Raw genomic sequence first — 107,763 nt, 5'->3', positions numbered from 1 at the left:
TTCCCATGCCGAACACGGAAGTTAAGCACTTGAACGCCGAAAGTAGTTGGGGGCTTCCCCCTGTGAGGATAGGACGTTGCCAGGCAATTGAAAAAGACCGATCTGCATCTTGCAGGTCGGTCCTTTTTCTCTTTAACAGACAGGCAATTCGCTACTCATTGTCTGCTAGGACAAAGTCGATAGGAAGGAAAAAAGAAAAAGATTACTATGTTGTCTACATGCTGAATCAAGCTGACAGCTGCTTAATTAAAAGCAAAAAGAGCATTTTCTGAGTTATTTCAAGAAAATATTTAAATAAAATTAATGAATTCCTTGTAATTTACGAAACGACATGTTATATTAATATCTGTCGAAACGTTATATCATCGCGGGGTGGAGCAGTCTGGTAGCTCGTTGGGCTCATAACCCAAAGGTCGTTGGTTCAAATCCAGCCCCCGCAACCAATTTTTAAATAATTCAAATCCGAAACGTTTATCGTCGCGGGGTGGAGCAGTCTGGTAGCTCGTTGGGCTCATAACCCAAAGGTCGTTGGTTCAAATCCAGCCCCCGCAACCAATTTTAAACTTAACTTCAACTTTACTACGAAACGTTCAGCGTTTCGTATTTTTTTTTGTCTTTTTTGTTCGGTACAATAGATACAATAGAGAAAGATGACAAGAGGAGGGACGCAGGATGATAGAACTTGAAATGGCAAATCTAGAAGAGACGACGGCTCTCGCAGTAACACTCGGACACCGTGCCTTCGCGGGGATGGTCATTACATTAGATGGCGATCTTGGAGCGGGAAAAACAGCGTTTACGCAAGGTTTCGCAAAAGGACTTGGTGTGACGCGTAATGTCAACAGTCCGACCTTTACAATCATGAAGGTCTATAATGGTCGTTTGCCGTTATACCATATGGATGTCTACCGTCTAGAGGGATCGGGTGACGACATTGGTCTTGAAGAATACTTGAACGGCGACGGGGTCGCAGTCGTTGAGTGGTCAGAGTTGATTGCAGACGTCTTGCCTCCGGAACGGCTCGTCATCACAATCGAACGGACAGGAGACCATGCACGACGTTTCCGTCTTCAGCCAATCGGTGAGGCGTACATTAAGATATGTGAGGGATTAAGCTTATGAAAATCGTAGCGATCGATACATCAACAAAACAACTTTCTGTTGCGCTGTCGGACGGAACACAAATCATTGCGGAAGCATCGTATGTGACGTCCTTGAACCATGCAACGAAGTTAATGCCGTTACTCGAACGATTGATGCAAGAAGCGAACTGGTCACCTAAAGAATTAACACGCATCGTCGTCGCAGATGGTCCGGGTTCGTATACGGGACTGAGAATCGGAGCGACGACGGCCAAAACACTTGCCTATACACTTGGCATCGAACTGGTTGCCGTCTCGACGCTCGAGCTGATGGCAGCATCAACAGGACGGACGGGACGGGTCGTCGCGATTCAAGATGCACGCCGCGGAACGGGCTTTGTTGGTATGTACGAAAACGGTGAGCGCGTTGGCGACGAACAACACACGACAGTCGCTGACTTTGTTGCGACGTTACCGACAGATACGTTGATGACAGGTGATACGGAAAAATTCGTTAAAGCGCTGCAACCGTTTGAAATCGTTGGGCCTGCGTTTCGGACGCCACGCGCAGGTGTATTGGCTTTACTAGGCGCGACACGTGTCCCGGTCGATGTGCATGCATTTGAACCACGCTATTTACGCCTTGCCGAGGCAGAAGCGAAGTGGATTGAGGCGCAACGTCATGACTGACGCGCGTATTCGTAAAATGACAGTCGCCGATGCACCCGGTGTGCATGCGGTCGAACTGGAGTCCTTTGCGACACCTTGGACGCTCACAGCCTTCATCGCGGAAATGACGCAAAATCCGAATGCCTATTACCTTGTCGCAGAAACGGACGAAATCATTGGCTTTGCCGGACTTTGGCATATCGCGGATGAAGGTCATATCACGAACGTCGCTGTGAAACGTACGGCACGTGGGCTCGGGCTTGGTGAAGGGTTGCTAGAGGAATTGATTGAAGTCGCACGGGAACTCGGTCTGCGGGCAATGACGCTTGAAGTCCGCGTCTCGAATACACCGGCACGTACCTTGTATGAAAAACTCGGTTTTTTATATGCCGGAACACGCAAACGTTACTATCAAGACAATAATGAAGATGCAGCCATCTACTGGTTGGAACTAGAAGGAGACGAGACATGACACAACCATTGATACTTGCTATTGAATCAAGCTGTGATGAGACGGCAGCTGCCGTCGTCCGGGGAGGAACGGACGTCTTATCGAACGTCGTCTCGTCTCAAATCGAGAGCCATAAACGCTTTGGCGGAGTCGTCCCGGAAGTCGCATCACGTCATCACGTCGAGCGGATCACTTATGTCATCGATGATGCTTTGACGGAAGCGAACGTAACGATTGACGACATCGATGCGATTGCGGTTACGGAAGGGCCAGGTCTTGTCGGTGCACTTCTCGTTGGGGTCAGTGCAGCGAAGGCACTCGCTTTCGCGCACGGTAAACCATTGCTCGGCGTCCATCATATCGCCGGACACATCTATGCGAACCGCCTCGTCCAGGAACTCGAATTTCCGCTCGTCTGCCTGATTGCTTCAGGCGGTCATACGGAATTGATTTATATGCCGGAAGATGGTGTGTATGAAGTGATTGGTGAAACACGTGATGACGCAGCAGGCGAGGCATACGACAAAGTCGCACGGACATTGAAATTACCGTATCCCGGTGGACCCCGGATTGACCAATTGGCACAAACAGGACAAGACACATTCCACTTCCCACGGATTTGGCTCGAAAAAGATTCGTATGATTTTAGCTTCAGCGGCTTAAAATCGTCTGTCATCAATGCGGTGCATAATGCAGAGCAACGGGGTGAAGTGATCATCCCGGAAGATTTGGCAGCAAGTTTTCAAGCGAGTGTCGTCGAAGTGCTCGTCGCTAAATCGATTCGTGCCGTCAAAGAGAAGGGTGGAAAACAACTCTTACTCGCAGGTGGTGTCGCGGCGAACAAAGGGTTACGCCACGGATTGACGGAAGCTTGTCAGCGTGAAGGGATCACCCTCGTCATCCCACCGATGCACTTATGTGGCGATAACGCAGCGATGATCGGAGCCGCCGCGATTCATCCCTATCGGGCGCAACGCCAATCGACACTTGCCATGAATGCAGAACCTGGGCTAGATTTAAAGTAAGGAATACGAGAGACATGGGGGAACCAACATGAAAAAAGTCATTATCGTCGTACTTGGTATACTCGTCGTGGTTGCGATCGGACTACAGATTCGCGAAATCGTCGATGCCTATCAAGTCGCTTACAAAGAGGAACTTGTCCCGGATAAGAAAGCAGTCGAAACGAATACGAAACAAGAACCGTTGTACGAAATCGGTCGTGCTGAAGGAGAGCAAACGCGGATCGAGAAGCTGTATGCGTTTGACCGGACGGTAAACGGTGAACTAAAAAATGTCGTTCTCGTCGACCGGAAGTACGGATTGACGAACAAGGCAAGTGACGATTACTTCACGATCGCACCGGGGAAACCGGCGACCGATGCGGAAAAGGAATCCTTCCAGCCGATGGTCGACCGTCTTGACGCGGAGCAAGTACAAGCAGAAGTCATCTCAAAGCACGAAGTAGTCGCAGTCGAGAACAATAAGAAACGCACATTGACGCTCTATAAAGTTTTTTATAAAGATACAGATCAAAAAGAGTACCTCTTCTTCATCGAAAAAGACGGTGGACTGAAGCTAGATCTCTTTAAAAAAGGATATTCGCGTCTTGCGAATTACTAAAAAACAGCCGATTTTCCTCGATGTAACGGAGGAGTATCGGCTGTCTTTTTAATTAACTTCATTTCCATTCGAGCAAACCGTTCAAGTCGTCATAGATGCTGTCGGGGTCGAGGTTCAGTTCTTCGACCGGTAAGCCGGACCGGTTGATCCAGGCCGTCCGGAAACCGAAGCTCTTCGCTCCGGTGATGTCCCATCCGTTCGAGGACATGAACAAGACTTCCTCGCGTTTCAGACCGAGTGTGTTCAGCGCATGCATATAAGCAGCAGGCGTCGGTTTGTATTGTTTGATGTCATCAACGCTGATGATGTGATCAAACAGTGATCCGAGTCCGGACTGTTCGATTAACGGGTCAAGCATATCGTGGGAGCCGTTTGAAAAGACGGCCAATTGTTTGCCGCTCATCTCTTGTAAGACTGCTTCGACTTCGTCGTAATGCGACAGCTCGAGATAGGCCTCCATTAAGGCAGCAATGTTTTCTTCCGTCACATGCAACTTCAATTGTAAGAGGGCATAACGGAGTGCATCACGCGTCACTTGACTGAACGGAACGTATTGTCCATTCAGTTGACGTAAAAAGGAATATTCAAGTTGTTTTTGACGCCAGACTTGGCTGATGTCTGCGCCATGCTCCGGATAGAGTTCTTCTGCTTTGACTTTAACAGCATGAACGTCAAATAATGTACCATAGACATCAAAGACGAGTGCTTTTATTGATTGTGTCATAGTTATCACCTTTCTATTTTCCATGTTATCTTTTAGTAGTTCCCAAAATCGTGAGCGGCTGAAACGCATATTCAATAAATTGCATCAGGTATAAGAAAATCGATTGTTGGGAATTCTATATATACCGCGTTCATATATGCTCAATGAAATGGAGGAAATTATGTCACGCCAACAAAAAGGAGTACGTCTTGCATTCGTGTTACTCGTCATCATCGGTCTGATTTGGTTCAGTCGATCGTATTTAAATGTTAGTCCGACAGACATCAAGGAATGGATTTTATCGTTCGGGATGTGGGCACCGATTCTTTATATCGTCCTCTATACCGTACGTCCGTTGATTTTCTTTCCGGCGTCTGTCCTGTCAATCACAGGCGGACTCGCCTTCGGCGCCTTGATGGGGACGGTCTATACCGTCATCGGTGCTACACTAGGAGCAGTCGTCGCCTTCTTAGTCGCAAAAAAACTGGGTAAGGGATTTATTAAGAACGGTGCCGGAAAAGTCGATCAAATCCAGCAACAGCTCGAGAAGAATGGGTTCATCTATGTCTTAATTTTTCGGTTGTTGCCGATTTTTAATTTTGACTTGATCAGTTACGCAGCTGGACTCTCGAAAGTTCGTTTATTGCCGTTCTTCTTAGCTACGCTGATCGGAATCATTCCCGGAACGTTCGCCTATAACTTTTTAGGGAGCAGTATCGTCTCGAAAGACCCACGAATCATCATTGGTGCAATCATTGTCTTTTTAATTTTGACAATCGTGCCGTGGTATCTTCAAAAACGCTGGAAAGCGAAAAAGAATCTTGGTTAAGCATTACATCACGGGACTCTTCCGACATCGGAAGAGTCCTCTTGTCTGTATAGCGATTGCTTCTTGAATGCGTTCTTTGTTAAAGCGTTAGTTCATGACAAGCTGTTCGACGTGCTTGAAAAATTCTTGTGCAAATGACCGGCAAGCCTGTTGTTTGTCGGCCGTATCCGGGTCAAATTCAATCTTTAGACCAGGTAAGACGACTTGTGCACCAGCTGACGTCAGAGCTTGTTCAAGCAGATCGACGGCCGCACAATATTTCGGATAATCGCGGTCACCGGAACCAAAGGCAGCAGCCGGAATCGCGATTGAACTGGCAGCGAGCTCATCGACGAAGTCTTCTGCTTCATAGGGGAGATCACCGTCGCCCCACGTGTAAGAACCAAGCAGGACGGCATCATACTGCGCTAAGTCGCTTGGATATAGTTGATCGAGTTCTTCCGTCTGCACCTGGCAGCCGTTTTGCTCGAGTTCTGATTTAAGTAAGTGCATGATGTCTTCCGTGTTGCCAGACATGCTGACGAAACCGATCATGATTTTCATGACGTGACACATCCTTTCATGGTAGGACACGACTTCATTCTAAATGAAAAGGATTCTCAATGCAAAAAAGAATAAAAAAAGACACCACATGCCCAGCATGGATGTCTTCTTTTCAGTCAATCTTGTAACTCAGCCCATTCTTCGATCGAACGAATTACAGGCTCAAGCTGACGACCTTTGTCTGTCAAACTGTATTGAATTTTTATCGGACGTTCCGGAATGACGGTCCGGGCTACGATACCTTCCGCCTCAAGTTCCTTCATGCGTTCCGTTAACATACGACCAGAGAGCTCGGGAATCGCATCTTGAATTTCATTGAAACGACAGGTCTTCGTCAAGAGATGACGTAAAATCAAACCCGTCCACTTCTTGCCCAATATTTCAAAGGCATGTTCGACTTTCGGACAAAGGGCCGTCGGAATTAGTGTATTCTCCATCAGCGCTCATCCTTTCTTATATATGTAGTATACCCACTTTGACGCTAAAATACGAATTATTTTACTTATAGTAATAAAAATAACGAAAACAAATCTATTTACTTTTAGTAAGTGATAGTTTAGTATCGATATTAAGTTACTAATAGTAATTAAAAAACATTAAGTAAAAGGAGTTTTATACATGATGGATTTAGGATTATTTCTGATTCGGTTGATTATCGGCTTAACATTTGCGGCACACGGAACACAAAAATTATTTGGATGGTTCGGTGGACATGGTATCGCAGGGACAGGCGGTTGGTTTGAGTCCATCGGGATGAAGCCAGGGAAAACACTTGCACTGATGGCAGGGATTGCTGAACTGGTCGGAGGATTATTATTCGCCGGTGGATTATTCCTGTGGATTGCAGCCCTCCTGATCATCGGTTCGATGATCGTCGCAATCGTCAAAGTGCATGGGACGAATGGTTACTGGGTGACGCAAAACGGGTACGAATACAACATGGCACTGATCGTCATCGCCTTAGGCGTTGCGATGATCGGAGCTGGAGACTATTCACTCGCAGCACTTATCGGGTGATCGAAAAGGACGGTTTTTATGAAATTTGATGCAGCAGACTTAAGTCCAAAAGAAAACTATAAATTGTTGATCGGCAGCATCATTCCTCGACCCATCGCGTTCGTGACGACCAAAGGTGCAGATGGAGTCGTCAATGCGGCGCCATTTTCCTTTTTCACGGTCGCTTCAAGCAACCCGCCGCAACTGGTCATCGCCGTCCAGCAGACGGAGCAAGGGCAAAAGGATACCGCAAAAAACATCTTGCTGAATCAGGAATACGTCATCCATATCGTCAGTGAAGAAATCGTCGAGGCAGTCAATGAAACCGCGGCACCACTCGCATATGGTGAAAGTGAACTCGAACGGACGAATTTGACGTTAGTCGATAGTGATTTGATCGATGTTCCGGCTGTCGCAGAAGCGAAGATCCGCTTTGAATTGAAGCTGACGAATCATCTCGAACTCGAAGGGGCCAACCTCTTGATTGGGGAGATCGTCCGGTATCACGTCGCGGATGAACTCGTCGAGTCGTTCCGGATTGATCCGGATGGTTTAAAAGCGATCGCCCGTCTCGCAGGTAACGACTATGCGAAAGTCGGAGACATCTTTACGATTGCCCGACCGACGAGCTGAAGGCGGATCGACGAGTAGGACTAGTATTTTTTAGAAGCAAAAAGGCACGTCCCGAACGCGGGACGTGCCTTCAGCGTATAGCCAAACTCTTATAAATCACGAAAATTTTACATGAGGATGCTGTCAGTTCACGCTTCCCTGTCTCGCCTCGTCTTCAAAGCGGCAATCTTCCGCGCCGCTACAGCAGAGCTGCAGGGTCGCGACCGATTGCTTTTCGCTTTAAAAGCGATTCGAGACGGATTGCGCTCTAAACCGTCTACAGTCTAAAAAGCGTCACGTTTCGTTGACTCCTACGGGAAAAAGTGCGTTTTTATGTCGGACAACTGAAGAAGTTACTCTGCATGGTGACGTTTTTCGTACTGGAAACCATCGAGTAAAAAAAAGAGAATCGCCAGTGCCCAAATGCCGAGACAGCTGATCAAAAAGGCGACGAGCGGTGAAACGGCTCCGTAATAGCTGATGATTAACGGGTCATTCAGTTCAACGAACATCTGGGTCGTCAGCAACGTACAGATTAATCCGGATAAGAGGCTGATGAAGAGACCACTCCACGTCTTAATCACGAGGCCGATCATGCACGAGATGAGGATGAACAACAGGACGACGGCATTAAAGGCATCCGGCCGGATGAAGGCCGACACGTAGTCGGCATACATCGGAACGAAATAGAGCACCCCGGACAATAATCCTTGAACGAGGTTGATGACATAACTTTTCGAGCGCATTAGTGGAAACTCTCCCATCGTTCCATCAGTTCGAGGAGGTCCGTATCAATCTGATCCCGTTCTGCCGACAGCGCCGTCGCCTTCGGAATATCGTTGAAGACTTCCGGTTCGCAAAGCAGTTGTTCGATTTCAGTTGATCGTGTTTCCAACCGTTCAATGTCTTGTTCGAGTTGTTCGAGCTGTTGTTTCTTTTTTCGTTCTTCTTTTTGCGCATCTTTGTCGATGCTTTTCGAAGCAGCGACTTTGATTGCTTTTTCTTCCTCTGCTTCGAGGCGGGCGATTTCTTCTTTCTCGGCCTTCTTCTCCATATAGTAAGAGTAGTCGCCGAGATAATCCGTCACACCGTCCGGATTCATCTCGATGACGCGTGTCGCAACCCGGTCGATGAAGTAACGGTCGTGGGAGACGAACAGGAGCGTGCCTTCATAGTCGACAAGTGCGTTCTCAAGCACCATCTTCGAATCAAGATCGAGGTGATTGGTCGGCTCATCGAGAATGAGGACGTTCGTTTTGCGTAATTTTAACTTCGCGAGGGCGAGGCGTCCGCGCTCGCCGCCGGATAATTCGTGGACAAGTTTAAAGACATCATCACCACTGAACAGGAATTGACCGAGGACGGACCGGACTTGTTGTTCCCGCATCAACGGCCACTCGTTCCAAATTTCATCGATGACCCGGTTGCGGTCGTTGAGCTCGGCCTGCTCCTGATCGTAGTAGCCGACAGAAACGCCGGTCCCGAAACGATGTTCACCGAATAACGGTTTAATCCGGTTGACAAGAACTTTCAGTAACGTTGATTTTCCGATTCCGTTCGGACCAACGAGGGCGAGGGATTCGCCGCGTTGTAATCGGAACGTGATGCCTTTTGAGACGGCTTCTTCATAGCCGACCGCGAGTTGCGTGACTTGTAACACATCGTTCCCACTTTGTTTTTCAATCGGGAACGACAGGACGGTGCTGCGTTCATCCCCATCCGGACGATCAATCCGGTCGACTTTTTCAAGACGTTTGCGGACGCTTTGTGCGCGTTTCGTCGTCGTCGCCCGTGCGATGTTACGCTGGATGAAGTCTTGCATCTTCGCGATGTCTTCCTGTTGCTGTTCGAACTGCTTCATCTCTTGTTCATACAGTGCTGCCTTTTGTTCCAAGTACTTCGTGTAGTTGCCGGTAAACTTCCGGCAGACGTTCCGTGACAATTCATAGACGACGTTGACGACCTGGTCGAGGAAGTAACGATCGTGGGAGACGATCAAGACCGCTCCACGGTAACCAGCCAGGTAACTTTCGAGCCAAGAGAGTGTATCGATGTCGAGGTGGTTCGTCGGCTCATCAAGAATCAACAGCTCAGGTGCCTGAAGCAACATCTTCGCCAGTGCGAGTCGCGTCCGTTGTCCACCGGATAGCGTCTGGATCCGGCGTGAATAATCGTCCGGATAAAAACGCATCCCGTGCAGGACGGAGCGGATGTTGGCTTCGAACTGATAGCCGCCGGCGTCCGAGAAGTCATGTTGTGCCTGATCGTATGTTTTCAACAGACGGTCGTAAGCAACAGCATCATTCAAGATATGGTCCATCCCCATCTCAATCTCCATCCGACGGAGCGAACGTTCCTGCTCTTGCAGGTGTTCGAACACGGTCAACATTTCATTCCAAATCGTTTCATTCGACTCAAGACCACTGTCCTGGGCGAGGTAACCGATTTTCACTTCCTTACTCTTCATGATCTCACCAGAGTCATGACTGAGCTCTCCGGCGATGATTTTTAAAAGTGTCGATTTTCCGGCACCATTTCGTCCGACGAGCGCAATCCGGTCCCGCTCCTGCACTTCGAGTTTAATATTGTCTAAAATCGGCTCAACACCGAATGATTTTGATAGTTGGTTCACTTGTAAGAGAATCATAAAAACATCCATCCTTCCACCCTTTAGTCTATCATGAAAAAAACGCAGGAGTCCCGTGGAATATATTATTTGTTAGTCTATGTGAAGTGGTTTACAATCAAAGAGAATAGAATTCTTTGCATTGATTTGGGTGCCACGTCAGAACGTGGCCGAAGGGGGAACTGCAGTATGAATGGGCCAGACACAAAAATACCACAAGCGACGGCGAAACGACTGCCGTTATATTATCGTTTCATTCAGAGTCTTTATAACTCAGGCAAGCTGCGCGTCTCTTCAGCAGAGCTCAGTGAAGCGGTCAAAGTCGATTCAGCGACGATCCGCCGCGATTTTTCCTACTTTGGGGCGTTAGGGAAAAAAGGATACGGTTACAACGTACAACATCTATTGACGTTTTTCCGAAAGACACTGAATCAGGATGAAGTCACGAATGTGGCACTTGTCGGGGTCGGACATCTCGGAACGGCGTTTGCAAATTATAACTTTTTAAAGAATAATAGTACTCGGATAGTCGTTGCGTTTGATGCGGACGAAAACAAGGTCGGAACAACGACGCAAGACGTTCCTATCTATCATGTCTCTGACATGAAAGAGCAAATCGAAGCGAACAAGGTTGATGTCGCCATCTTGACGGTCCCATCCCAGTTCGCACAGTCAGTAGCGGATGAGTTAGTTGAGTATGGTGTGACCGGAATCCTGAACTTTACACCGGCGCGGTTGAACGTACCGGCCCATGTTCGGGTCCATCACATCGATTTGTCGATCGAGTTGCAGTCACTAGTTTATTTCATGAAGCATTATTCGCAATCAGCTGAAGGAGTGAAATCATAATGGAAAACCTTATTCCATCAACCATCGCGTTCATCGGACCGGGGAGCATCGCCTTGATCGGTGCCGTCGCGTTGATCATCTTCGGACCGAAAAAATTACCGGAGCTCGGTCGTGCTGCCGGTCAGACGTTAAAAGAGTTCAAGAGTGCGACACACGGCATCATGGACGATGATAAAGACAACAAGGATGAATCGAAAGAGAAGTGATTAAATTATGGCGATTGATCAAGAACAGAGTGTGACATCGCATCTAGACGAGTTGCGCAAGCGGATCGTCTGGTCACTCATCATCGTCGTCGTCTTGTTCGCCGCGGCCTTTCCGCTCGTCCGACCGCTCGTGCGTTTTCTGCAGTCGGACCTGAAAGAGCTCGGCATCGGATTGAATGCCTTTAATGTGGCCGATCCCCTGATGTTGTACTTGAATTTAGCGTTCATCATCGCGGTCGTCCTGGCTTCACCATTTTGGATGTACCAGCTATGGGCGTTCATCCGACCCGGTTTATTCGAACAGGAACAGAAAGCGACCTTGACGTATATTCCGGTCACGTTTTTCTTATTTTTGTCCGGAATCGCGTTCTCTTATTTTTGGTTACTTCCGTTTCTACTCAAAGTATCGACGGAACTTGGGCAAGAGCTCGGCATCGAGCAAGTCATCGGGGTCGAAAACTATTTCAGTTTCTTAATACGGCTGACGATTCCGTTCGGTATCTTGTTCCAACTGCCGGTCGTGACGATGTTCTTGACTCGTCTTGGACTCGTGACGCCATTGTTCATGCGGAAAAATCGGAAATATGCGTACTTTGCGCTGTTTGTCATCGCGGCTTTAATCTCACCACCGGATGTGACGTCACATCTGATGATTTCGGTACCGTTGTTCGTCCTCTATGAAATCAGCATCATGATTTCAGCCCGGACGTACAAAAAAGTACTGATTCTTGAGCAACAGGCGGAGCTTGAACGGCAAGCGGATTTGATGCGTGAGTTGAATAAGTAACAGTCTCCTCTCGGTCGTTTCGGCGACGGAGAGGTTTTTGTTTGGAAGCGCTCTTTTTATATTGAAAAAGTGAATCGATATGGTTTATACTGATTACAAGAATATGAGGGGGCTTAGCTCAGCTGGGAGAGCGTTTGGCTGGCAGCCAAAAGGTCGTCGGTTCGAGCCCGATAGTCTCCATATGTACATCACTTGGCATTTGCCGAGTGGTGTTTTTTGTTATAGTGGTGGCGGCAAAACAGAAGCTTACAGCCTGGATGATGTTGATGAACCGATTGAAGTCGTTTTCTGTGTTTATCCTTTTGAGGGAATGGGAAATTTCTTAATAGGTAATCAAGAGGGGGAAGCATTATGAATCCATTTACGACGTTAATTGCCTTCATCGTCGGCTGTCTTGTTCTGTATCTCGGAATCCGTGATAAGAACGGTTGGTTGATTGGTGTGGCACTGATTCCGTTAGCAATTGTTGCGTATAGCGTCATCTATCTCATCATTCAAGTTTCAGCCTAGAAACTCCTTTTTTAAGGAAGTTTCTTTTTTTTTGAAACATAACTGGTAAACTGTAAGTATATGACAGTATAGACAGTTGAAACGAGGGAGGGCATTTCAGGATGGAACAAACGCTCCGCGAGGAACGATTACAGGCGTTGACGGTTGCTTATATCGAAAAAAATCAATTGCAGAATAAAAGTTGGGTCATCGCTGCCTTGATGGCGACAGCAGGAACGTTTACGGAAATCTTCAGCACGACCATGTACTTGAGTCTGTTACCGCTTGTCTTTCTCGTGTTTGATCTCCCGTTTCGACTCGAAAAACGAAAAATCCTGGCGCGCTATCTCTCAAGCGACCAAGTGATGAACCAATCGTTGCTGTGGCTCGGGATTCAATTCGTCTTGTACGGTTCGCTGTACACCGTGATACTTGAGACGAAAGAGATGTCGATCTGGAAAATTGCCCTTTGGATGCTGATCATCCTCGCACCGGTCTATTACGTTACGGACTGGTTGTTTAAAAAGATTGCCCGGTCAGGCGATCCCGACTTCGTCAGTGATAAAGAAATTCATGCGAATGTTAAAGAAGTGGAGGAGTGACAGGGTGAGTACATTGATTGAAAAACATACACGGCTCCAGCTGTTGGCAGCGCCGATTAAGAAAGTCCAGATGGGGGTGTTAATTCCCTTACTTTTGATTGGAGTCCTGTTTTGGTTCATCCCGAGCTTGCGACAAACGGGTTTATTTACAACGTTCGCACTCTCTTTACTGGCGTTAGGTGCTGCAGTGAGAGAAGTCATTCGCCTACAGGTTTTAAAGCAACGCCTCGCGAAGGACGTCTATAGAAAGACGGTCTTGAAAGTGGCACGTGTGTCGATGATCGGTTCGTTCATCCCGATCCTTCCACTTTATGTGGGGACTATTTTTCCACAATACGCCGGTATTTCTTTTACGGTCTTTCTTGTGTCGATCATCGTCGCCTATTTGATTGTGTCCCGATTGAACAAACAAGCGAAACAACTGGATCCGGCATTCGTCACGATGCGTGAGATTGAACGTTACCGTAAGTAAGCGAAACACACAAGAGGAGTGAACGGATGAGAAACACTTTAAGCACGTATCAAAAATGGACAAAAATCAGCCGGCAAATCCGGACGTATGTAATTGCGGGCGTATTTTTTGCGGTGCTGTTCTTCTCCGGAAGCGGGCACCTGACGGATTCAGCAGTTGGATTTTTGATTCTTACGCCGTTACTCGCCTATAATGGCATGCAGCGAGTGATCCAATCCGTTCTGTTAGTTCGGTCGAAGGTACAGGCGCGACCACTTGGTCTGCTGTTCGGTGGGATCACTTTACTCGAAGCGGTCTTTATTGCGGGTGCCGCAGTTGTCGCCCCGCACCTTGGACAGTGGGGCTATCTGTTTCCGCTAATGTTGTGGATTTCAGGGATGCTGCAATTTCAAAAGTGGACGGACCGGACGGTAACGAAGCTCGATAAAATGGATTTGCTTGAGACACCGGACCGAAAAGGAATCGAACACCGTCATCCGACGGGCGAAGGAATCGGGATGTAACGAGGAGGCAGACGATGGAGAGCATGCAACGCGAGCGGAAAATGGATTATATCCGATTTTCAAAACAGGCACGTTACATTCAAACGGTCTTGTTTGGACTGGTATTGTTTGTATTTCTCTTTTTAGCAGACGATTGGCATCTGACAGAATCATCGTTTCAGTATTTTTTGTTAGTCCCTTTGTTGTCCTATCAATGGATCGTCCGATTCCTGAAGTACCGCTATTTCAAGAAGCGGTTTGACGGGCTTGAGGCCTGGGATCATCTCGGACTACCGTATATATTGATCAGTATCATCGAAGTACTGGTCGTCGTCCTGGGGCAAATCATCACGCCCTACGTAGCGCGTCCCGAATACATCGGACCGTTCCTTGTCTTTTTCCTAACGGTGCTGTCATTGGACCGAATTGTCGATAAACGGATTAAACGACTCGATCCGACACACTTATCAGAACAGGAATTGATCCGGGCGGAACGGGAAGAAAAACGAATCAAATATTGACTGGTCATCTTAGAGCAACAAAAAAACGCAAGAAGGCGGCGGATTCCGGATTCGCCTACTTCTTGCGTTTTTAGTTGTGACCGCATCATGTAGAGGTTATTTTTTTGACAGCAAATAAATGAAGTAAGGAGCACCGATGATCGCAACAACGATTCCTGCCGGGATGCCTTGCGGGTCAGCGATGTTCCGACCAATCGTATCGGCGAGGACGAGTAACCATCCGCCAATCAAAACGGCGATCGGTAAGAACAGTTGATGCCTTGGACCGACGAGGGCGCGCGCGATATGGGGCGCCATCAAACCGATGAAGGCGATCCCGCCTGTTACAGAAACGGCGGATGCAGCGAGTGCGACAGCGGCGAGTAACAGTTGGATGCGCTCCTTTTCAATCGCGACGCCGACGCCGATCGCAACCGGTTCATTCAGCGCCAGCAGATTGAGTTTGTTTGCTTTATAAAACGTAAACGGTACGAGAATAAGCAGCCAAGGCAATAACGCGTAGACGAATGTCCAGTCCGTTCCCCAGATGTTCCCGGCGAGCCATTTGGCGATGAAGTCGACCTTCTCGCGGCGCGCGGATGAAATCAGGACGACCATGATGCCGGATAACGCCATCGAGAATCCGACTCCGGTCAAAATCAGACGGATCGGTTGCAGGCCACGGACACGGTCATACGATAAGGCATAAATGGCAATCGCTGTGATCAATGCCCCGATGAAGGCAGCAACCGGTAACCCATAGATGAACGCACCGACATCGACCGGGAAGTAAAGGAAGAAGGCGGCGATGGCGACACCAGCACCTGTATTGATACCGATGATGCCGGGATCTGCGAGTTCGTTGCGGGTGATGCCCTGAAGAATCGCACCGGATAAGGCGAGTGCCATGCCGGCGAGTACCGTGATTAAAATCCGCGGCAGGCGGAGTGAGAACAAAACAAATTCTTCTTTGAACGAGCCTTGACCGAACAGTGTCGGCAGAAGCCGGTCGTACGAGAGGGAGGCGGGCCCAAGCCCGATACTGATGATGATCGTTCCGAGCAATAACAGACTAAAGACGATAAAGATCAACCGCTGACGGCGGCGGAGCGATGTTTCAATCATGAGAACGCACGACCTCCTTTGCGGACGATGAGTAAGAAGAACGGCAGCCCGAGCATCGAGACGATCGCAACGACCGGTGTTTCGTATGGAGCATACAGTGTCCGGCCAATCGTGTCCGCGAGTAACATGAACGTCGCACCGAAGACGGCGGTCATCGGGAGGATGAAGCGGTAATCGGTGCCGACGATTGCGCGGACGATGTGCGGAATCATCAAGCCGATGAATGCCATGTTACCGACTAAAGCAACGGCGGCCCCGGCGAGCAGGATGACGACGACGTAGAGTACACCTTTAATCCGGGTGATGTTTTGCCCGAGCCCGAGTGCGACTTCTTCTGATAAGCTTAAAATCGTTAATTGACGTGAGAAGATCATCGCAATCGCGATGCCGATTAAAATGACGGGGGTGATGATTTGCAGTTGCCCCCAGGTCGTTCCAATCAGCCCGCCGGATGTCCATTGCGAGACGTCTTGAGCGATTTTGAAGTAAATGCCGATCCCTTCTGCGATTGCGTATAAAAAAGCAGAAATCGCGGCCCCGGCGAGGACGATTCGAAGTGGTGAAAACCCGCCACGTTTTGAGGCACCGATCCCGAAGACAAGTAGGGCACCGGCTGCTGCTCCAAGGAAACACGCGAGCATGATGCCATAGTAATTGATACCGGGAATGAAGACGAGCGCAAGAGCAAGGGCCGCGTTCGCGCCTGCCGTCAGCCCAAGCAGTCCGGGATCGGCAAGGGGATTACGTGTCATCGCCTGCATGATCGCACCGGAGACACCGAGTGCAGCCCCGACCAGCATCGCAGCGACTTCGCGCGGTAATCGGATTTCCTGAATGATTTTTGCTTTACCGTTCAAGGGACCGAACGTCAAAGCGTTCCAGACCTCACGTATCGTCGTGTCGGCGGCACCGAACGTCATCGAGATCCAGAACATGACGACGAACAGGAGTAAACCGAACGTGATTTTCAGTCCGAACGGGAATCGACCGGATGACATAGTTATCGTCTCACTTTCATTAGATAGTCAAAAAGGAGGGACCGAAAAATCGGTTCCCTCCTTATTTTTGTTACGCACCAAGGAAACTTTTCTTGAAGAACTCGAGCTGACGTTCGAGCGTCAATGGATCATTGAAGTAAAATTCTTTCGAATCGACTTCGAAGACGTGGTTGTTTTTAACAGCAGGAATATTTTTGTATGTGTCTGTTTCTGTAAACGAGTTATCTGCTTCTGCCGTCTTACTGAAGATGAGGTAATCCCCTGCATATTCAGGTAAGACTTCCGGTGATAGCGCGTAATAGCCGTCTTTTAAGGCCATTTCCGTAACTTTTTCCGGCATCTTTAATTTCATTTCCTGGTAGAGGATTTCTGTACCGCGTCCCCAGTTGTCGCCGAAGACGTAAAGCTGTTTATCGAAGCTTTCGATGACAGAGACCGTCGCATCGTCACCGATTTTGGCTTTAATCTCTGTTCCGGCGTCCGCTGCGCGTGTTTGGAAGTCTTTGACCCAATCGCGTGCTTCTTGTTCTTTATTGAGCAATTTACCGATTTCGATATGTTGTGTCAAATAGTCGACTTTGCCGTACGTGTACGTGACGGTTGGAGCGATTTCTTTAAATTTATCGATGTTTTTCGTTGTATTGTAGCCGATGATGAGATCGGGTTCGAGTTCGATGACTTTTTCGACGTTTTCTTCTGATACTTCCTGGACGTCTTTCAAATCAAACTTCGGATTCGATTTTGACCACGAATCGACACCGACGAGTGGGACGTCGAGTGCCATGACGTTTCCGGCGAAACCGGCAAGGACGACGACGCGTTTCGGATCAGCCGGGACTTCGACGTCACCTTCTTCCGATTTATAGGTGATCGTTTCTTTTTTCGTATCGGAAGACGTATCTTCTGTTTTATCTGTATTGCCGCAGGCGGCGATGACGAGTGCTAAGAGTAATAAAATCGGTAAGAGTACTAGTTTCTTCATGTGGTTAATCTCCCTTGATTAAGTTGTAGGTGACACACATCGGCTTATTCGTCCGTGGATCACGACCGATTTCGGCATCGATATGAAATACTTCTTTTAAGACGTCATGCGAAATGACTTCCTCGCACGTTCCGGCTTTGACGACTTCGCCTTCTTTCATCGCGATGATGTAGTCGGCGAAACGGGCGGCCTGATTTAAATCATGTAACACCATGACGATCGTCCGGCCTTCCGTCCGGTTGAGATGCTCGAGCAGCTCGAGGACTTCGAGCTGGTGGGCGAGATCAAGGTAAGTCGTCGGCTCATCGAGGAAGATGATATCCGTTTCCTGCGCCAGCGCCATCGCAATCCAGACGCGTTGCCGTTGACCACCGGACAAGGCGTCGACCGGACGGTGTTTGAATGCCGTCGTATCCGTTGCCTCTAACGCCCAGTCAATGATCTCGTAATCATGTTTCGTTAAGCGACCAAATCCTTTTTGATAAGGAAAACGACCGTATGAGACGAGCTCTGCGACCGTTAGACCGCTTGCACTTTCCGGTGTCTGAGGCAGGATCGCCATTTTCCGGGCAAGCAGCTTTGTACTTTCCTTCGCAATATCGAGACCGTCAAGCAGGGCACGACCAGACTGATGGGGGATGATTCGGGTCATCGCTTTCAATAAGGTCGATTTACCGCAACCATTCGCACCGATGATTGTCGTGATTTGCCGATCCGGAATCTGAACCGTCAAGTCTTTGACGATGGTACGATCTCCGTATCCGATACTGATTTCTTCTGTTGCTAGACGTACCATACGCAGAGGCTCCTTCTCGTTTAAAGTTGTTTTCATTGATAATGATTATCACTATCGTCTCCCTAACCATACCAGTCTCATAAAAACGCTGTCAACATTTTTTCTTGTCTTCAAGAGATGTTCACGTTATCATTGGAAATGAGAATGATAATCAGTCGTAGTCGAGAGCGAGGAGTGAGTGAGATGGAACAGCAGGAATTGTTTGATGTAACGGTAATTGGTGGAGGCCCGGCCGGGTTATACTCGACTTTCTATAGCGGATTACGCGGGATGAAGACGAAAATCATTGAATACCAGGCAGAGCTTGGTGGCAAGATTCATGTTTATCCGGAGAAGATGATTTGGGATGTCGGGGGACAGCCACCCATTACCGGAGCGAAGCTGATCGAGCAACTCGTCGAACAAGGCTTAACGTTTAATCCGTCCGTGCACCTGAATGAAAAAATCATTTCGATCGCAAAAGACGTATTCGGAAACTTCGTCCTCGAAGCGGAGTCGGGAGAAATTCATTATTCGAAGACAGTCATCGTCGCTGTCGGCGGCGGGATACTCAATCCCCAAAAACTGAAGATTGAAGGGGCCGAACGGTACGAAGTGTCGAACTTGAACTATACCGTCAAATCGATTGAGCGGTTTAAAGATAAGACGGTCCTGATTTCAGGTGGCGGTAACTCAGCGATCGACTGGGCGAACGAGCTCGAACCGATTGCGAAAAAAGTTTACGTCACATACCGGAAAGACTGTTTCACAGGTCACGAGGCACAAGTCGACCAACTCGTCCGAAGCTCAGCCGTCTGTCTCCTCAACACGACGATTCATAAGTTGATCGCAAGCGACGATCACCACCGGATTGCGTCCGTCGAATTGATTGATTGTGCGACGGACGTGACAAACATCGTTGACGTCGATGAAGTCATCATCAACCATGGCTACGAACGGGAAGCAGAGTTGCTCGCGAACTCGGAACTCGACATCAAACAAGTCGACGACTTTTACATCGCCGGTAACGCGTCGAGCGAATCAAGTGTACCGGGATTGTATGCAGCAGGAGATATTTTGACGCATGACGGCAAGGTGAACTTGATTTCGGGGACATTCCAGGACGCGGCAAACGCCGTCAACCGGGCGAAGCAGTTCATTGAACCGGATGCTGCCAAAGTCGCGATGGTCTCATCCCACAATGAAGTTTTCAAAAAACGGAACCGTGAATTGATTCAAGAAATGGTCAACGAAAAGTAAAAAACACCTGTCTTAAAGATCGCCCCTCGTCACATGGACGTCGGTCGTCTTTAGAGCAGGTGTTTTTTTGTTTAAGGATTAATCTTCATCTTCATGGTCGTCGTCCGAGTCATCATCTGAATCATCATCTTCGTCCTGACCTTGATCATCGTCTTGCTCGTCTTCTTCAACGTGACGGTGCTCTGATTTCGTTTCTTCGTGATCGAAGTACTCGAGTTCAATCTCCAACTCGTAAGAACCAGAGAGAGCGAATAAGCTGACGAGTTGTGCCCGTAATTCCTCTTCCGTCATCTTCGGATGTGACTCGATGAACTGAATCAATTGGCGGACACGGGTTTCATCGACCGTTGCGTCATTCGTTTTGACACGCAGCTGACTCTTCTTCTTTTTAAACTGGTATTTAATCTGACTTTGCGTCGTCTCTGTCGCGAGAGCAATCTTCATTTTTTTCAGCATATCTTCATAGCGGTGACCGACCTTGTTGCGTTCTTTGCCATCGAGAATTCCATCACCATCAGAATCCCGTTTGTATGGTTTTGTCCCAAGCTCGAGTTCGATGGCGTTAGTTAAGCCATCACGGTCCGTATCTTCATGTGCGTCGCTGATCTTATCGCGGTCGCTGTCTTTCTTCCGTGGATTGAGTTTGAGCTTATATTCGGTGTAGTTGCTTAAGCCGTCATGGTCCGTATCTTGCTGCGCAAGTTTTTTCCCTTTAAGCTTGTACTTCTTTTCCCAGTTGTCATGGATTCCGTTCTTGTTGCGGTCATGCTTCGATGTTTTACTCTTGGCATCGATTGAGCCGAGCGGCGTCAGCATCAACGCACAAGCGAGGCCGGCAGTAACGACATAATTGATTTTTTTCATGTGAACGTAGTCTCCTTTTGTGAACTTCGGTAACTGGCAAGCATAGCTTGAAGCGGTAGCCCCTATAGTTTTGCGTCACCACATTTCTGTGGGTTTGCCCGTTCGATTCCGGTGAAGAACCGTATATTCAGTATAAGTGATTTGTTTCTATGGATAGATAAGGGTTTTTGATAATGAGTCAGTAAAATATATGTTTTGTACGAAGGTTAATTCATGAAAGAGATGCATGCGAAAAGATTTTTCTTCTCGTGCTTTCCTCGGGCGAGGCGTAAGCCGTTGCTTCTTGATTCTAGCGAACAAGAAGCAGGGTCTTACTTGCCTCTGACAGCGCAAGGGGTCTTGCGCTTTTTCCCGTAGGAGTCACGAGAAGTAACTCTTTTTTTGGTCACTTCGATTATTTCGAAACGGGAACAAGCTGACGATAGCGCGTCTAAAAAACTGTTCGCCTGATTTTCCATAAGGATACAGTGAGCAAGAGACAAAAAAATCCGCCCTTTCACGAACTGAATCGGTCAAGAGGCGGACAGGTTACTTATTCTTTATCATTTTTTTTGTTTTGTTCCTTCTCAATCATCTTCTTCGCGGCCATCCGGAAGCGGAAAATCAGATAGAGACGGTAAAAGTCGATTGCTGCGAACAGCGTCAACAGAATCGTCCAAAAGTTAAAGACGGTTCCTGCCTCGATCGAGTTGCTGTACGCGAGGTACATGAACAGAATACCGAACAGGGCATAAAATAATGCCATGAAGTTTGAGCCTTGGCGCATGAAAACACTACCTTTCGTAAGTTAAGTCATTGCATAGAGTGCGAGTACGACAATTCCGTTATTGAAAACGTGAATCGCAATCGGTGCTATGATGCGGCGCGTTTTGACGAAGACGAGTGAGAAAACAAAACTCATCGCGACATAAATCAAAAACTTGTTGTCTCCGTGGATGAACCCGAAGATAACACCACTGAGAACGAAGCTGAAGACGAAGTTCAGTTTTGTCGACAAGTTCCCGAACATAATGTGACGGAATAAAAATTCTTCCATGATCGGTCCGAGTAAGACGACCATCAGCTGTAAAATCGGGATGACTTGGATTGCTTTCATGATGTCATCCGTATTTTGTGATTTCGCGACGTTTTCGAGTCCACCAGACATCCAGGCATCAAGAAGGTTGACGCTAATCAGTAAGGCGTAAAGCAACACGATTCCGATCCCAATCCACTTTAATGTGTCGATCGGATCCGTCTGATTGCCTTCTGCTTTCCACTTCTGCCAGTCAGGACGAAGACAGAAGAACGAGACGATGACGGCAACGGTAAAGCCAATCGCAAGCCACCAGCCGAGGACACCCGGAATTTGGCTTTTTGAGAGAAAGCTCGGGAATGTTGCCGGTACGAGCTGGACGATCAAATAAATCACAATCGGAATGATGTGACGGATTTGCCACTTATCAGCCATGTTGAACGGCAGATTGACGGAATTTTTCATCGGTCGGGACACAACTCCTTTGTATTGAAGGTACTGTCCCGATTGTAACAAACAAACAGGCCGGGCGCACGAATGGTGATGGTTCAAAGATGGCGATTTCGGGAAAACGGATAAGGGTTCAGGGTTGAATTTCGATTGAAAACCGTTTAAGATAAAAATATGTTAGCACTCCATTAAAGTGAGTGCTAAAAAACAGTCATTTTCAAGGAGGATGTTTCGCATGTTAAAACCACTTGGTGATCGCATCGTGATCGAAGTCGTTAAAAAAGAAGAAACAACACTCGGAGGAATCGTTCTTCCTGGGTCAGCGAAAGAAAAGCCACAAGAGGGTAAAGTCATCGCTGTCGGTACAGGCCGTGTGACAGAGCAGGGTGTACGTGTACCACTTGAAGTGAACGTCGGCGACCATGTCATCTACGCGCAGTATGCCGGGTCAGAAGTCAAGGTCGATGGCAATGAATACTTAATCTTACGCGAAAGCGATATTTTAGCAGTAGCACAATAATAAAAGGGGGATTTCAGTCATGGCAAAAGATATCTTATTCAGTGAAGAAGCACGCCGCGCGATGCTCCGCGGTGTCGACGCATTAGCAGACGCAGTCAAAGTGACGATCGGACCAAAAGGACGTAACGTCGTTCTCGAACGTAAATTCGGTTCACCACTCATCACGAACGATGGTGTGACAATCGCAAAAGAAATCGAACTTGAGGACCACTTTGAAAACATGGGTGCGAAACTCGTCGCGGAAGTCGCGTCGAAAACGAACGAAATCGCAGGGGATGGTACGACAACAGCGACAGTCCTCGCACAAGCGATGATTCGTGAAGGACTCAAAAACGTCACAGCGGGCGCGAACCCGATGGTCATCCGTAAAGGAATCGAAAAAGCGGTCCGCCGTGCCGTCGAAGAGCTCCACGCCATCGCAAAACCGATTGAAGGCAAAGAAGCAATCGCACAAGTTGCGGCGATTTCTGCTGCTGACGAAGAAGTCGGTCAATTGATCGCGGAAGCAATGGAACGTGTCGGTCAGGACGGTGTCATCACGATCGAAGAATCACGTGGCTTCACGACAGAACTCGACGTTGTTGAAGGGATGCAGTTCGACCGTGGATATGCGTCACCATACATGATTACGGATTCCGACAAGATGGAAGCGGTGCTTGAGAACCCGTACATCTTAGTCACAGATAAAAAAATCTCGAACATCCAGGAAATCTTGCCGGTCCTCGAGCAAGTCGTCCAACAAAATAAACCGCTCTTAATCATCGCGGAAGACGTCGAAGGCGAAGCACTCGCGACACTCGTCGTCAACAAACTCCGTGGTACGTTCAACGCGGTTGCGGTGAAAGCACCAGGCTTCGGTGACCGCCGTAAAGCGATGCTCGAAGACATCTCGATCGTCACAGGGGCAGAGTTGATCACAGAAGAGCTCGGTCTTGATTTGAAAGAAACACAAATCATGCAACTCGGCCGTGCGTCGAAAGTCGTCGTCTCAAAAGACAACACGACGATCGTCGAAGGACACGGACACAGTGATTCAATCGAAGCACGTGTCGGCGCCATCCGTGCGCAAATCGAAGAAACGTCAAGCGACTTCGACCGTGAAAAACTGCAAGAGCGTCTTGCGAAACTCGCGGGCGGCGTAGCTGTCGTCAAAGTCGGAGCAGCAACAGAAACGGAACTGAAAGAACGCAAGCTCCGGATTGAAGATGCACTGAATGCGACACGTGCAGCCGTCGAAGAAGGAATCGTTGCCGGTGGGGGAACAGCCTTTATTCACGTGACGAAAGCCGTCGAATCGATTCTTGCTGTCTCAACAGGCGACGAAGCGACAGGCGTCAACATCGTCCTTCGTGCGCTCGAAGCACCACTCCGTCAAATCGCGGAAAACGCCGGTCAAGAAGGTTCAGTCATCGTCGAGCGTCTCAAACATGAAGCGCAAGGCATGGGCTACAACGCCGCGACAGACGAGTACGTTGACATGATTGAAGCGGGAATCGTCGACCCGGCGAAAGTGACGCGTTCAGCACTTCAAAACGCAGCGTCTGTTTCAGCGATGTTCCTGACGACGGAAGCCGTCATCGCCGATAAACCAGAACCAGCCGGATCTGCTCCTGCAATGCCTGATATGGGCGGCATGGGTGGAATGGGCGGCATGATGTAAGACATTTCATCTTTAAGTACCGAATCCTAGCAAATAGGGTTCGGTACTTTTTATTTGCAATAGTATACTTAATATTTGAAAGAACTACATAAACAGTATGTATCATTTTTTTAGGTGAGAAGAGAGGAGGCCATCAAGTGAATGAAATTTTAAAGGGGATGTTGACGTCAGGTACGCTCATTGTAGCAATCGGAGCTCAAAATGCGTTTGTTCTAAAACAAGGTTTATTGAAAAACAATATTTTCTGGGTAGTCCTAGTATGTTTCTTATGCGATGTGTTACTGATGTGTACCGGCGTACTAGGAGTCGGTACTGCTATTAAAAATAATACTTTTGCGAATGTCGGTCTTGCGATTGTCGGAGGACTATTTCTGCTCTTATACGGATTCAAATCTTTGCGTAATGCGTTGTCTTCATCAAGTGCAATCGACATTTCAACTGATGCCAAAATTATCCCTATTCACAAGACGATCTTACTCACATTAGCGATTACACTTTTAAATCCACATGTATATTTAGATACAGTCGTCGTGATAGGGGGAATAGCTGGGACTTTGACATTGGATCAAAAAGTTAATTTCTTAATCGGGGCCTTGATTGCATCGTTTGTATGGTTTTTGGGTCTGGGTTATGGGGCGAGATGGCTAATTCCTGTATTTAAAAAACCAATAGCATGGAAGGTTTTAGATTTTGGAATAGGTTGCTTGATGTTTTGGCTCTCGTATCAATTGATTCAGTTTGCGCTAGAAACTCTCTGAAAATTGATATTTTATCGACTACTTTTAACAAGTATAATGATTTAATACTTCTATTTAAAAATACTTTAGAATAGAAAAGTGAAACTTATTTTGATTTTTTTATGTATAGAGTTTAAAGGTTGAAAAATAAACTGTTTAATTACTTTAATGGTATAAATACTAATTTTATTAAAGGTGGATTATATGGCGAAAATTGAAATTACATCAATTGTTGAAGGCGGGAAAAAAGTTGGAAAGTTAATTAAAGATAATCAAAAAGAGATCTTAGCTGGGATGGGTGTAGCCAAAACGGGAATCAAATTATTAAAAGAGAATACGGGAAATAAAAAAGAAAATCAAATAATAAAAAAGAAGTTATCTTATAGAGAACAAATGTATAAGAAGTACGAGAATGAAATACTGCCAAAATTAGATAGTCAAAATCGACTTGAACTTTTTCAATACATAGACGACATCGAACAATATGTTCAACAATTAAAAGAAGAAGAAAAAAGAGAAAATAAACTTAAAAAGCCTTTATACGAGAAAAAAATAAAAAAATGGGACTCTCTTTTAATGCAAATTCGAAACAAAATGAGTACTAAAGATTATCTTGAATTCATTAAAATTTACAACGATCCACATTATCAAAGTAATTATTTCAAAGGGTTTGAAGGGCATGTTGAGAAATTTAAAACGTATATTGGTACTAAAGAAAATGATGCTTTCCTAAAGTATTTGGAAAAAACAACTGGTCGAGACATTGAAAAAATCAAAAAAGACTTCATGATAATAGAGTGAATTTTAAGAAATATAACCAGTTCCTGCAGGGGATACATATGATCAATCGATTCGAGGAAGAACTAGTAATCGTTCAGCTCCATACCGATTTTTTCTTTTTCGAATAATCTTTTTGGCTGAATAAGTACTTAAAATCGATGTTCTTGTAGATATCATTTTGATTTCAGAACCCTTTTTTAGACGCATGCATCGTTGTCATTCTGTAAAAATTTTGCTTCAAGTTTGGCATCTGATTCATATAGGTCGATTCATATTTTTAAGGGTTTATCTTGATAACCTCCTAAGGTTAAAAATATAAGTATTGAAGTTTTCCACCTATTGCAAATTGCAATGATTACATGATTTTTAAGTACTTCTGTCTTTCTTTATGTGCCAAAAAAAGATTAATTTTAAGAAATTATAAGACAGGTTGTGAAAGGTGGAAATCTATGAAGAAAAACGCAGAAATCACAATTCAACCTTTAACGGAACAATCCATAACTATCATCAACGACACAAATGAATCGTTCCCTATCATTGGTAAAGTCCTTCCTCGTTTTTCTGACGGCATTTGGTCTTACGAAGAACAGTTATACGATACCCTATCAGAAATCCGTTTCCCGGATGACACACTGGATTGGTCTACTTATATCGACAGCAGTGAAAAAATTGTTTTGTTAGCTTTTCATGAGAACGAATGCATTGGGCAAATCCGTCTCGTCAAAGACTGGAATCGTTTGGCCTACATTGAAAATATCGCTGTCCGAAGCAGTTTTCGGAAAAGTGGCGTCGGCCATTTGTTGCTTGAAGCAGCCGAAACCTGGGCGAAGGAACAGTCGTTGATCGGCTTATCGCTTGAAGCGCAAAACGATAATTTGATTGCCTGCCGTTTTTATGCCAAAGAAGGATTTGTGCTTGGTGGGGTAGATACGCTGAAACAGTCTGCTAATCCGGAAATTGATATCACGTTGTACTGGTATAAACTGTTTGAGAAGACTAAAGGAACTGCCGATGAACAAAGATGAATTGATCGCATTAGCGGGGCAGATGTCGATTGATGAATATGTGTACGATGAAGAATGGGGTTATTCTACGAGTGAAGGGCCGCCGTCTGACTTGGCTTATGAAACAGCACGGCGTTTTCAGGATATTCAAATGCTTCCTGTGTTAATGGACCTGCTTGAACAGACTAAGCGACTAGAAATGAAACAGTATTTCTACTTTATGCTTGGGACAATTGGGATGAATACAGGTGACGTACGTGTTGCTGATTTTCTGTTAGAACGGCTGGCGCAAGAGACGAAGCCGACACTAATTGTCAGCATCCTCGATGAACTGGCGAAACAGGAACGGGTACATGACGCGACGGATATCATCCAGTATGTCGAGGATTCCCGTTCGGCTATTCGAAATTCGGCGATTGATGCACTCGGCTCCTGTCGGGGGGCTTTAGCAGAAGAGGCGTTAATTCGATTTATTACGACCTCCACCGATTCGTTTGAGATCATGAGTGCGAATTTTGTGTTGGCAACGATCGGGACGGAGCGGGTGATTCCGCATCTGTTACCGCTCCTCGATCATCCGAAAGGTGATGTCCGGCACTCGGCACTCAATGCCATCAGTGAACTAGGAGACGACTCGTTCCTGCCAATGTTTATAAAAGGTTTGGAGGATCGGTCGGTCGACGTCAAAGCATATGCGTTGCTCGGAATTGCGAAACACGGGGATGCATCCTCCATTCAGCCGGTCGTCAAACGGCTGAAGACTATGTTGAAGCGAAAGCGGCAGATTCAAAGCGACGATGGTCTGGTTGCACTGCGTTTTTTGAATCGCTATCGACAATCGGATAAGACGATTCCGGTGTTGTTTGACTGGATCATCACGAAAAGATGGGATGTCCTGTTTGACGAGGAACGACAGTGGTTGAATAAATATCGGACATCTCACTAAATGATCCGTTCAAGATGGATTGACTAAAGCACATAAAAAGAGGAGCCGGATGTTGAGTCCTGCTCCTCCTTTAGTGTTGCAGAAATCATTTGAATCACGCGACTCCTGCAGGAAAAAGCGCAAGGTGACTTGCGCTGTCAGAGACAAACAAGACCCGCTTTCCTGTCCAGAGAGGACAGGAAAACTGGCTTGTGTCTCGCCTGAGGAAAGCGCGTGAAGAAAAAGTGATTTCTTAATTCGTTTATTGTTCCAAGCCGTTCTTCTCAATGATGGCATCCGATAGGCGTAAATCCTTCCGGACATCCGCTTGTTTTTTACATAAATCAAGGTCGACTTCGCTTGTCGTCGAGACGTCATAACAGACACCGTTGCCGGCTTTTTCCGTTAAGTCCGCTTCATAATAATAGTTTTGATAACGGAACGAACCATCACGGAACGCCGTCACGTTCGGTTCATCATCGACGAGCGAGTTGCCCATCATGTAGGATGACTCGAGGTTGAGCAAGTCGACGATCGTCGGAGCAATATCGATTTGTCCGCCGTTTTCTTTGATGATCTTTCCGTCCTGTTGATTCGGTTTCTTGATGAACAGCGGGACTTGGCGATCAAGTTCGAACAGGTCGACCGGATTGTCGATTTCGGCTTTCTCCCGCAGTTCGCTGCCTTCGTTCGTCAAGCCGCTGTCGTGGTCGCCGTAAAAGATTACGAGCGCGTCATCCCATATGTTTTTCGCTTTCAATTCGTCAATCATCAGTCCGACGCCCTGGTCGACATAATGAACGGTCTGGTAATACCGTTTCAGCATCGGATCGTCGTACCCTGTTAAGTCGAGTGCGCGTTCGTCTTTTGGAATCTCATACGGCGTATGACTCGTCAAGGCGACGAGGAACGAGAAGAACGGCTCTTGTAACGTCTCCATATGTTCGATCGACTTCGTCAAAAACTGTTGATCGTTTAAGGCCATTCCGATTTCTTTGTTGTCCGGATAATCTTTATTACTGAAAAAGTGATTGAATCCGAGGTTGTCGTAAACTTTGTCCCGGTTCCAAAACCCTTTGTCGTAGGCGTGCATTGCGGCTGTGTCATAGCCGCTGTCTTTTAACAGTTGCGGTAAGGCGCCGAACTCATTGTCCGGGAAACGGGTGTAGACCGAGCCCGACTTCAACGGGTACAGCGACGTATTCGTAATGAATTCCGCATCCGACGTCCGTCCTTCGTGCGTTTGGTGATAAAACGACTCGAAGTAGAGCGACTCCTGTTTGAGTTCGTTTAAGTGCGGCGTCAGCTCCTGCCCGTTAATCGTCTGTCCGATGACGGACCCTTGGAAGGATTCCAGCTGGACCATGATGATGTTCGGTGTGTTGACAGCACCAGCCGTTTCATCCGGTGCGGATTGTTCGAGCCGTCGCCGCTCCGCTTCCGTTAACGATTCGTCCGGACTGATGGCCCGCGTGATTCCACGGGCGAGATCGACACCGTGATATCCCCAAAACCCGAGCTGGTAGTAGTCCCGCATGTCAGAAATCGACTGGTCGAGCCGCTGCTCCTGTTTGACGACGGCATAGGTGAGCGGTGCTGCGAACAGCACGATGCCGGCGAGAAAAGCGGCAACCGCCGAACGACGTTGTTGTCGCTTCGCAACAGTAAACCGTTTCTTCCGTAAGAAGATTAAAACGAGTCCGAAGATGATGCTATCTGCGAACAGGAAAAAATCGGTCGGGACGATCAGTGCCATGAAACCACTGCCGACATCACTCATCTGCAGCATTTGCGACATCAGGGAAACGGACAGTAAATCGTCAAAGTAGCGGTAATACCAAAGATCTGAGACTAACAGGAAACTATGTAGCACTAACAGACCAAGCCAAATCCAGCGCCGTTTCTTCCACTGGATGAGCAAGGTCCAGCTCGATAACAGCAACATCCCGGCCAGGTTCAACAGGACGAGCTTAAATGAAACTTCTGTGTTCGTATAAAAGCTGAAGAGTGAAAATTTCAGCATACCTAACAGTAAATAAAATGCGTAACCGAATCCGATCATCAAAGCCAACCTCCTTGTCTGTATCATCGTTGTATGATGCTATTTACCCTATAACAAAAGCGAAGGAACATCACGATGTGCTAAAAATTGTGAAATGGTATATTCGTTTATTTTATAAAATATAAAAAAGGGGTTTTGAATAATTTGGTGAATTTATTCAAAAGAACGATTTAGTAGGGGGAATAGCGATGACGAACAAAGAATTAGCGGTACGGTTTCAGACGTTCGCGGAACGCGAGTGTAAGGACTCGAGCCCTTTTTATGAGTACTTATCCCGTCACGTCGCGTGTGACACAGCGATCTTGACAATATGCCAACAGGCACGGGACGGCCAACCGGTACCGAACCTCTTGTTTGGTGCCGTCCATTATCTGTTACTAAAAGGGGTCGAGCATCCGTTAGCCCGGTATTATCCGAGTGTGACGACGGACGCCGCACCGTTCGATGAGTCATTTCCGGCTTTTCAGGATTTTTGCCGGGTCTACGAAACGGAATTGATTGAGTTGCTGACGACGCGTCTCGTCCAAACGAACGAAGTCCGGCGCTGTACCTATCTCTATCCGGTCTTCGGGATGATTCATCAAGCCGAACAGCGTCCGCTCGCGTTACTTGAAATCGGTACGAGTGCCGGTCTGCAATTGCTGTTCGACCAGTACGCATATGACTACGGAACGGGGGAGACGTTCGGAAATCCGGCGTCGCGTCTTCGTTTGACGTCGACGATCGAAGGTGAGCATGTCCCACCGCTTGCACGGACAGCACCGCCGATTGCCGAGCGAATCGGGCTTGACTTGAACACCGTTGATTTGACGGATGACGACGAACGATTATGGTTAAAGGCCTTGATTTGGACGGAACACCGTGAGCGGCTTGAACTGTTTGAACAGGCGGCACGTTACGTCGCCGAACATCCACTCGAACTGATTGAAGGGGATGGGATTCAACTCCTTGAACCATGTGCCGAGCGAATTCCGACAGCGCATATCCTCTGTATTTTCCATACCCATGTCGCAAACCAGTTACCGCTTGCACTGAAAAAAGAACTGCTCCACGTCGTCGAGCGGATTGGACAAACGCGTGACGTCTATCACCTGTACAATAACGTTCAGGACCGTTATTTGCACCTTGATCTGTACCGGGACGGGGCACTCCAGGAACAGACGATTGCTGAAACGGACGGGCACGGGCGCTGGTTCAAATGGTTGTTGCCGACTGCATCCGTTCTTCCGAACTAAGAAAAAAAGAGAAGCAGGCATCGAAGTTCAGTCACAAAAAATCTTAGGATCAAGATAAAGGCGTTTTTTTACAGACAAAATGGGAAAAGATAACCTGTACATCCATTGTCCGTCACTGTCGTAGAAAAGGAGCGATTCCATGTCTAATGTGAAATTAGCAGTCATTTACTACAGTTCGACCGGTACCAATCATCAACTCGCCACGTGGGCGAAAGAGGCAGGGGAAGCTGCCGGAGCAGAAGTCCGCCTTGCAAAAGTTAAAGAAACCGCACCGGCGGAAGCGATTGCCTCGAATCCACTTTGGCAAAAACATACGGACGCGACACGTGACGTCGAAGAAGCAACCGTCGACTTACTCGACTGGGCGGATGCGATCATCTTTAGTGTGCCGACGCGTTATGGACATGTCCCGGGTCAATTCCAACAATTCCTTGATACGACGGGAGGACTTTGGGGACAAGGAAAACTTGTCGATAAAGTCGTCAGTGCAATGTCTTCTGCACAAAACCCGCATGGTGGTCAGGAAACGACCGTCCTTGCCGTCTATGCGACGATGTTCCACTGGGGTGCAATCGTTGCGGCACCTGGCTATTCGGATCCGGTGCTGTTTGCAGCAGGAGGGAACCCGTACGGAACGACGGTCACCGTCGACCAGGAAGGGAAGATGGTTGAGTCAGTTGAACCTGCCGTCCGTCATCAAGCAAAACGGACAGTCGAAGTGGCGAGCCGTCTCCTGAAGTAAGAGCGCAAATTCAAGCAATCAAAAAAGGACGATCGATAGCGTTTATCGATTGTCCTTTTTGTATGAAGTGTGTAGTTGAAATCAAGCATTCGGATGGCGCAATGGCAAGTCGACGGTGAAAGTCGATCCTTCACCTTCGATGGATTCGACGTGGATTTCACCGTCATGAGCACGGGCGATTTCGCGACAAATCGATAGACCCAGTCCAGTTCCGCCGATTTTGCGTGTATCCGAGTTATCGACCCGGTAGAATTTTTGGAATAATTCACCCATCGCAGAAGTCGGAATCCCGATTCCGTGGTCACGAATCGCGACGGAAGCCTGCGTATCGCGAACCGCTAATTCGATATCGATGGCTCCGCCGGCCGGTGAATATTTGATGGCATTGTTGATTAGGTTCCCGAACAATTGACGGATTTTTTTCGCATCGCCTTCGATTAACAGATGCGTTACATCGTGTGAGACGGTAATCACATGAGTCGTCGAAGAGAGACCGTGGAATTGTTTCAGGTCTTCAATCAGTTCGACTAAATCAAACGATTCAAACTCATATTCCTGCCGGTCTGCTTCCATCCGTTGTAAATCCAGGAAATCGTTAATCAGTAGAGATAAGCGTTTTGTCTCTGAGTGAACGGCTTCGAGGTAAGTCTTTTGCCGCTTCGGTGACAGCTCACGTTCAATCATCAATTCGGTAAATCCGTAAATCGATGACAAGGGTGTCCGTAATTCGTGCGAAATCGTTGAAACGAGTTCATTTTTTAAACGATCGATTTCGACTTCGTTCGTGACGTCACGCATAACGAGCATGATGCCACGGAACTGACCACCGTAGTGGATTTTTTCAGAATACGTTTTGATGAAACGTTTTTCCTGATCGATCGAGAACAGGATACCTTCACCGGTTTTGTGCTCAATAAAGGTTTGATGCAAATAACGCTCAAACTCAGGCAGTTGGTCAACCCGGTATTTTAAATTGACGATTGATTCATCAATATCAAGCAACCAGTCGACTTCCGAATCTTGTTCGATTGAATGGTTGAATAGATCAAGTAACGGCCGGTTAATTAACTGATTGGAGCCGTCCGGTTCAATGTAGACGACGGACTCACGGATTGAGTTTAGAAGACGGGATGTCTTCTCACGTTCACGGTCAATCTCATCAAACGTTCGCATCCGAAGCAGGGATAGGGCGAGTTGACGTGAGAAGGTCGCAAGTTCTTCTTGTTCTTGTTTGTTGAAGGCCATGTCTAGACGCATTAAATAGATATAGGCAATGATTTCATCCGTACTCGGATCAAGAACCGGAGTAACGGCTAAGGCGCGTTCAGCATTTTGTGCCGTATGCGGTATCTTATCACGGCGCGCTTGACGGATTAATGGTTCAATCGTCGCGATCAAGGTGTCCTGTTCTTGATCTGTCATCGCGTGCGAGATGATATTGGTTACAGTCGTTCCTTCTTTAAAGATAAGTGATCCATGCGTCGACCCTGTAATTTCAACCATTTTTTCGATGACAGCAGGATAAGCCGTCACGGAGTCACGGGAAGCAAGCGTCTCTGTCAGTTGGTTCCGTATTTTTAGTAATGCTTCATTGCGTAACGTCACTTTGAGTGCTTGTTCCAAGTTATCGTTCGTCGACATCAGGCGATGCTTGTTATCAATCAGGGCGGATGCCATCTGATGAAACGATTTACTAAGTTCGCCGATTTCGTCAGAGCGTTCAATCGGAATCAGTGGTGCTGTATGTTGTCCTTGCGCGAGCAATTTACTTTCTTTACTCAGCAGTTGAATTTGACGCGTCGTCCGTTCGATGAAAGGACGAACGAGGAGTAACACGACGAGAAACAGGACTGCTAGGTTGATTAACCAGATCCAACCGGCGTATTTCGTCTGTTGAACGAGTTGGTCTTTTGCTGTTGCTTCCTTTGCGTTTAAGCTGTTTCGGTAACTTGTAAAGACACTTTCCATCGTGTTGACACTCGTGCGCATCGTTTCGCTATCGGAAGCATCCATTTTAAATTTCCGGTCAGGGTCTGACGGAATGTCTGGCATCATTGCTTTTAAACTCGGCATCTCAAGAAACGTTTCATCAATCGCTCCTGACTGTTTCGCTTGGACGTAACGGATGAGACTCGGCATGACGAATTTCGTATACGACGTATAGAGCGATCGGATGTCAGTCGCATAAATTTGATCAGCTTCATAAATCCGATTTTGTTCGAACCATTTCGTCTGGCGCTCGAGTGATGCTTGTTTCGACTCGATCACATCCATGACGGCGTCATCTCCGAAGACGACATAGCCCCTGACTTCATACTGAAGCGACTGCCATGTATCCCAGAGCTTCGTCGCGCGGTCTTCTCTGGTGCTGATATCGTCAATCCTACTTTCGGCATTAGCGACTTGATGATTTGTATAAAAGTAAGCAGCAATCGAGGTCGTTGAAAGTACAAGTAAGATAAGATAAAAAGCGAACATGATTTGCCGACTGATTTTTTTATTTAACCATTTATTCATATAATTTTTAAATGCTCCTTTACGTCAGCGTATATATGCATTAGATGTAACTTGTGTACATATTTTTCTTATCATAATCGTACATTTTTTAGACTTAAAAATATAGAAGAAAAATTAAAATATCTTTAATATGAGAAATTAACATTAGAAAAGACATACTGATTGACAGTATGCCTGAGCGTAGAATTGAACTTAGTTAAGTTAGTGTTTTACTTGAATGGCTTGGGTGAAGTGACCGGATCATGCTTCTGCGACGACGACCTTCCCAATCGTCTTCCCACTTTCGACGAGACGATGGGCTTCTTTTAAGTTTGCTGCATTGATGTCGGTCAAGGTTTTCGTGACCGTCGTTTCTAACTCCTCTGCATCGATCCACGCCGCGACTTGCGTCAAGATATCGTGTTGGCGCATCATGTCAGGCGTTTGGAACAGGGACCGGGTGAACATGAATTCCCAGACGAAGTTCGCACTCTTCTGTTGCAAGGCACTTAAATCAAGCAATTTGTCGGTCTCGACGATGCTGCAAATACTTCCTTGCGGCGCAATGACATCGACCATCGCTTCAAAATGCTGATCGGTCGCATTCAAACAAAAGATGTAGTCGACGTACGAATAGCCGAGTGCTTCCAGTTGCGGGCGGAAGTCCTCATGGTGGTTGATCGTATGGTGTGCCCCGTGTGCTTTCGCCCAGTCGATCGTTTCACTGCGCGAAGCCGTCCCGATGACGGTCAGTCCGGCTTTGTTCGCGAGTTGCGTCGCGATGGAACCGACACCTCCGGCTGCACCGACGATTAAAATCGTCTTGTCGAGGTTCGACTTGGCGTCAAACGAGATATGGAGGCGATCGGTTAATGCTTCGTATGCCGTTAGTGTCGTCAGTGGTAAGGCTGCTGCTTCAGCAAACGTCAACCGTTCCGGTTTTTTTGCGACGATCCGCTCGTCGACGAGTTGGAACGTACTGTTTGATCCCGGACGATCGATGGCACCGGCATAATAGACTTCGTCACCGACTTCGAACCGCCCGACGTCATTCCCGACTTCGACAATGATTCCGGCAGCATCGTAACCGATGACTTTCGGTTCTGTTTCATCTTGACCATGTGCCCGGACTTTCGTATCGACCGGATTGACGGAAACGGCTTTGACTTCGACGAGTACATCATGACCAGTCGCTTCCGGACGTGGCAGTTCAAGATCAATCAAACTATTCTCTTCTGTAATCGGCAAGTGTTGGTGAAATCCAACGGCTTTCATCTGTGTCATCTGTCGTCATCCTTTCCTGTTTCAGGTATCTCTTCAAAATGTTCCACCGTGTAGCTGAAATGAAACGTCTACAGAAAGAAGGAAACGCTAACGCTTTGAATGCTAATTGTGCGTCAACAAAAAAGCCCCATCGATCAGACGACGCATTTAAAGATGCGCAGCCGTATGAGTAAGGGGCTTTTTGAACGAGTATTATAATGCAGGTGTTTTTGTCGGGGCGACTCCAGTAGTTGCGTAAGCCGCATCGATGTCTTGGCGGATTTTTTTGATCGGTGTTTCTTGTTGGTAGGCGACGATGGATTGTGCCGCGATATCGAGACATGTGCCGCATGTGATGCCGTGTGTCGTCCACGTCGTTTCACCTGCTGCTGTCTGATCGGCGATGAAACAGTCATAGTTACTCGTATGACCGGCCGTTTCGCCGCATCCGCAGTAACACGGCATTTTTTCAAGTAAGTCTTGATGCTTGGCGACGGCAAGATAAATCGTTTGGATCGATTCATCGGTTTCTTTTAAGAAAGCGGGTGCAATCGTCTTGGCACTCGTTTTTTCGAGTTGATCCCCTGCACCGTGCGTCTCGTGCTCTGCATGTTCTGTGCTCATCTGCTTGTCTGTATGTTGTTCCGCTGGGGCACAAGCGCCGAGCGCTAGACTTGCCGTCAACGTTAGTGTAAACCAACGTACTTGTCGTTTCATGAACTTCCCTCCAAATCGATTTCCTCTATCAGTCAGTATACCGTGTCGTTTAATCGATTTGAGAGGGGGATGATGACGATTTAATGACTAGCTCATTTCAATTGTTGTTCAATCGTATCGAAGTTCGCTTCCATCATCGTCAAATAGGTCGATCCGTCTTTTCCTTCGGCACCGAGTGAATCGGTGTAGAGCGTACCACCGATCGGGACGCCGGTTTCACGCGAGACAGTTTCCATGCTCCGACGATCGACGCTCGTTTCGACGAACAGGACGGGAATCTCTTGTTGTTTAATCAAGTCGACGACGCGGCGAACTTGATCCGGCGTCCCTTGGTTATCTGAATTGATTTCCCAAATGTAATCGGCTTTAAAATCGTAAGCATCGCTAAAGTATTTAAAAGCACCTTCGCTCGTAATCAGGTGACGTTGTTCTTCCGGTATCCGGGCAAAGCGTTCTTTTGCTCGCGTATCGAGTGTTTCAAGTTCTTGAATATAGGACGATGCATTTTTTTCATAATCAGCTTTATGTTCCGGGTCTTCTTTAATGAGACCGTCTTTGACATTTTCGACATACTGAATTCCGTTTTGAAGATCGAGCCATGCATGGGGATCGGTTTCCTGTTCTTTCCCTTTAGATGTCAGGTACTTCGGATCGACACCTTGACTCAGTTCATAGACAGGAGCATCTTTATCGTCTTTGTTCGTACTTGAACGTAATTTGTTGAACCATGAACCTCCAGCTTCAAGGTTGAGTCCGTTGTAAAAGACGACATCGGCATCTGCCATTTTTCGAACATCCGTCGGAAGTGGGTCATATTCATGCGGGTTTGCTCCGATTTTGACCATACTATGGACCTCGACGTGTTCACCGCCGACGACGCGGGCCATGTCCTCTAAAATCGAATAGGTCGTGACGACCTGAAGTTTATCGTTGTCTGTTGATTCACTTGAACATCCAGCGAGTAGCGCGCTGAGACCGACGAGTGGAATGAGCGTTTTTAATTTCATGAAGCAACCTCCTTTGTTGATGTTTTCCATTTCCGCATCAAACCGTGGCGCGGGGAAAAAATGAAGACGAGCGCAAACAATGCGGTTGCGACGAGAACAATCGACGCACCGGAAGACAGATTGTACGTGAAGCTCAAGTAAAGACCGATGATGGCGGAAATCGTTCCGAAGCTGGCCGACAGGAAAATCATCCGTGAGAGCCGGTTCGTCAACAGATAGGCTGTCGCAGCAGGCGTAATCAGCATCGCGACGACGAGAATGATGCCGACGGTCTGTAAGGAGGCGACCGTGACGAGCGTCAACATCATCATCAGTAAATAATGGATGAATCGTGTCGAAAGACCGTAGGCAGCTGCCATCGTCGGGTCGAACGAGGTCACGAGTAATTCCTTGTAAAAGAGATAAATGCCACCGAGGACGATGATACCGATGATGAGGGTCATCCACATATCACTCGGACGGACGGCGAGCACGTTACCGAACAGGATGTGGTACAGGTCGCTGCTACTGCGTAAAAATGAAATCAGGATAATCCCGAGAGCGAAGGCGGACGTGAAGAGAATGCCGATCGCTGTATCATTCTTGATACGACTGTTTTGGCTGACGAATCCAATCCCGAGTGCCGTCAGCAGACCCGTTGCGACCGCTCCGATGAAGAAGTTGATTCCAAGCAAGTAGGAAATCGCGACACCGGGTAAGACGGCGTGCGAAATCGCGTCGCCCATCAAAGACATGCCGCGCAGAATGATGAAACATCCGATCACGCCGCAAATCACACCGACCATGATGGACGTGATGAGTGCTTTTTGTAAAAAATCGTATTGAAAAATCGCTTCGATGAAATTCATGAGGAGACCTCCGCTTTCTTCAAGAAGGCAAGTGGATTCCCGTAAGCCCCTTCAATCGTATCTGCTTGCAAGACCTCTTCCGGTCGACCGTACGCGATTGCCGTCTTGTTAAGGAGTAATAATTCGTCAAAATAATCAGCTGCCTTACTCAAATCGTGATGGACGACGATGATCGTTTTGCCTTCGTCACGCAACGTGCGCAGGAGATCGATGATGACACGTTCACTGACGACATCGACACCGACGAACGGTTCGTCGAGTAATAAAAGTTCAGCTTCCTGTGCGAGCGCACGAGCTAAGAAGACCCGTTGTTGCTGTCCACCAGACAGTTCACCGATTTGGCGGTCGGCGAACTCGCTCATGCCGACGCGTTCGAGACAAGCACTCGCAAAAGCGCGGTGGTGTTTGTTCGGTCGTTTGAACAACCCGAGCTTCGGATAACAACCGATCAGTACGGCATCGAGGACACGAATCGGAAAATCCCAATCGATGGCACTCCGTTGTGGGACATAGGCGATTTGAGTTCGCGTCGCATCAATCGTTTGTCCGAGCAGGGTGATTTTTTTAGCTTGCGCAGGAATCAACTCCATTAAGGCTTTGATGAACGTTGATTTCCCGGCCCCGTTCGGACCGATGATGCCGACGAGCTGACCGGATAAAATGTTTAACGACACATCTTCAAGTGCCGTCGTCTCAAAATAGGAGACAGATAATTGTTCTACTTCTATGGCGTACATCGTACATGCTCCTTTCAAATTTTAATGAAGGTATAAAAAGTTTCCTTAGGGCAAAAAAAGAACTAAAAAAATTAGATTGCATAAAGTCATGTATCATTCGTTAAACTATAAATGTTTCCTTAGGGCAAACTTTAACGGGTTTGTCTGCAAATGTCAACTGGATTCAAAGGGGGGAGCTTTTGAACATCTCATGCTAAGATATAGAAGGAGAAAACGTGGGGGTGGTAACGTGAGTCAGTCGAATGAACAACAGTGGAAGTTATTGTTGCTGGATGCGCTGTTAAAAGAGCGTCGTGAACAAGCACAACAAGCGATTGAGGAAGTCTATCCATATGACTTAGCAAAGCTTTATGTTGAGCTAGAACCAGTCGAGCAAGAACGGCTGCTTCGTTATCTCAATCACGAGCGTTTAGCAGATGTCATTGAGGAACTTGAGCTTGAAAAACAATTAGAAGTCTTGCGTCGACTCGATGTCGAACATGCAGGTCACGTAATGGACTTGATGGAAAACGATGATTTAGTTGACCTCTTAGAAGAGCTGCAAGAAGAGGAAGTCGACCGCCTTCTGTCCGGTATGCGTCAGGATGAAGCGCTCGTCGTCCGAAACCTGCTGACCTATCCAGTCGAGACAGCCGGTCGCTTGATGACAAACCGTTTTATTTGGGTTTCGGAAGACTTCACGGTCGGAGAGACCGTCGAAAAGATGCGTGACTATATCGAGTATTCGGAAACGATTAATTATGTCTACGTCGTCAATCAGTTGAGTGAACTCGTCGGTGTCATCTCATACCGGAATTTAATTCTTGCGAATAATGCCGAGCAGATTGGTGACGTCATGGATCAAAAAGTCATCCGTGTATCGGCTGAAACCGATCAGGAAGATGTCGCGAAGATGTTCGAACGCTATGACCTCGTTTCGTTACCTGTCGTCGAAGGCGATGTACTCGTCGGTCTGATTACGGTCGATGATGCGTTAGATGTTTTACGGGAAGAAGCGAATGAGGACATCGAGAAGCTGGCAGCGTCCGGTAAGTCGATTGATTTTGAGACGAAACCACTGATTGCCGCAACACGTCGGTTGCCTTGGTTGATTTTATTACTGTTCATCGGCCTCGTTTCCGGTTCGATCATCAGTCAGTTTGAGGAGACACTATCGAAAGTCGTTGCGCTCGCCTTCTTCATGCCGATGATTGCCGGGATGACCGGAAACACAGGAACGCAATCACTTGCGGTCGTTGTCCGGGGGTTGATTACACGGGAAGTCGACAAAAAGGTCGTTACGCGTTTGATTTTACGGGAATTCCGCGTCGGTTTAATCATCGGGGTGACGTGTGGAATTTTAATCGCCATCATTGCCTATGTCTGGCAGGGAAATCCGATTCTTGGTCTCGTCGTCGGTAGTTCGTTAATCATCACGTTGATTTTCGGAACGCTCGCCGGGACAATCATTCCGCTGATTTTGCACCGGTTGAAGATTGACCCGGCGATTGCCTCGGGTCCACTCATTACGACGCTCAATGACATCTTGTCGTTACTCGTTTATTTCGGGATTGCGACTGCCTTTATCAATCATTTGATGTGAAACATTGAAGAAGCACGCCTGACGATTTGTCAGGCGTGCTTCTTTCGTGTAGACAAAGTTGTAGTCGTGAAAGGAGAGCGTCGTTCATTTCGTTGCTTTCCCCGCAGGAGTCAACGAAACATGATGCTTTTTAGGCGTGTCGCTTTGAAGACGAGAAAGCGCTATAAGGCAGTATACCTACATGAACTCTTCGACCTCGATAAGCGATACATCGCCTGAATCAAGGTGTCATCCGTGTCCAAACAGCGAGCGGACCGATATCATCAAATCCGGCTTCGAGTGCTGTGATCAGTTGATCGCCATACTCGTAGCCAACGATTCGTTGCCCGGGAAAATGGGCTGAACTGAGCCGAATGACATCGTCCCATAAGCGCTCGTCTAGATAATCCGATGTTAAATGCGAAAGTCCCGTCGTCTGTCCGTTCGAAAAAGCGATAAAGGCAGCTTGTTGTTGATCGGAGAAAAACAGGCGGACCTCTTTTCGATTGAATAGGTCACGTGGTAAGTCATGGACGTCGACGAGTTTGAAAAACTGTTCTGCAAGCCGCACGTTTGTCACGACCGTCCAGTCAGGCGGCAGGGCCAGACGATCATAAATCGGTTGGCGTGCAATCCACTCTGCTGTAAAGAGATGAGTCAGACCGTCTTTTGAAAAATCATAGCTCGCCGTACAATCTTTGATACTGCTTGCTGTATCGAACGTCAAGTGTTGATGGGGCGTCCGAATCATCACTTCTGGATACAGTGCAGGCACGTCTCCGGTCGCAATCCATTGATCGTCCGTTTCCTTTACGGTACAGCCGTGGAGCTCACAGATGAGCCGACACCAGTCGAAGTTGTTTTGAATCGCGGCTTGTCGCATCGGACGTTCTCCCTTCATCAATCTTCGTCGGGTTGCTTAATCAATACGTACGAGAGGGTAGCAATCAAGGTCAGGAACAGACCGCATCCAATCGTAATGTAGGCCATCGTGAAGATTTTACTAAGTGTCGTCGTCGGGACGAACGTCGGGTGACCGATCGTACTGAGCGTCGTGATGCAGAAATAGAGAGCATCGACGATCGATAAATTTTCTTCGGTGCTATAGAAAATTGTTCCGGAAACTAACGTCAACAAACAGAGGAACAGGAGTCCCTGGAAATAAGAAATCTGAAACGCTCGTCGAATGCCTTTGAACAACCGTGAAAAAATCGCTAAAAATGAAATCATACAAATCTCCTTAATGCTGACGCAATGTTTTGTCCATCGTATCATGAATCCGGTAATCATTTTTACCGTTGTTTTTGACGTCATACATCGCCTGGTCTGCATGGTGAATCAATGTATCAAGGTTGATCCCGTGGTCAGGTGAAAAACTGATCCCGATACTCGTTCGGATGTCGATTAATTCTTCAGCTAGCGTGAAAGGATTGACTTGGAACCGCTCGAGCAAGGACGTCGCGAAGTGGTGCAGCTGTTCTGGTGTCTGGTCATAGAGCAATAAGAAAAATTCATCGCCTCCGACACGTGCCGCAAATCCGATTTCTGCAACATGTTCTTCTAGCAGCTGTGCGATGTGAATTAAATATTCATCACCGATTTGATGACCGAACGTATCGTTGATCGCTTTGAATCCGTCGAGATCGACGACGGCAATCGAGCAACTCGCGTGTTGTAAGAGTTCCGCCGCGGCTGTTTCGTAAAAGCTGCGTCGGTTCGGAATCTTCGTCAAGGGATCGTTATAGGCGAAGAAACGAATCGCTTGTTCCGCCTCTTTCGAAGTTTGAATGTCACGAATGAGCAACATCCCATGCAGTTCTTGTTCGATGAAAACGAAATCCCCATCCATGACGACATACCGTTCCTGTTTTTGAATCGTCGCGACTTTCGTTTCGTATTCGATGAATTGATTAGAAGAGTCAAAGTGGTGTGTGTAATGTTCGAGCCAGTCCGTTCGCTTGTTTTGCGGCAAGTAATCAAGGAACGACTGTCCGACGAGTTCCGTTTCTTCGAGCAGTTGATAGGCGGCCGGATTAGCACTTTCGATGACGCCACTGCGGTCTAGAAGAACGATGGCTGACGGGTTCAAGTTGTAGAGTGTCGCGAAGCGTGTTTGATAAGAAGCCAAGAAATCAAATCGACGCATTGACATCGTGATGGCAGCCGCCCAAAAGAGTCCGCCATACATATACGCATACGGTGGGATCTTGCCGTAAAACGAAAAGTAACCGAACAAAATGTTCCAGATGAGTGTGAGCGAAGCAGCGAAAATCAGTAAGGTGATAATCCCCCGCCGCGCATCGTTTAATTGTTTGCGTGTATAAACAAGTAACGTGAAGACCAAGGTGTGAAACACGTTTCCGACGGTGATTGTAATTAAATAAGATGAATTGAATTCTGGGTAGATGAACAGACCGACTTGTTCAAAACGTTGGCTGTTGATGACATTCGTTTGAAAGAGATAAGTTACGAGGACGATGAGCATCGGTGCATAAAAAATCCCGGGATACAAAAAACGGGGGATTTTTTTTCGAAGATTTGAGACACGAAAGATAAAGTGAAGAGACGTACTAAATACAAGTAATCCGGCATTTCCGAACCAGTACGTCACGAAAGCCGGACTCATTTCAATCGGCGAAGCATTTCGGAAAAATTCGCCTAAGAACATCATCCCGTAAGCAAATGTGAACAGACTTAACAGGCGGTGTTCCGCTCGTTTCGGATTGCGTAAGAAAATGTCGACGGACATATAAAACATGATGAACGTGGGTAGTAGATAAACCGCGGTAAACAAAAATAATGTCGTCATGACAAGACCGCCCTTTCTAAGCTGTAGGTATATAGTCTCAGTATAGGACGTCTGACGAGAGGATGACGGCGTTTTTTTTACAAGAGGGAAATCATTCAAGATTTAATGTCAATTGACGTGTCTTCATGATACCGATTAATCCAGACGGATCGGCAGATGTCTTATGCGCGACGAAAGCCTCGTCGACCGGTGTCGTGCGGACGCGCAACGGTTTTGGTTCTTTCATGTGGACGAGGGCATAAACCAACTCAGCGATTTCACACGATGCTTGGCGCGTCGCATGGTGTTTCCGGTACAGACGTAAATAATTTTCGACGATTGGTTTAAAATCATCCTCATGCAAGCCGCCTGACTGCTCGAGCTGGTCAAGAACGTTTGCCGTGAAGTTCGTCTCGACGGCACCGGGCTCAATCAGTGTCACATCAATTGAAAAGAACGGTTTGTAATAGGTCGCGAGGCTTTCGAGTAAACCTTCGACGGCAAATTTGCTCGCACAATAAATTTCATTGAGTGGTTGTCCGACGAGTCCGCTCGTACTTGAAGTCGCGAGCAAGTGACTCCCGTGCGGTGCCGCTTTTAACAGGGGCAGACACTGTTCAATCGTTCGCATCACGCCAAAGACGTTCGTCTCAAACAGTTGGTTGATCTCATAACTCGTCGCCTGCCCGATTGCCCGCAGTAAGCCTTGGCCGGCATTACAAAACAAGACATCGAGATGACCGACCTCTTGTTCGATTTGGTGAGAAGCTGCTTTCAAACTTTTCGTATCCGTGACATCAAGTGTAATGAAGCGAAGGTGAGTGGAACTAAAGTCTTCAAGTGTTTCCGTTCGTTCGCGTACCCCCGCGTAAACTGTCCATCCGGATTCAGCAAAGCGACGAGCTGTCGCTAATCCGATTCCTGACGAGGCACCCGTAATTAACATGGATTTCATATCGTCGTCCCTCCTTATCTAATGTGGCATTAGTTTCCTTTACCCGAATCTGGATACGTTTTATTTGCATTAAAATTGCAATTTTTAATGAAAAAAATTAAAATAAAGGAAAGAATTGAATATAAGGAAGGTGCTTTATGGGTCAAGCAGAACGATTACAAAAGATGCGTGAATGGATTAAGACGACGCCGGAGCTGACGCTCGATCAACTGGTCGAAACGTATCAAATTTCGCGGGATACAGCACGGCGTGACATCATTCAACTGGAAAGTGAAGGCGATATCATTCGCATCAAAAACGGGCTTGTTCGTGCGGGGGCGAAGCGCACCTTGAAGTACGATCAACGGACGGAGCAACCAGAGAAAGAACGGATTGCAAAACGGGCCTCGATGCGAATCAAGCAGGATGACCGGATTGTACTCGATGCGGCGACGACGGTCGCGAAGATGACGGCGTATATTCCGTTCTATTCCTTACAGGTCATCACCAATTCACTCGAAATCGCGGAGCAAATCGGCGAACGGGCAAACGTCGACTTGTATGTCACGGGTGGTAAGTTCGATCCGCATGCGAAGAGTCTCGTCGGTATCAAAACAGCGGATGACATCCTGCATTATCAAGTCGACCGCGTGTTTCTCGGAGCGTGTGGACTGACAAGTGAAGGGGTGTTCGCAGAAAATTTAGAAGAAGCGATTGTCAAAAAGGCGATGATTCGGAGCGGGGCAGAAGTGATCGTCTTAGCCGATCGGACGAAGTTTGACAAACGTTTTTTCCATAAAGTCTGTAGCTTAGAACAACTCGATGTCCTGATTACGAACGAGCGCCCATCTGCGGATTGGGAAGAACGACTACATCAAGCAGACGTCACGATTGAAGTGGCGAAGGAGGAATTGACATGACACCGATTCAAACCACGATTGTCGGATTCGGCTTTTCAGCTGTAACGTTCCATGCCCCGTTACTCGAGGCGTTACCCGAATTCCATGTGCGACAAGTCGTCTCACGTGACGCAGGAAAAGTCCACCGTGTCTTTCCGGAAGCGCGTGTCGTTACGACGCTCGACGAGGCCTTGCACGATCAAGCGACAGAGCTCGTCGTCATTACGACGCCGACAGGTCTTCATTTCGAGATGGCGAAGCAAGCAATCGAAGCAAACAAACATGTCTTACTCGAAAAACCGGCCGTTGTTACGATTGAGGAAGGGGAGGGGCTACTGGCACTTGCCGAACAACATCGGGTGCATGTCGCCGTGTATCACAACCGTCGCTATGACGGTGACTTCCTGACGGTCGAGCAATTGATAGAAGCCAATGAAATCGGTGATTGGCAACTTCTCGAGTCACGTTTTGACCGTTACCGTCCGGTCGTCCGTGACCGCTGGCGGGAGAAGCAGGGAGCGGGTTCCGGCATCTTGTTTGATCTCGGTTCCCATTTGATTGACCAAGCGCTTGCCTTGTTCGGTGAACCGGACGAATTGACGGGTGACGTCTTGATGCAACGTGACGGGGCAGAGACGGATGACGGCTTCCATATCACGCTGCACTATGGCAAACGCCGGGTGATTCTTCGCTCGACATCGTTCGTTCAAGGACCGACACCACGTTTTGAGTTGCACGGTACGCGGGGAAGCTATGTGAAATACGGGATGGACCCGCAAGAAGCGCGACTTGCTTCAGGGCGGGAAGCGGACGGGACATTAGGTGAGGACGACCCGGAGGACTTTGGTCATCTGCAGCTGGCAGAACAGGCAGCAGAACGGCTGGAAACGCTATCCGGAAACTACCTCGGCTATTACCGCGACTTAGCGGACGGGTTAGCGACAGGACGACTGCCGGTCGACTTGCATGATGCTTTGAAGACAATGAAGCTGATCGAAGCCGTCCGCAAAAGCAGTGAAGATGGGCGGACGATCTGTCGGAAGGAGTGGGACAGATGAACATCGAAACTTTACTCGAACAAGAACAACAGCTCGTCTTGACGAGTTTGACGAATCAAGAGGCGATTGCTGCCGGACAATACGTCATTGAGCGGGCACTGCGCGAAGAGTTAGCGGTTGCCGTCGAAATCAAACGCAATGGGCAACGTCTCTATTACGCGGCACTCGAAGGAACGGCTCCCGATCAAGAAGAATGGATTCGCCGTAAATCAAACGTCGTCACCCGTCACGGACATAGCTCGCTCTACATGCGTGTCTACAATAAACTGAAACAACGGTCCTACCATACGATGTACGCCGTTGCGCCAGGCGATTATGCGGATGCGGGGGGATCGTTTCCGATTCGGGTCGCAGGCGTCGGGATCATCGGTACACTGACCGTGTCAGGGTTGTCGCAAGAGGCCGATCATCAATTAGCGATCGATGCGTTGACTTTTTTAAAACAACGAATGGCGTAAGGAAAAACCGTGTCCCCGATTCAGGGAACACGGTCTTTTCGATTGTTAAAAATAAAAAATGTTTCTTATATCTGTTTCCGATTGTTCGATTTTACTAGTTCGTGGGTGACTTTCTCACCGGATGCAGGTACGAATCCGAGGCGCCGATAAAAACCATCTGCGGCATCAGAGAAGAGTACGAGCCGGTCGTAACTTAAGAAAGCTTCCCGAATCATTTTCTCGAGTAAGCTCGTTCCGACTCCTTTGGACCGTGCTTCAGGTAAAACATAGACGTGGCGAATCCGGCCGGTCGAAGCTTCGTGCGGTTGTTTCGTATAACCACCACAGGCGATGGGTTGCCCCATCGGCGAAAGAACGATGAATAGCGCCTCACCGGTCTCTTGAAAGGTTTCATCGCGACGATTTCGTAACATGTACTCAATAAATTGAAATCCTTCCTGCGAGCTTTTCGCAAGTAAAGGCAACCAATTATAGCTGTCAAAATCGTTTACTCGTTCAACTGTCATCTCCATCGTCAATTCCTCCTTCTTCTCCCTCCATTATTCCTTTTTTAGTGAGGACAGAAACACAAAAATGAAGCAAATTAATCTTTTTTCGAATAGAGACTGGATTTTTAAAAGCCATTTTGCGTATAATGAGAAGTAATGGATTGAACGCAAATGAAAGGAAGTGGCCGTCACAATGAGCCTCAGCCGTTTGAGTAAAGAAAAAATTACTGAACTTTCACTGATTGAATTCGTCAATGAAATGCTTCAAGAAGCTGGCGAACAGCCAATCACTTTCGATGACATCACGAAAGAAATTGAAAAGTATCATTCGTTTACAGGTGAAGAAGACAAGTTCGAGAAACTTGCTCAACTCTATACAGACATGAACATCGACGGAAACTTCGTTAACGTCGGAGCAAACCGTTGGTCACTCCGTGCTTGGTATCCGTTTGATAAATCAGACGAGGATCTCGTCATCGAAGCACGTCAACGTGGTGAACTCGATGAGTTCGAAGAAGAGTTCAACTATGACGCAGAAGAAGATGAATTCGAGACGATCGAAGATGACCTCGATACATTTGCGAAGACAGCGGACTATGATTCAGCTGACGACACAGAAGACGATTCTTTCAAGAAAGTTGCAGCAATCGACGATCTTGAAGATGATTTAGAAGAAGACGATCTCGAAGACTTCGAGGACGATGAAGAAGAAGTATAAACAACCGTACAGCTGCGATTTCGAGTAAGAAATCGTAGTTTTTTCATTGACGGCTGACTAAGGACGAAAGATTTTTATTTGTTAAAAATCTGCTTGACGAAGTTTTCGGAATGACGTAAGTTAGTCATGGGCTTCTTTAAGCAACGTGCTTAATTTCAGCAAAAGTGTCTCCTGCAAATGGGGGCACTTTTGCTTTTTTTATTTTATTAGACCTCTGCTAGATTTTTGGACTTGAGAAGGGAGCATTTTATTCATGACAAAGTATATTTTCGTAACCGGTGGGGTAGTATCTTCGCTTGGAAAAGGAATCACGGCTGCTTCACTCGCACGGTTGCTCAAAAACCGTGGTCTGAACGTCACGATTCAAAAATTTGACCCATACATCAACATCGATCCAGGTACGATGAGCCCATATCAACACGGTGAAGTATTCGTAACGGATGATGGCGCTGAGACCGATCTTGATTTAGGTCACTACGAGCGTTTCATCGACATCAACTTGAGCCAAAACGCAAACGTGACATCCGGTCGCATCTATTCGACAGTTCTCAAAAAAGAGCGTCGCGGTGATTACAACGGTGGAACGGTTCAGGTCATTCCGCACATCACGAATGAAATCAAGGATCGTGTCTTCCGTGCCGGTAAAGAGACAGGCGCAGATGTCGTCATCACGGAGATTGGTGGAACAGTAGGGGATATCGAGTCGCTTCCGTTCATCGAAGCCATTCGCCAAGTCAAGAACGATATCGGAAAAGAAAACGTCATGTATGTTCACTGTACGCTCGTCCCGTATCTTGCAGCAGCAGGTGAATTGAAAACGAAACCGACACAACACAGTGTCAAAGAACTCCGCAGCTACGGAATTCAGCCGGATATTATCGTGCTTCGTTCAGAGCATGCGGTCCCGCAAGAAATGAAAGATAAAATCGCACTCTTCTGTGATACACGTCCGGAAGCCGTCATCGAAGCACAAGATGCATCGACATTATACGAAGTACCGCTCAACTTGCAACGTCAAGGCATGGATCAACTCGTTTGCGATTACTTCAAGTTCGATACACCGTCAGCTGACATGACAGCGTGGAAGCAACTCGTCCATACGGTGACGCATCTTGAGAAGAAAACGAAGATTGCACTCGTCGGAAAATACGTTGAGCTCCGTGACGCGTACATCTCAGTTGCTGAATCGCTCAAACACGCCGGTTTCGCCTTCAATAGTGACATCGACATCGACTGGATCAATGCAGAAGACGTGACGCGTGAAAACGTCGCCGAATTACTTGGTTCAGCAGATGGAATTCTCGTTCCAGGCGGATTCGGAGAACGCGGCATCGAAGGAAAAATCGAAGCGACGCGTTTCGCACGTGAAAACAACGTTCCGTTCTTCGGCATCTGTCTCGGCATGCAGCTTGCAACAGTCGAATTCGCACGTAACGTCTTGAACCTCGAAGGGGCACACTCGGCTGAAATTGACCCGTCGACACCATATCCGATCATCGACTTGCTCCCTGAACAAAAGGACATCGAAGATCTCGGTGGAACGCTTCGTCTCGGTCTGTACCCGTGTAAGCTTGAAGAAGGTTCAAAAGCACGTGCGGCGTATTCGAGCGAGCTTGTCTACGAACGTCACCGTCACCGTTACGAGTTCGGGAACGAGTTCCGTGAGCAGTTCGAAGCGAACGGCATGATTTTCTCGGGTACGAGTCCGGACGGCCGTCTCGTTGAAATCATCGAGATTCCAGAACATAAATGGTTCGTCGCGTGTCAGTTCCACCCGGAATTGATTTCACGTCCAGAACGTCCGCAAGCACTCTTCCATGACTTCATCCGAGCGTCACTTGGAGAATAAGAAGTAGGACGAGCAAATCAACCCCCTGTCTCCAAGCGGAAACAGGGGGTTTTGGCGTGTAGACAAACTCTTATGAAGCGTCAAGAGTCTGCATGAGCTTGCTGTCATGACAAGCTTTCCTGTCTCGACTCGTCTTCAAAACGTCTGCATCACTTGTCTTTCCCTACGATATTGCCTAAAAAGCGTTTTTTTTCGTTTTTGCCGCTGCTAGCGCGAAATCGCATCTTTCCCTGTAGGAGTCACAGGCTACGAATCTATGATTGTGAAGGGGACATATCTCTAAAATTTCAATGATTCCGTAGTTTAAGGACGCTTTTTAAATTTATCTGCTATAATGATAGCGAATTCATTCCTACAAATTTAAGTGGAAGGTGTAGATAGCGATGACCGCCAAGTATAAGCAAGTTGCAGAACAAATCGAGACGGATATCGTAAATCACGTCTATCAACATACAAACAAGTTGCTCACAGAAGACGAATACGCGACAAAATATGGAATCAGCCGTAATACTGTCCGAAAAGCGATTGAGATTCTTGTGAATAAAGGATATGTCTATCAAGTACAAGGGAGTGGGGTGTTCGTTCGGGATCATTACAACAGCGATTATGTGAATCTCGAAAAACTCCAAGGATTGACTAGTGACTTTAGTGGACGGAAAGTCGAGACGCGTGTCCTTGCGTTTGAGCAGACGACAGCAAACGAAGAAGTTGCAGAACGAATGAAGTGTCCGGTCGGAACACCCGTTTATTACGTCAAGCGTCTTCGTCTGGTCGACGATCATCCTTTTTCAGTCGAGGATTCCTATTTTCGTAAAAGTTTAGTCATTTACCTTGATGAAAACATTATTCAGAAATCAATTTATAACTATTTACGTAATGATCAAAAACTCGCGATTGGCTTTGCTGATCGCGTCATCTATGCTGATTTTTTGAAATCAGATGACGCAGTATTACTCGAGCTAAAAGAAGATGATCCAGCCTTGCTCGTCGACAACACTGTGTATTTAACGAATGGTCAAATCTTTGACGTATCACGTGCTACACATCATTTTCGACATGTCAAAATGCTTAAAGTCTCCAATATCAAATCATGAACGTAGGCGAGAGAGTCATCTCGCTTACGTTTTTTTGTTCACATTTTATTCAATAAGAAAGGGTTTACATAAAATTTAACGCGTGCTATTATCAACTTGTAGAATTTGTACCTATGAATTTTAGTTATCCATACAAAAAGGAGAGATACAATGGTTTCTGAAACGATTGACATTACACCGGAAGATATATTTGGTCTCATCGCCCTCTCGGGAGACGCGAAAGCCAGTTACCACCAGGCAATGCTCCTCATGCAAGAAGGGAAAGTCGCGGAAGCGAATGAAGCGGTCAAGACAGGGGATGCAACATTAAAAGAAGCGCACGGCATCCAAACGAAATTCGTCACGCTTGAAGCGCAAGGGAAAACAGCTACAGTAGGTGTCTTGATGGTACATGCTCAAGACCATTTGATGAATACGATTCTTGTAAAAGAAATGCTCGGATACATGATGAATATGCAAAACGAAATCAACCAACTGAAGGGAATGGATCAAAAATGATGAAAATCGGACTTTTCTGTGCAGCAGGTATGTCAACAAGTATGTTAGTGGAAAAAATGAAAGCGGTTGCTACTGAACGTGGTCTTGAAACGGAAATCGCAGCGTACCCGGAATCGGAAATGGAAACGTATGTGGATACAATCGATGTTGCGCTCCTTGGACCACAAGTCAAATATTTACTTGCGAAAGGTAAACAAATCTGTGAACCAAAAGGTGTTCCGATTGATGTCATCAATACGGTTGACTACGGCATGATGAACGGAACAAAAGTACTGGACCATGCGATCAAACTCGCAAATAAATAAACGGGGTGACGACTTTGAAAATGCCTAAAAATTTCTTGTTTGGTGCTGCTTCTGCCTCTTATCAAGTCGAAGGTGCATGGAACGAGGACGGGAAGGGTGTCTCGAACTGGGATGTCTTCTCGAAAATTCCAGGAAAGACATTTGAAAATACAAACGGTGATGTCGCGATTGATCACTATCACCGTTACAAAGAAGATATCGGACTGATGGCTGAAATGGGACTCGAGTCATATCGTTTCTCCATCTCTTGGCCACGCATCTTCCCGAATGGCACGGGGGAAGTGAATGAAAAGGGATTAGAGTTTTACAACAACGTCATCGACGAGTGCTTAAAACACAACATCGTACCATTCGTGACGCTGTACCACTGGGATCTTCCGCAAGTACTTGAAGAACGAGGCGGCTGGCGGAGTCAGGAGACGGTCGCTGCGTTCGTCCGTTTTGCCGAGACTTGTTTTGAGGCTTTTGGGGATCGCGTCCGCAACTGGATCACCTTTAACGAGACGGTCATCTTTTGTTCGCTCGGCTACTTGTCAGGTGCACACCCACCAGGAATCGAAGGAGATGCAAAGGCGTATTTCCAAACGACGCATAACGTCTTCGTCGCACATGCGCGCACGATCGAAAGTTTTAAGCAGGCGGGTTATGAAGGTGAGATTGGCATCACACATGTGTTTAATCCAGCGTTCAGCATCGATAATGAGGCGGATAATAAGTTTGCTGAGATGCATGCGAATGAATTTTCGACACACTGGTTCTATGATCCAATTTTAAAAGGAACATATCCGGAATATGTCGTCAAACAATTGGACCAACAAAATCTTCTTCCTGACTGGACGGAAGAGGAGCTCGACTTGCTCAAACGGACAGCTCCGATGAATGATTTCATTGGTCTTAATTATTATTGCCCGCAACGTGTCATGAAAAATGATACAGCACTCGTCATGGCAGGCGGACGTGAAAATTCGACAGGTCGCCCTGGGAATCCGTCGTTCGATGGTGTTTACAAGACGGTCTTGATGGATGATAAAGTGTATACGAAGTGGGGCTGGGAAATTGCACCGGATGCTTTCCTCGAAGGAATGCGGATGCTAAAAGCCCGTTATGGCGATATCAAAATCTACATCACAGAGAACGGACTTGGTGACGTCGATCCAATCGTCGGCGAAGAAATCAAAGATACACCACGAATCGAATACATTGAAGGTCATTTACGTGCGGTGAAGCATGCCGTTCAAGAAGGGATCAACGTCTCGGGTTACTATGCGTGGTCGGTCATTGATCTTCTGAGCTGGCTGAACGGCTATAAAAAACAGTACGGCTTCATCTATGTCGATCATGTAAATGGTCTTGCTCGTAAAAAGAAACAGTCGTTCCATTGGTATCAAGAAATCATCGCCACGCGCGCTGCAGACCTATAAGGAGGTTTCCGAATGAGCCGTCTAGAAACCGCATTCGAAAAAGTCACACCAGCTTTTGCTCGTTTTGCGAATGCAAAACCTGTTCTCGCTATTAAAGATGGATTTATTTTGACAATGCCGATGACTATCATCGGATCACTTTTCCTACTGATTTTGGCACTTCCGATTCCGGGGTGGGCAAATTTCATGTCAGGGTTATTTGGGGCAGATTGGACGTTACCGCTGACGCAGGTCGTTGGAGCGACATTCGACATCCTCGCTTTGATTGGTGTATTCGGGATTGCCTATTCCTACGTCAAAAATGAAAAGATTGAGGGGGTGCCGGCTGGTATCCTTGCAATTATCTCGTTTTTAATCATTACTCAAGCTTCAGTCCTTTCGGAATCAGGAGAAGTCGTAAACGGGGTCGTGCCAAAAGTTTGGACAGGCGGACAAGGGGTCATGGCAGCGATTCTTGTTGGATTAGTTGTCGGGTTCGTTTATTCGCAGTTCATCAAGCGTGGAATCAGTATCAAAATGCCGGATGGCGTCCCACCAGGTGTGGCCAATTCGTTTTCAGCGCTCGTACCGGGATTAGCTGTCATCACACTGTCAGTTGTGACGTTTGCGGTATTCCAGGCGTTCGCTGATCGGACGTTCACGGAAGTCATTTATGACGTGCTTCAAGCACCGATTCAAAACTTAACAGATACGCTTGCCGGAGCAGTGCTCATCATGGTCTTGATGTCTGTTATGTGGTGGTGCGGCATTCATGGTGCGGCAATCATCATGGGGATTATGGGACCATTGTTGACAGCAAATGCATTGCAGAACCAAGCGCTCATCGACTCGGGGAAAGAACTTGTCGTCGGAGAGAATGCAAAGATCGTTACGATTCAGTTTCTTGATGTATTTACGAAACTTGGAGGTACTGGAATTACGATTGGTTTCATCATCGCCACGCTTATGGTTGCGCGTTCAGCTCACTTGAAGCAGTTCGGTAAATTGTCACTTGCACCGAGTCTGTTTAACATCAATGAGCCAGTCATCTTTGGGATGCCGATCGTCTTCAATCCGGTCATGTTTATCCCGTTCGTCATTGTTCCGGCGATTGCATCATTCATGGTCTATTTCACGATTTTGTGGGGATGGGTCGAACCGTTTAATGCCTTGCAAGTTCCGTGGACGACTCCGCCAATCATCTCAGGGTTCTTGATAGGAGGATGGCGGGCAGCACTCTTACAGATTGCGACGATCGCTATGTCCGTTGCGATTTACTTGCCTTTCGTTCGAATGCAGGATCAAATCTCATATGGAGAAGAAGTCAAAGCACAGGAAGATCAAGCTTCGGCATAAAACCGTGCTCATAGAAAAACCGATCGATTCCTCTTTTGAAACAATAGGGGAGTCGGTCGGTTTTAATTGTTTTGTATGGAACCATGTATTTTGTGCGCCACCCATCGAAAGAGGACGACATGAAAGAGTGATACTCGGTTAAATTTTTGCAAAGATCGTATCTAGGATTCAGCAGTCACTATTATAGAAGAAAAGCGTCAAGCCCACTCTTCCGTCATCTCTTGCAGTTGCGTCAAGATATGTGTCAGCAAAAAGGCTCCGAGGGCAAGACTTGGCAACCCGTGACGCGAGCCGTCTTCAGCCGGGAGCAACCCTTTATTGAATTTTAAGGCAAGTGGTGCGATGGAGCGCTCGAGCGTCTCTGTTACATCTCCAAGCGTGACAATTGCATACGGTGTATGCCACGAGTCATAGCGGGCGAGTGATGCTTGGAAGTCGGGGCGTTCCGTATCCGGTGTAAATATGAGAATCCGGTCGACGGCATGGAGTGTTTTATGATTTTTAATCTGTGAGACACGTTTCATTTGGTCCGGACCTTCGGACAACATCGGATAAAGACCTTCGAATTCGCCGTAAGCATCAACATAAACGGTACCCTCTCCGACGAGCGCTTGAGCCAGCAAACGGACGACATCGAACAATTCATCCTCTTGTTTGACGAGACTTTGCAGTTTTCCGTTGAATTGAGTCGCTAAAATTTTCATCATGGGTGAACATCCTCTCTAAATTTCTATCACAGACAGTATATAGCAAGTTTTACTTTAATGTAGAATGGAAATAACTAGAGGGGGAGTGTGAAAGATGAAAGGGAGACTACTCATCGCGGAAGATGAGCCGGGCATACGGAATTTATTGGCACAGTTATTCAAGGCGCAAGGGTACATCACGGATTTAGCGGTCGATGGAATCGAGACGATTGAACGATTACGCGAAGCGGATTACGATCTGCTGCTGATGGACGTCAACATGCCTGGCAAAACAGGGATTGAAGTGTTGCGTCATCAAGACCAAATCGGACGTCCGATCCGGACGATTTTAATGACGGCGCTCAGTGAAAAAGAAGCGATGGAAGAAGCGAAACGACTCGGTGTCGTCGCCTTCTTCGGAAAGCCGTTTGATATCTTTGAACTGAAAAAAGAAGTGACTGTGCAGATTTCGAGCGATGTAAGCGGTTAATCCTTCACGTCGTCGTCACAAACCTGAAAACAGAGCGAAATGCTGTACGTTCAAGCGAATCAGTATGTTATAATCAGTCTGAAATTACACGATTCCGTGTAAGCAGCGATCAAAACAGAGGAGGATGTCATTATGCCATTAGTATCTATGACAGACATGTTAAACAAAGCTCTCGAAGGTAAGTATGCAGTAGGTCAATTCAACATCAACAACCTCGAGTGGACACAAGCGATTCTCGGTGCGGCTCAAGAAGAGCAGTCACCAGTTATCCTTGGTGTATCTGAAGGTGCAGCACGTCACATGGGCGGATTCTACACGGTTGTTAAAATGGTAGAAGGTCTCGTTCACGACATGAAAGTAACAGTTCCTGTTGCGATTCACCTCGACCACGGTTCAAGCATTGAAAAATGTAAAGAAGCGATCGACGCTGGATTTACATCTGTAATGATCGATGATTCACACAGCCCAATCGACACAAACATCGAAACAACTAAAGCAGTTGTTGAGTATGCACATGCTAAAGGTGTTTCTGTTGAAGCAGAAGTTGGAACTGTCGGTGGACAAGAAGACGACGTCATCGGTGACGTTATGTACGCGAAACTTGACGAGTGCGTTCGCATCGTTAAAGAAACAGGAATCGACACGCTCGCTCCAGCACTCGGTTCTGTACACGGTCCTTACAAAGGTGAACCAAACCTTGGTTTCGCTGAAATGGAAGAAATCCGTAACGCAACAGACCTTCCACTCGTTCTTCACGGTGGTACAGGAATCCCGACACACGATATCGAAAAAGCGATTTCGCTCGGTACTTCTAAAATCAACGTCAACACAGAGAACCAAATCTCATTCGCGAAAGTCGTTCGTGAAGTATTGGCTGAGAAACCAGAAGCATATGACCCACGCGTATTCATCGCACCAGGTCGCGAAGCAATCAAACAAACAGTCATCGGTAAGATGCGTGAGTTTGGTTCAAGCAACAAAGCATAATTTTTATCCTTTAAAATGCGGTAGACTCCGGTCTATCGCATTTTTTTTCATCTAGAAAGCAAACTGTTTTTGGAAAACGTTAGGACTTCGAGCGAAAAAAATTTATAATGGAACAGTAAGCGATTTCAAGGGAATACTTTAAGGGATGAAAGGGGAAGGATTAAAATGAGATTTTTTATCGACACAGCGAACGTAGAGGATATTAAAAAAGCACATAAAATGGGGATTTTAGATGGGGTTACAACAAATCCATCACTCGTCGCAAAAGAAGGCGTCGACTTCCATACACGTCTCCGTGAGATTTGTGAAATCGTCGGGGATGTATCCGTCAGTGCGGAAGTCATCGCACTCGATGCAGAAGGAATGATTCGTGAAGGGAAGGAACTCGCACAAATCGCACCGAACATTACGGTAAAGGTTCCGATGACACCTGCTGGTCTTGAAGCAGTTGCAGCATTGTCAAAAGAAAAAATTACGACGAACGTGACATTGATTTTCAATCCGAACCAGGCACTTCTCGCAGCACGTGCTGGAGCGACATACGTTTCGCCGTTCCTCGGGCGTCTCGATGACATCGGGCAAGATGGAATGGGACTCGTCGAAACGATTGCGCAAATCTTCGTTGTCCATGATATTCCGACACAAATCATTGCAGCATCGATTCGTAATCCGATTCATGTCACGAATGCAGCACTTGCAGGTGCAGATATCGCGACGATTCCGTTCAACGTCATTGAGTCGTTGACACACCACCCATTGACGACTCAAGGAATCGAGAAGTTTCTCGCGGACTGGGAAAAAGCCCAGCAATAATAGATGGTGAAGAAAGGTTGATGGATAGTGGACATTTTGCATATCGTAGGGCAACAACGCCTTGAAGGAACGGTCTTGATCAGCGGTTCGAAACAAAGTGCGATTCCATGCCTCGCGGCCGCACTCTTGACGGATCAGCAAGTCGTACTTGAGGGTGTGCCGGACATTGGCGACGTTACGACGATGATCCAAATCATGGAGACGCTTGGAGCCGTCGTGACACGTCAAGGCGATATGGTGACGATTGACCCGAGTCAAGTCGAACCAATGCCTTTGACGGGAGCGGAGACACGGAAATTACGTGGATCAATCTACCTCATGAGCATTCTTGCAGCGCGATTTAAACAGGGGGTCGTCGGTTTACCCGGTGGCTATGCCATCGGTCCTCGACCGATTGATTTACACATTAAAGCACTCGAGCGTCTCGGTGTTTCGATGCGAAACGAACAAGGTGTTTACTACATGCGTGTCGAAGAGTTGAAGGGTAACCGCATCTATCTTGATTTACCTTCCTTCGGTGCGACAATCAGTGCGTTACTCGTCGCCGTCATGGCTGAAGGAACGACAGTGATTGAAAATGCCGCCTATGATCCGGAAGTAATCGATGTCAGTACGATGCTTACGAACATGGGAGCGAGTGTCAAAGGTGCAGGGACCGATGAAATTCGCATCAAAGGGATTAAATCGCTTCAAGGCTGTCGTCATACACTGATTCCTGACCGGATGGAGGCGGGAACGTTTCTGACGATGGGCGCCGTCCTTGGACGCGTCACGGTCGACAACGTCATTCCGTTACATCTTGAAAGCATCATTCAAAAGCTCGAACGGTTCGGTGCGAAGGTTGAAGTCGCAGACGATGCAGTCACGGCTTCAATCGGGGAAATGAAACCGGTCGATATCAGGGTTTTCCATTACGGTGGGTTTCCGAGTGACATGCAACCAATCATCTCAGCGGCGCTTTTGCAAGCGAAGGGTGCGAGCATCGTTGTTGATAAGCTGTACCCCCAACGTTTCCGTCACGTCCAAGAAATGCGTCGCCTGAGTGCACGGATTACGCATGAAGATGCTGCTTCCATCATCATCCGCGGTGGTGAAACGTTGTTTGGGGCAGAACTCGAGGCGAAAGATCCGCGTGGCGCGGCAGCACTCGTTCTAAGTGGAATGCTCGCTTCAGGCGAAACGTTGTTGCATCATGCTGAACTCATCGATCAAAGTTATGAACGGTTCGATGAAAAGTTAAAAGGGCTCGGGGCCCTCGTATGGCGCGAAACGGTCTGACCGATTTTTAGCAAAAGAGAGGGGACATACACATGGAAAGAAGTCTATCAATGGAACTTGTACGCGTAACAGAGGCGGCGGCACTTGCCTCTGCCCGCTGGATGGGGAAAGGTTTGAAGAATGAGGCAGATGACGCGGCGACGAGCGCAATGCGTGATGTCTTCGATACGATCCCGATGAAGGGAACGGTCGTCATTGGCGAAGGTGAGATGGATGAAGCACCGATGCTCTACATTGGAGAAAAGCTTGGAAATGGATATGGCCCACGACTCGATGTTGCCGTCGACCCGCTTGAAGGAACGAACATCGTCGCAAAAGGAACATGGGGTGCGCTTGCCGTACTCGCTGTTGCAGATGCCGGCGATTTGCTCCATGCACCGGACATGTATATGGATAAAATTGCTGTCGGTCCGGAAGCGGCAGGTCACGTCAGCTTAGATGCGACGATTGAAGAAAACATCGCCGCTGTCGCGAAAGCTAAAAATAAAGACATCGAAGACGTCGTCGTCTCGATTCTTGATCGTGAACGTCATGAAGAAGTCATTCAACGGATTCGGGCAACGGGAGCACGGATTCGCTTGATTGGTGACGGTGATGTCGCAGCGGCAATCAATACCGCATTCCCGCATACAGGGATTGATTTACTGCTCGGTTCAGGCGGAGCGCCTGAAGGTGTGCTTGCAGCCGTTGCGCTCAAATGTCTCGGCGGTGAACTCCAAGGCCGTCTGCTTCCTGCAGACGAGGCGGAAGTCGCACGCTGTAAAAAGATGGGGATTGAAGATCCGTCAAGAATCCTCATGATGGACGATCTTGTTTCAGGAGATGACTGTATCTTTGCTGCAACGGGCGTAACGGACAGTGAGCTGATGAAAGGTGTTCAGTTCTCCGGACAAGGTGGACAAACGCACTCTGTCGTCATGCGCGCAAAATCAGGAACCGTTCGTTTCGTCGAAGGACATCACTCGTTCAAAAAGAAACCGAAGCTCGTCATCAAGTAATGCATGAAACTGAGCAAAACAAAGAAAGACCTTTCCGATTTTTTCGGAAAGGTCTTTCGGACTGTAGACAAAGTGCTATCAGGAAAAAAAAGCGTCTTTATTTGTTGCTTTCCTCGGGCGAGGCGCAAGCCGTTGCTCCTTGGTCCTTACGGACAACGAGCAGGGTCTTGCCTGCCTCTGAAAGTGCGTTAAAAACGCACTTTTTCCCGTAGGAGTCAACGAAACATGACGCTTTTTAGCTAATACCGTGACCAAAAAGCCGGACATGGAGACGTTTTAGAGCGCAATCCGTTTCGAATCGCTTAGAACCGCGAAAAGCAATCGGTCGCGACCCTGCAGCTTTGCTGTAGCGGCGTGACCGATTGCCGCTTTGAAGACGAGGCGAGACAGGGAAGCGCGAACGGATTGCATCTCGATACCATATGTTTACGCTTTTTAATAGTTTGTCTACACGCTGAAAGACCTTTCCGATTTTTTCGGAAAGGTCTTTTTCTTTTGTGAACCAACTATTCTTTCAACGGTGCTTGGACGGAAGCGCTCATCTTTGTGAGTGTTTGACGTGGTAAGAGCCGCGTCAGGAAAACATAGAAGGCATTGCTTGCACCAGGAATCACCAGCGTCTTGCCTTGCATGTATCCATCGAAGGATAGCTTAGCGACGGTTGGCGCATCCATGATGCCGGGGCGTTTAAACAAACGGGAAGCAGACAGGCCGGCCGTCGCTTCGAAATCGGTATGGGTCGCACCGGGACAAACCGCCGTGACTTGAATGCCGTAAGGCGCGAGTTCCTCTGCTAAAGCTTCGGAAAAACTTAAGACGTAGGCTTTTGTTGCATAATAGACGGCTAGGAACGGACCGGCTTGAAATGCTGCCGTCGAAGCGATCTGTACGATCCGACCTTGTATACCTTGGTCCCGCATCCGCTGTGCATAAGCTTTTGTCAGATGAGTCAGGGCCCGGATGTTGACATCAATCATGTTCAGTTCACGTGAAAGTTCGGTTTCGAGAAACTCACCAAATAATCCGAAACCGGCATTGTTGATTAAGAGATCGACCGAATCATCTTTTGTCGCCCGAAGGAGGGCTTCGATGTGGAGGGGCTGTCCGATGTCGTAAGGATAGACCTCAGCCGTTCCTCCTTCTTGTTCGACGAGATACTTCGTCTCGAACAGTTTTTCGGCATTGCGCCCGACGAGCAGCAGATGATCTCCTTGCATGCCATATAACCGTGCGAGCTCGCGACCGATTCCTGCTGAGGCTCCTGTAATCAATACGTTCATAGGATCACGCTCCTGTTTCGTGGATTGAATTGATAGAAAAAGGGTATTAACTAGACGATAGCGCAGAACAAACAAAAAAGCGATTGAGCCGATGCTCAACCGCTTGGACGATCGTGTTTGGATTAAAGGTAAGAACCGGCTCCGACGAGACGTGAACCCCAGTATCCTGATTTGAAGCTTGAGTATTTAACGCCACCCGTTTCCGAGTTGACCATGCTTGTCTTGCTTGTCGCGATACCAACGTGTTGGATGCCGCTACCGTGTGAGAAGAAGACGAGATCTCCCGGTTGAACGCTTGAGACGCTGACTTTCTTAGATGAAGAGTATTGTGAAGAAGATGAGCGTGGAAGTGTTTTTCCAGCTGCTTTCTTATAAACGTAGCTTGTGAAACCAGAGCAATCAAAACCACGTGTTGTTGTACCGCCCCAGACGTAAGGCGTACCTTTATGTTTTGCTGCTTCGCTTAAGATCTTTGTACGTGTTGAAGAAGAAGTCGTTGTTTTCTTAGCTGTTGAAGTTGATGTTTTTTTCTTGTATGTTTTTGTATACTTCGTGTACACGTAACGTGTTTTCCCACCGTAATAAATCTTCGTCCAGCTACCTGACTTTCCTTTATAACGGAATGTTTGACCTGCGTTAACTTTACCGACGATTGAAGATTTTGTAGAGGCACCTGAACGAACGCGTAATCCGTTATCCATGATTTTGACTTTAGTAATTGTAGCAGCTTCAACTTTACCTGTTCCCACTGACGCAAAACCTGAAACCACTAATGCGGCTGTCGCGACCGATGCTAGAAAACGTTTCATATGTGAATTCCTCCATTTTAATTAAAATTTATGTGACCGAGTTATATAATGAAATCATCAAGTGTTTGTTTAGGCAGTCATCCTTACGACTTTGTAAGTTTTTCTCTGCAGGAATATCTTAGCATGCGGTCGTGTGAAAACGTTTTTTCAGTTCCGCTACAAAATACCGCTTTTCTGTAATATAACTGCAATAATATCGTGGAATATTACAAAGAAGAAATTTCCATTCGCTAAATCACGACGAAAGTGGTAGATATGTGATACCTTTAATTCACAAAAGATTTTTTTGCTTTATCATTAAATACGTTACAGAACTTTGCTGTTGAATTTATAAAGAATAGGTGAATGCATATGCCAACTGAAAAAACCGATAAACCAGAACGTTCCTATACACTTGCCCAACTCGGTAATCTGACATTGAAGGATCTATATGAAATTGCGAAAGCAAAAAATGTTCCGCAATACCGGGAAGCGCGAAAGCGTGAGTTAATGTTCAAGATTTTAAAAGCACAAGCAGAATCAACCGGTCTCTACTTCCTCGAAGGGGTGCTTGAAGTCATCCCCGGCAATCCACAGATGCAAAACGATGGTGGTTTCGGCTTCCTTCGTCCCATCAACTACTCACAATCCTCTGAAGATATCTACATCGCCGCTTCACAAATTCGTCGTTTTAATCTTCGTAATGGAGATGTCGTCACGGGAAAAGTCCGGCCACCGAAGGAAAATGAACGTTTCCAAGGTTTATTGAGCGTTGAAGCAGTGAATGGAGAAGCGCCGGACACGGCACGAAACCGTTTATTCTTCCCTGCGCTGACACCGATCTACCCCGATCGTTTAATGCGTCTTGAAACAGAACCGCGTCATCTGTCGGTTCGTGTCATGGACATGATTGCGCCGGTCGGATTCGGGCAACGCGGATTGATTGTCGCACCACCGAAGGCAGGGAAGACGTCCTTGTTAAAAGAGATTGCGAATTCGATTCAAGTCAACCATCCGGATGTTGAGTTAATCATTCTTTTGATTGATGAACGACCGGAGGAAGTGACGGATATCGAACGTTCCGTACCGGGAGCAGACGTCGTCAGTTCGACGTTTGATGAGACACCGGATAACCACGTCCGGATTTCAGAACTCGTCCTTGAGCGGGCGATGCGTCTCGTCGAGCATAAAAAAGATGTCGTCATCTTGATGGATTCGATCACACGTCTGACGCGTGCCTATAACCTGACCGTCCCGCAAAGCGGACGGACCTTATCAGGGGGGATTGACCCGGCTGCCTTCCATAAACCGAAACGTTTCTTCGGAGCAGCACGGAACATCGAACATGGCGGCAGTTTGACGATTCTCGCGACAGCACTCGTTGAGACCGGTTCACGGATGGACGATGTCATCTATGAAGAATTTAAAGGGACCGGCAACATGGAGCTTCATCTTGACCGGAAACTATCAGAGCGTCGCATCTTCCCGGCGATCGATATCCGGAAATCCGGCACACGGAAAGAAGAGTTGCTCCTACCGAAAGATCAACTCGATGCGTTGTGGACGATTCGTCGGACGATGAATGAATCAAACGAGTTCGTCGACAGTTTCTTGCGCAAGATTAAGGATACGAAAAATAATGAAGAATTCTTCGTTGAACTGTTGAAGGAAAAGAAGAAGCCGATTCGCCGGGCAGCAGCTAAACCACGGACGATCAAAACAGATACACCGACTTGAAAATAGGTATTGCGAGACGATGAAAAATCGTTTAGTATAGGAAGGTAACTTACTCTGGCTCAGCAAATGAACCAGGGCGGAAGGAGAGAAATCAACCATGAAACAAGGAATTCACCCAAACTACAACAAAGTTGTATTTATGGATTCAACTACTGAGTACAAATTCTTAACTGGTTCTACTCGTTCTTCGAACGAAACAATCACTTGGGAAGATGGAAACGAGTACCCACTCATCCGCGTGGATGTGTCTTCGGACTCGCACCCATTCTACACTGGTCGTCAAAAGTTCAACGCTGCAGACGGTCGTGTCGATCGCTTCAACAAAAAATACGGCCGCAAGTAATTGCGACCTATCCATTAAAAAACAGCCTGTCTCCATCACTGGAGCAGGCTGTTTTTGTATAGACTGAACTGGGCGCGATAGGTAAGGTAAGTCTTCAACACGAACGATGAGCCGATTGCGCCGGCAATGCCGGTGACATACGGGAGCAAGTCAGGATTTGTCGCGAATTGTTCGAAGAGACGACTGAAGGAAAAATGTCGGCCGAGGAAATACCCTGCGCCGAGAAAGACACTAATCCAAATCAAAGCCCCGGTATACGCATAGGCAGCGAAAACCCGAAACGGCATCTTCGAAACACCGGCAAAAAAAGCGGACAGTTGGCGAAGGCCAGGTATGTAGTAACCGATAATCAAGACCGACTTGCCGTAACGAAGAAAGCCGGCTTCTGCCGTGACAATGTGTTTTTCAGAAATGCGAAACTTCGGTCCGATTCGATGAAGCAACGGCATTCCGAGTTTCAGACCAAGCAGGTAGCTGATCGTCATCCCGATACAGCTTCCGGCGTAAGCGGCGAGAATCGTTCCGATTAAGGGTAAATTACCTTGATGCATCCAAAAACCGGACATGATCAATAACGTTTCATCCGGAACAGGAAGCCCGATGATCCCCCCGGCTAGAAGGATCGCAAGTCCGAATGAACCATATTGATGAAGCACTTCATGTAATATGTGATGGATCGGGAACACCTTCCTTCATAAATTCTTCTTCTATAGTGTACAGGAAATGAGGACTGGTTAAAACGACAAGGTGGGGAATCATGGGAATGAACGGATGGATTTTTGATTTCGAGAAGTCAACTCTTTTCCTTATATTCGATTCGGGCTATACTCGTTAAAGTGACTAATTTTAGAGGACGGTGTCTGCAATGATGCATGTAATAAATCAGTATGGTTGGATTGAAGTGATTTGCGGAAGTATGTTCTCTGGTAAGTCGGAAGAATTGATTCGACGCGTTCGCCGGGCTCAGTACGGGAAGTTGCCGGTCCAAGTGTTTAAACCGGCAATCGACGACCGTTATCATGAAGAACATGTCGTCTCGCACGTCGGCAACTCTGTCATCGCGGTACCGATGGCGACGAGCCGTGATGTGTACGCGGCAGTCGCACAAGAGACACAAGTGGTCGCGATTGACGAAGTTCAGTTCTTTGATGATGAAATCGTCGATGTCATCGAGGCCCTCGCGCAGGACGGAAAACGTGTCATCTGTGCCGGACTCGATCAAGACTTCCGGGCGGAACCATTCGGTAAGATGCCGGAACTTCTCGCACGGGCAGAGTTCGTCACGAAACTGCAGGCGATCTGCCTGTCGTGCGGTGACCCGGCATCGCGGACGCAACGTTTAATCGACGGTCGACCTGCCAACTACAATGATCCAATCATTTTAGTCGGCGCGTCAGAGTCGTATGAGCCGCGTTGCCGCCACTGCCATGAAGTGCCGGGGAAATCGCAAGCCCTGCAACAATGGAAGAAACAGCAACAGAACTGATGAAGTAAACGAAGGACTGATTCATCAGTCAGGACCACATCAATCAAATGGCCGATACTCCCATCGTTTCAAGGGGGCATCGGCCATTTTTTTGCGCATTCATATTGTTCTGGACGGCTTAGTCGATGCTTGAAACACGCATCGAAACAGTCTTCATCCCTTGCTTTTGCGCAGGAAAGACATCAACCGGTGTGGGTCAAACGACTATATTGGTGCACAAAGTGTGTTGCCTCGCGGACAATCGTTTCTTGATCGTAATCGAGGGTCGCGACATGATAGGAGTCAAGCAGGCAATAGCTCCGTTTGTCCGTCGAACCGATGACTTGATAAAGGTAATCCGAACTTTCAGGCGGGACGACATGGTCTTCGGCAGAATATAAAATAAGTGTTGGAATCTCGATGGCTGGTAAGAGTGGACGTGTCTGGTCAATCAAGGTCAAAAGTTCCGATGCGCAGACGACAGGGACCTGGTCATAGATGATTTCAAACGCTTCACGTTTAATGTCTGGGGTACTTTCTTTTAAGTAGCGTGGACAGTCTTCAAAAGATAATGCTTCATAGGCAGGAATCGCTAACGCTGCATTGATCGTAATCAATCCGTCAGCAGGTAATCCTTCCGCGACGAGTGCAAGGGCAAGTGTCGCACCCATCGATTGTCCGGCGATGAAAATGGACGAACAATGATTGGTTAAGACGTCGAACCCTTGGCGGAGGCTTTGTTTCCAATCTTCAGCAGTCGACGCTTCGAAATCACGGATGCTCGTCCCGTGTCCGTCGAGACGCGGGGCATACACGGTAAACCCTTGGGCGGCAAACTGCTCTCCGACAGTACGGACGCTTTGAGGGGTTGCGTTAAAACCGTGAGACAGTAAAATACCGATTGGACCTCGTTCAATCAAAAAAGCTTCTGCGCCAAACAGGACGGGTGATGATGAATTCATAAAGGGTTCCTCCTTCTATTAAAAAACTCGTAGTGCTTTAGGCGCACTACGAGATTCTCGTAAGTATCATCCAAAGCATCGGCTTTGCTGGTCGGAGCACCTTGCATGTTGCAGGTTGCCGTGGGTTCGTAGAGCCAGATCTCTCGCCCACTCTTGATATATCGTATAGGAATTGTCGGAATAATCATTGTGAAGAGGATAGCATTGATTGAAATACGTTGTCAAGACGTCAAAAAGAAGTCGAAATTGATAAACTGGGTAATTTGGTTTAATTTTGAAAATATGGTTGACTTGAGAAAGGAATCCCCGTAGTGTAAGCATTAGATTCACGACATAAGAACGACTTGAAACATCACACATATGAACTTCATACCGTAGCACTTATCGAGAGAGGTGGAGGGACTGGCCCTACGAAACCTCGGCAACAGACTTCTTACGTCGTACTGTGCCAATTCCGTCAGACGTTTGTCTGAAAGATGAGCGGAGCGGATTCTGCCTTAGTGCAGATGGAAGGATCCTTTTCTTTTAAGAGAAGGGTCCTTTTTTTGATGTTTTCCTAAAAAAAGAGAATGAAATACAATTCATTTTGTATTTTAGAATGACCTGTGCTAGTCTTGAGCTGTATAACTCAATAACCAGTTCTTCGGGGTAGGGTGAAAATCCCAACCGGCGGTGATGCGATTGATAAATCGATGAGCCCGCGACCTGCAGTGTACGCACTGTGGCTGACTTGGTGAGACTCCAGGGCCGACGGTAAAGTCCGGATGGGAGAAGGACGAAACAATGCGCTTGCTGCCATTTTCTGAAAAAATGTTTTCAGGGAAAGGTCTGTTTCTGTATGTGTAAAAACAGAAACGCGAGACGCTTATTTCGTCAATCCTTCAATCACGACGCCCCTTTTACAGGAGGCGTCTTTTTTATTGAAAGGAGCGGAAAAAATGGAAACATTCATGAGTTATGCGATGCAACTAGCACACATGTTAAACGGTCAAACGAGCCCGAATCCGAGTGTCGGCTGCGTCATCGTCAAACAGGGGCGGATTGTTGGTTTTGGGGCCCACCGTTATGCGGGAGGACCCCATGCCGAAGTCGAAGCGCTCCTCATGGCAGGTGAAGCAGCACGCGGAGCCGATCTCTACGTGACACTCGAACCGTGCAATCATCACGGCAAAACACCGCCGTGTACGGAAGCGATTCTAAAAGCCGGCATTGCGCGCGTCTTTGTCGCGACAAAGGACCGCCACGCGCTCGTCGCAGGAAGCGGTATCACACGTCTCCGTCAGGCGGGGATTGACGTCGAAGTCGGTCTACTAAAAGACGAGGCAGTGGCACTGTATGAACCATTTTGGACGGCGATTGAACGAAAACGTCCGCATGTCACAGTGAAAGTCGCCCAAACGATGAACGGGACGATTGCGACGGGTGAACAACGCTTTATCACTTCGGAAGCGGCACGTGCTGACGGACGGCAGTTACGCGGGATACACGACGCGATTCTCGTCGGAAGCGACACGGTGATCATCGATGACCCGGCACTGACGTTGCGCAGTTCGACCGGCATCGAACCGGTCCGTGTCATTGTCGATCGCCGCGGGCGCCTGACTGAAACATTCCAAGTCTTAAACGATGGCTTGAATCCGACGTACTGGCTGACGGAACAGCCACGTACGATAGAGCGCGAGAACGTGACGGTTTTCGTCGGGGCGTATGCGACACCGGACCAAATCCTCGAACTTTTATATGAACAAGGTATTCGCAGTCTGTTGATTGAAGGCGGTCCCACGATTCAATCCGCATTTTTAGAAGCGGATCTCGTGGATACGATCGAACTCTATCAGGCACCGTCCCTCTTCAGTAGGACCAAGTCTCTGACGACGGAACAGGACATCGAAGACCGTTTTGATTTAGTGAAAATGAACCAAATCGGACAAGACGTCCATCTCCAGTATGTACGAAAGGAGAGGATGACATGTTTACCGGATTGATTGAAGAACTTGGCACAATAAAACGGAAAGTCCCCCGTCCGAACGGGCTGGCGCTCGAAATTGAAGCGACAGCAGTGCTTGACGGAACAAAGATTGGCGACAGCATTGCCGTTGATGGGATTTGTTTGACGGTGACGGCGATGACGAAGAGCGGATTCACGGCCGATGCCGTCCATGAGACGATCCGAGCGACGTCGCTGCAGACGTTACGGGTCGGAGCAGCCGTTCAACTCGAACGCGCGATGCCGGCGAATGGACGGTTCGGCGGTCACTTCGTCAGCGGTCATATCGACGGAACGGCTCGGTTTCTCAGCCGGCGACCGGACGGTGAAGCGATGGAATACCGTTTTGAGGCAGGCGACTGGAGCAAGTACTGTATTCCGAAAGGATCGATTGCGATTAATGGGACGAGCCTGACACTGCAACATGTCGGAAACGACGCGGTGACGATTTCATTGATTCCCCATTCACGCCAAGTCACGACGTTCGATCGCTTGCAGACGGGTGCCCTCGTCAATATCGAATGTGACTTGATGGCGAAACATCTCTATCACTTTACGCAGAAGGATGCGAAGACGGACTGGTCGGCATTTTTAGGAGGCGAAGCATGATGAACGGATTTGATTCGATTGAAGAAGCAGTGGATGACTTAAAACGCGGACGACCGATCATCGTCTGTGACGATGAAAACCGTGAGAACGAAGGGGATCTCGTGTTACTTGCGGAACACGCGACCCCCGAGATGATTAACTTCATGATCACTTACGGCAAAGGACTCGTCTGTGTCCCGGTCAGTCCGGATATCGCAACACGACTCGAACTCCGGCCGATGACAGATGTCAACACGGATCCGCAGGGAACGGCTTTTACGATCAGCATTGATCATGAAGATGCGAAAACCGGCATCAGTGCAGCGGAACGGGCAATGACGATTCAGCGGATGTTGACGGATGGTCCAAAGCAGTTCAAGCGTCCCGGACACATCTTTCCGTTGATCGCAAACGAAGGCGGCGTTCGCGTCCGGCGTGGTCATACGGAAGCAGGGATTGATTTGGCACGGCTCGCGGGAAGCGCCGAAGCGGCCGTCATCTGTGAAATCATTTTAGACGACGGGACGATGGCACGGGTTGATGATTTAGTGACGTATAAAGCAGAACATGATTTAAAAATGATTACGATCGATGCTCTCGTCCGCTATCTCGAGCGCTCTGTCCGCCGTGAAGCGGAAGTCTTGTTACCGACGACGCACGGGGCGTTTCGGATGCTTGGTTATACGACACCTGACGCCAAGGAACATGTCACGGTGCTATCAGGTGAAGCAGAAGACGGGATGCTCGTCCGGGTTCATTCCGAATGTCTGACGGGTGACGTCTTCGGATCAAAACGGTGTGACTGCGGTCCGCAACTCGACGCGGCGCTCGACCGGATTGAACAGGAAGGTGGTGCTGTCCTCTACTTGCGTCAAGAAGGGCGGGGGATTGGTCTGATGGCGAAGCTGAAAGCCTATGAGCTCCAAGAACAAGGACTCGATACGGTCGAGGCGAACCATGCGCTCGGATTTGCAGCCGACTTACGCGACTACGCCGTCGCAGCAGCGATGCTTCAGGATCTCGGTGTCACGAAAATCCGTTTGATGACGAATAACCCGGATAAACAGCAAGCGCTCGAAACGTACGGCATCACTGTGCTTGAGCGGGTTCCGCATGAAGTACCGGCAAGTTTAGAAAACCACCAGTATCTCAAAACCAAACAGACGAAGCTCGGGCATCTGCTCGATCTCGAAGGAGGAAATTAAGATGGTATACGAAGGATTTTTAACGGGCGAAGGACTCCGGGTTGCAATCGTCGCAGCACGATTCAATGAATTGATCACATCTAAATTAGTCGGAGGAGCAAACGATGCCTTCCGTCGTCACGGTGTCGCAGCGGATAACGTCGATACGGCGTGGGTGCCGGGCGCATTCGAGATTCCGCTCGTCGCGGAAAAACTGGCGAAAAGCGGTAAGTATGATGCCGTCATCACACTCGGTGCCGTCATCCGCGGTGCGACGTCGCATTACGACTATGTCTGCAATGAAGTCGCGAAAGGTGTCGCCGGTGCGTCGCGTGAGACGGGTGTCCCGATCATCTTCGGTGTATTGACGACGGACTCGATTGAACAAGCGGTCGAACGGGCCGGCACGAAAGCAGGGAACAAAGGATATGAGTCGGCGGTCTCTGCCATCGAGATGGCGAACTTGTTACGCAGTTTTCAGTAATGTTTCTCTATCGGATGTAAAACGGGGACGGACGTAAAAGTCAATCCGCCACCTGTTAGATCGTTCAAAAGGAATCACTCGTTTCACGCGACTCCTGCAGGAAAGCGCGTGGAAAATGAGCGATTCCTTTTTGAGGTCGCGCCCCTCTTGCATGCGATAGAAATTTTTTTGGTTTTTATCAATAATTCATGGTCACGGATACACGGGATGGTATAACCACCGTATAATAATAAAAGTACGGAAAACTTAGAGGTTTGGAAGAAAGGAGGGCGAATGAACATGAAGCGGATTCATTACGTATACGGCGTTCTTTTATTTAGTTTGAGCTATTATAGTTGGATCTGGTTTTATGCCGATCGACCGGAACTGGCATCGTGGGGGAATAACATTTTTTCTATCATAGGCTGTATAGCTGCAACATTGTTCTTACTGCACACATATCGAACGAATGGCCGGGACCAAGGCCGGTTTTTTCTCTATCTTGCTTTCGGAACAGGAAGTTATCTGATTGCGGAACTGATTTGGATGTCTTATGAAAATATCCAACAGGTTGCCGTTCCTTTTCCCGGTCTGCCGGACCCTTTTTATATGTTGCAATCGTTCTTTTTCTTTATAGCATTTCTTCATTTGATTCGAAAATACGTGACGAAACATCAATTGGTTCGATTCGTGTTTGATATTTTAATCGTCATGACTGTCGCTGTGACATACAGCTGGTTTTTCTTGGTTCGTCCTTCTTTAGCGGATGGGCAAGCGTCGACAGCGGAAAACTTCGTCGCGTTCGCGTATCCGATGAATGATGTCGTGTTGCTGTTTTGTGTCATCAGCATCTACTTCTTAATCGAAAAACGACAAACTGTCACACGACCGACCTGTTTCTCCTTTTTGTTAATCGGAATATTAATTCAGATTATCGCCGATACCATTTTTTTATATATGACGACCATCCATGGGTATGAGAACACCGCAGCGATTGATCCGTTATTCATTTTAAGTTTATTGTTAGTCGCGATTTCCGGTCACGCGGGAGAAGTGACGATGGAACATATCCGAGTCGAGCAGGAAGAAAGGCAATCCTTGCATCTCGGGCGGTTATTTTTACCGTATTTCCTCGTACTTCTATTGTTCTCAACAATGCTGTTTTATGCGCAACGGGGAGATGCCTTAAATGGATTGATGATTGGTTGCGGGGTGACGATTCTCTTAATTTTAGTCCGGCAAATTTTAATGATTTTAAGTAACCATCAATTAATTCAAGAAATCCACCATAAGGCGGACGAGTTGGAAGAGAGTAAGGAACGTTATGAATCACTCTTTACGTATCATCCGGATGCCGTTTATTCTCTTGATTTGAAAGGACAAATTGAAAGTGCGAACCCCTCATTCGAAAAACTGACGGAACATTGTGAGAGCGAGTTGATTGGTCGGTCGTACGATCAATTGCTTGGACAAGGCACTTCTGCCATGGCGGATCAAGATAAGATGAGCGCTGAACAATTCGAGACGGTGTTTCGAAAGGAAGGTGGCAACAATGTCCTGCTCAGCGTGACGACAATTCCGATTCGTGTCCGAAAACGACTTGTTGGTTTGTTCGGCATCGGTCGTGACATCACAGACATGCGGAAAAATGAATTGAAAATCCATCAGCTTGCGTACTATGACCATTTGACGAAAGCGGTCAATCGAAAGTATTTCGAAGAGATGTTACACCATTTAGTCGAGCAAGAACAAAGTCAAGAAACAATCATTCTCTGCTTCATCGACTTAAACGATTTTAAACTCGTGAATGACTCGTTTGGACATCACATCGGCGATCAATTGCTGATTCAAGTCGCAGAACGCTTACGCCGCGCGACAGAAATCGAAGATGTCGTCGCCCGACAAGGGGGCGATGAATTCACGGTCATTCTCCGTCATATCGTGTCGGAAGAAGGGGCGAGAACCCGGACCGAGCGCCTTCTTAACCAGTTGAGCATCCCGTACAATATTGAAGGGCTTGAAGTCGTCTCGAGCCCGAGCATCGGAGTAGTTCGCCATCAAAGAACGGAACCGAAACATGTCGTGACGTTATTAAAACAAGCGGATTTAGCGATGTATCAGGCAAAGGCAAAAGGCGGAAAAACGGTCGTCTTCTTTGATGATATTGCGGAAGCGGCGTCATACCGGCTACGACTTGAGTCGGAGCTCCCCCATGCGATTGAGACGAATCGACTCGTCTTGTATTATCAACCTCAAGTCGACACGATCACGTATCAGATGGTCGGTGTCGAGGGGTTGGTCCGCTGGAATCATCCGGAGCTCGGAATGATTTCACCGAACGATTTCATTCCCCTCGCGGAAGAAGCGGGGATGATCATTCGTCTTGGCGAATGGGTTTTACGTGCAGGCTTTTTGCAGGCGAAACGCTGGGAGGATAAAGGAATCGAGTTGAAGGTCGGTCTGAATGTCTCGATGCAACAGTTCCATCACCCAACGTTCGTCCTGACGTTGATGCAACTTTTAGCAGAAACAGACGTCGACCCGAGGCGAATCGATTTAGAAATCACGGAGGTATCGGCAGTCGAAGACATCGAGGATACGGTCAAGACGATGCATCGTTTGAAAGAGCTGGGGTTCACGATTTCGATTGATGATTTCGGGACAGGCTATTCCTCATTATCCCGTCTCGTCGATTTCCCGATTGATACGTTAAAGATTCCGCGTGAATTCGTTGAAAAAATCAATATCGAGACGAGTGGGTATGCGATGATTTCCTCCATCATTCATTTAGCAAAATCGCTGGATGTAGCAGTCATCGCGGAAGGGGTCGAGACGCTCGAACAAGTCAACGTCTTGAATCGCTTGAAGTGTACACGGATGCAAGGTTATTATTTCGGTCGTCCGATGCGGCCTGAAGCCATTGAGCCGTTGCTCTATCCGGATCAGCGCTAAGCGTAACCGAATCAGTTTGAAACTTTTTCCAAAATCGACTCGTAGACACAGGTAAACGAGGAGGGAACGCACATGAAGAAGGGAAGATGGTTTTTTTCGCTGGCAATGGTTTCTTCGGTCGGTCTTGCCGGATGCAGTCAAGACGACCTGTCGAATAGTGAACTGTTAAAAAAGGCGACGGCAGCACAGGAGGATATTCAGTCGTTTCATATGGAGAGCGACATCTTTTCAGAAGTCGGCGGTCTGCCTGTCAGTCAGCAAGTCGCAGCAGATGTCATTCAAAAACCTTATACGATGCATCAAACGATTAAGATGAAGAATGTCGAGGATGGCTCGGATGTACAAATGGAGAGCTATATGCTCGACGACAAGATGTATATCGCACAGGACGGGCAATGGTTTGTCCAAGACATCTCGGAGATGAATGACATCATGGAATCATCCGTCTCGACCGATCAAAACCTGAAACTGTTGAAGAAGTATAAAGACAATTGGACAGCCGAAAGAAAAGATGAACTCTATCAAATTGATGTGGACTTGACGGGGGACGACTTGAAAAACTTCATGAAAGACGCGCTCGAACAATCGGGACAGATGGCGCAGATGAAAGAGATGATGGATCAAGTGGATTATAAAAAGATGGAATATACGATGACATATGACGCAAAGACGTATTATCCGAAGACGCTCGATATGACGATGGAGTTTGAAATCACAGAAGGCACGACCTTTAAGATGACGAATGAATCCACGTTTTCGAAATTCAATGCCATCGAGTCGATTGAGCTGCCGGAAGAGGCAAAAGAGGCCCAATCGATTACTGATATGAACCAATGACGAACAGCCGATTTTCCCCGACGTGACACGCCGGAGGAGGTCGGCGTTTTTTTCATGTGTGGAACATCTCTGAAAGGGGAACTTAGGAAATAGGGTTGACAGTATTCTGTCAATTCTGAAAAAATGGGAAAGTCTACATACGAATTGCAGAGGGGGGAAAAGCATGGGAACGTCATTCACTGAGTGGGTAAGTTCGGTGTCAAATTTGGTTTGGGGAGCACCGTTACTGATCCTATTAGTCGGAACAGGCATTTACTTAACGATTCGTTTAGGATTCATTCAAATTACAAAACTTCCTTATGCGTTAAAGCTCGCGTTTACGAAACAAGAGGACTCGAAACAATCGGAAGGGGACATCAGTCATTTTCAGGCATTAATGACCGCACTGGCAGCAACGGTCGGTACGGGGAATATCGTCGGTGTCGCAACAGCCGTCGTCCTTGGGGGACCAGGTGCGATCGTCTGGATGTGGTTATCCGGATTATTCGGCATGGCGACCAAATATGCGGAGGCGATTCTCGCCGTCAAATACCGTGTCGTCGATGAAAAGGGGCAGATGGCCGGAGGGCCGATGTACTATCTTGAACGGGGGCTCAAGCAAAAGTGGCTCGGGATTTTATTTGCCGCTTTCGCTTCGATTGCCGCTTTCGGGATTGGTAACGGGGTTCAAACGAACTCGGTCGCGCTCGCGATGAAGTCAACGTTCGATGTACCGCTCTACGTGACCGGAATCGTCTTAATGGTCGCAACAGGTGGCGTCATTTTGGGTGGTGTCAAATCGATTGGGAAAGTCGTCAGCTTTTTCGTGCCATTCATGATTTTCTTTTATGTCGGAAGTGGTTTATTGATCCTGATCATGAACTACGACTTGATTCCAGCGGCATTTTCAACAATTTTCAGCAGCACGTTCTCGAATGAAGCGATTACGGGTGGTGCAATCGGGGCGGCGATTCGTTACGGTGTCGCCCGAGGCGTCTTCTCGAATGAGGCGGGTCTCGGTTCAGCGCCAATCGCGGCGGCGGCTGCGAAAACCGATTTCCCGGGACGACAAGCACTCGTCTCGATGACACAAGTCTTCCTTGATACGATTCTCGTCTGTTCGATGACAGGATTAACGCTCGTCATGGGTGGAAAAATCGGGACCGGATTAGAAGGAGTCGAATTGACGACTGCAAGTTTTGAAGTGTTCCTCGGTCCGACCGGAAAGTATATCGTCACGATTGGACTTGTCTTGTTTGCCTTTTCAACAGTCCTCGGCTGGTCGTATTACGGTGAAAAATCGATTTATTATCTCTTTGGTCAAAAATCAATCGTGCCGTACCGCGTCGTATTTGTTCTCGTCGCCGGACTGGGCGCGATGACGACGAACTTGAACATGGTTTGGGCCATCTCGGACGTCTTCAACGGTTTGATGGCAATACCGAACTTGATTGGTCTGCTTGGTCTGTCCGGCGTCGTCATTGCCGAGACGAGGTTGTTCCGCGAACAGCTGAAAAAAGAACAGGCAAATCGAAACGCCTCCTGAATCCAAAAGAGATCATTTCTTTTGGAGGTGAATCCGACGCAGGAGTCAGATCACAATCCATCAAACGGCCGACGCTTCCGACTTTTTACGGAAGCATCGGCCGTTTCTATGCAAATTCTTATCGTTCACAAGAGAAAGGGAGGCGGATTTCCGGATCATACACTGGAAATCCACCTCCCTCTATTCATTTCAAATCGTTAAGTGGTCCGGTAGAACATGACCGACTCATATGGACGTAATGTGACGTTGCGCCCGTCTTGTGCGACATCAGGATAGTTCTGAATCAAGACGTCGGCGTCCGACATCGTCTCTGGTAACGTGAACGTCGTTTCTGAACTGTAGAAGTTCGAGAGGACGAGCAGCTGTTCGTCCTCTGTCGTTCGTTCGTACGCCCAAATCGACAAGTCGTCCGGTGTGAGAAGACGATACATTCCGTTCGTCAACACGTCATATTGTTTTCGTAATTGAATCAACTTTTTATAGTGGTGGAACACCGAATCAGGATTAGCGACGGCAGCTTTGACATTGATGTCAGTATAGTTCGGAGCGACGTCGATCCACGGCGTTGCTTCTGAAAAACCGGCGTGAAGCGTCGAGTCCCATTGCATCGGTGTTCGGGCATTGTCGCGTGATTTTTGGCGGATTGCCGCAAGAATCTGTTCAGATGCTTCGCCCTGAGCAATTTTTTCTTCATAGAGATTCAATGTTTCGACGTCACGATAATCTGTAAGATCCGTAAAGTCCGGATTCGTCATCCCGATTTCTTCGCCTTGATAAATATACGGTGTGCCTTGTAGACCGTGTAACGTCGTCGCGAGCATCTTCGCGCTTTCGACGCGGTAGACGGTATCGTCACCGAACCGGCTGACGACACGGGGCTGGTCGTGGTTGCACCAAAAGATGGCATTCCACGCTTTTCCCTGCATCCCGACCTGCCAGTCCGACAGGATCCGTTTTAACTCAAGAAAATCGAATGGCGCGGCTATCCATTTTTGACCGTCCGGATAGTCGACTTTTAAATGGTGGAAGTTAAAGGTCATCTTCAACTCTTCCTCGCTGACATTTGAATACTGCCGGCAATGATTGAGTGTCGTCGAGGACATCTCACCGACCGTCATCAAGTCATAACCGTCAAACACACGTTGATTCATTTCCTGGAGGTACTCATGGACACGAGGTCCATCCGTATAAAACGTTCTGCCGTCTCCAGTCGGATCATTGGGGAACGATTGATCCTTCGAGATGAGATTGATGACATCCAGGCGAAATCCACGGACCCCTTTGTCGCGCCAAAACTGCATCATCTGATAGATGTCTTCGCGAAGACGCGGGTTTTCCCAGTTGAGATCGGCTTGGGTTTGATCGAACAAATGAAGATAATATTTGCCGGCGACTTCATCAAACGACCAGGCCGGACCACCGAACTTCGACTGCCAGTTGGTCGGTTCATCCCGCCAAATGAAATAATCATGATACGGACTGTCGGGATTCCGTCCTTGCTGGAACCAGTCGTGCTCCGTTGAACAGTGATTGACGACGATATCCATCATCACCGACAAATCACGTTTTGTTGCTTCCGCAAGCAGGTCATCGAAGTCTTGCATCGTCCCGTAAGAAGGGTCAATCGCATAATAGTCGCTGACATCATACCCATTGTCATTTTGTGGTGAGGCATAGACGGGTGTCAGCCATAAATAATCAATGCCGAGTGACGCGAGATAGTCGAGTTTTTCCGTGACGCCACGGAGGGTGCCCGTCGCTTTTCCTTCCGGGCTGTAAAAACTTTTCGGATAGATTTGATAAACAGCGGATTTCCGCCAGTCGGTCGTTGTGAGCGTCATACAAGTCACACCTTTCTAAAAACAGTTACGCAGCATCTTTGAGTGCCGCTTTTCGTGCGCGTTTCGTCGAGACGTAATGGAACAGGAACGTACAGACAACCGGGATAACAATCGCAATCACCATACCGATGATGAACGATAAAATCGATCCGGGAACGATTGAGATGAAGGCAGGCAAACCACCGACACCGATTGCAGGAGCTAAGACACCGCTGACGGCGATGAAGGAAGAAGCGATGGCTGATCCGACGAGTGCTGCATAAAATGGATATTTAAAGCGTAAGTTGACACCGAACATCGCCGGTTCCGTAATGCCGAAGTAGGCAGAAATCGCGGACGTCGACGCCATGTTTTTATCATTCGCGTTTTTCGCGAGGAAGAGCATGGCGAGCGTCGCTGATCCTTGAGCGATATTCGAGATGGCGATCATCGGCCAGATGAAGGTTGAACCGCTTTGTCCAATCAGTTGAAGATCGACGGCGATGAACATATGGTGCATCCCCGTGATGACGAGTGGCGCATAGAGGGCACCGAACAACAAGGCACCAAGCAATGGTACGGCTTCAAACGTATTGACGACACCAATCGTGATCCAGTCGCCGAGCTGACGCGTGACGGGACCGATGACAGCAAGGGCAAGGAAACCTGTTAAAGTAATCGTCGTAATCGGTACGACGAGGAGTTGGATTGCATTCGGAACACGTTCCTTGAGCCATTTTTCAATTGTACTTAAGACATAGGCTGCTGCGAGTACAGGCAGAATTTGACCTTGGTAACCGACCTTTTCGATTTCGAAGAGACCGAGTATGTTGAATGTCGGAATCTCGCCTTTTAACGCACTTTGTCCATAGTTCCAGGCATTTAAGAGGTCCGGGTGGACAAGCATCAGTCCCATGACGATCCCGAGGACTTCACTTCCGCCAAACCGTTTTGTCGCCGACCAGCCGACAAGTGCCGGTAAGAAGACAAAGGCGGTATTCGCCATCATGTTGATTAAATCCCATAACCCCTGGAGGTTCGGGTAGCGGTCAATCATCGTTTTTCCGCCGAACTCGATGCCGAAGAGATTGTTGATCCCCATCAAGAGACCAGCGACGATGATGGCAGGGATGATTGGCATGAAGACGTCGGAGAAGACTTTAATCAATTTCTGGAACGGATTCATCTTGGAAGCACCGGACGATTTGACGTCGGCGATGGTCGTTGCTTTTAATCCGGTCAATTGAATGAATTCGGCATAGACGCGGTCGACATCCCCCGCACCGATGACGATTTGATAGACGCCGGCATTCAGGAATGCCCCTTTGACGAGCGGGACTTCGAGTAAGGCATCTTGTTCGACGAGGCTTTGATCTTTCAGTGTCAGGCGGAGCCGCGTCACACAATGGGCGGCTTGCTCAATATTATCTTTCCCACCGATTCGTTCGATGAGTTGTTCAGCAATTTGACGGTAATTAGGTTTCATCTCTCATTCTCCTTTTGGATTGAACTGAAGACATCACTTGAAATGAAAACGTTTTCTTATCTGCGCAAATTCATCTTAACTTATCTATATAAGTTAAGTCAATAACTTATATAGATAAGTTTGAAAGAATTGAAGAAGAGGAGACTTCAATCCTTTCTGAATCAAGATAAAAACCGCCTCTCCGACAAAATCGGGAGGCGGTTTAAGACTGTAGACAACGTGCTACCGGGAAATCAAGCGTCTGTTTTCGTTGTGTTCCTCGGGCGAAACGCAAGCCGTTGCTCCTTGATCCTCATGGACAACGAGCAGGGTCTTGCCTGCCTCTGAACGTGCGTTAAAAACGCACTTTTCCCCGTAGGAGTCAACGAAACGTGACACTTTTCAGGTCATACCATGAGGAAAATCCAGGAATGCAAACGGTTTAGAACGCAATCTGTCTCGAATCGTCTTTTGAGCGGCCATCTTGCGGTCTATCGACGCGCGATATCCGTAAATTGAAATTTATCGAGACGGTGGCGCGATTCCGTATGTTCGAAATGTTGTCCTTCATAATAATACGTGTCATTCGTGATGACGATGACATGCGTCGTCCCCTCTAAGTCGAGTTGTTCTCGATCTTCAGCTGTCGCAGGCTGCGCTTCGATTTTTCGTTTCGCATAGCTGATTTGCCGGTTCAACGTTTGTTCGATATACGTATAAATCGAGCCGGAAGCGACCGTTGAAGTGAGTCCTGGGACGAGTTCTGTCACGAAGTGGTTGATATCAAAAATGACGCGTTCCCCGTCGATGATTCGAATTCGTTTGATTCGTGTGATCGATGTTCCTTTTTTTACACTGAATAACTGAGCGAGCTCATCCGTCGCATCGATGATGTCGCAAGACAAAACGTCCGTTTCAACTTCGTGTTGCCCCATTTTTTGATGGGCTTCCGAGAAGCTGACGATACCATTGAACTGAAACTCGATCGCATCTTGACTCAAGACGAAGACGCCTTTGCCTTGTTGTTTACGAACAAAGCCTTTTTCGAGCAACGCATCGATTGCCTTACGGACCGTCCCGCGACTCGCAGAGAATTCTGCCATCAATTCCGTTTCTGACGGTAATTTCGTTTCAGCAGGTAATGATCCATCCTGAATCCGGGCGGCGAGTTGTCGGGAAATTTGAAGATATTTTGGCATGGGTGTAGACCGTCCTTATTTAAAAGATTTGAAACAAGTGTAGCACGGATTCAGCGACTCCACCCAATCATCCGGCGGTAGGAACTGAAGGCAGGCCAGGCGAGAATCAAGACGGCGAGCCAATACAGGATTTGATTCTCGGACGAAATGACGCCGATGACGGCAGCGAGTATGAACGTCGTATAGACCGTAAAGAGAATGATGAAAAACGGATGCGACTTCGGAAAGACGGTAAAGCGACCGAGTCGCTCGTTTTCGCTACGCACATAAAGCTGACGGCTGATGACGAGAAGCAGGATCGTCAAAGCAGCGCTGTAAATCGCAGGACCGGTTAAATCATTCGATTGGAACAACAACGGGAACGGGGTTGTGACCGTCATCAAAAAATCCAGTGACGATGTGAAATCATCCTTAAGTCCGAAACCGAGTGTCGTGACGGCAGCGATGGCAAAAAACGTGAAGTAATTCAAAAAGAACAGGAACATCCCGATTAAGAGCTGACCGATGATATCACCCGCAATCGTTCCTGCGAACAAGAAAATAGCGAAGACGGTCATATCGAAGATGAAGAATTTAAAAAAGTCATATGTCAGATCGCTCAAAGTGACGTAATCAAACGGATGAATGCCCCCGATGCCTTGTAAGATGAACCAGCTCGAGAAAAAGCCGAGGATTGGAATGATGATCAATACGGCGGCCCCGATACTCAACTTAATGAAGAATAGATGTTTTTTATGAATCGGTAAGGCATGGAGGATTAAACTGCGTCCGCTGCCCCGTTCTTGACCAACCATCAAAATGGCGAAGACGGCAATCAAAAGCGCTCCGAAACCGGCGAAAATCGGGCTGACGAGTACGGTTTGCAAGAGATTTGGTTTTGCATCAAGACGATACGTATCGAAATTTTCGATGGCGGAGAAACTGCTGAAGCCGTAGCTGAAGATTGCGAGTAAAAAGAACGTCGCGAGCGGCCAAATGCCTTGTTTGATATGATAACGAATCAATTGTTTAATCATGACGATTTCCTCCGAACGTTCCTAAAAAATAGTCTTCCATCTGGACTGGTAAGGTGTCCTTTAATAAGGGATTCGTCTTCTCTAAGTAAAGCTTTCCTGCGTCCGATAAGACGAGCAAGGTGACGACGCGTCCGGTTTGTGTCAGGACATGAATGTCATGGTGCTTCAGCTCGGGGACGATCTCGTAGACGACTTGCCATTTTTGCATGCTCGCTTTTGCATCGTCGAGCGTCTTCGGTTCCTTGACGAGGTGCTGTTCGATCGTCATCACGCGGTCCGCGAGCGTATCGAGTTCCTCGAGTTGGTGTGAGGCAATCAAGACGGCTGTCTGACGTTCCGTCAGTAAAGAGACCAGTTGCTGTAAGTAGTTGCGCTTATTAATCCGGTCGAGTCCGTCTGTCGGTTCGTCGAGTAACAAAACAGGGGCGTTCGTCGCAAACGCGAGTTGCAGCAAGAACAGTTGCGCCTGTCCTTTCGAGAGCGACGTCACTTTCCGACCACGATCGAGGTTCGACGAGCGGCAGTAGTTTTCGATGTAGGTCCGTTCGAAGTTCGGATAAAAAGCCTGATAAAACTCAATCAGTGATCCGAGTGTCATCTGACGGTAGACGCCGATGGAGTCGGGAACGAGAAATAGATGCTTCCGTGCTGCCGGGACGTCGTGGATTGACTGGTTGTTCCATTCGACTTTCCCGCGCGAGGGTTCGAGTGCCCCGACAAGTGTTTTCAGTAACGTCGTTTTCCCGGCACCGTTACGTCCGATCAGTGCCGTGATCGTACCGGCAGGCAATGTGAACGAGGCATTTTCATAAATCATCGTCGAATCGATTTGTTTCGTTAAGTGTGACACGGTCAACATGATGAATCCTCCCTGTTTTGAATGAGTAACTGATAAAGTTCTTCGTTTGAGATCGACAGTTCGTTCGCGACGGTACAAAGTGTCGTGATGTGCTCTTGAATGGCAGCTTGTTTGACTTGGTCAAGCGGCAAATCCGAGACGAAGGAGCCTTTTCCTCGCATCGTCACGATAAAGTCTCGGCTCTCGAGTTCCTGATAGGCGCGCGAGACGGTATTCGGATTGACGAGCAGCGTGCTCGCAAGATCGCGGACCGATGGCATTTGTTCACCTGAACGTAAGAGCCCTCGGGCGATGGCACGAATGATTTGCGTGACCAATTGTTCATAAATCGGGAGCGGACTTTTCGGATCAACGGTAAACATCCTTCCACCTCCTTAAGTGTATTAATTCAATTAGTACACTAATTATAGGAAAATGACCGTCTGACGTCAACTACCGGTCTGACGACGGAAGTGTCGGTCGCGAGGAGGTCTTGCTACTGACGTTCTAAATATTTGCTATACTGACGATAGAAGAACCGTCAGGAAGGATGACCGATTATGTTGGATCGATTAAGTGCGTTAGAGGACCGTTATGAAAAATTAAATGATCAGTTGGCTGACCCGGCGATCATTAATGATACGAATCAATTACGAGAGGTCTCAAAGGAGCAATCCCAGCTCGCGCCGACCGTCGAAACGTATCGCGTTTACCGCGATAAGATGGAAGCCTATCAGGAAGCACGTCAAATGTTGACGGATCCCGAGATGCGGGACCTCGCGAAAGAAGAAGTGACAATCCTGGAGCCGGAAATCAAGGAACTCGAAACGAAATTAAAAGCGTTACTCTTACCGAAGGATCCGAACGACGACAAAAACGTCATCGTCGAGATTCGGGGTGCGGCAGGAGGCGACGAGGCAGCCTTATTTGCGTCTGATCTTTTCAAGATGTACTCGAAGTTTGCTGAGAAACAAGCCTGGAAAATCGAAATCATCGATGCGAGCTACACGGAACTCGGCGGCTATAAAGAAATCATCTTCATCGTCAAAGGGACAGGTGCGTACTCGAAACTGAAATATGAGAACGGCGCCCATCGCGTCCAACGTGTGCCTTCGACAGAATCAGGCGGACGGATTCATACATCAACAGCGACCGTCGCCGTCTTGCCGGAAGCAGAAGATGTCGAAGTTGAAATTCACGATAAAGATGTCCGCGTCGATACGTTTACATCGAGCGGTCCCGGCGGTCAGTCCGTCAATACGACACAATCCGCTGTCCGCGTGACACACGTGCCGACAGGAATCGTCGCCAGCTGTCAGGATGAGAAATCGCAAATTAAAAATAAAGAAAAAGCAATGAAAGTGTTACGAGCACGCGTCTATGATAAAATTCAACGCGAACAGCAGGCCGAGTACGATGAAAAACGCAAATCAGCTGTCGGGACGGGCGACCGTTCCGAGCGGATCCGGACGTATAACTTCGCTCAAAACCGGGTGACGGATCACCGAATCGGCTTGACGATTCAAAAGCTCGACCGGATTCTCCAAGGCGAGATGGATGAAGTCATCGACACGCTCGTGATGGAGTACCAGGCACGGGCATCGGAGGCGGCGAACTGATGCGGATTGCGAAACGATTGAATCAAGCACAAACGATGTTAGCCGCGGCAGGACGCGAGGCGTCGAGTGCCGAATGGTTACTTATGCATGTGTTACAAGTCGACCGGACGGGATTGCTCGTGCGACTTTCGGACGAATTATCGCCGGACGATGACCTGTTATTCAGCGAATACTTACTGGCACACGTCAATGGTGTTCCCGTCCAACACTTGATCGGGTACCAACCCTTTTATGGACGCGATTTTCAGGTTACGCCAGCTGTCCTGATTCCCCGTCCGGAAACGGAAGAATTGATTGAGTTCGTCGTCCGTCGTTTAGGCGGGGAAACATTCTACCCGGGTGAAATCGTCGATATCGGAACGGGAAGCGGAGCGATCGGGGTCACACTCGCGCTCGAGCTTAGACAGCCGGTCACGACGGTCGATATTTCAGAAGACGCACTTGCTGTCGCGAAAAAAAATCAAGCGGCACTTGGCGGCGACGTAACTTTTTTACAAGGGGATCTGCTTGAGCCGCTCGCCGATCAATCGGTCCGTGTCCTCGTCTCGAACCCGCCTTATATTGAAGAAGATGAGTTGCTCAGTGACGTCGTATTTGACCATGAGCCTCATCTCGCGCTGTTCGGCGGAAAAGACGGTCTCGTCTTTTATCGTCGCTTGATTGACGGCAGCACACGTATTTTAAAGGACGATTTTCGCTTGATTGTGTTTGAAATCGGACACAATCAAGGAAGTGAAGTGCAAATGATGTTAAAAGAGCGTTATCCTACTGCGGAAACGGGTATTTTAAAAGATATAAACGGTAAAGACCGTATCGTGTATGCGGAACGAAAGGATTGTACAGAGTGAAGACGGAAATGATCGATCAACAGACACTGGATGTAGCAGTAAACTTATTAAAAGCAGGGGAAGTCGTCGCGATGCCGACAGAGACCGTTTATGGTCTTGCGGGGGATGCGACGAGCGAGACGGCCGTTCGGCGAATCTTCGCCGCGAAGGGCCGACCGTCCGACAACCCATTGATTGTCCATGTCGCGTCAATCGAACAGGCAGAGCAGTTCGTCACTCATATTCCGGCTGTCGCGAAACGTTTGATGGATACGTTTTGGCCAGGTGCCTTGACGATCATTCTAGAATCGAACGGAACCGCTTCAAGCCTCGTCACCGCAGGACTTGATACGATTGGATTACGGATGCCGGACCATCCTCTTGCACTTCAATTGATTGAAGCGACAGGACTAGGGTTAGCGGCACCGAGTGCCAACCGTTCCGGAAAACCTTCTCCGACGTCATCGGCACATGTCGCCTATGACCTCTCGGGACGAATCGCAGCAATCGTCGATGGGGGAGAAACCGGTATCGGTGTTGAATCGACCGTCATCGACTGTACGATGACACCTCCGGTCATTTTACGACCGGGCGGCGTCACACGTGAGCAGCTGGAAGGCGAGATCGGCACCGTGGCACTCGATCCTGCTTTATCGATGAAAGATAAAACACCGAAGGCACCGGGAATGAAGTACACGCACTACGCACCGGAAGCAACACTGTCCGTCGTGGCGGGCGACCTCTCTTTCCTGCAGCAGCTCATCGATGAAGCACGCCAAACCGGACAAAAGACCGGCGTCATTCTCTTTGACGGAGAAGACGTCGAAGCAGATGTCCGCTGTTTCCTCGGCACGACCGCAGAAACAGCGGCACAGCGTCTTTACGATTGTTTACGGCGATTTGATCAGACGACGGTGGATCAGATTTTTGTACGGGACCTATCAGAAGAAGGGGTTGGGCTAGCAGTCCGAAATCGGCTCCATAAGGCAGCAGGTGGTCGGATCATTCGCCCGTAAAGAAGGAGGATACTGAGATGAGCACACGTCGCGTATTGTTTATCTGTACTGGAAATACATGCCGGAGCCCGATGGCGATGGCATTACTACGCTCAAAAGTCGCAGATCAAGAGTTTGATGTCCGGTCTGCGGGACTGCGTTCGATGCAAGGCTTCGATGCGTCAGAGAACGCACTCCAAGTATTGCGGGAACGGGGAATTGAACTCGAGCATTATACGCAAGTTTTCGATGATGTTCTCGGACGCTGGTCTGACATCATCTTGACGATGACGCGGAGTCATAAACAAGAAGTCGGGGAACGTTACCCGGAACTGAAGGACCGGACGTTCACCCTCTATGAATATGTGACAGGGCTTGAGCGGGACATCAACGATCCGTACGGTGGATCGATGAACGTTTATCGACAAGTTCGAAATGAACTCGAACCCCTCGTCAACCGTCTTGTGTTAAAATTAACGCAGAACGGAAATGGAAGAAAAGCGCCGGACAACCGGAAACTTCCGAAAAAACAACCTAGACAAACGGGGGAATAGTTCAGATGAAAGTAGCAATCGGTGCAGATCATGGTGGCTTTAAACTCAAAGCAGAAATCAACGGTTTATTAAAGGAACTCGGGATCGACTATACGGACTTCGGTACGTATTCGTCTGACTCGATTGATTACCCGGACGTCGCGATTCCCGTCGCTGAGGCCGTCGCGAACGGTGAATTTGATCGTGGAATCCTGATTTGCGGAACAGGAATCGGAATCGGAATCGCAGCGAATAAAGTCAAAGGGATTCGTGCGGCACTCGTCCATGATACGTTCAGCGCAAAAGCGACACGTCAGCATAACAACTCGAACATCTTGACGATGGGCGAACGTGTCATCGGACCGGGTCTTGCGCTTGATATCGCAAAGATTTGGTTAGAGACGGAGTTCGAAGGTGGACGTCACGAAAACCGTGTCTGCAAAATCTCGGATTATGAGGTGAAGTAAATGGATCTCGAACAGATTAAACAGGATCTTGAAGCCTCGTTGACTGATTTGAATGAGCGCTTCCCCCTCAAAGGGAAGCTGCTCGTCATCGGTTGTTCGACGAGTGAAGTCATCGGTAAACAAATCGGAAAAGCGGGTTCGCCGGAAGTCGCGGAAGCATTGTTTGAGGTGTTCGATACATTTCGTCGTTCGCATCAAATCGATCTTGCGTTCCAAGGTTGTGAACATATCAACCGCGCCTTGACGCTCGAACGCCAAACGGTTGAACGACTCGGACTGGAACCGGTCACGGTCGTCCCGGTACCGGAAGCAGGTGGTTCGATGGCGAGTATCGCCTATGAACGTTTTTCTGCCCCGGTCGTCGTCGAATCGATTCAAGCTGATGCCGGAATCGACATCGGAGACACGTTCATCGGCATGCACTTGAAGCCGGTCGCTATCCCGGTTCGCCTTCCACACCGGGAAATCGGTGAGGCACATGTTACGGCAGCAACGACGCGTCCGAAGTTAATTGGTGGAATGCGTGCTAAATACGAATGATTCGTGCAAGGGGTTGCATACCTCTTGCTATTTTTCTGCACTTTTTGTGGGTGCCGCGGACTGATTATTCGTGTTAAGATAGGCGTATCGAAAATGAATGGGGGAATTCAGATGGAACAAACACCGCTTACGTATCTGAAACAGCAAGATGAGGAACTCTTTTCGGCAATGCGCAAGGAACTAGGACGTCAACGCGATAATATCGAGTTGATTGCGTCAGAAAACTTCGTCTCGCAAGCTGTCATGGAAGCACAAGGTAGCGTGCTGACGAACAAGTATGCAGAAGGTTACCCGGGACGCCGTTATTACGGTGGGTGCGAATTCGTTGATCTCGCAGAAGACTTGGCACGTGATCGTGCGAAAGCAATCTTCGGTGCCGAACATGCAAACGTTCAACCGCACTCGGGTGCACAAGCGAACATGGCCGTCTACTTCACGATTCTTGACCAGGGCGATACGGTCCTCGGGATGAACCTCTCACACGGTGGCCACTTAACGCATGGTAGTCCTGTGAATTTCTCCGGTGTTCAATACAACTTCGTCGAATACGGTGTCGATCAAGAGACAGAGATGATTGATTACGATGTCGTCGCGAAGCTTGCAGAAGAACACAAACCAAAATTGATCGTTGCGGGAGCATCGGCTTATCCGCGCGTCATCGACTTCAAACGTTTCCGTGAAATCGCAGACAGCGTCGGCGCATACTTGATGGTCGATATGGCGCATATTGCAGGGCTCGTTGCAGCGGGTCTGCACCCGAACCCGGTCGAGCATGCACACTTCGTCACGACGACGACGCACAAGACACTCCGTGGGCCACGTGGTGGGATGATTCTCTGTAAAGAAGAACATGCGAAAGCGATCGATAAATCGATCTTCCCTGGTATTCAAGGCGGTCCCCTCATGCACGTCATCGCAGCAAAAGCGGTCGCGTTCGGTGAGGCACTTGCTCCTGAATTCAAAGACTACATTGGTCAAGTCGTCACGAATGCAAAAGTACTCGGTGAAGAATTGACGGCACGTGGTCTGCGGATCGTTTCAGGCGGCACGGACAACCACTTGTTGCTCGTCGACTTACAGCCGCTCGGCATCACAGGTAAGCTCGCTGAGCATGCCCTTGATGAAGCGGGTATCACGGTCAACAAAAACACGATTCCATTCGATCCGGCCAGCCCATTCGTCACGAGCGGGATTCGCATCGGGACGGCAGCGATGACGTCACGTGGTTTTAAAGAAGAAGAAATGAAACAAATTGCGGCATTGATTGAACTCGTCCTCAAAAACCCGGAAGACGACGACACATTAAAAAATGCACACGAGCAAGTCCTTGCATTGACAGGTCGCTTCCCGCTTTACCCGGAACGCGGGTAATTGGAACGCATGCCGACCCGTCTGTTGAACCACCTCTTTCTTTTCGATCGCTGAGAAGTCAGAGGTGGTTTTTTTGATTGACGAGTAAACGATAGGATAGGAGGGACGAAAGATGGAGATTTTAGTCGTAGAAGACGACCAAAACATTCAACACCTGATTGTCGAGACGCTCGAAGCAGACGGCCATCGCGTCCGGGCGACGGCAGACGGGCAAGAAGCGGCGTGCTGGATAAACGAGCTGACGTTCGAGGCGGCGATTCTCGACGTAATGATCCCCGGGCGGAGTGGACTTGAGTTATGTGAACAGCTCCGGCAACGAGATGAACTGCCGATTTTGCTGTTGACGGCGCTCGGAGAGTTGACAGATAAACGCGCCGGATTTACGGCAGGTGCCGATGATTACATCACGAAACCGTTTGACCCGGAAGAATTATTATTCCGCTTACACGCCGTCGCCCGGCGGTATCAAAAGGCGGCGCTTCCGATTCTCCGGTTTGGTGACGTAACGATTGATAAACGCAGTCAACAGGTGATGCTTGGCGAAACGGAATTGACGTTGCCTAGGCGTGAGTTCGACTTGTTACATCAGCTTGCGAGTTTTCCGGGACGTGTCTTCAGTCGGGAGGAATTGATTGAACGGGTCTGGGGACTCGACTTCATGGGTGATGATCGGACGATTGACGTCCATATCAAACGCTTGCGCAGTCGCTTGCGCCATACGGACGCGATTCACATCAGTACCGTCCGCGGTCTCGGTTACCGACTGGAGGCGAAGGGATGAAGTCACTTTATACGAAAATCGTCGGACTCGTCTGTCTGGTCCTGCTCGTGTCGGCCTTGATTTCCTTACTGATCAGCAACTTGTTTTACTACAATGTCTTGCAGTCTTCCTATAGTCAAAAGGTCGAAGAGGCGGTCGATCAATCGTTTGCCTACTATGAACGGCATGGCGACGGACAGACCGGTTCCTTCTACGACATGTTGAGCGCGACGGGTTTTCAGCTCTATGTCGTCCCGGAGACAGGCCCCGTTATCCGCCACGGGAATGCATTCCGCGACGAAACACTGGCACCGGCGATCATCGAACGGGTCCGCGCCGGGGAAGTCTATCACGGAATGCGGGACTATCCGTTTCATCTCTTTTTACTCGGTCTGTTTGACAATGAAGTCGTCAATACAGTCGGTGCGTCGCTCGAAACGCCAAACGGGACCGACGCCGTCTTCATTCGACCCGATTTGAGCCGACAAATCCGTGAACTCCATTTGTTCGTCGGAGCCTTCCTCGGCTTACTCGTCGTCATCAGTTTTCTGTTGCTTGCCTTCTCAATCCGCTATCTCGTGCGTCCGATTAAACGCTTGACGGATGCGACAAAACAAGTCGCGTCCGGTGACTATGCCGTTCATGTGGCGACGACCTCGCGCGATGAGATTGGAGAGTTGTCACGGCGGTTCGGTGAGATGGCGGAAGCAGTCGCGAAGTCGGATGCTGAGCGCAAAACGTTCGTCGCCAACGTCTCGCACGAGTTTCAGTCGCCACTGACGACGATTAAAGGGTACGCCAGTCAACTGCAACCGCATGTCGCACCTGCCGGACAGGATAAACTGGCGACGATTGCGCGTGAAGCAGACCGGATGGCAGAGATGACCCGGCAACTGCTGGTCCTCGCCCGGCTCGATGAAGGAAGTCGGATGCGACTGGAGTCAATCCATCTTGGACAAGCGATTCGGACGACGCTCGCGACACTCGCCTATCAAATCGATGAACGCGGTGTCGCTGTCGCTGTTGATGTCGCGAGTGACATGACGATCGAGGCGGATGCCGCCGCACTCGAACATGTTTTTCAAAATGTCATCCGGAATGCCCTCCATGTTTCAAACGACGGGGACATGATTACGATTGAAGCCGAACAGACTGCGGAGCACGTCACTGTCCGCATCACGGACGAAGGTCCCGGTATGTCAAACGACATGATTGCCCATGCCTTTGACCGCTTTTATCAAGCCGACACGGCACGCGGTTCGCGCGGGACGGGGCTCGGGCTCGCCATCGTCGCCGAGACCGTCAAGCAGTTGCACGGGACGGTCGAGATTGATTCGGAAATCGGTAGCGGGACGACGTTCATCCTGACGTTTTTACGGGCGACGTAAGTTGTTCATGCTCCGTTCATATAGTATCCGTAAGATAAGACCTGTAACGCACATACAGGAGGGATATTAAATGAAAATGGGTTGGCGCGAACTAATCCGGATGAAAAAACGCTTCGGTCTGATGGGGCTCGTGACGACATTGATCATCGTCTTGATTTTAATGATCACCGGGCTCGCAGACGGACTGGCATACGATAATGGAGCCGTCATCCGGAATTTACCGGTTGAGCAGGTGGCACTCAGTCAAGAGGCGGAAGGGCAACTGACGCGATCATTTTTAGAGGAACAGGAGCAACCAAAAGGGACGGAGGCACTCGGCGTCCAAAATATGGTTCTCGAGAAACAGGACGGGACGAAGGACGATGTGACGGTGTTTGCGTTACCTGCTGAGACGGCGTACGGTCCAAAGCAACTGCAAGCGTTGAAACGAGGCGAAGTTCTCGTCGATACCGCTTATGCGAAACAGACCGGGACCGCAGTCGGCGACAAAGTAACCGATTTTCGGACGAAGATGACGTTTACGATCGTCGGTACCGTCACGGATGGACGTTACAGCCATGCGCCTGTGTTATGGACGACGCTTGCGTCGTGGGACGACTGGCAAGCGAAGATGCAGACGAACTATGTCTCGGCATTCGTCAGTCAGGATTCATTCAAAACGGACCTGACGACGTATACGAAAGCAGACATCGTCAAGCAGGTTCCCGGTTACGCAGCGGAACAAAATTCATTCCAGATGATGCGGCTGGCGCTTGTCGTAATCGGCGCCTTGATTTTGACGGCGTTTTTCTATATTTTGACGATGCAAAAAATGAAGCAACTGGGCATCTTGAAGGCGATCGGGATTCGGACACGGACGATTGGAAGCGCGCTCGTCATGCAGGTGTTCGTCTTGACGCTCCTGTCGCTTGCTTTCAGCCTGTGCGTGACGCTCGGTGTCAGCCAAGTCTTACCGAGCGGCATTCCGTTTCGTTTTGAGTGGGATACGAGTCTCGGTTACGGGGCATTGTTGATCGGTACGGCATTAATTGGATCCGTGATTCCGCTCCGGGCCTTAAAAAAACTTGAGCCGGCAGACGCGATGGGAGGAATGGCAGGATGATTAAGATGACACATGTCGAACAGACTTACAGTGACGTCCCCGTGCTCCATGATGTTTCATTCGAAGCGAAAGCGGGTGAACTGATTGCCTTAGTCGGACCGAGCGGAAGTGGAAAAAGTACGTTGCTCCAACTGCTCGGATTGTTGCAAACACCGACAGCGGGAGACATTCAGTTTGGGGAACAGCACGTCAATCAGCAATCGGACGAAGCACGCCGAAAGATGCGCCTCGAAGAGATCGGATTCATCTTTCAGGAATCGCATCTCGTTCCGTTCCTGACGGCGGCGGAACAACTCGAACTCGTCGCAGAAGAAGCGGGGCGGAAAGTTGACGCCGCCGCGATGCTCGCCGCTTTTGGATTAAAAGACCGTGCACACCATTTGCCACACGCCTTATCGGGTGGAGAACGACAGCGTGTCGCGATCATTCGGGCACTCGTCAATCAGCCGCGACTCGTCCTCGCAGATGAACCGACGGCAAGCCTTGATTATACGAACGGACGCCAAGTGATGGAAGTGTTACAAAAGCAAGCCCATGAGGAACAAAAAACGGTCATCGTCATCACCCATGATGAGCGGATGCTTGAGTATTGTGACCGTGTCCTGCGGATCGAGGATGGTTACTTGAGCGAAGTGGAATAACGCGGACGTCGTCTCGAGACAAGAGGCGGCGTCCGTGTTTTGTCCACCATGCGTCAGAAGACTTATATTTTACGACCATGATTTTTGGTATACTTAACCTTAGTAAAATAAGGTAAGGGTGGAAACTGTCAGATGAAATTTTCAGCACTGGTCCAATCAGAACTCGAAACAATCAATACGACTCAAATTGCGGACTGGCTGACTAAAAAAAGTCAAACAGAACGTGAATATAAACGACTCAGTGAAGACTTTAAAGCAATCGTCATCATGCAAGAAGCAGGCTTTTATGAACAAGCGGACACGCGGTTCAGCCAGTGGAAGAACAAAGGGATTCCGGCGGAGCTCCAGCGGTACCGGTTAGCAATCGCCGGAAAAGCGGGCGGGAAGCGACTCGTCAAAAAGCGTTTTTCCATGCTCCCGGCAGCTGTCCAAAATCATCCGCAGCTCAAACCGTGGAAAAAGCAGCTGCAATCGAATCCGTGGATGCTCGGCGGATTGCTTGTTGCGGGTCTTGCCGTTCTCGGTCTCTTTCAACTTGATTTCTCACAACCGGAAGAAGTGCCGGTCGTGACCAATCAAGAGAACGTTGAACAAAAATTGGCCGCGCTTGAAAAAGAAGTCGAGCAATTAAAAGAAAAAAATGAACAGCTGACAGAACAAGCACCAGTGAAATCAAAAGACACAACGAAACCAAAAGAGACAGCGAAACCAAAAGCGACTACGGATGCAAAGAAGACGCTTTCTCCCGAAGAAACATTGAAACAGGCGATCGCTGCGACGCAAGAAAAAGATTATAAGTCAGCGAACCGCTTGTTGACGGGAACTGTGTTAACGGATGACGCAACGAAGGGCATGGCACGTTTTTATCAATTGATTGCTGGAGGCAAGTTAGGTGAAACGAAACAAACGGATTATGTCGCGTATCGAGAGGACTTCCCGGATTCCGGTTACATGAGTGATGTGTTATGGATGCAGGCCGTCTATGAACAAAAGAATAAGGTCGGCGATTATAAGGCGACGTTAGAAGAATTAGCGAAGCAACCAGATAATGAATGGTCCTATGCGGCGCAAGCGATTCTTGACGGGAAAAGTACGCTTGGGGAGGAGTGATTCCAAAAAAACAGTTCCCAAGCGGTCACTTTTTGGAGTACAATGCGAAAAGAGAATTGAGAGGAGATGCAAACAATGAGTAAAGTACATGTATTTGATCACCCATTGATTCAGCACAAAATGACAATCATGCGTAAAGTCGAAACGGGGACGAAACAATTCCGGGAGCTTGTCGACGAAGTGGCTTCATTGATGGCATATGAAATCACGCGTGACCTTCCACTCACAGAAGTCGCGATCGAGACACCGGTCACGAAAACGACGCAGAAGATGATTGAAGGCAAGAAGCTCGGAATCGTTCCGATCCTTCGCGCAGGACTAGGGATGGTCGACGGGATGCTTCGGATGATGCCGAACGTCAAAGTCGGTCACATCGGTCTTTACCGTGATCCAGAGACGCTTGAACCAACGGAATACTACCTCAAGTTGCCGACTGACGTCGCAGAACGTGATTTTGTCGTCGTCGACCCAATGCTTGCGACAGGCGGCTCGGCTGCTGACGCAATCTCCTCTTTAAAGAAACAAGGCGCGAAAAGCATTAAACTGGCTTGCCTGTGTGCAGCACCTGAAGGCGTTAAACGCGTTCAGGAAGAGCATCCGGATGTCGATATTTACCTCGCGGCACTCGATGAAAAACTGAACGATCATGGTTATATCGTCCCTGGACTCGGGGATGCCGGTGATCGTTTGTTCGGTACGAAGTAAGACAGAAGCAGTCTGCCACTCCCGGCAGGCTGCTTTTTTTGTTGTAAGATGCAGGACAGCTTTCAACTATGCTTAAATGGAAGAAGTAGAAAAAGGAGGAAGTAATGATGCCCATCAAAGTCATGCCCATCTTTGGAACACGACCGGAAGCCATCAAGATGGCACCGCTCGTCAATGCCTTAAAACAAAATCCAGCGTTCGATGTCCATGTGACGATCACGGCGCAACACCGGGAAATGCTTGATCAAGTGTTACGCATGTTCGAGATTGAACCGGATTCTGACCTCAATATCATGCAACCCCGTCAGACGCTTGTCGACATCACGACGCGTGGTCTCGAAGGACTTGATCTCGTCATGAAGGATGTCAAACCGGATCTCGTTCTCGTTCATGGCGACACGACGACGACGTTCGTCGGTAGTCTTGCTGCCTACTACAATCAAATCGCCGTCGGACACGTCGAAGCCGGACTCCGTACATATAATAAATACTCACCGTTTCCGGAAGAGGTCAATCGTCAATTGACGTCGACACTCGCAGATCTGCACTTTGCGCCGACCGATCAGGCGGCAGCGAACTTAGCATCTGAAAATCGTTATGCTGGTGTCTATGTGACGGGAAATACGGCAATCGATGCCCTGCAGACGACGGTCCAGCCGGATTATGTTCACCCTGTGCTCGAGGCAGTCGGCAAACGACGCCTGATCTTGATGACGGCACACCGGCGAGAAAACCTCGGAGAGAAGATGCATCAGATGTTTCGGGCGATCCGTCGACTCGTCGATACATATCCGGACGTGCACGTCGTCTATCCGGTCCATTTGAATCCGGTCGTCCAGGAAACAGCGGCTGAAATCTTTGGGGGACACGACCGCATCACGTTAATTCCGCCGCTCGATGTATTCGACTTTCATAACTTTGCCAGTCGTGCCCATTTAATCCTGACCGATTCCGGCGGCGTACAGGAAGAAGCACCCTCGCTCGGCGTACCTGTCCTTGTGTTACGCGATACGACGGAGCGTCCGGAAGGAGTCAAAGCCGGTACGTTGAAACTTGCCGGAACAGATGAAGAGACGATTTACCGGATGGCGAGCGAGTTGCTTGAAGACGAAGCGGCCTATGCAAAAATGGCGCATGCTTCAAATCCTTACGGGGACGGTCATGCGTCGGAGCGGATTGCAGCAGCGATTTTAGCGCACTTCAATCAAGGGGAAACTCCAGAACCCTTTCATGCAGATATCTAAAATGAAGTAATCCAGTCCAAAAAATGTTTATTTAGGGCGTTTCCGTATATCTTGCCGTTCCCACGGGAATCAAGACGAACGGATGCGTCCTTTTTAATGATTCCGTTTAAGGTTAACTTCCATAAGTTGTTTCAGACGTTCCCGTCGACCTCGCTTTCCTCGGGCGAGGGACAAGTCGCGACTCGGTACACGGTGTGTGCCAAGCCGGGTCTTGTTTCCCTCTGACGAAACCACGATGAACTGTGGTTTCTTTTCCCGTAGGAGTCGAGTCGACCTGGGTACGTCCTTTTCAATTACGCTCTACTAAACTTTGGTCAAGGCGTAGTGTTGTTAGTCACTTGTAAATTGAATCGCCTTGAGCAATTCCTCTCGACTCCTATGGGAAGAGGAAGCGGAACGCTTCCGACAGGGACAAGCGAGACCCGGTTACCCGATAGGGAAATCGCGGCTTGCGTCCCGCCCAAGGAAAGTGAGAGGAAATAGCGAAAGGTCTATTCAATAATCAATAATGGTCTATCCGATAATCACTAAACAAAAAGCAGTGAGTAAACATACATCAATATATCTTTAACTAAGAAACAAACGCCTCAATCTGCCTGATTGTGAAGAAAATGTAAAATCTAAATCACCGTGCTGACCTTAAAACCTATAATCCATTCATGACATTTCAAGCTGTGACAAGTAACACAACAGACAAATTGGAAATGCTTTAAATCCTTTGTTACAAACAGATGTCAGGGGCGTTTTCCTGTCCCGAATCGAAAGCGCTTCCAATCTTGAACAAAAATTACTTTTTCACAAAATCGACACAAATCAATTTTAGACGGCTTGTTTCTCATTCCAGAACGCGATATAACGTTACTGTTCAATGGTTTTGTTCATCAAGTGAACCATCTCTTTAAACGTTGATAGCACTACATATTTTCTTCACATCTTCGTGAAAAGAGGTGGATGGGGTACCTCTGTGAAAACCTTATCAATCGTTGATATACAATGGTTTCAGCGGTCTATTTTATTTGTGAATTCATTTGACTATGAAATGGTTCTCATTGTATTCTTGACTAGTATGAAAATCCGCAAATTGTGGGAAAGAAAAAGAACCTGCAATTGGGAAAAGGGGGTCGTCTCTAGTGCGCCAAAAAGGGCTCGCAATGAGTATGGTCATGGCCTCGCAAATTTCGACGGCACTTGCCGCACCAATCGTCATCGGCTTCCTTGTTGGGAACTATGGGGAACAGCAAGACTGGTGGCAAAAGATGGGAGCGACATTCTCAGTGTTCATCGGGATTTTCATCGGCATTCTTTGCATGATCGCAATGATCAGGCACTTGTTAGGAGACAAGACATGAACATAATCCTTCAAGATGCGTTGTATCGTGCGTACTTACGATGGTTTGGACTCTATTATGGAATCCTGGCTGTCTTGTTACTTGTCGGTTATCCGAGTGATCCAGTGATTTATGGGCTGGCATTAGGTGGGGCAGGTAGCTTCATGATCTTGACGCTGCAACGATTAAGCGTCGATCGAATGTATCGTGTAATCGAGCGTGGGCGCAAGCCGATGTCTCGAGGGACCGTATCACGCATGGCGGTCGCGGTACTTTGTGTGATGATCGGTTTGAAGTACGAAGCCGAATTGTCATTAACTGCGGTGGTAATAGGCCTTCTCGCCGGCCACGTCATACAATTTTGTGAGTTCTTGACTCACGAACTTAAGCGGGAAAAGAGGTGAATAGTCAAATGAACCACGAAATGCCACTTTACGAAATCCCACTCTGGGGCGACTTCGTTCTGTACGGTAGCTGGACGAACTTGATCACAGTGCTGATAGCAGCTGCTCTCGTCTTCCTGATTGCCGTGGCCGGTACGCGACGTCTCGCGATGAAGCCAACCGGTTTTCAAAACACGCTAGAGTGGTTCCTCGAATTCGTTCGCGGAATCATCAGCAGTACGATGGATTGGAAAACAGGGGGTCGCTTCCTTACTTTCGGAATGACACTGTTCCTATTCATCATCGTGTCCAACTTAATGGGTCTCCCATTTAACGTTGTGACGGGTCACTACATTTGGTTCAACTCACCAACTGCGGATCCGTACGTGACACTTGCACTTTCATCTATGGTAGTGGTCATGAGCCATTATTACGGTGTGAAAATGCGCGGCTTCGGTGCATATGCGAAAACGTTTATGACGCCGATGTTTATTATTACCATCATTGAAGAATTCGCAAACACGTTGACACTCGGTCTTCGTCTTTACGGGAACATCTTCGCTGGTGAAATCATGATCGGAATCATTCTCTCGATCGGAATCATCTCTGGAACGAACGATTTCCAATTCCTCGGACCAGTCGGTGTCATCCTTTCAGCGATTCCAATGCTGATTTGGCAAGGATTCTCACTCTTCATCGGAGCGATCCAAGCGTATATCTTCCTTATACTGACGATGGTTTACATCGGACATAAGGCAGCGCACGACCATTAATTCGAAGGTAAAGCATCTGCTTTTCCGATAATCGCACGACCAAATTTCGAACACAATCTAGGGAGGCAATTTATAATGGAACTTATTGCAACAGCGATCATCATCGGACTCGGCGCACTTGGCGCTGGTATCGGTAACGGTCTTATCGTAAACGGTACAGTATTAGGACAAGCACGTCAGCCAGAACTCAAAAACGAACTTCGTCAAACAATGTTCATCGGTATCGGTCTTGTTGAGGCACTTCCAATCATCGGTGTAGCGGTCGGTTTCCTTCTCCTCAACTCTTAATTCATAGTTTAAGAAACGAGCTACATAGGGCGTTATTCGTTCGACAGGAGTGAACCGTCACGGGAGCTTTTGCTCCCTTATGTAGATATAAGAAGTTGGACCAACCACGAGGGGAGTGTAATCGAATGAATCTTACGTATCTTGCGGCAGAAGCAGGCGGCGAAGAAAGCCACCTTTTACTTGCCAATATGATCGTCACGATCGTCGTTTTCCTCTTGCTCCTCATCCTCTTGAAGAAATTCGCTTGGGGCCCGCTCATCAACATGATGAAAGCGCGGGAAGAGCATGTGGCTAGCGAGATCAACTCGGCTGAAAAAAGCCGTAAAGACGCTGAAGTCTACGTAGAACAACAACAAGAAGAATTAAATAAGGCACGTACGGAAGCACGTGACTTATTAGAATCATCACGCCGTCAAGCTGAGGCAGAACAAGCACGTGCGATGGAGCAGGCACGTCTTGAGACAGAAATGAGTAAGGAAGAAGCACGCCGTGCAATCGACCGTGAACGCGCTGAAGCACAAGCTGCTTTGAAGAACGATGTTGCTCTTCAAGCAATCGCTGCAGCACGCCACGTCATGAAAACACAGCTTGCGACAGACGAAGCCGCTCAACGCGCGCTCGTCGATCAATTCCTTGCTGACACTAAGGGCACGAACTAATGCGTGATCACGTAGCGGGACGCTACGCAAAAGCGCTCTTCGATCTTGCGCTTGAGCATCATGTGCTCGAGCAAGCAGAAGCTGATGTGCGGACGCTCGGCGAAGTGCTCCACGCAACACCAGAGCTCGCATCGGTTTTAAGTAACCCATCGATTTCTGCGGAAGAGCTGAAGTTAGTCTTACAGACGAGCTTCACGGGCTTCAACACGATTGTTTTGAATACCATCCTCGTCATGGTCGAAAACGACCGTGCGGCGGAAGTATTGTCTTTGCCGGAGCATTTCATTGCGTTATTGAATGAACACCGTAACGTTGCGACAGCCGTCGTGACGAGTGCATACAAATTGTCAGACGCGGAAATCACGAAAGTGAAAGAAACGTTCGGCCAAAAATCAGGTAAAACGCTTGAAGTAGAAAATGTTGTTGATACGAACGTAATCGGAGGACTTCGCGTCCAAATCGGTTACACGACATATGACGGCACGATCGAAACGAAACTAACGCGACTTGAGCGTGAGCTGTTAAAAGCGTAAGAAAATAGGGGTGAAACGCATGAGCATTAGAGCTGAAGAAATCAGCGCCCTGCTTAAAGCGCGTATCGCGCAGTACGGTTCTACGATGGAAGTGAACGAGACGGGTACGGTCATCCAAATTGGTGATGGTATCGCTCGTGCACACGGACTCGACAACGTCATGTCGGGAGAGCTCGTAGAATTCGCTAACGGCACAATGGGCTTGGCGCAAAACTTAGAAGAAGGCAACGTTGGTATCATCATTCTTGGTGACTACCTTGATATTAAAGAAGGCGATTCAGTTAGCCGTACAGGACGCATCATGGAAGTACCGACAGGGGACGCATTGCTCGGTCGCGTCGTTAACCCGCTCGGTATGCCAATCGATGGTCTTGGTCCAATCGAAACGGAACACTATAACCCAATCGAGCGTAAAGCTTCTGGCGTTATGGCACGTAAATCGGTTCACGAACCACTTCAGACAGGAATCAAGGCAATCGATGCCCTCGTTCCAATCGGTCGTGGACAACGTGAGTTGATCATCGGTGACCGTCAGACAGGTAAAACGTCGATCGCCATCGATACAATCATCAACCAAAAAGAAGAAAACATGATTTGTATTTACGTCGCAATCGGACAAAAAGAATCAACAGTCCGTGGTGTTGTTGAAACACTCCGTAAAAACGGTGCACTTGATTACACGATCGTCGTTTCTGCCGCTGCTTCACAGCCGGCACCACTTCTTTACCTCGCACCATTCGCTGGTGTAGCGATGGGTGAACACTTCATGGATCTCGGCAAGCACGTTCTTGTCATCTATGATGATCTTTCAAAACAAGCAGCTGCATACCGTGAGCTTTCGCTTCTCTTGAAGCGTCCACCAGGCCGCGAAGCTTACCCAGGGGATGTCTTCTACCTTCACTCACGCCTTCTTGAGCGTGCGGCGAAATTGAACGACGAGCTTGGCGCAGGTAGCTTAACAGCACTTCCGTTCATCGAGACACAAGCGTCGGATATCTCGGCTTACATCCCGACGAACGTTATCTCGATTACGGATGGTCAAATCTTCCTTCAATCGGATCTCTTCTTCTCAGGTGTCCGTCCAGCGATCAACCCGGGTCTCTCGGTATCGCGTGTTGGTGGATCGGCTCAAGTAAAAGCGATGAAGAAGGTAGCGGGTACGCTCCGTCTTGACCTCGCCTCTTACCGTGAGCTCGAAGCCTTTTCACAGTTCGGATCTGACCTTGATAAAGCGACACAATCGAAGCTTAACCGTGGTGAGCGGACAGTAGAGGTTCTGAAACAGGATCTTAACCAACCGTTGACTGTCGACAAGCAAGTCATCATCATCTATGCCTTGACTCGTGGTCACCTTGATGATGTTGCCGTTACGGATATTCGTCGTTTTGAAAAGGAACTCAACCTCTGGCTCGATCAAAACCGCAAACAGCTTTGCGATGAGATCCGTAAAACAGGTAACCTTCCGGCTGACGAAGAACTCGTTACAGCAATCTCAGAATTTAAGAAAACGTTCCAAGCGACAGTCTAAGGGTCAACTCTTAGGCTTCGCCTGAACGCTCTTGATACTAACAAGGTGGTGAATCGAAATGGCATCGTTGCGCGAGATACAAACGCGGATTAACTCGACGAAAAGTACGAAACAGATCACGAAAGCGATGAACATGGTTTCGGCGTCGAAACTAAACCGCGCTCAAGCACATAGCGCGAAGTTCCAGCCTTACATGCTGAAAATGCAGGAGGTTCTCGGAACCATTGCGAATGGCACGACAGGTGCGAGCCATCCGATGCTCGAGAAACGTCCCGTCAAAAAGACTGGATTTATCGTCATCACATCGGATCGCGGCTTAGCTGGTGCATATAACGCCAACGTGCTGCGTGAAGTCTACCGGGAAATCAAAGAAAAGCACACTACGGACAGTTACGTTCTGTATGTGGTCGGTAAAGTCGGTGTTCAGTTCTTCCGTTCACGCGGAATCACGGTCACAGACGCGATCACAGGACTCAACGATTCTCCTTCGTATGTTGATGTAGCTGAAATCGTGAAGCGTACAGTGAGTGCGTTCACGAACGGTGAAATCGACGAACTCAAGCTGAGCTACAACCATTTCTTGTCTGTCATCAGCCAAGAAGTGAAAGTCGAAACCCTTCTCCCACTCGGAGAAATCGAAGCTTCGTCTTCGACGACTTATGAGTATGAGCCAAGTGAGGAGCAAATCCTTTCTGAACTCCTTCCGCGTTATGCGGAAAGCTTGATCTTCGGTGCGCTTCTTGACGCGAAAGTAGCAGAACATGCGTCACGTATGACAGCAATGCAAAGTGCGACAGATAACGCAGATGACTTGATCGGTCGATTGACTCTCGTCTACAACCGGGCTCGACAAGCTGCAATCACGCAAGAAATCACAGAGATCGTCAGTGGAGCAGCTGCGCAGCAGTAAGCCCCAAGGACGTAATGATAGGTAGGAGGAAACACGATGAACGAACTCGGTTTAAAAGGCCGCGTCGTCGCGGTCATGGGACCTGTCATCGACGTTAAGTTCGAAGGACACTTACCGAACATCTACAACGCGCTTCGTATTCAATATACGCCGCAAACTGTAGAAGAAGTGGCTATCGACTTAACGCTTGAGGTCGCATTACACCTTGGTGACGATGTCGTCCGTACCATTGCGATGGATTCGACGGATGGTGTACGCCGTGGAGTGGAAGTCCTGGATACAGGCGCTCCAATCTCGGTACCCGTCGGTGAAGCGACACTCGGTCGCGTATTCAACGTACTCGGTAACCCAATTGATGAAAAAGAACTTGATGCAAGCGTGGAACGTCTTCCGATTCACAAAAAAGCACCAACGTTCGACAACCTTTCAACAAAAGTTGAAATTCTTGAAACAGGAATTAAAGTCGTTGACTTACTTGCGCCTTACATCAAAGGTGGTAAGATCGGTCTCTTCGGTGGTGCCGGTGTAGGTAAGACCGTCCTCATCCAGGAATTGATCAACAATATCGCCCAAGAGCACAGCGGTATCTCGGTATTCGCAGGTGTTGGTGAGCGGACACGTGAAGGTAATGACTTGTACCATGAGATGACGGATTCAGGCGTTATCAAACAAACAGCGATGGTCTTCGGTCAGATGAACGAACCACCTGGTGCACGTCTTCGTGTTGCCTTGACTGGTTTGACAATGGCTGAGTACTTCCGTGATGAGCAAGGACAGGACGTTCTTCTCTTCGTTGATAACATCTTCCGTTATACGCAAGCAGGTTCAGAGGTATCAGCCCTTCTCGGTCGTATGCCATCTGCCGTTGGTTACCAACCAACACTTGCAACAGAGATGGGTATGCTCCAAGAGCGTATCACGTCAACAAACAAAGGTTCGGTTACATCAATCCAAGCGGTTTATGTACCAGCCGATGACTATACTGACCCGGCTCCTGCGACGACGTTTGCTCACTTAGATGCAACGACGAACCTTGAGCGCCGTCTCTCTGAGATGGGTATTTATCCTGCCGTGGATCCACTTGCTTCTACATCACGCGCCCTTTCACCTGAAATCGTCGGTGAAGAGCATTATGCTGTAGCACGTCAAGTTCAGGAAACACTTCAGCGTTATAAAGAACTTCAAGATATCATCGCAATCCTCGGTATGGACGAGTTGTCGGAAGATGACAAGTTAAGTGTTCACCGTGCGCGTCGTATCCAGTTCTTCTTGTCGCAGAACTTCCACGTAGCTGAGCAGTTCACAGGACAAAAAGGATCGTACGTCCCAGTTAAGGACACGATCCGCGGCTTCAAAGAAATCCTCGATGGCAAACACGATGATTTGACGGAAGAAGCATTCCGTCTCGTCGGTCCGATCGAAGATGCGATTGAAAAAGCGAAGGCGCTTGTCTAAGTGACAAAGCATAAGGGGGACTTGAGATGAACACACTTCATGTCAATATCGTCACCCCGGATGGCGAAGTGTATGATGGCGATGTCCGTATGGTCGTTGCGAAAACGATAACGGGTGAAATCGGGGTCCTCCCGCACCACGTACCGCTCGTAACACCACTCGACATCAGCATCTTGAAGTTGCGCCACGAAGATGGCGGACGCACGTTGATCGCTATCAGCGGTGGCTTTATGGAAGTGCGCCAGGATACTGTAACGGTTCTTGCAGAAACGGCGGAGCAGGCAGATAAGGTCGATTATGACCGTGCTGCGGCTGCGAAGGTTCGTGCAGAACGACGTCTCCAGGACACGAAATTATCAGATCTTGAGTTCAAACGCGCAGAGCTTTCATTGAAACGGGCAATTAACCGTCTCGATTTAAAAGACTACGGTCGCGATTGATTCAAGTAAAAGACCCGGTTTCCCTCGTGGAAATCGGGTCTTTTTTTGTAGAAAACGTCAATTTAAAAGCGTTTTCTTTAGGATTAAGGCGATTCAGGTTTAAGATGGCGAAAAATAGTAAAAGTACCATATAGACCTCTTATTCACAAACTTTTCATCCTTACTTCTATAGAAATTGTGACAATCATCTTTAATAAATATATTTTATGCGCTAAAATAAATGCATATTGTGCTTTTTTGTTTGCGAAATCATTCATTTTGTGAAATCATGGTAAGGTTGAAGAAAACACGAAGAAGAGGTGCAAGCGCGTGACGTCAATTGGTTTAAGTGCTTTAGTGAGTATGCTCGTTTATGTAATGGCAATTGTTCTTGCCTGGTGGTCACTCTTACCAGTCAAGTGGGAAAAAATCCTCCAACATCCTAAAGGTCCACACGCCATTGCGTTACGGACGTTGCTTGCGATTGCACTCGGTTCCCTCGTCGGTCGCTTTTTGCTGGAGTATTCGGGATTCGCCCAACGTCTTCAATTTTTAGTAGGCTGAACTTGTAACTTCCTTGTAAACCCTAATTTGGTCATCTGAATTAGTATGGAAAAGGATAGTATTCTTATAATGAAGAAACACATTGATTATGACACTGAAAATCGTATTGGCTTTTGGCACGAGAGATAACTATAGGAAAGTTTCTTTCTATCATTCGTTGACTTTTCAACTATGATCAACACCAATCACGAATTGTACGAATAGAAAAGAAACGAAGCAGAGGAGTATGGGTAATGGAAAAAATTGTTGTCCGTGGCGGACGTAAATTAGCTGGAACAGTAAAAGTAGAAGGTGCAAAAAATGCAGTCTTAAAAACGTTGGTTGCGACATTGCTCGCATCAGAAGGTCAATCGGTCCTTCAAAACGTACCACGTCTTGCAGACGTCTATACAATCAACAATGTCTTACGGAACTTAAACGCACAAGTTGAATTCGATGCAGAAGCGAATACGGTTACCGTCAATGCAGAACCGGAACTAAAAGACGAAGCACCACTTGAATACGTTCGTAAAATGCGGGCATCGATTCTTGTCATGGGTCCACTCCTTGCACGTCTCGGTCGCGCACGCGTTGCGATGCCGGGTGGCTGTGCAATCGGATCACGTCCAATTGATCTTCACTTAAAAGGATTCGAAGCGATGGGCGCTAAAACAATCATCGGAAACGGTTTTGTTGAAGCACAAGTCGATGGTCGTCTCCAAGGTGCAAAAATCTATCTTGATTTCCCTTCTGTCGGTGCGACAGAAAACATCATGATGGCGGCAACACTCGCTGAAGGCACGACAGTCATCGAGAACGTTGCGAAAGAACCTGAAATCGTTGACCTCGCGAACTTCTTGAACGCGATGGGCGCGAAAGTCCGTGGCGCAGGTACGGAAACGATCCGTATCGAAGGTGTCGAAAAATTACACGGTGGCAACCACTATGTGATTCCAGACCGGATTGAAGCCGGAACATTCATGATTGCAGCTGCAATCACAGAAGGTGACGTCGAAGTCATCGGTGCTGAGCGTGAGCATCTTCGTCCATTGATCTCAAAAATGGAAGAGATGGGTGTTCAAGTATCGGATACAGAAGAAGGGCTTCGTGTTGTCGGACCTAAGAAATTGGTTGCTGTCGACGTGAAGACGATGCCACACCCTGGTTTCCCGACAGACGTTCAAGCACAGATGATGGCGCTTGTCTTAAAAGCTGAAGGAACATCGGTCATCACGGAAACGGTCTTCGAAAACCGCTTCATGCACGTGGAAGAATTCCGCCGCATGAATGCTGATATCAAAATCGAAGGACGCTCATCCATCATCACAGGTGGTGTTCAGCTTCAAGGAGCAGAAGTCTTATCAACAGACCTTCGTTCTGGTGCAGCGCTCGTCACAGCTGGTTTGATTGCTGAAGGTGAAACACGTGTCGGTGCACTCCATCACATCGATCGTGGATACGTTGACTTCCACTTGAAACTGCAAGCCCTTGGCGCAGATGTCGAGCGCATCACGGAAGAAACAGCGGTTGTCGAAGAAACGGCAGCGACAAAGCTTTAATCTTAAGCTATTATTCCATTTCATTAACGAGAGACGACTTTCTGAAAAAGAAAGTCGTCTCTTTTTGCTTGCCTGTGCTAAAATTGAAAGGTATGTATACATAAATGGGTTAGACGTCCAAACGACGTTCTAAATTATGGAATAATAGCCAGCTGGTAAAGGAGATCACGCGAGATGTTTTCAAAAGATATCGGAATTGATTTAGGAACTGCCAATGTCGTCATTCATGTAAAGGGAAGAGGAATTGTCCTCGATGAACCTTCAGTCGTCGCCATTGATAAAGCGACCGGCAAAATTCATGCAGTAGGTACGGAAGCACATTTAATGGTAGGCCGGACACCGGGAAACATCGTCGCGATTCGTCCGCTCCAAGATGGTGTGATCGCAGATTTCGAGATGACGGAAGCCATGTTACGTCACTTCATCGATAAAATTGAGGTCCGCAGCATGTTCGGTGGCGTTCGGATGTTGATTTGTACACCAGCGAGCATCACGACGGTCGAAGCAAAAGCGATTCGTCAGGCAGGAGAAAAATCGGGCGCGAAAACCGTCTTCCTCGAAGTCGAACCGAAAGTAGCCGCGGTCGGAGCAGGGATGGACATTTGGATGCCTGCGGGACATATGGTCATCGACATCGGTGGCGGGACGACGGATGTTGCAGTACTCTCGATGGGAGATATCGTCTGTGGCGAAACAATCAAAGTTGCAGGAGATCGATTTGATCACGATATCATTCGGGCAATCAAAGATCGGCATAAGTTAATCATCGGTGAACGGACGGCGCAAAACGTCAAGATGACGGTCGCAACGGTCTCAGAAGACGGACGTCAGGAAGAGATGGATATCCGGGGACGTAATCTCGTCACAGGGCTGCCGCATAACATTACGGTCAGCTCACAGGAAATTCATGAAGCACTCGCAGAATCAGCGATGGAAATCGTTGAAGCGACAAAACGGGTTCTCGAGAAGACACCACCGGAACTCGCAGCAGATATCATCGACCGCGGCATCATCTTAACGGGTGGTGGGGCATTGCTCGACGGAATCGATCAGTTGTTGGCAAAAGAGCTTGGGTTACCGGTCTTGATTGCAGAAGATCCAATGTTATGTGTTGCACGCGGGACAGGCATCATGCTCGATAACTTAGGAAAATAAGAAATACTTGTTTGGTACAAATCGTCAAGCGATGAGGTAACCGTTCACTTAATTGTGGGGTTACCTCTTTTTATTTTGCGTAGAGAACGATTCAAGAATGTTGCGGGATAAAGATTCTTTCTTCCCGTGCTTTCCTCGGGCGAGGCGCAAGATTTTCTTACGCTTTTTCCCGTAGGAGTCACGAGAAGCGAATCTTTTAGGCAGGTGCGTTTTTGTCGAATGCCGTTCTCGAATAGATCGGATTAGATTAAAAATGGACAAAGTACAGCGTCATAAACGATTCAAGAATGTTGCGGGATGAAGATTCTTTCTTCCCGCGCTTTCCTCGGGCGAGGCGCAAGCCGTTGCTACTTGATCCTATCCGGACAAGTAGCAGGGTCTCGCTTGCCTCTGAAAGCGCAAGAATTTCTTGCGCTTTTTCCCGTAGGAGTCACGGGAAGCGAATCTTTTAGACAGATGCGTTTTTGTCGAATGCCGTTCTCGAACAGATCGGATTAGATTGCAGATAGACAAAGTACAGTGCCTTGAACGATTCAAGAATGTTGGGGGATGAAGATTCTTTCTTCCCGTGCTTTCCTCGGGCGAGGCGCAAGCCGTTGCTACTTGATCCTATCCGGATAAGTAGCAGGGTCTCGCTTGCCTCTGACAGCGCAAGAATTTCTTGCGCTTTTTCCCGTAGGAGTCACGGGAAGCGAATCTTTTAGGCAGGTGCGTTTCTGTCGAATGCCGTTCTAGAACAAATCGGTTAACGCGTGTCTGAGCTTCCATAGAAGTGAGAACGCCAATCGATAAGATGTAGCGCCTTAAACGGAAATAGGGATAACTTGAACAACTTGCTTCGAAAACGGTGAGACGCTTGAGGGAATCAGTGAACCTTGAAAAGGTTCACGAGCAAGCAAGGGGAGACCCTGCAGCTTTTGTAAAAAGCGAAGCGGCTTCCCGCTTGCCCCTAAGCAAGCGAACCGTGGTAGAAGCGAATGTTGTTCAAAACCCACGAGGTCACTGTACTGAATGTTGTTCAAAACCCACGAGGTCACTGTACTGAATGTTGTTCAAAACCCACGAGGTCACTGTACTGAATGTTGTTCAAAACCCACG

Annotated in this window: 114 protein-coding genes, 3 tRNA genes, 1 rRNA gene and 4 riboswitches; of the genes, 83 read left to right on the top strand and 35 right to left on the bottom strand. The window is 48.1% G+C overall.

Annotated elements, in window-relative coordinates; translation table 11 throughout:
• The 8 genes from rrf to KNQ02_RS14255 form a co-directional block, all read left to right on the top strand.
• A 5S ribosomal RNA gene (gene rrf, locus KNQ02_RS15870) occupies positions 1–85 on the top strand; the annotation flags it as partial.
• Between the two features lie 281 nt (positions 86–366).
• A tRNA-Met gene (locus KNQ02_RS14285) sits at positions 367–443 on the top strand.
• A gap of 35 nt (positions 444–478) precedes the next feature.
• Positions 479–555 (top strand) — tRNA-Met (locus KNQ02_RS14280).
• Positions 556–672: 117 nt separating this feature from the next.
• Entirely contained in the window at positions 673–1,122 is a 450-nt protein-coding gene (gene tsaE / locus KNQ02_RS14275; protein WP_088838055.1) for a tRNA (adenosine(37)-N6)-threonylcarbamoyltransferase complex ATPase subunit type 1 TsaE, read from the top strand.
• On the top strand, positions 1,119–1,772 hold the full coding sequence (gene tsaB, locus KNQ02_RS14270) for a tRNA (adenosine(37)-N6)-threonylcarbamoyltransferase complex dimerization subunit type 1 TsaB (protein ID WP_214767870.1): 654 nt from the start codon (positions 1,119–1,121) through the stop codon (positions 1,770–1,772). The genes tsaE and tsaB overlap by 4 nt, the downstream gene beginning before the upstream one ends.
• Positions 1,765–2,223 carry a ribosomal protein S18-alanine N-acetyltransferase gene (rimI, locus tag KNQ02_RS14265; RefSeq protein ID WP_029331901.1) on the top strand — a complete coding sequence of 153 codons (459 nt, stop codon included), beginning with the start codon at positions 1,765–1,767 and terminating at the stop codon, positions 2,221–2,223. Before tsaB ends, rimI begins: the two co-directional genes overlap by 8 nt.
• Positions 2,220–3,227, top strand: coding sequence for a tRNA (adenosine(37)-N6)-threonylcarbamoyltransferase complex transferase subunit TsaD (tsaD, locus tag KNQ02_RS14260; protein WP_214767867.1), 1,008 nt, complete (start codon positions 2,220–2,222; stop codon positions 3,225–3,227). The genes rimI and tsaD overlap by 4 nt, the downstream gene beginning before the upstream one ends.
• Positions 3,228–3,255: 28 nt before the next feature.
• Entirely contained in the window at positions 3,256–3,825 is a 570-nt protein-coding gene (locus tag KNQ02_RS14255; protein WP_214767864.1) for a hypothetical protein, read from the top strand.
• 58 nt (positions 3,826–3,883) lie between these two features.
• Here the strand turns inward: KNQ02_RS14255 and KNQ02_RS14250 are convergent, their stop codons facing one another.
• A complete protein-coding gene (locus KNQ02_RS14250) occupies positions 3,884–4,549 on the bottom strand; it encodes a haloacid dehalogenase type II (protein ID WP_088838048.1) in 666 nt (221 codons plus the stop codon).
• A gap of 160 nt (positions 4,550–4,709) precedes the next feature.
• Between KNQ02_RS14250 and KNQ02_RS14245 the strand changes: the two genes are divergently transcribed.
• Positions 4,710–5,357 carry a TVP38/TMEM64 family protein gene (locus KNQ02_RS14245; protein WP_088838046.1) on the top strand — a complete coding sequence of 216 codons (648 nt, stop codon included), beginning with the start codon at positions 4,710–4,712 and terminating at the stop codon, positions 5,355–5,357.
• An 87-nt stretch (positions 5,358–5,444) separates the two neighbouring features.
• Here KNQ02_RS14245 and KNQ02_RS14240 read toward each other — a convergent pair whose 3' ends face one another.
• Together KNQ02_RS14240 and KNQ02_RS14235 are read right to left on the bottom strand one after the other, a co-directional pair.
• The gene (locus tag KNQ02_RS14240) at positions 5,445–5,900 is read right to left on the bottom strand and encodes a flavodoxin (RefSeq protein ID WP_088838045.1); all 456 of its coding nucleotides are present in this window, start codon (positions 5,898–5,900) and stop codon (positions 5,445–5,447) included.
• 116 nt (positions 5,901–6,016) lie between these two features.
• Positions 6,017–6,337, bottom strand: a complete 321-nt coding sequence (locus KNQ02_RS14235) for a winged helix-turn-helix transcriptional regulator (RefSeq protein ID WP_029331888.1) — start codon at positions 6,335–6,337, stop codon at positions 6,017–6,019.
• A gap of 181 nt (positions 6,338–6,518) precedes the next feature.
• Here KNQ02_RS14235 and KNQ02_RS14230 point away from each other — a divergent pair, with 181 nt between their 5' ends.
• From KNQ02_RS14230 to KNQ02_RS14220, 3 genes are all read left to right on the top strand, one after another.
• Positions 6,519–6,917 (top strand): DoxX family protein, encoded by a 399-nt coding sequence (locus tag KNQ02_RS14230; RefSeq protein WP_029331885.1) that lies wholly within the window; start codon positions 6,519–6,521, stop codon positions 6,915–6,917.
• Positions 6,918–6,935: 18 nt separating this feature from the next.
• Positions 6,936–7,529 (top strand): flavin reductase family protein, encoded by a 594-nt coding sequence (locus tag KNQ02_RS14225; protein WP_088838043.1) that lies wholly within the window; start codon positions 6,936–6,938, stop codon positions 7,527–7,529.
• A gap of 117 nt (positions 7,530–7,646) precedes the next feature.
• Positions 7,647–7,796, top strand: a complete 150-nt coding sequence (locus KNQ02_RS14220; RefSeq protein ID WP_157898499.1) for a hypothetical protein — start codon at positions 7,647–7,649, stop codon at positions 7,794–7,796.
• 65 nt (positions 7,797–7,861) lie between these two features.
• Here KNQ02_RS14220 and KNQ02_RS14215 read toward each other — a convergent pair whose 3' ends face one another.
• Positions 7,862–8,254, bottom strand: a complete 393-nt coding sequence (locus KNQ02_RS14215) for a hypothetical protein (RefSeq protein WP_029331882.1) — start codon at positions 8,252–8,254, stop codon at positions 7,862–7,864.
• Positions 8,254–10,155, bottom strand: a complete 1,902-nt coding sequence (locus tag KNQ02_RS14210; RefSeq protein ID WP_088838041.1) for an ABC-F family ATP-binding cassette domain-containing protein — start codon at positions 10,153–10,155, stop codon at positions 8,254–8,256. Before KNQ02_RS14210 ends, KNQ02_RS14215 begins: the two co-directional genes overlap by 1 nt.
• Positions 10,156–10,323: 168 nt before the next feature.
• Here KNQ02_RS14210 and KNQ02_RS14205 point away from each other — a divergent pair, with 168 nt between their 5' ends.
• The 9 genes from KNQ02_RS14205 (at position 10,324) to KNQ02_RS14165 (ending at position 14,542) form a co-directional block, all read left to right on the top strand.
• Entirely contained in the window at positions 10,324–10,983 is a 660-nt protein-coding gene (locus KNQ02_RS14205; protein WP_088838040.1) for a redox-sensing transcriptional repressor Rex, read from the top strand.
• Complete coding sequence (locus KNQ02_RS14200) at positions 10,983–11,189, top strand: twin-arginine translocase TatA/TatE family subunit (protein WP_214770921.1); 207 nt, start codon at positions 10,983–10,985, stop codon at positions 11,187–11,189. The genes KNQ02_RS14205 and KNQ02_RS14200 overlap by 1 nt, the downstream gene beginning before the upstream one ends.
• A 7-nt stretch (positions 11,190–11,196) precedes the next feature.
• On the top strand, positions 11,197–11,976 hold the full coding sequence (gene tatC, locus KNQ02_RS14195) for a twin-arginine translocase subunit TatC (RefSeq protein ID WP_029331875.1): 780 nt from the start codon (positions 11,197–11,199) through the stop codon (positions 11,974–11,976).
• A 107-nt stretch (positions 11,977–12,083) separates the two neighbouring features.
• Positions 12,084–12,156 (top strand) — tRNA-Ala (locus KNQ02_RS14190).
• A 171-nt stretch (positions 12,157–12,327) separates the two neighbouring features.
• The gene (locus tag KNQ02_RS14185; RefSeq protein ID WP_034801002.1) at positions 12,328–12,486 is read left to right on the top strand and encodes a hypothetical protein; all 159 of its coding nucleotides are present in this window, start codon (positions 12,328–12,330) and stop codon (positions 12,484–12,486) included.
• A 101-nt stretch (positions 12,487–12,587) separates the two neighbouring features.
• Positions 12,588–13,067: a hypothetical protein gene (locus KNQ02_RS14180; protein ID WP_088838038.1), complete on the top strand. Its 480-nt coding sequence runs from the start codon at positions 12,588–12,590 to the stop codon at positions 13,065–13,067.
• A gap of 4 nt (positions 13,068–13,071) precedes the next feature.
• Positions 13,072–13,539: a hypothetical protein gene (locus KNQ02_RS14175; RefSeq protein ID WP_214808935.1), complete on the top strand. Its 468-nt coding sequence runs from the start codon at positions 13,072–13,074 to the stop codon at positions 13,537–13,539.
• Between the two features lie 26 nt (positions 13,540–13,565).
• Positions 13,566–14,042 (top strand): hypothetical protein, encoded by a 477-nt coding sequence (locus KNQ02_RS14170; protein WP_214770925.1) that lies wholly within the window; start codon positions 13,566–13,568, stop codon positions 14,040–14,042.
• Positions 14,043–14,056: 14 nt separating this feature from the next.
• Positions 14,057–14,542 (top strand): hypothetical protein, encoded by a 486-nt coding sequence (locus KNQ02_RS14165; protein ID WP_214808932.1) that lies wholly within the window; start codon positions 14,057–14,059, stop codon positions 14,540–14,542.
• Positions 14,543–14,638: 96 nt separating this feature from the next.
• Here the strand turns inward: KNQ02_RS14165 and KNQ02_RS14160 are convergent, their stop codons facing one another.
• The 4 genes from KNQ02_RS14160 to KNQ02_RS14145 form a co-directional block, all read right to left on the bottom strand.
• Complete coding sequence (locus KNQ02_RS14160) at positions 14,639–15,646, bottom strand: FecCD family ABC transporter permease (protein WP_251132527.1); 1,008 nt, start codon at positions 15,644–15,646, stop codon at positions 14,639–14,641.
• Positions 15,643–16,644 (bottom strand): FecCD family ABC transporter permease, encoded by a 1,002-nt coding sequence (locus tag KNQ02_RS14155; protein ID WP_214770930.1) that lies wholly within the window; start codon positions 16,642–16,644, stop codon positions 15,643–15,645. The genes KNQ02_RS14160 and KNQ02_RS14155 overlap by 4 nt, the downstream gene beginning before the upstream one ends.
• 70 nt (positions 16,645–16,714) lie before the next feature.
• Positions 16,715–17,626: an iron-hydroxamate ABC transporter substrate-binding protein gene (locus KNQ02_RS14150; RefSeq protein WP_029331865.1), complete on the bottom strand. Its 912-nt coding sequence runs from the start codon at positions 17,624–17,626 to the stop codon at positions 16,715–16,717.
• A 4-nt stretch (positions 17,627–17,630) separates the two neighbouring features.
• The gene (locus KNQ02_RS14145; protein ID WP_029331864.1) at positions 17,631–18,422 is read right to left on the bottom strand and encodes an ABC transporter ATP-binding protein; all 792 of its coding nucleotides are present in this window, start codon (positions 18,420–18,422) and stop codon (positions 17,631–17,633) included.
• 183 nt (positions 18,423–18,605) lie between these two features.
• Here KNQ02_RS14145 and KNQ02_RS14140 point away from each other — a divergent pair, with 183 nt between their 5' ends.
• The gene (locus tag KNQ02_RS14140; RefSeq protein WP_088838031.1) at positions 18,606–19,661 is read left to right on the top strand and encodes an NAD(P)/FAD-dependent oxidoreductase; all 1,056 of its coding nucleotides are present in this window, start codon (positions 18,606–18,608) and stop codon (positions 19,659–19,661) included.
• 78 nt (positions 19,662–19,739) lie between these two features.
• Here KNQ02_RS14140 and KNQ02_RS14135 read toward each other — a convergent pair whose 3' ends face one another.
• The 3 genes from KNQ02_RS14135 to KNQ02_RS14125 all read right to left on the bottom strand — a co-directional run bounded on the left by KNQ02_RS14135 (position 19,740) and on the right by KNQ02_RS14125 (position 22,005).
• Positions 19,740–20,525 (bottom strand): hypothetical protein, encoded by a 786-nt coding sequence (locus KNQ02_RS14135; protein WP_214771023.1) that lies wholly within the window; start codon positions 20,523–20,525, stop codon positions 19,740–19,742.
• Between the two features lie 25 nt (positions 20,526–20,550).
• A riboswitch (cyclic di-GMP riboswitch) is annotated at positions 20,551–20,634 on the bottom strand.
• A 423-nt stretch (positions 20,635–21,057) separates the two neighbouring features.
• On the bottom strand, positions 21,058–21,291 hold the full coding sequence (locus tag KNQ02_RS14130; protein WP_029331862.1) for a DUF4305 domain-containing protein: 234 nt from the start codon (positions 21,289–21,291) through the stop codon (positions 21,058–21,060).
• Positions 21,292–21,312: 21 nt separating this feature from the next.
• Complete coding sequence (locus KNQ02_RS14125) at positions 21,313–22,005, bottom strand: CPBP family intramembrane glutamic endopeptidase (RefSeq protein ID WP_088838027.1); 693 nt, start codon at positions 22,003–22,005, stop codon at positions 21,313–21,315.
• Between the two features lie 220 nt (positions 22,006–22,225).
• Here KNQ02_RS14125 and groES point away from each other — a divergent pair, with 220 nt between their 5' ends.
• The 6 genes from groES (at position 22,226) to KNQ02_RS14095 (ending at position 27,637) form a co-directional block, all read left to right on the top strand.
• On the top strand, positions 22,226–22,510 hold the full coding sequence (groES, locus tag KNQ02_RS14120; RefSeq protein ID WP_029331860.1) for a co-chaperone GroES: 285 nt from the start codon (positions 22,226–22,228) through the stop codon (positions 22,508–22,510).
• Positions 22,511–22,529: 19 nt separating this feature from the next.
• Complete coding sequence (gene groL / locus KNQ02_RS14115; RefSeq protein ID WP_159173269.1) at positions 22,530–24,170, top strand: chaperonin GroEL; 1,641 nt, start codon at positions 22,530–22,532, stop codon at positions 24,168–24,170.
• Positions 24,171–24,307: 137 nt separating this feature from the next.
• Positions 24,308–24,928: a LysE/ArgO family amino acid transporter gene (locus KNQ02_RS14110; RefSeq protein ID WP_214770932.1), complete on the top strand. Its 621-nt coding sequence runs from the start codon at positions 24,308–24,310 to the stop codon at positions 24,926–24,928.
• 183 nt (positions 24,929–25,111) lie between these two features.
• On the top strand, positions 25,112–25,708 hold the full coding sequence (locus KNQ02_RS14105; RefSeq protein WP_214770934.1) for a hypothetical protein: 597 nt from the start codon (positions 25,112–25,114) through the stop codon (positions 25,706–25,708).
• A gap of 428 nt (positions 25,709–26,136) precedes the next feature.
• On the top strand, positions 26,137–26,712 hold the full coding sequence (locus KNQ02_RS14100; RefSeq protein ID WP_088838023.1) for a GNAT family N-acetyltransferase: 576 nt from the start codon (positions 26,137–26,139) through the stop codon (positions 26,710–26,712).
• On the top strand, positions 26,699–27,637 hold the full coding sequence (locus tag KNQ02_RS14095) for a HEAT repeat domain-containing protein (protein WP_214767833.1): 939 nt from the start codon (positions 26,699–26,701) through the stop codon (positions 27,635–27,637). The genes KNQ02_RS14100 and KNQ02_RS14095 overlap by 14 nt, the downstream gene beginning before the upstream one ends.
• Before the next feature lie 241 nt (positions 27,638–27,878).
• On the opposite strand, the gene KNQ02_RS14090 is transcribed toward KNQ02_RS14095, so the two are convergent.
• Entirely contained in the window at positions 27,879–29,678 is a 1,800-nt protein-coding gene (locus tag KNQ02_RS14090; RefSeq protein WP_214808928.1) for an LTA synthase family protein, read from the bottom strand.
• A gap of 188 nt (positions 29,679–29,866) precedes the next feature.
• Here KNQ02_RS14090 and KNQ02_RS14085 point away from each other — a divergent pair, with 188 nt between their 5' ends.
• Both KNQ02_RS14085 and wrbA read left to right on the top strand, forming a co-directional pair.
• Positions 29,867–30,913, top strand: a complete 1,047-nt coding sequence (locus KNQ02_RS14085; protein WP_214770940.1) for a DUF2332 domain-containing protein — start codon at positions 29,867–29,869, stop codon at positions 30,911–30,913.
• A 139-nt stretch (positions 30,914–31,052) separates the two neighbouring features.
• Positions 31,053–31,655 (top strand): NAD(P)H:quinone oxidoreductase, encoded by a 603-nt coding sequence (gene wrbA / locus KNQ02_RS14080; RefSeq protein WP_088838019.1) that lies wholly within the window; start codon positions 31,053–31,055, stop codon positions 31,653–31,655.
• A gap of 81 nt (positions 31,656–31,736) precedes the next feature.
• On the opposite strand, the gene KNQ02_RS14075 is transcribed toward wrbA, so the two are convergent.
• The 6 genes from KNQ02_RS14075 to KNQ02_RS14050 form a co-directional block, all read right to left on the bottom strand.
• Positions 31,737–34,172 carry a HAMP domain-containing sensor histidine kinase gene (locus KNQ02_RS14075; protein ID WP_088838018.1) on the bottom strand — a complete coding sequence of 812 codons (2,436 nt, stop codon included), beginning with the start codon at positions 34,170–34,172 and terminating at the stop codon, positions 31,737–31,739.
• 240 nt (positions 34,173–34,412) lie between these two features.
• A complete protein-coding gene (locus KNQ02_RS14070; RefSeq protein ID WP_214808925.1) occupies positions 34,413–35,435 on the bottom strand; it encodes a zinc-binding alcohol dehydrogenase family protein in 1,023 nt (340 codons plus the stop codon).
• A gap of 192 nt (positions 35,436–35,627) precedes the next feature.
• The gene (locus KNQ02_RS14065) at positions 35,628–36,131 is read right to left on the bottom strand and encodes a PCYCGC domain-containing protein (protein ID WP_214808923.1); all 504 of its coding nucleotides are present in this window, start codon (positions 36,129–36,131) and stop codon (positions 35,628–35,630) included.
• Between the two features lie 92 nt (positions 36,132–36,223).
• A complete protein-coding gene (locus KNQ02_RS14060; protein ID WP_088838015.1) occupies positions 36,224–37,138 on the bottom strand; it encodes a metal ABC transporter substrate-binding protein in 915 nt (304 codons plus the stop codon).
• Positions 37,135–37,986, bottom strand: a complete 852-nt coding sequence (locus tag KNQ02_RS14055) for a metal ABC transporter permease (RefSeq protein WP_029331835.1) — start codon at positions 37,984–37,986, stop codon at positions 37,135–37,137. The genes KNQ02_RS14060 and KNQ02_RS14055 overlap by 4 nt, the downstream gene beginning before the upstream one ends.
• Positions 37,983–38,723: a metal ABC transporter ATP-binding protein gene (locus tag KNQ02_RS14050; protein WP_214808921.1), complete on the bottom strand. Its 741-nt coding sequence runs from the start codon at positions 38,721–38,723 to the stop codon at positions 37,983–37,985. The genes KNQ02_RS14055 and KNQ02_RS14050 overlap by 4 nt, the downstream gene beginning before the upstream one ends.
• A gap of 229 nt (positions 38,724–38,952) precedes the next feature.
• Between KNQ02_RS14050 and mgtE the strand changes: the two genes are divergently transcribed.
• The gene (gene mgtE, locus KNQ02_RS14045; protein WP_214808919.1) at positions 38,953–40,305 is read left to right on the top strand and encodes a magnesium transporter; all 1,353 of its coding nucleotides are present in this window, start codon (positions 38,953–38,955) and stop codon (positions 40,303–40,305) included.
• Between the two features lie 220 nt (positions 40,306–40,525).
• On the opposite strand, the gene KNQ02_RS14040 is transcribed toward mgtE, so the two are convergent.
• The 4 genes from KNQ02_RS14040 to KNQ02_RS14025 form a co-directional block, all read right to left on the bottom strand.
• Positions 40,526–41,167 carry a hypothetical protein gene (locus KNQ02_RS14040; protein ID WP_088838011.1) on the bottom strand — a complete coding sequence of 214 codons (642 nt, stop codon included), beginning with the start codon at positions 41,165–41,167 and terminating at the stop codon, positions 40,526–40,528.
• 17 nt (positions 41,168–41,184) lie between these two features.
• Positions 41,185–41,514, bottom strand: coding sequence for a potassium channel family protein (locus KNQ02_RS14035; RefSeq protein ID WP_029331830.1), 330 nt, complete (start codon positions 41,512–41,514; stop codon positions 41,185–41,187).
• Between the two features lie 10 nt (positions 41,515–41,524).
• Positions 41,525–43,093, bottom strand: a complete 1,569-nt coding sequence (locus KNQ02_RS14030) for a GGDEF domain-containing protein (RefSeq protein ID WP_214808918.1) — start codon at positions 43,091–43,093, stop codon at positions 41,525–41,527.
• 91 nt (positions 43,094–43,184) lie between these two features.
• Positions 43,185–44,027: an SDR family NAD(P)-dependent oxidoreductase gene (locus tag KNQ02_RS14025; RefSeq protein WP_088838009.1), complete on the bottom strand. Its 843-nt coding sequence runs from the start codon at positions 44,025–44,027 to the stop codon at positions 43,185–43,187.
• 137 nt (positions 44,028–44,164) lie between these two features.
• Here KNQ02_RS14025 and KNQ02_RS14020 point away from each other — a divergent pair, with 137 nt between their 5' ends.
• The 3 genes from KNQ02_RS14020 to KNQ02_RS14010 are packed head-to-tail and all read left to right on the top strand — an operon-like array spanning position 44,165 to position 46,421.
• A complete protein-coding gene (locus KNQ02_RS14020) occupies positions 44,165–44,926 on the top strand; it encodes a DeoR/GlpR family DNA-binding transcription regulator (protein WP_088838008.1) in 762 nt (253 codons plus the stop codon).
• Positions 44,923–45,963: an oxidoreductase gene (locus tag KNQ02_RS14015; RefSeq protein ID WP_214808915.1), complete on the top strand. Its 1,041-nt coding sequence runs from the start codon at positions 44,923–44,925 to the stop codon at positions 45,961–45,963. The genes KNQ02_RS14020 and KNQ02_RS14015 overlap by 4 nt, the downstream gene beginning before the upstream one ends.
• Positions 45,960–46,421 (top strand): heme-degrading domain-containing protein, encoded by a 462-nt coding sequence (locus KNQ02_RS14010; RefSeq protein WP_088838006.1) that lies wholly within the window; start codon positions 45,960–45,962, stop codon positions 46,419–46,421. Before KNQ02_RS14015 ends, KNQ02_RS14010 begins: the two co-directional genes overlap by 4 nt.
• Positions 46,422–46,486: 65 nt before the next feature.
• Here the strand turns inward: KNQ02_RS14010 and KNQ02_RS14005 are convergent, their stop codons facing one another.
• On the bottom strand, positions 46,487–46,933 hold the full coding sequence (locus KNQ02_RS14005; protein WP_088838005.1) for a GNAT family N-acetyltransferase: 447 nt from the start codon (positions 46,931–46,933) through the stop codon (positions 46,487–46,489).
• 169 nt (positions 46,934–47,102) lie between these two features.
• Here KNQ02_RS14005 and rpoE point away from each other — a divergent pair, with 169 nt between their 5' ends.
• From rpoE to KNQ02_RS13970, 7 genes are all read left to right on the top strand, one after another.
• Positions 47,103–47,627 (top strand): DNA-directed RNA polymerase subunit delta, encoded by a 525-nt coding sequence (gene rpoE / locus KNQ02_RS14000; RefSeq protein ID WP_029331815.1) that lies wholly within the window; start codon positions 47,103–47,105, stop codon positions 47,625–47,627.
• A gap of 253 nt (positions 47,628–47,880) precedes the next feature.
• A complete protein-coding gene (locus tag KNQ02_RS13995) occupies positions 47,881–49,476 on the top strand; it encodes a CTP synthase (RefSeq protein ID WP_029331814.1) in 1,596 nt (531 codons plus the stop codon).
• A 383-nt stretch (positions 49,477–49,859) separates the two neighbouring features.
• A complete protein-coding gene (locus KNQ02_RS13990) occupies positions 49,860–50,570 on the top strand; it encodes a GntR family transcriptional regulator (RefSeq protein WP_029331813.1) in 711 nt (236 codons plus the stop codon).
• Positions 50,571–50,720: 150 nt separating this feature from the next.
• Positions 50,721–51,068 carry a PTS lactose/cellobiose transporter subunit IIA gene (locus tag KNQ02_RS13985; protein WP_029331812.1) on the top strand — a complete coding sequence of 116 codons (348 nt, stop codon included), beginning with the start codon at positions 50,721–50,723 and terminating at the stop codon, positions 51,066–51,068.
• Positions 51,065–51,373, top strand: coding sequence for a PTS sugar transporter subunit IIB (locus KNQ02_RS13980; protein ID WP_029331810.1), 309 nt, complete (start codon positions 51,065–51,067; stop codon positions 51,371–51,373). Before KNQ02_RS13985 ends, KNQ02_RS13980 begins: the two co-directional genes overlap by 4 nt.
• 14 nt (positions 51,374–51,387) lie before the next feature.
• Positions 51,388–52,794 (top strand): glycoside hydrolase family 1 protein, encoded by a 1,407-nt coding sequence (locus tag KNQ02_RS13975; RefSeq protein WP_214767805.1) that lies wholly within the window; start codon positions 51,388–51,390, stop codon positions 52,792–52,794.
• Positions 52,795–52,806: 12 nt separating this feature from the next.
• Positions 52,807–54,129 carry a PTS sugar transporter subunit IIC gene (locus KNQ02_RS13970; protein ID WP_214808911.1) on the top strand — a complete coding sequence of 441 codons (1,323 nt, stop codon included), beginning with the start codon at positions 52,807–52,809 and terminating at the stop codon, positions 54,127–54,129.
• A gap of 197 nt (positions 54,130–54,326) precedes the next feature.
• On the opposite strand, the gene KNQ02_RS13965 is transcribed toward KNQ02_RS13970, so the two are convergent.
• Positions 54,327–54,836 carry a DUF2529 family protein gene (locus KNQ02_RS13965; RefSeq protein WP_088838001.1) on the bottom strand — a complete coding sequence of 170 codons (510 nt, stop codon included), beginning with the start codon at positions 54,834–54,836 and terminating at the stop codon, positions 54,327–54,329.
• A 94-nt stretch (positions 54,837–54,930) separates the two neighbouring features.
• On the opposite strand from KNQ02_RS13965, the gene KNQ02_RS13960 reads away from it, so the two are divergent.
• From KNQ02_RS13960 to glpX, 5 genes are all read left to right on the top strand, one after another.
• On the top strand, positions 54,931–55,305 hold the full coding sequence (locus tag KNQ02_RS13960; RefSeq protein WP_088838000.1) for a response regulator: 375 nt from the start codon (positions 54,931–54,933) through the stop codon (positions 55,303–55,305).
• 132 nt (positions 55,306–55,437) lie between these two features.
• Positions 55,438–56,292 carry a class II fructose-1,6-bisphosphate aldolase gene (gene fba, locus KNQ02_RS13955; RefSeq protein WP_088837999.1) on the top strand — a complete coding sequence of 285 codons (855 nt, stop codon included), beginning with the start codon at positions 55,438–55,440 and terminating at the stop codon, positions 56,290–56,292.
• Between the two features lie 165 nt (positions 56,293–56,457).
• Positions 56,458–57,105 (top strand): fructose-6-phosphate aldolase, encoded by a 648-nt coding sequence (gene fsa, locus KNQ02_RS13950; RefSeq protein WP_029331801.1) that lies wholly within the window; start codon positions 56,458–56,460, stop codon positions 57,103–57,105.
• Positions 57,106–57,132: 27 nt separating this feature from the next.
• The gene (murA, locus tag KNQ02_RS13945) at positions 57,133–58,383 is read left to right on the top strand and encodes a UDP-N-acetylglucosamine 1-carboxyvinyltransferase (protein WP_214767799.1); all 1,251 of its coding nucleotides are present in this window, start codon (positions 57,133–57,135) and stop codon (positions 58,381–58,383) included.
• Positions 58,384–58,415: 32 nt separating this feature from the next.
• Positions 58,416–59,381, top strand: a complete 966-nt coding sequence (gene glpX, locus KNQ02_RS13940; RefSeq protein ID WP_088837997.1) for a class II fructose-bisphosphatase — start codon at positions 58,416–58,418, stop codon at positions 59,379–59,381.
• A gap of 506 nt (positions 59,382–59,887) precedes the next feature.
• Here glpX and KNQ02_RS13935 read toward each other — a convergent pair.
• Complete coding sequence (locus KNQ02_RS13935; RefSeq protein WP_214808908.1) at positions 59,888–60,661, bottom strand: SDR family NAD(P)-dependent oxidoreductase; 774 nt, start codon at positions 60,659–60,661, stop codon at positions 59,888–59,890.
• A gap of 122 nt (positions 60,662–60,783) precedes the next feature.
• On the bottom strand, positions 60,784–61,470 hold the full coding sequence (locus KNQ02_RS13930; protein ID WP_088837995.1) for a C40 family peptidase: 687 nt from the start codon (positions 61,468–61,470) through the stop codon (positions 60,784–60,786).
• Between the two features lie 351 nt (positions 61,471–61,821).
• Here KNQ02_RS13930 and rho point away from each other — a divergent pair, with 351 nt between their 5' ends.
• Both rho and KNQ02_RS13920 read left to right on the top strand, forming a co-directional pair.
• Positions 61,822–63,186, top strand: a complete 1,365-nt coding sequence (rho, locus tag KNQ02_RS13925) for a transcription termination factor Rho (RefSeq protein WP_029331794.1) — start codon at positions 61,822–61,824, stop codon at positions 63,184–63,186.
• Between the two features lie 97 nt (positions 63,187–63,283).
• Complete coding sequence (locus KNQ02_RS13920; RefSeq protein WP_012371588.1) at positions 63,284–63,529, top strand: type B 50S ribosomal protein L31; 246 nt, start codon at positions 63,284–63,286, stop codon at positions 63,527–63,529.
• Positions 63,530–63,564: 35 nt separating this feature from the next.
• On the opposite strand, the gene KNQ02_RS13915 is transcribed toward KNQ02_RS13920, so the two are convergent.
• Entirely contained in the window at positions 63,565–64,215 is a 651-nt protein-coding gene (locus tag KNQ02_RS13915) for a DedA family protein (RefSeq protein WP_088837994.1), read from the bottom strand.
• 182 nt (positions 64,216–64,397) lie between these two features.
• On the opposite strand from KNQ02_RS13915, the gene KNQ02_RS13910 reads away from it, so the two are divergent.
• A complete protein-coding gene (locus tag KNQ02_RS13910; protein WP_034801409.1) occupies positions 64,398–65,015 on the top strand; it encodes a thymidine kinase in 618 nt (205 codons plus the stop codon).
• A 182-nt stretch (positions 65,016–65,197) separates the two neighbouring features.
• On the opposite strand, the gene KNQ02_RS13905 is transcribed toward KNQ02_RS13910, so the two are convergent.
• Positions 65,198–65,956 (bottom strand): alpha/beta hydrolase, encoded by a 759-nt coding sequence (locus KNQ02_RS13905; protein WP_088837993.1) that lies wholly within the window; start codon positions 65,954–65,956, stop codon positions 65,198–65,200.
• Positions 65,957–66,016: 60 nt separating this feature from the next.
• Positions 66,017–66,119: riboswitch (SAM riboswitch) on the bottom strand.
• 215 nt (positions 66,120–66,334) lie between these two features.
• A riboswitch (SAM riboswitch) is annotated at positions 66,335–66,439 on the top strand.
• 152 nt (positions 66,440–66,591) lie between these two features.
• Positions 66,592–66,736: riboswitch (FMN riboswitch) on the top strand.
• Between the two features lie 158 nt (positions 66,737–66,894).
• Here KNQ02_RS13905 and ribD point away from each other — a divergent pair.
• The 7 genes from ribD (at position 66,895) to KNQ02_RS13870 (ending at position 75,492) form a co-directional block, all read left to right on the top strand.
• A complete protein-coding gene (ribD, locus tag KNQ02_RS13900; RefSeq protein WP_214808904.1) occupies positions 66,895–67,941 on the top strand; it encodes a bifunctional diaminohydroxyphosphoribosylaminopyrimidine deaminase/5-amino-6-(5-phosphoribosylamino)uracil reductase RibD in 1,047 nt (348 codons plus the stop codon).
• The gene (ribE, locus tag KNQ02_RS13895) at positions 67,926–68,552 is read left to right on the top strand and encodes a riboflavin synthase (RefSeq protein WP_088837992.1); all 627 of its coding nucleotides are present in this window, start codon (positions 67,926–67,928) and stop codon (positions 68,550–68,552) included. The genes ribD and ribE overlap by 16 nt, the downstream gene beginning before the upstream one ends.
• Positions 68,552–69,736, top strand: a complete 1,185-nt coding sequence (gene ribA, locus KNQ02_RS13890; protein WP_214808938.1) for a GTP cyclohydrolase II — start codon at positions 68,552–68,554, stop codon at positions 69,734–69,736. The genes ribE and ribA overlap by 1 nt, the downstream gene beginning before the upstream one ends.
• 1 nt (position 69,737) lies before the next feature.
• Positions 69,738–70,199 (top strand): 6,7-dimethyl-8-ribityllumazine synthase, encoded by a 462-nt coding sequence (ribH, locus tag KNQ02_RS13885; RefSeq protein WP_214808901.1) that lies wholly within the window; start codon positions 69,738–69,740, stop codon positions 70,197–70,199.
• Between the two features lie 279 nt (positions 70,200–70,478).
• The gene (locus KNQ02_RS13880; RefSeq protein WP_251135092.1) at positions 70,479–73,130 is read left to right on the top strand and encodes a putative bifunctional diguanylate cyclase/phosphodiesterase; all 2,652 of its coding nucleotides are present in this window, start codon (positions 70,479–70,481) and stop codon (positions 73,128–73,130) included.
• 72 nt (positions 73,131–73,202) lie between these two features.
• Positions 73,203–73,967 (top strand): DUF6612 family protein, encoded by a 765-nt coding sequence (locus KNQ02_RS13875; protein WP_214767780.1) that lies wholly within the window; start codon positions 73,203–73,205, stop codon positions 73,965–73,967.
• A gap of 163 nt (positions 73,968–74,130) precedes the next feature.
• On the top strand, positions 74,131–75,492 hold the full coding sequence (locus KNQ02_RS13870) for an alanine/glycine:cation symporter family protein (RefSeq protein ID WP_088837987.1): 1,362 nt from the start codon (positions 74,131–74,133) through the stop codon (positions 75,490–75,492).
• Positions 75,493–75,689: 197 nt separating this feature from the next.
• Here the strand turns inward: KNQ02_RS13870 and treC are convergent, their stop codons facing one another.
• The 6 genes from treC to KNQ02_RS13840 all read right to left on the bottom strand — a co-directional run bounded on the left by treC (position 75,690) and on the right by KNQ02_RS13840 (position 82,213).
• Positions 75,690–77,333 carry an alpha,alpha-phosphotrehalase gene (treC, locus tag KNQ02_RS13865; protein ID WP_214808895.1) on the bottom strand — a complete coding sequence of 548 codons (1,644 nt, stop codon included), beginning with the start codon at positions 77,331–77,333 and terminating at the stop codon, positions 75,690–75,692.
• A 25-nt stretch (positions 77,334–77,358) separates the two neighbouring features.
• Complete coding sequence (gene treP, locus KNQ02_RS13860; protein WP_088837985.1) at positions 77,359–78,798, bottom strand: PTS system trehalose-specific EIIBC component; 1,440 nt, start codon at positions 78,796–78,798, stop codon at positions 77,359–77,361.
• Positions 78,799–79,268: 470 nt separating this feature from the next.
• Positions 79,269–79,976 carry a trehalose operon repressor gene (gene treR / locus KNQ02_RS13855; protein WP_088837984.1) on the bottom strand — a complete coding sequence of 236 codons (708 nt, stop codon included), beginning with the start codon at positions 79,974–79,976 and terminating at the stop codon, positions 79,269–79,271.
• A 50-nt stretch (positions 79,977–80,026) separates the two neighbouring features.
• The gene (locus KNQ02_RS13850) at positions 80,027–80,992 is read right to left on the bottom strand and encodes a hypothetical protein (protein WP_088837983.1); all 966 of its coding nucleotides are present in this window, start codon (positions 80,990–80,992) and stop codon (positions 80,027–80,029) included.
• Positions 80,985–81,851 (bottom strand): ATP-binding cassette domain-containing protein, encoded by an 867-nt coding sequence (locus KNQ02_RS13845; RefSeq protein WP_214808893.1) that lies wholly within the window; start codon positions 81,849–81,851, stop codon positions 80,985–80,987. Before KNQ02_RS13845 ends, KNQ02_RS13850 begins: the two co-directional genes overlap by 8 nt.
• A complete protein-coding gene (locus tag KNQ02_RS13840) occupies positions 81,845–82,213 on the bottom strand; it encodes a GntR family transcriptional regulator (RefSeq protein ID WP_214808891.1) in 369 nt (122 codons plus the stop codon). Before KNQ02_RS13840 ends, KNQ02_RS13845 begins: the two co-directional genes overlap by 7 nt.
• A 177-nt stretch (positions 82,214–82,390) precedes the next feature.
• On the opposite strand from KNQ02_RS13840, the gene prfA reads away from it, so the two are divergent.
• The 27 genes from prfA (at position 82,391) to mreB (ending at position 106,665) form a co-directional block, all read left to right on the top strand.
• Positions 82,391–83,449, top strand: a complete 1,059-nt coding sequence (prfA, locus tag KNQ02_RS13835) for a peptide chain release factor 1 (RefSeq protein ID WP_214770987.1) — start codon at positions 82,391–82,393, stop codon at positions 83,447–83,449.
• Positions 83,449–84,297 carry a peptide chain release factor N(5)-glutamine methyltransferase gene (gene prmC / locus KNQ02_RS13830; RefSeq protein ID WP_214802892.1) on the top strand — a complete coding sequence of 283 codons (849 nt, stop codon included), beginning with the start codon at positions 83,449–83,451 and terminating at the stop codon, positions 84,295–84,297. Before prfA ends, prmC begins: the two co-directional genes overlap by 1 nt.
• The gene (locus KNQ02_RS13825) at positions 84,294–85,292 is read left to right on the top strand and encodes an L-threonylcarbamoyladenylate synthase (protein WP_088837979.1); all 999 of its coding nucleotides are present in this window, start codon (positions 84,294–84,296) and stop codon (positions 85,290–85,292) included. The genes prmC and KNQ02_RS13825 overlap by 4 nt, the downstream gene beginning before the upstream one ends.
• 17 nt (positions 85,293–85,309) lie before the next feature.
• Positions 85,310–85,825, top strand: a complete 516-nt coding sequence (locus tag KNQ02_RS13820; protein ID WP_029331765.1) for a low molecular weight protein arginine phosphatase — start codon at positions 85,310–85,312, stop codon at positions 85,823–85,825.
• Between the two features lie 5 nt (positions 85,826–85,830).
• Complete coding sequence (rpiB, locus tag KNQ02_RS13815; RefSeq protein WP_029331763.1) at positions 85,831–86,271, top strand: ribose 5-phosphate isomerase B; 441 nt, start codon at positions 85,831–85,833, stop codon at positions 86,269–86,271.
• Positions 86,272–86,811: a TIGR01440 family protein gene (locus tag KNQ02_RS13810; RefSeq protein WP_214767769.1), complete on the top strand. Its 540-nt coding sequence runs from the start codon at positions 86,272–86,274 to the stop codon at positions 86,809–86,811. It abuts the gene before it with no gap.
• Between the two features lie 111 nt (positions 86,812–86,922).
• The gene (gene glyA, locus KNQ02_RS13805; protein ID WP_088837978.1) at positions 86,923–88,182 is read left to right on the top strand and encodes a serine hydroxymethyltransferase; all 1,260 of its coding nucleotides are present in this window, start codon (positions 86,923–86,925) and stop codon (positions 88,180–88,182) included.
• Positions 88,183–88,294: 112 nt separating this feature from the next.
• Positions 88,295–88,963, top strand: coding sequence for a response regulator transcription factor (locus tag KNQ02_RS13800; RefSeq protein WP_214770991.1), 669 nt, complete (start codon positions 88,295–88,297; stop codon positions 88,961–88,963).
• Positions 88,960–90,330 carry a sensor histidine kinase gene (locus KNQ02_RS13795; protein WP_214808888.1) on the top strand — a complete coding sequence of 457 codons (1,371 nt, stop codon included), beginning with the start codon at positions 88,960–88,962 and terminating at the stop codon, positions 90,328–90,330. The genes KNQ02_RS13800 and KNQ02_RS13795 overlap by 4 nt, the downstream gene beginning before the upstream one ends.
• Positions 90,331–90,400: 70 nt before the next feature.
• The gene (locus KNQ02_RS13790; RefSeq protein WP_214808885.1) at positions 90,401–91,432 is read left to right on the top strand and encodes an ABC transporter permease; all 1,032 of its coding nucleotides are present in this window, start codon (positions 90,401–90,403) and stop codon (positions 91,430–91,432) included.
• On the top strand, positions 91,429–92,073 hold the full coding sequence (locus tag KNQ02_RS13785; RefSeq protein WP_214767759.1) for an ABC transporter ATP-binding protein: 645 nt from the start codon (positions 91,429–91,431) through the stop codon (positions 92,071–92,073). Before KNQ02_RS13790 ends, KNQ02_RS13785 begins: the two co-directional genes overlap by 4 nt.
• 132 nt (positions 92,074–92,205) lie before the next feature.
• Positions 92,206–93,183 (top strand): hypothetical protein, encoded by a 978-nt coding sequence (locus tag KNQ02_RS13780; protein WP_088837973.1) that lies wholly within the window; start codon positions 92,206–92,208, stop codon positions 93,181–93,183.
• A gap of 75 nt (positions 93,184–93,258) precedes the next feature.
• On the top strand, positions 93,259–93,888 hold the full coding sequence (gene upp, locus KNQ02_RS13775; protein ID WP_029331752.1) for a uracil phosphoribosyltransferase: 630 nt from the start codon (positions 93,259–93,261) through the stop codon (positions 93,886–93,888).
• A gap of 104 nt (positions 93,889–93,992) precedes the next feature.
• Positions 93,993–95,132, top strand: a complete 1,140-nt coding sequence (gene wecB, locus KNQ02_RS13770) for a non-hydrolyzing UDP-N-acetylglucosamine 2-epimerase (RefSeq protein ID WP_204251406.1) — start codon at positions 93,993–93,995, stop codon at positions 95,130–95,132.
• Between the two features lie 1,130 nt (positions 95,133–96,262).
• Positions 96,263–96,481: an AtpZ/AtpI family protein gene (locus tag KNQ02_RS13765; RefSeq protein WP_214808882.1), complete on the top strand. Its 219-nt coding sequence runs from the start codon at positions 96,263–96,265 to the stop codon at positions 96,479–96,481.
• Positions 96,478–96,864, top strand: a complete 387-nt coding sequence (locus KNQ02_RS13760) for an ATP synthase subunit I (protein ID WP_088837971.1) — start codon at positions 96,478–96,480, stop codon at positions 96,862–96,864. Before KNQ02_RS13765 ends, KNQ02_RS13760 begins: the two co-directional genes overlap by 4 nt.
• Positions 96,865–96,872: 8 nt before the next feature.
• A complete protein-coding gene (gene atpB / locus KNQ02_RS13755; protein ID WP_088837970.1) occupies positions 96,873–97,616 on the top strand; it encodes a F0F1 ATP synthase subunit A in 744 nt (247 codons plus the stop codon).
• 75 nt (positions 97,617–97,691) lie between these two features.
• Entirely contained in the window at positions 97,692–97,904 is a 213-nt protein-coding gene (gene atpE, locus KNQ02_RS13750; protein ID WP_012371545.1) for a F0F1 ATP synthase subunit C, read from the top strand.
• Between the two features lie 125 nt (positions 97,905–98,029).
• A complete protein-coding gene (gene atpF, locus KNQ02_RS13745; protein WP_088837969.1) occupies positions 98,030–98,563 on the top strand; it encodes a F0F1 ATP synthase subunit B in 534 nt (177 codons plus the stop codon).
• Positions 98,563–99,096, top strand: coding sequence for a F0F1 ATP synthase subunit delta (locus tag KNQ02_RS13740; protein ID WP_088837968.1), 534 nt, complete (start codon positions 98,563–98,565; stop codon positions 99,094–99,096). The genes atpF and KNQ02_RS13740 overlap by 1 nt, the downstream gene beginning before the upstream one ends.
• Positions 99,097–99,115: 19 nt before the next feature.
• Positions 99,116–100,624 (top strand): F0F1 ATP synthase subunit alpha, encoded by a 1,509-nt coding sequence (atpA, locus tag KNQ02_RS13735; protein ID WP_029331744.1) that lies wholly within the window; start codon positions 99,116–99,118, stop codon positions 100,622–100,624.
• Between the two features lie 58 nt (positions 100,625–100,682).
• Complete coding sequence (gene atpG / locus KNQ02_RS13730) at positions 100,683–101,534, top strand: ATP synthase F1 subunit gamma (protein WP_088837967.1); 852 nt, start codon at positions 100,683–100,685, stop codon at positions 101,532–101,534.
• Positions 101,535–101,570: 36 nt separating this feature from the next.
• Positions 101,571–102,989, top strand: a complete 1,419-nt coding sequence (gene atpD / locus KNQ02_RS13725) for a F0F1 ATP synthase subunit beta (protein ID WP_088837966.1) — start codon at positions 101,571–101,573, stop codon at positions 102,987–102,989.
• Positions 102,990–103,015: 26 nt separating this feature from the next.
• Positions 103,016–103,429 carry a F0F1 ATP synthase subunit epsilon gene (locus KNQ02_RS13720; protein ID WP_088837965.1) on the top strand — a complete coding sequence of 138 codons (414 nt, stop codon included), beginning with the start codon at positions 103,016–103,018 and terminating at the stop codon, positions 103,427–103,429.
• 309 nt (positions 103,430–103,738) lie between these two features.
• Positions 103,739–103,972, top strand: coding sequence for a DUF1146 domain-containing protein (locus tag KNQ02_RS13715; RefSeq protein ID WP_029331740.1), 234 nt, complete (start codon positions 103,739–103,741; stop codon positions 103,970–103,972).
• 233 nt (positions 103,973–104,205) lie between these two features.
• Entirely contained in the window at positions 104,206–105,510 is a 1,305-nt protein-coding gene (gene murA, locus KNQ02_RS13710; RefSeq protein WP_029331739.1) for a UDP-N-acetylglucosamine 1-carboxyvinyltransferase, read from the top strand.
• Between the two features lie 174 nt (positions 105,511–105,684).
• Positions 105,685–106,665, top strand: a complete 981-nt coding sequence (gene mreB / locus KNQ02_RS13705; RefSeq protein WP_088837964.1) for a rod shape-determining protein MreB — start codon at positions 105,685–105,687, stop codon at positions 106,663–106,665.
• The last annotated feature ends 1,098 nt before the right edge of the window (positions 106,666–107,763 follow it).

Source organism: Exiguobacterium sp. s102, assembly GCF_018618635.1.
GTDB lineage: Bacteria > Bacillota > Bacilli > Exiguobacteriales > Exiguobacteriaceae > Exiguobacterium_A > Exiguobacterium_A oxidotolerans.
Note: the sequence above shows the minus strand (reverse complement) of the source record. Positions and strands in the feature narration are given on the sequence as shown.

Coding starts and splice junctions, on each gene's coding strand:
- KNQ02_RS13995 (WP_029331814.1), top strand. CDS start 47,881: ATGACAAAGTATATTTTCGTAACCGGTGGGGTAGTATCTTCGCTTGGA.
- KNQ02_RS14240 (WP_088838045.1), bottom strand. CDS start 5,900: ATGAAAATCATGATCGGTTTCGTCAGCATGTCTGGCAACACGGAAGAC.
- KNQ02_RS13840 (WP_214808891.1), bottom strand. CDS start 82,213: ATGTTTACCGTTGATCCGAAAAGTCCGCTCCCGATTTATGAACAATTG.
- KNQ02_RS14095 (WP_214767833.1), top strand. CDS start 26,699: ATGAACAAAGATGAATTGATCGCATTAGCGGGGCAGATGTCGATTGAT.
- atpB (WP_088837970.1), top strand. CDS start 96,873: ATGAACCACGAAATGCCACTTTACGAAATCCCACTCTGGGGCGACTTC.
- wecB (WP_204251406.1), top strand. CDS start 93,993: ATGATGCCCATCAAAGTCATGCCCATCTTTGGAACACGACCGGAAGCC.
- upp (WP_029331752.1), top strand. CDS start 93,259: ATGAGTAAAGTACATGTATTTGATCACCCATTGATTCAGCACAAAATG.
- treC (WP_214808895.1), bottom strand. CDS start 77,333: ATGACGCTCACAACGACCGACTGGCGGAAATCCGCTGTTTATCAAATC.
- KNQ02_RS14055 (WP_029331835.1), bottom strand. CDS start 37,986: ATGAATTTCATCGAAGCGATTTTTCAATACGATTTTTTACAAAAAGCA.
- KNQ02_RS14180 (WP_088838038.1), top strand. CDS start 12,588: ATGGAACAAACGCTCCGCGAGGAACGATTACAGGCGTTGACGGTTGCT.
- prfA (WP_214770987.1), top strand. CDS start 82,391: ATGTTGGATCGATTAAGTGCGTTAGAGGACCGTTATGAAAAATTAAAT.
- KNQ02_RS13990 (WP_029331813.1), top strand. CDS start 49,860: ATGACCGCCAAGTATAAGCAAGTTGCAGAACAAATCGAGACGGATATC.
- KNQ02_RS14090 (WP_214808928.1), bottom strand. CDS start 29,678: ATGATCGGATTCGGTTACGCATTTTATTTACTGTTAGGTATGCTGAAA.
- KNQ02_RS13935 (WP_214808908.1), bottom strand. CDS start 60,661: ATGAACGTATTGATTACAGGAGCCTCAGCAGGAATCGGTCGCGAGCTC.
- KNQ02_RS14220 (WP_157898499.1), top strand. CDS start 7,647: ATGCTGTCAGTTCACGCTTCCCTGTCTCGCCTCGTCTTCAAAGCGGCA.
- KNQ02_RS14020 (WP_088838008.1), top strand. CDS start 44,165: ATGGGTCAAGCAGAACGATTACAAAAGATGCGTGAATGGATTAAGACG.
- KNQ02_RS13740 (WP_088837968.1), top strand. CDS start 98,563: ATGCGTGATCACGTAGCGGGACGCTACGCAAAAGCGCTCTTCGATCTT.
- treR (WP_088837984.1), bottom strand. CDS start 79,976: ATGCCAAAATATCTTCAAATTTCCCGACAACTCGCCGCCCGGATTCAG.
- KNQ02_RS13985 (WP_029331812.1), top strand. CDS start 50,721: ATGGTTTCTGAAACGATTGACATTACACCGGAAGATATATTTGGTCTC.
- atpF (WP_088837969.1), top strand. CDS start 98,030: ATGAATCTTACGTATCTTGCGGCAGAAGCAGGCGGCGAAGAAAGCCAC.
- KNQ02_RS13845 (WP_214808893.1), bottom strand. CDS start 81,851: ATGTTGACCGTGTCACACTTAACGAAACAAATCGATTCGACGATGATT.
- KNQ02_RS14225 (WP_088838043.1), top strand. CDS start 6,936: ATGAAATTTGATGCAGCAGACTTAAGTCCAAAAGAAAACTATAAATTG.
- KNQ02_RS14130 (WP_029331862.1), bottom strand. CDS start 21,291: ATGCGCCAAGGCTCAAACTTCATGGCATTATTTTATGCCCTGTTCGGT.
- glyA (WP_088837978.1), top strand. CDS start 86,923: ATGGAACAAACACCGCTTACGTATCTGAAACAGCAAGATGAGGAACTC.
- KNQ02_RS13780 (WP_088837973.1), top strand. CDS start 92,206: ATGAAATTTTCAGCACTGGTCCAATCAGAACTCGAAACAATCAATACG.
- KNQ02_RS14155 (WP_214770930.1), bottom strand. CDS start 16,644: ATGTCATCCGGTCGATTCCCGTTCGGACTGAAAATCACGTTCGGTTTA.
- atpE (WP_012371545.1), top strand. CDS start 97,692: ATGGAACTTATTGCAACAGCGATCATCATCGGACTCGGCGCACTTGGC.
- KNQ02_RS14075 (WP_088838018.1), bottom strand. CDS start 34,172: ATGAATAAATGGTTAAATAAAAAAATCAGTCGGCAAATCATGTTCGCT.
- ribA (WP_214808938.1), top strand. CDS start 68,552: ATGAACGGATTTGATTCGATTGAAGAAGCAGTGGATGACTTAAAACGC.
- KNQ02_RS14145 (WP_029331864.1), bottom strand. CDS start 18,422: ATGGTACGTCTAGCAACAGAAGAAATCAGTATCGGATACGGAGATCGT.
- KNQ02_RS13880 (WP_251135092.1), top strand. CDS start 70,479: ATGAAGCGGATTCATTACGTATACGGCGTTCTTTTATTTAGTTTGAGC.
- KNQ02_RS14105 (WP_214770934.1), top strand. CDS start 25,112: ATGGCGAAAATTGAAATTACATCAATTGTTGAAGGCGGGAAAAAAGTT.
- KNQ02_RS14050 (WP_214808921.1), bottom strand. CDS start 38,723: ATGTACGCCATAGAAGTAGAACAATTATCTGTCTCCTATTTTGAGACG.
- KNQ02_RS13720 (WP_088837965.1), top strand. CDS start 103,016: ATGAACACACTTCATGTCAATATCGTCACCCCGGATGGCGAAGTGTAT.
- KNQ02_RS14070 (WP_214808925.1), bottom strand. CDS start 35,435: ATGACACAGATGAAAGCCGTTGGATTTCACCAACACTTGCCGATTACA.
- KNQ02_RS14170 (WP_214770925.1), top strand. CDS start 13,566: ATGAGAAACACTTTAAGCACGTATCAAAAATGGACAAAAATCAGCCGG.
- KNQ02_RS13785 (WP_214767759.1), top strand. CDS start 91,429: ATGATTAAGATGACACATGTCGAACAGACTTACAGTGACGTCCCCGTG.
- KNQ02_RS14250 (WP_088838048.1), bottom strand. CDS start 4,549: ATGACACAATCAATAAAAGCACTCGTCTTTGATGTCTATGGTACATTA.
- atpA (WP_029331744.1), top strand. CDS start 99,116: ATGAGCATTAGAGCTGAAGAAATCAGCGCCCTGCTTAAAGCGCGTATC.
- KNQ02_RS13795 (WP_214808888.1), top strand. CDS start 88,960: ATGAAGTCACTTTATACGAAAATCGTCGGACTCGTCTGTCTGGTCCTG.
- KNQ02_RS14065 (WP_214808923.1), bottom strand. CDS start 36,131: ATGAAACGACAAGTACGTTGGTTTACACTAACGTTGACGGCAAGTCTA.
- rimI (WP_029331901.1), top strand. CDS start 1,765: ATGACTGACGCGCGTATTCGTAAAATGACAGTCGCCGATGCACCCGGT.
- KNQ02_RS14100 (WP_088838023.1), top strand. CDS start 26,137: ATGAAGAAAAACGCAGAAATCACAATTCAACCTTTAACGGAACAATCC.
- rho (WP_029331794.1), top strand. CDS start 61,822: ATGCCAACTGAAAAAACCGATAAACCAGAACGTTCCTATACACTTGCC.
- KNQ02_RS13965 (WP_088838001.1), bottom strand. CDS start 54,836: ATGATGAAAATTTTAGCGACTCAATTCAACGGAAAACTGCAAAGTCTC.
- KNQ02_RS14125 (WP_088838027.1), bottom strand. CDS start 22,005: ATGAAAAATTCCGTCAATCTGCCGTTCAACATGGCTGATAAGTGGCAA.
- KNQ02_RS14230 (WP_029331885.1), top strand. CDS start 6,519: ATGATGGATTTAGGATTATTTCTGATTCGGTTGATTATCGGCTTAACA.
- KNQ02_RS14135 (WP_214771023.1), bottom strand. CDS start 20,525: ATGAAAAAAATCAATTATGTCGTTACTGCCGGCCTCGCTTGTGCGTTG.
- KNQ02_RS14035 (WP_029331830.1), bottom strand. CDS start 41,514: ATGATTTCATTTTTAGCGATTTTTTCACGGTTGTTCAAAGGCATTCGA.
- KNQ02_RS13910 (WP_034801409.1), top strand. CDS start 64,398: ATGCATGTAATAAATCAGTATGGTTGGATTGAAGTGATTTGCGGAAGT.
- KNQ02_RS13760 (WP_088837971.1), top strand. CDS start 96,478: ATGAACATAATCCTTCAAGATGCGTTGTATCGTGCGTACTTACGATGG.
- KNQ02_RS14010 (WP_088838006.1), top strand. CDS start 45,960: ATGAACATCGAAACTTTACTCGAACAAGAACAACAGCTCGTCTTGACG.
- KNQ02_RS14060 (WP_088838015.1), bottom strand. CDS start 37,138: ATGAAATTAAAAACGCTCATTCCACTCGTCGGTCTCAGCGCGCTACTC.
- ribD (WP_214808904.1), top strand. CDS start 66,895: ATGGAAACATTCATGAGTTATGCGATGCAACTAGCACACATGTTAAAC.
- tsaE (WP_088838055.1), top strand. CDS start 673: ATGATAGAACTTGAAATGGCAAATCTAGAAGAGACGACGGCTCTCGCA.
- KNQ02_RS13810 (WP_214767769.1), top strand. CDS start 86,272: ATGGATCTCGAACAGATTAAACAGGATCTTGAAGCCTCGTTGACTGAT.
- KNQ02_RS14030 (WP_214808918.1), bottom strand. CDS start 43,093: ATGACGACATTATTTTTGTTTACCGCGGTTTATCTACTACCCACGTTC.
- ribE (WP_088837992.1), top strand. CDS start 67,926: ATGTTTACCGGATTGATTGAAGAACTTGGCACAATAAAACGGAAAGTC.
- KNQ02_RS13875 (WP_214767780.1), top strand. CDS start 73,203: ATGAAGAAGGGAAGATGGTTTTTTTCGCTGGCAATGGTTTCTTCGGTC.
- glpX (WP_088837997.1), top strand. CDS start 58,416: ATGGAAAGAAGTCTATCAATGGAACTTGTACGCGTAACAGAGGCGGCG.
- KNQ02_RS14255 (WP_214767864.1), top strand. CDS start 3,256: ATGAAAAAAGTCATTATCGTCGTACTTGGTATACTCGTCGTGGTTGCG.
- treP (WP_088837985.1), bottom strand. CDS start 78,798: ATGAAACCTAATTACCGTCAAATTGCTGAACAACTCATCGAACGAATC.
- groES (WP_029331860.1), top strand. CDS start 22,226: ATGTTAAAACCACTTGGTGATCGCATCGTGATCGAAGTCGTTAAAAAA.
- murA (WP_029331739.1), top strand. CDS start 104,206: ATGGAAAAAATTGTTGTCCGTGGCGGACGTAAATTAGCTGGAACAGTA.
- groL (WP_159173269.1), top strand. CDS start 22,530: ATGGCAAAAGATATCTTATTCAGTGAAGAAGCACGCCGCGCGATGCTC.
- KNQ02_RS13820 (WP_029331765.1), top strand. CDS start 85,310: ATGAGCACACGTCGCGTATTGTTTATCTGTACTGGAAATACATGCCGG.
- KNQ02_RS13970 (WP_214808911.1), top strand. CDS start 52,807: ATGAGCCGTCTAGAAACCGCATTCGAAAAAGTCACACCAGCTTTTGCT.
- KNQ02_RS14210 (WP_088838041.1), bottom strand. CDS start 10,155: ATGATTCTCTTACAAGTGAACCAACTATCAAAATCATTCGGTGTTGAG.
- tatC (WP_029331875.1), top strand. CDS start 11,197: ATGGCGATTGATCAAGAACAGAGTGTGACATCGCATCTAGACGAGTTG.
- KNQ02_RS13930 (WP_088837995.1), bottom strand. CDS start 61,470: ATGAAACGTTTTCTAGCATCGGTCGCGACAGCCGCATTAGTGGTTTCA.
- KNQ02_RS14085 (WP_214770940.1), top strand. CDS start 29,867: ATGACGAACAAAGAATTAGCGGTACGGTTTCAGACGTTCGCGGAACGC.
- KNQ02_RS13870 (WP_088837987.1), top strand. CDS start 74,131: ATGGGAACGTCATTCACTGAGTGGGTAAGTTCGGTGTCAAATTTGGTT.
- KNQ02_RS14040 (WP_088838011.1), bottom strand. CDS start 41,167: ATGCGACAAGCCGCGATTCAAAACAACTTCGACTGGTGTCGGCTCATC.
- fba (WP_088837999.1), top strand. CDS start 55,438: ATGCCATTAGTATCTATGACAGACATGTTAAACAAAGCTCTCGAAGGT.
- KNQ02_RS13920 (WP_012371588.1), top strand. CDS start 63,284: ATGAAACAAGGAATTCACCCAAACTACAACAAAGTTGTATTTATGGAT.
- KNQ02_RS14215 (WP_029331882.1), bottom strand. CDS start 8,254: ATGCGCTCGAAAAGTTATGTCATCAACCTCGTTCAAGGATTATTGTCC.
- KNQ02_RS14150 (WP_029331865.1), bottom strand. CDS start 17,626: ATGAAGAAACTAGTACTCTTACCGATTTTATTACTCTTAGCACTCGTC.
- tsaD (WP_214767867.1), top strand. CDS start 2,220: ATGACACAACCATTGATACTTGCTATTGAATCAAGCTGTGATGAGACG.
- KNQ02_RS14200 (WP_214770921.1), top strand. CDS start 10,983: ATGGAAAACCTTATTCCATCAACCATCGCGTTCATCGGACCGGGGAGC.
- KNQ02_RS14025 (WP_088838009.1), bottom strand. CDS start 44,027: ATGAAATCCATGTTAATTACGGGTGCCTCGTCAGGAATCGGATTAGCG.
- KNQ02_RS13800 (WP_214770991.1), top strand. CDS start 88,295: ATGGAGATTTTAGTCGTAGAAGACGACCAAAACATTCAACACCTGATT.
- KNQ02_RS14015 (WP_214808915.1), top strand. CDS start 44,923: ATGACACCGATTCAAACCACGATTGTCGGATTCGGCTTTTCAGCTGTA.
- KNQ02_RS14205 (WP_088838040.1), top strand. CDS start 10,324: ATGAATGGGCCAGACACAAAAATACCACAAGCGACGGCGAAACGACTG.
- KNQ02_RS14185 (WP_034801002.1), top strand. CDS start 12,328: ATGAATCCATTTACGACGTTAATTGCCTTCATCGTCGGCTGTCTTGTT.
- mreB (WP_088837964.1), top strand. CDS start 105,685: ATGTTTTCAAAAGATATCGGAATTGATTTAGGAACTGCCAATGTCGTC.
- atpD (WP_088837966.1), top strand. CDS start 101,571: ATGAACGAACTCGGTTTAAAAGGCCGCGTCGTCGCGGTCATGGGACCT.
- tsaB (WP_214767870.1), top strand. CDS start 1,119: ATGAAAATCGTAGCGATCGATACATCAACAAAACAACTTTCTGTTGCG.
- ribH (WP_214808901.1), top strand. CDS start 69,738: ATGGTATACGAAGGATTTTTAACGGGCGAAGGACTCCGGGTTGCAATC.
- rpoE (WP_029331815.1), top strand. CDS start 47,103: ATGAGCCTCAGCCGTTTGAGTAAAGAAAAAATTACTGAACTTTCACTG.
- fsa (WP_029331801.1), top strand. CDS start 56,458: ATGAGATTTTTTATCGACACAGCGAACGTAGAGGATATTAAAAAAGCA.
- KNQ02_RS13980 (WP_029331810.1), top strand. CDS start 51,065: ATGATGAAAATCGGACTTTTCTGTGCAGCAGGTATGTCAACAAGTATG.
- KNQ02_RS14235 (WP_029331888.1), bottom strand. CDS start 6,337: ATGGAGAATACACTAATTCCGACGGCCCTTTGTCCGAAAGTCGAACAT.
- KNQ02_RS13960 (WP_088838000.1), top strand. CDS start 54,931: ATGAAAGGGAGACTACTCATCGCGGAAGATGAGCCGGGCATACGGAAT.
- KNQ02_RS13790 (WP_214808885.1), top strand. CDS start 90,401: ATGAAAATGGGTTGGCGCGAACTAATCCGGATGAAAAAACGCTTCGGT.
- KNQ02_RS14005 (WP_088838005.1), bottom strand. CDS start 46,933: ATGGAGATGACAGTTGAACGAGTAAACGATTTTGACAGCTATAATTGG.
- KNQ02_RS14140 (WP_088838031.1), top strand. CDS start 18,606: ATGGAACAGCAGGAATTGTTTGATGTAACGGTAATTGGTGGAGGCCCG.
- KNQ02_RS13850 (WP_088837983.1), bottom strand. CDS start 80,992: ATGATTAAACAATTGATTCGTTATCATATCAAACAAGGCATTTGGCCG.
- atpG (WP_088837967.1), top strand. CDS start 100,683: ATGGCATCGTTGCGCGAGATACAAACGCGGATTAACTCGACGAAAAGT.
- rpiB (WP_029331763.1), top strand. CDS start 85,831: ATGAAAGTAGCAATCGGTGCAGATCATGGTGGCTTTAAACTCAAAGCA.
- wrbA (WP_088838019.1), top strand. CDS start 31,053: ATGTCTAATGTGAAATTAGCAGTCATTTACTACAGTTCGACCGGTACC.
- KNQ02_RS14160 (WP_251132527.1), bottom strand. CDS start 15,646: ATGATTGAAACATCGCTCCGCCGCCGTCAGCGGTTGATCTTTATCGTC.
- KNQ02_RS13905 (WP_088837993.1), bottom strand. CDS start 65,956: ATGAATTCATCATCACCCGTCCTGTTTGGCGCAGAAGCTTTTTTGATT.
- prmC (WP_214802892.1), top strand. CDS start 83,449: ATGCGGATTGCGAAACGATTGAATCAAGCACAAACGATGTTAGCCGCG.
- KNQ02_RS14245 (WP_088838046.1), top strand. CDS start 4,710: ATGTCACGCCAACAAAAAGGAGTACGTCTTGCATTCGTGTTACTCGTC.
- KNQ02_RS14165 (WP_214808932.1), top strand. CDS start 14,057: ATGGAGAGCATGCAACGCGAGCGGAAAATGGATTATATCCGATTTTCA.